General features: G+C 63.2%; 121 protein-coding genes (1 of these 121 only partly in view). 31 read left to right on the plus strand and 90 right to left on the minus strand.

Annotated features, from left to right (window positions below; all coding sequences use genetic code 11):
• Positions 1-277: hypothetical protein (locus tag FXB38_RS43430; RefSeq protein WP_210250864.1), on the minus strand; the 277-nt coding region annotated here is incomplete at its 3' end.
• Here FXB38_RS43430 and FXB38_RS04030 point away from each other — a divergent pair.
• The 3 genes from FXB38_RS04030 to FXB38_RS04040 are packed head-to-tail and all read left to right on the plus strand — an operon-like array spanning position 210 to position 3,981.
• Positions 210-1,424 carry an ABC transporter substrate-binding protein gene (locus tag FXB38_RS04030; protein WP_148749482.1) on the plus strand — a complete coding sequence of 405 codons (1,215 nt, stop codon included), beginning with the start codon at positions 210-212 and terminating at the stop codon, positions 1,422-1,424. The two genes, FXB38_RS43430 and FXB38_RS04030, sit on opposite strands and share 68 nt — an antisense overlap.
• Before the next feature lie 8 nt (positions 1,425-1,432).
• Complete coding sequence (locus tag FXB38_RS04035) at positions 1,433-3,166, plus strand: FAD-dependent oxidoreductase (protein WP_148749483.1); 1,734 nt, start codon at positions 1,433-1,435, stop codon at positions 3,164-3,166.
• A gap of 20 nt (positions 3,167-3,186) precedes the next feature.
• A complete protein-coding gene (locus tag FXB38_RS04040) occupies positions 3,187-3,981 on the plus strand; it encodes an IclR family transcriptional regulator (RefSeq protein ID WP_148749484.1) in 795 nt (264 codons plus the stop codon).
• Between the two features lie 2 nt (positions 3,982-3,983).
• On the opposite strand, the gene FXB38_RS04045 is transcribed toward FXB38_RS04040, so the two are convergent.
• From FXB38_RS04045 to FXB38_RS04080, 8 genes are all read right to left on the minus strand, one after another.
• On the minus strand, positions 3,984-4,763 hold the full coding sequence (locus tag FXB38_RS04045; protein WP_148749485.1) for an SDR family NAD(P)-dependent oxidoreductase: 780 nt from the start codon (positions 4,761-4,763) through the stop codon (positions 3,984-3,986).
• A gap of 55 nt (positions 4,764-4,818) precedes the next feature.
• Positions 4,819-5,409: a thiamine pyrophosphate-dependent enzyme gene (locus tag FXB38_RS04050; protein ID WP_148749486.1), complete on the minus strand. Its 591-nt coding sequence runs from the start codon at positions 5,407-5,409 to the stop codon at positions 4,819-4,821.
• Between the two features lie 5 nt (positions 5,410-5,414).
• A complete protein-coding gene (locus FXB38_RS04055) occupies positions 5,415-5,957 on the minus strand; it encodes a thiamine pyrophosphate-binding protein (RefSeq protein WP_148749487.1) in 543 nt (180 codons plus the stop codon).
• A gap of 161 nt (positions 5,958-6,118) precedes the next feature.
• Positions 6,119-6,823 carry a GntR family transcriptional regulator gene (locus tag FXB38_RS04060; protein ID WP_148749488.1) on the minus strand — a complete coding sequence of 235 codons (705 nt, stop codon included), beginning with the start codon at positions 6,821-6,823 and terminating at the stop codon, positions 6,119-6,121.
• A 17-nt stretch (positions 6,824-6,840) separates the two neighbouring features.
• A complete protein-coding gene (locus FXB38_RS04065) occupies positions 6,841-7,584 on the minus strand; it encodes an aspartate/glutamate racemase family protein (protein ID WP_148749489.1) in 744 nt (247 codons plus the stop codon).
• A gap of 9 nt (positions 7,585-7,593) precedes the next feature.
• A complete protein-coding gene (locus FXB38_RS04070; RefSeq protein WP_148749490.1) occupies positions 7,594-8,859 on the minus strand; it encodes an NAD(P)/FAD-dependent oxidoreductase in 1,266 nt (421 codons plus the stop codon).
• A 3-nt stretch (positions 8,860-8,862) separates the two neighbouring features.
• Positions 8,863-10,524 carry a thiamine pyrophosphate-binding protein gene (locus tag FXB38_RS04075; protein WP_148749491.1) on the minus strand — a complete coding sequence of 554 codons (1,662 nt, stop codon included), beginning with the start codon at positions 10,522-10,524 and terminating at the stop codon, positions 8,863-8,865.
• Positions 10,525-10,640: 116 nt separating this feature from the next.
• A complete protein-coding gene (locus tag FXB38_RS04080; protein ID WP_148749492.1) occupies positions 10,641-11,558 on the minus strand; it encodes an NAD(P)-dependent oxidoreductase in 918 nt (305 codons plus the stop codon).
• A gap of 214 nt (positions 11,559-11,772) precedes the next feature.
• Here FXB38_RS04080 and FXB38_RS04085 point away from each other — a divergent pair, with 214 nt between their 5' ends.
• Positions 11,773-12,609: a transporter substrate-binding domain-containing protein gene (locus tag FXB38_RS04085; RefSeq protein WP_148749493.1), complete on the plus strand. Its 837-nt coding sequence runs from the start codon at positions 11,773-11,775 to the stop codon at positions 12,607-12,609.
• Between the two features lie 244 nt (positions 12,610-12,853).
• Entirely contained in the window at positions 12,854-14,170 is a 1,317-nt protein-coding gene (locus FXB38_RS04090; protein ID WP_187434667.1) for an MFS transporter, read from the plus strand.
• A 15-nt stretch (positions 14,171-14,185) separates the two neighbouring features.
• Here FXB38_RS04090 and FXB38_RS42555 read toward each other — a convergent pair whose 3' ends face one another.
• The 7 genes from FXB38_RS42555 to FXB38_RS04120 form a co-directional block, all read right to left on the minus strand.
• Positions 14,186-14,344: a hypothetical protein gene (locus FXB38_RS42555; RefSeq protein ID WP_187434648.1), complete on the minus strand. Its 159-nt coding sequence runs from the start codon at positions 14,342-14,344 to the stop codon at positions 14,186-14,188.
• Between the two features lie 185 nt (positions 14,345-14,529).
• The gene (locus tag FXB38_RS04095; protein WP_148749495.1) at positions 14,530-15,333 is read right to left on the minus strand and encodes an enoyl-CoA hydratase/isomerase family protein; all 804 of its coding nucleotides are present in this window, start codon (positions 15,331-15,333) and stop codon (positions 14,530-14,532) included.
• Between the two features lie 46 nt (positions 15,334-15,379).
• Positions 15,380-16,372 (minus strand): NADP-dependent oxidoreductase, encoded by a 993-nt coding sequence (locus FXB38_RS04100; protein WP_148749496.1) that lies wholly within the window; start codon positions 16,370-16,372, stop codon positions 15,380-15,382.
• Positions 16,373-16,474: 102 nt separating this feature from the next.
• Positions 16,475-17,092, minus strand: a complete 618-nt coding sequence (locus FXB38_RS04105) for a winged helix-turn-helix transcriptional regulator (RefSeq protein WP_210250859.1) — start codon at positions 17,090-17,092, stop codon at positions 16,475-16,477.
• A gap of 53 nt (positions 17,093-17,145) precedes the next feature.
• Positions 17,146-18,804 carry a carboxylesterase/lipase family protein gene (locus FXB38_RS04110; protein WP_148749497.1) on the minus strand — a complete coding sequence of 553 codons (1,659 nt, stop codon included), beginning with the start codon at positions 18,802-18,804 and terminating at the stop codon, positions 17,146-17,148.
• A complete protein-coding gene (locus FXB38_RS04115) occupies positions 18,801-20,297 on the minus strand; it encodes a carboxylesterase/lipase family protein (protein ID WP_148749498.1) in 1,497 nt (498 codons plus the stop codon). Before FXB38_RS04115 ends, FXB38_RS04110 begins: the two co-directional genes overlap by 4 nt.
• Before the next feature lie 22 nt (positions 20,298-20,319).
• A complete protein-coding gene (locus FXB38_RS04120; RefSeq protein ID WP_148749499.1) occupies positions 20,320-21,657 on the minus strand; it encodes an MFS transporter in 1,338 nt (445 codons plus the stop codon).
• Positions 21,658-21,871: 214 nt separating this feature from the next.
• On the opposite strand from FXB38_RS04120, the gene FXB38_RS04125 reads away from it, so the two are divergent.
• Complete coding sequence (locus FXB38_RS04125) at positions 21,872-22,522, plus strand: TetR/AcrR family transcriptional regulator (RefSeq protein WP_148749500.1); 651 nt, start codon at positions 21,872-21,874, stop codon at positions 22,520-22,522.
• 9 nt (positions 22,523-22,531) lie between these two features.
• On the opposite strand, the gene FXB38_RS04130 is transcribed toward FXB38_RS04125, so the two are convergent.
• The 6 genes from FXB38_RS04130 to FXB38_RS04155 form a co-directional block, all read right to left on the minus strand.
• The gene (locus FXB38_RS04130) at positions 22,532-23,317 is read right to left on the minus strand and encodes an ABC transporter permease (protein WP_148749501.1); all 786 of its coding nucleotides are present in this window, start codon (positions 23,315-23,317) and stop codon (positions 22,532-22,534) included.
• Complete coding sequence (locus tag FXB38_RS04135) at positions 23,314-24,126, minus strand: ABC transporter permease (RefSeq protein WP_148749654.1); 813 nt, start codon at positions 24,124-24,126, stop codon at positions 23,314-23,316. The genes FXB38_RS04130 and FXB38_RS04135 overlap by 4 nt, the downstream gene beginning before the upstream one ends.
• 64 nt (positions 24,127-24,190) lie before the next feature.
• Positions 24,191-25,237 carry an ABC transporter substrate-binding protein gene (locus FXB38_RS04140; protein ID WP_187434649.1) on the minus strand — a complete coding sequence of 349 codons (1,047 nt, stop codon included), beginning with the start codon at positions 25,235-25,237 and terminating at the stop codon, positions 24,191-24,193.
• Between the two features lie 29 nt (positions 25,238-25,266).
• Positions 25,267-26,574: an NAD(P)/FAD-dependent oxidoreductase gene (locus FXB38_RS04145; RefSeq protein ID WP_148749502.1), complete on the minus strand. Its 1,308-nt coding sequence runs from the start codon at positions 26,572-26,574 to the stop codon at positions 25,267-25,269.
• Positions 26,571-27,287, minus strand: a complete 717-nt coding sequence (locus tag FXB38_RS04150; protein ID WP_148749503.1) for an HAD family hydrolase — start codon at positions 27,285-27,287, stop codon at positions 26,571-26,573. Before FXB38_RS04150 ends, FXB38_RS04145 begins: the two co-directional genes overlap by 4 nt.
• Positions 27,288-27,322: 35 nt before the next feature.
• Positions 27,323-28,402 carry an ABC transporter ATP-binding protein gene (locus FXB38_RS04155; RefSeq protein ID WP_148749504.1) on the minus strand — a complete coding sequence of 360 codons (1,080 nt, stop codon included), beginning with the start codon at positions 28,400-28,402 and terminating at the stop codon, positions 27,323-27,325.
• 212 nt (positions 28,403-28,614) lie between these two features.
• On the opposite strand from FXB38_RS04155, the gene FXB38_RS04160 reads away from it, so the two are divergent.
• The gene (locus tag FXB38_RS04160) at positions 28,615-29,553 is read left to right on the plus strand and encodes a LysR family transcriptional regulator (RefSeq protein ID WP_148749505.1); all 939 of its coding nucleotides are present in this window, start codon (positions 28,615-28,617) and stop codon (positions 29,551-29,553) included.
• Between the two features lie 230 nt (positions 29,554-29,783).
• Here the strand turns inward: FXB38_RS04160 and uxuA are convergent, their stop codons facing one another.
• From uxuA to FXB38_RS04190, 6 genes are all read right to left on the minus strand, one after another.
• Entirely contained in the window at positions 29,784-30,974 is a 1,191-nt protein-coding gene (gene uxuA, locus FXB38_RS04165; RefSeq protein ID WP_148749506.1) for a mannonate dehydratase, read from the minus strand.
• Positions 30,975-30,987: 13 nt separating this feature from the next.
• Positions 30,988-32,037 carry an L-idonate 5-dehydrogenase gene (locus FXB38_RS04170; protein WP_148749507.1) on the minus strand — a complete coding sequence of 350 codons (1,050 nt, stop codon included), beginning with the start codon at positions 32,035-32,037 and terminating at the stop codon, positions 30,988-30,990.
• Positions 32,034-33,440 (minus strand): TRAP transporter large permease, encoded by a 1,407-nt coding sequence (locus FXB38_RS04175; RefSeq protein ID WP_148749508.1) that lies wholly within the window; start codon positions 33,438-33,440, stop codon positions 32,034-32,036. The genes FXB38_RS04170 and FXB38_RS04175 overlap by 4 nt, the downstream gene beginning before the upstream one ends.
• A 4-nt stretch (positions 33,441-33,444) precedes the next feature.
• On the minus strand, positions 33,445-34,023 hold the full coding sequence (locus tag FXB38_RS04180) for a TRAP transporter small permease (RefSeq protein WP_148749509.1): 579 nt from the start codon (positions 34,021-34,023) through the stop codon (positions 33,445-33,447).
• Positions 34,024-34,214: 191 nt separating this feature from the next.
• Positions 34,215-35,147, minus strand: coding sequence for a sialic acid TRAP transporter substrate-binding protein SiaP (locus FXB38_RS04185; RefSeq protein WP_148749655.1), 933 nt, complete (start codon positions 35,145-35,147; stop codon positions 34,215-34,217).
• Positions 35,148-35,260: 113 nt separating this feature from the next.
• Positions 35,261-36,070: a FadR/GntR family transcriptional regulator gene (locus FXB38_RS04190; protein ID WP_148749510.1), complete on the minus strand. Its 810-nt coding sequence runs from the start codon at positions 36,068-36,070 to the stop codon at positions 35,261-35,263.
• Positions 36,071-36,206: 136 nt separating this feature from the next.
• On the opposite strand from FXB38_RS04190, the gene FXB38_RS04195 reads away from it, so the two are divergent.
• Both FXB38_RS04195 and FXB38_RS04200 read left to right on the plus strand, forming a co-directional pair.
• Positions 36,207-37,703: a mannitol dehydrogenase family protein gene (locus tag FXB38_RS04195; protein WP_148749511.1), complete on the plus strand. Its 1,497-nt coding sequence runs from the start codon at positions 36,207-36,209 to the stop codon at positions 37,701-37,703.
• Between the two features lie 89 nt (positions 37,704-37,792).
• Entirely contained in the window at positions 37,793-38,200 is a 408-nt protein-coding gene (locus FXB38_RS04200) for a nuclear transport factor 2 family protein (RefSeq protein WP_148749512.1), read from the plus strand.
• A 43-nt stretch (positions 38,201-38,243) separates the two neighbouring features.
• Here the strand turns inward: FXB38_RS04200 and FXB38_RS04205 are convergent, their stop codons facing one another.
• Positions 38,244-38,966: an HAD family hydrolase gene (locus FXB38_RS04205; protein WP_148749513.1), complete on the minus strand. Its 723-nt coding sequence runs from the start codon at positions 38,964-38,966 to the stop codon at positions 38,244-38,246.
• 144 nt (positions 38,967-39,110) lie between these two features.
• Here FXB38_RS04205 and FXB38_RS04210 point away from each other — a divergent pair, with 144 nt between their 5' ends.
• Complete coding sequence (locus FXB38_RS04210) at positions 39,111-39,962, plus strand: SDR family oxidoreductase (RefSeq protein ID WP_148749514.1); 852 nt, start codon at positions 39,111-39,113, stop codon at positions 39,960-39,962.
• A gap of 36 nt (positions 39,963-39,998) precedes the next feature.
• On the opposite strand, the gene FXB38_RS04215 is transcribed toward FXB38_RS04210, so the two are convergent.
• Together FXB38_RS04215 and FXB38_RS44585 are read right to left on the minus strand one after the other, a co-directional pair.
• Entirely contained in the window at positions 39,999-40,886 is an 888-nt protein-coding gene (locus tag FXB38_RS04215; RefSeq protein WP_148749515.1) for a dienelactone hydrolase family protein, read from the minus strand.
• A gap of 108 nt (positions 40,887-40,994) precedes the next feature.
• A complete protein-coding gene (locus FXB38_RS44585) occupies positions 40,995-41,129 on the minus strand; it encodes a hypothetical protein (protein ID WP_283812712.1) in 135 nt (44 codons plus the stop codon).
• Between the two features lie 574 nt (positions 41,130-41,703).
• Here FXB38_RS44585 and FXB38_RS04220 point away from each other — a divergent pair.
• Entirely contained in the window at positions 41,704-42,282 is a 579-nt protein-coding gene (locus FXB38_RS04220) for a MarR family winged helix-turn-helix transcriptional regulator (RefSeq protein WP_148749516.1), read from the plus strand.
• 13 nt (positions 42,283-42,295) lie between these two features.
• Here FXB38_RS04220 and FXB38_RS04225 read toward each other — a convergent pair whose 3' ends face one another.
• Positions 42,296-43,228: a hypothetical protein gene (locus FXB38_RS04225; RefSeq protein ID WP_148749517.1), complete on the minus strand. Its 933-nt coding sequence runs from the start codon at positions 43,226-43,228 to the stop codon at positions 42,296-42,298.
• Positions 43,229-44,043: 815 nt separating this feature from the next.
• On the opposite strand from FXB38_RS04225, the gene FXB38_RS04235 reads away from it, so the two are divergent.
• Positions 44,044-44,814 (plus strand): response regulator transcription factor, encoded by a 771-nt coding sequence (locus FXB38_RS04235; protein WP_187434668.1) that lies wholly within the window; start codon positions 44,044-44,046, stop codon positions 44,812-44,814.
• Between the two features lie 117 nt (positions 44,815-44,931).
• On the opposite strand, the gene FXB38_RS04240 is transcribed toward FXB38_RS04235, so the two are convergent.
• From FXB38_RS04240 to motA, 38 genes are all read right to left on the minus strand, one after another.
• Positions 44,932-45,387 carry a hypothetical protein gene (locus FXB38_RS04240; RefSeq protein ID WP_148749519.1) on the minus strand — a complete coding sequence of 152 codons (456 nt, stop codon included), beginning with the start codon at positions 45,385-45,387 and terminating at the stop codon, positions 44,932-44,934.
• On the minus strand, positions 45,384-45,998 hold the full coding sequence (locus FXB38_RS04245) for a flagellar biosynthesis protein FlgN (protein WP_430640155.1): 615 nt from the start codon (positions 45,996-45,998) through the stop codon (positions 45,384-45,386). The genes FXB38_RS04240 and FXB38_RS04245 overlap by 4 nt, the downstream gene beginning before the upstream one ends.
• A gap of 44 nt (positions 45,999-46,042) precedes the next feature.
• Positions 46,043-46,510: a rod-binding protein gene (locus tag FXB38_RS04250; protein ID WP_148749520.1), complete on the minus strand. Its 468-nt coding sequence runs from the start codon at positions 46,508-46,510 to the stop codon at positions 46,043-46,045.
• A complete protein-coding gene (locus tag FXB38_RS04255) occupies positions 46,507-46,926 on the minus strand; it encodes a hypothetical protein (protein ID WP_148749521.1) in 420 nt (139 codons plus the stop codon). Before FXB38_RS04255 ends, FXB38_RS04250 begins: the two co-directional genes overlap by 4 nt.
• A 6-nt stretch (positions 46,927-46,932) precedes the next feature.
• Entirely contained in the window at positions 46,933-47,685 is a 753-nt protein-coding gene (gene fliR, locus FXB38_RS04260; protein WP_148749522.1) for a flagellar biosynthesis protein FliR, read from the minus strand.
• Entirely contained in the window at positions 47,682-49,763 is a 2,082-nt protein-coding gene (gene flhA, locus FXB38_RS04265) for a flagellar biosynthesis protein FlhA (RefSeq protein WP_148749523.1), read from the minus strand. The genes fliR and flhA overlap by 4 nt, the downstream gene beginning before the upstream one ends.
• Positions 49,764-49,842: 79 nt before the next feature.
• Positions 49,843-50,109 (minus strand): flagellar biosynthesis protein FliQ, encoded by a 267-nt coding sequence (gene fliQ, locus FXB38_RS04270; protein ID WP_148749524.1) that lies wholly within the window; start codon positions 50,107-50,109, stop codon positions 49,843-49,845.
• A 2-nt stretch (positions 50,110-50,111) separates the two neighbouring features.
• On the minus strand, positions 50,112-50,531 hold the full coding sequence (gene flgD / locus FXB38_RS04275) for a flagellar hook assembly protein FlgD (protein ID WP_148749525.1): 420 nt from the start codon (positions 50,529-50,531) through the stop codon (positions 50,112-50,114).
• A 14-nt stretch (positions 50,532-50,545) separates the two neighbouring features.
• Complete coding sequence (flbT, locus tag FXB38_RS04280) at positions 50,546-50,956, minus strand: flagellar biosynthesis repressor FlbT (RefSeq protein ID WP_148749526.1); 411 nt, start codon at positions 50,954-50,956, stop codon at positions 50,546-50,548.
• A complete protein-coding gene (gene flaF, locus FXB38_RS04285; protein ID WP_148749527.1) occupies positions 50,956-51,300 on the minus strand; it encodes a flagellar biosynthesis regulator FlaF in 345 nt (114 codons plus the stop codon). The genes flbT and flaF overlap by 1 nt, the downstream gene beginning before the upstream one ends.
• A gap of 62 nt (positions 51,301-51,362) precedes the next feature.
• Complete coding sequence (locus tag FXB38_RS04290; RefSeq protein ID WP_148749528.1) at positions 51,363-52,421, minus strand: flagellar hook-associated family protein; 1,059 nt, start codon at positions 52,419-52,421, stop codon at positions 51,363-51,365.
• A gap of 2 nt (positions 52,422-52,423) precedes the next feature.
• On the minus strand, positions 52,424-53,902 hold the full coding sequence (gene flgK / locus FXB38_RS04295; RefSeq protein ID WP_148749529.1) for a flagellar hook-associated protein FlgK: 1,479 nt from the start codon (positions 53,900-53,902) through the stop codon (positions 52,424-52,426).
• A 46-nt stretch (positions 53,903-53,948) separates the two neighbouring features.
• On the minus strand, positions 53,949-55,205 hold the full coding sequence (locus FXB38_RS04300; protein ID WP_148749530.1) for a flagellar hook protein FlgE: 1,257 nt from the start codon (positions 55,203-55,205) through the stop codon (positions 53,949-53,951).
• A gap of 116 nt (positions 55,206-55,321) precedes the next feature.
• Positions 55,322-55,906 (minus strand): transglycosylase SLT domain-containing protein, encoded by a 585-nt coding sequence (locus FXB38_RS04305; protein WP_148749531.1) that lies wholly within the window; start codon positions 55,904-55,906, stop codon positions 55,322-55,324.
• On the minus strand, positions 55,857-57,212 hold the full coding sequence (fliK, locus tag FXB38_RS04310; protein WP_148749532.1) for a flagellar hook-length control protein FliK: 1,356 nt from the start codon (positions 57,210-57,212) through the stop codon (positions 55,857-55,859). Before fliK ends, FXB38_RS04305 begins: the two co-directional genes overlap by 50 nt.
• Positions 57,209-58,393 carry a chemotaxis protein gene (locus tag FXB38_RS04315; protein WP_148749533.1) on the minus strand — a complete coding sequence of 395 codons (1,185 nt, stop codon included), beginning with the start codon at positions 58,391-58,393 and terminating at the stop codon, positions 57,209-57,211. Before FXB38_RS04315 ends, fliK begins: the two co-directional genes overlap by 4 nt.
• Entirely contained in the window at positions 58,390-59,697 is a 1,308-nt protein-coding gene (locus tag FXB38_RS04320; protein ID WP_148749534.1) for a MotB family protein, read from the minus strand. Before FXB38_RS04320 ends, FXB38_RS04315 begins: the two co-directional genes overlap by 4 nt.
• A gap of 7 nt (positions 59,698-59,704) precedes the next feature.
• On the minus strand, positions 59,705-60,409 hold the full coding sequence (locus FXB38_RS04325; protein WP_148749535.1) for a hypothetical protein: 705 nt from the start codon (positions 60,407-60,409) through the stop codon (positions 59,705-59,707).
• Positions 60,406-62,031 (minus strand): flagellar basal-body MS-ring/collar protein FliF, encoded by a 1,626-nt coding sequence (fliF, locus tag FXB38_RS04330; protein WP_187434651.1) that lies wholly within the window; start codon positions 62,029-62,031, stop codon positions 60,406-60,408. Before fliF ends, FXB38_RS04325 begins: the two co-directional genes overlap by 4 nt.
• 306 nt (positions 62,032-62,337) lie before the next feature.
• The gene (locus FXB38_RS04335) at positions 62,338-63,246 is read right to left on the minus strand and encodes a flagellin N-terminal helical domain-containing protein (protein ID WP_148749537.1); all 909 of its coding nucleotides are present in this window, start codon (positions 63,244-63,246) and stop codon (positions 62,338-62,340) included.
• A gap of 276 nt (positions 63,247-63,522) precedes the next feature.
• Positions 63,523-64,431: a flagellin N-terminal helical domain-containing protein gene (locus FXB38_RS04340; protein WP_148749538.1), complete on the minus strand. Its 909-nt coding sequence runs from the start codon at positions 64,429-64,431 to the stop codon at positions 63,523-63,525.
• 269 nt (positions 64,432-64,700) lie between these two features.
• Complete coding sequence (locus tag FXB38_RS04345; RefSeq protein ID WP_148749539.1) at positions 64,701-65,606, minus strand: flagellin N-terminal helical domain-containing protein; 906 nt, start codon at positions 65,604-65,606, stop codon at positions 64,701-64,703.
• Positions 65,607-65,848: 242 nt separating this feature from the next.
• Positions 65,849-66,589, minus strand: a complete 741-nt coding sequence (gene fliP / locus FXB38_RS04350) for a flagellar type III secretion system pore protein FliP (protein WP_148749540.1) — start codon at positions 66,587-66,589, stop codon at positions 65,849-65,851.
• Entirely contained in the window at positions 66,586-67,029 is a 444-nt protein-coding gene (locus tag FXB38_RS04355; RefSeq protein WP_148749541.1) for a flagellar basal body-associated FliL family protein, read from the minus strand. The genes fliP and FXB38_RS04355 overlap by 4 nt, the downstream gene beginning before the upstream one ends.
• A 30-nt stretch (positions 67,030-67,059) precedes the next feature.
• Positions 67,060-67,755 carry a flagellar basal body L-ring protein FlgH gene (flgH, locus tag FXB38_RS04360; RefSeq protein ID WP_148749542.1) on the minus strand — a complete coding sequence of 232 codons (696 nt, stop codon included), beginning with the start codon at positions 67,753-67,755 and terminating at the stop codon, positions 67,060-67,062.
• Positions 67,755-68,522, minus strand: coding sequence for a MotE family protein (locus FXB38_RS04365; protein WP_187434652.1), 768 nt, complete (start codon positions 68,520-68,522; stop codon positions 67,755-67,757). Before FXB38_RS04365 ends, flgH begins: the two co-directional genes overlap by 1 nt.
• A gap of 67 nt (positions 68,523-68,589) precedes the next feature.
• Positions 68,590-69,720 carry a flagellar basal body P-ring protein FlgI gene (gene flgI, locus FXB38_RS04370; RefSeq protein ID WP_148749544.1) on the minus strand — a complete coding sequence of 377 codons (1,131 nt, stop codon included), beginning with the start codon at positions 69,718-69,720 and terminating at the stop codon, positions 68,590-68,592.
• Positions 69,717-70,193 carry a flagellar basal body P-ring formation chaperone FlgA gene (gene flgA, locus FXB38_RS04375; RefSeq protein ID WP_246229652.1) on the minus strand — a complete coding sequence of 159 codons (477 nt, stop codon included), beginning with the start codon at positions 70,191-70,193 and terminating at the stop codon, positions 69,717-69,719. Before flgA ends, flgI begins: the two co-directional genes overlap by 4 nt.
• A gap of 13 nt (positions 70,194-70,206) precedes the next feature.
• Entirely contained in the window at positions 70,207-70,998 is a 792-nt protein-coding gene (gene flgG / locus FXB38_RS04380; protein ID WP_148749546.1) for a flagellar basal-body rod protein FlgG, read from the minus strand.
• Positions 70,999-71,015: 17 nt separating this feature from the next.
• Complete coding sequence (gene fliE, locus FXB38_RS04385) at positions 71,016-71,345, minus strand: flagellar hook-basal body complex protein FliE (RefSeq protein ID WP_148749547.1); 330 nt, start codon at positions 71,343-71,345, stop codon at positions 71,016-71,018.
• Positions 71,346-71,347: 2 nt separating this feature from the next.
• Positions 71,348-71,764 carry a flagellar basal body rod protein FlgC gene (gene flgC, locus FXB38_RS04390; protein WP_148749548.1) on the minus strand — a complete coding sequence of 139 codons (417 nt, stop codon included), beginning with the start codon at positions 71,762-71,764 and terminating at the stop codon, positions 71,348-71,350.
• Between the two features lie 11 nt (positions 71,765-71,775).
• Positions 71,776-72,156, minus strand: coding sequence for a flagellar basal body rod protein FlgB (flgB, locus tag FXB38_RS04395; protein ID WP_148749549.1), 381 nt, complete (start codon positions 72,154-72,156; stop codon positions 71,776-71,778).
• Between the two features lie 86 nt (positions 72,157-72,242).
• Positions 72,243-73,328, minus strand: coding sequence for a flagellar biosynthesis protein FlhB (gene flhB, locus FXB38_RS04400; RefSeq protein WP_148749550.1), 1,086 nt, complete (start codon positions 73,326-73,328; stop codon positions 72,243-72,245).
• Between the two features lie 13 nt (positions 73,329-73,341).
• A complete protein-coding gene (locus FXB38_RS04405; protein WP_148749551.1) occupies positions 73,342-74,382 on the minus strand; it encodes a flagellar motor switch protein FliG in 1,041 nt (346 codons plus the stop codon).
• Positions 74,383-74,384: 2 nt separating this feature from the next.
• Complete coding sequence (gene fliN / locus FXB38_RS04410) at positions 74,385-74,759, minus strand: flagellar motor switch protein FliN (RefSeq protein WP_148749552.1); 375 nt, start codon at positions 74,757-74,759, stop codon at positions 74,385-74,387.
• A gap of 75 nt (positions 74,760-74,834) precedes the next feature.
• On the minus strand, positions 74,835-75,149 hold the full coding sequence (locus tag FXB38_RS04415) for a hypothetical protein (RefSeq protein WP_148749553.1): 315 nt from the start codon (positions 75,147-75,149) through the stop codon (positions 74,835-74,837).
• The gene (locus FXB38_RS04420; protein ID WP_148749554.1) at positions 75,130-76,071 is read right to left on the minus strand and encodes a flagellar motor switch protein FliM; all 942 of its coding nucleotides are present in this window, start codon (positions 76,069-76,071) and stop codon (positions 75,130-75,132) included. Before FXB38_RS04420 ends, FXB38_RS04415 begins: the two co-directional genes overlap by 20 nt.
• Positions 76,068-76,964 (minus strand): flagellar motor stator protein MotA, encoded by an 897-nt coding sequence (gene motA / locus FXB38_RS04425; protein ID WP_187434653.1) that lies wholly within the window; start codon positions 76,962-76,964, stop codon positions 76,068-76,070. The genes FXB38_RS04420 and motA overlap by 4 nt, the downstream gene beginning before the upstream one ends.
• A gap of 142 nt (positions 76,965-77,106) precedes the next feature.
• On the opposite strand from motA, the gene FXB38_RS04430 reads away from it, so the two are divergent.
• The 4 genes from FXB38_RS04430 to FXB38_RS04445 all read left to right on the plus strand — a co-directional run bounded on the left by FXB38_RS04430 (position 77,107) and on the right by FXB38_RS04445 (position 81,401).
• Positions 77,107-77,898 carry a DUF1217 domain-containing protein gene (locus FXB38_RS04430; RefSeq protein WP_187434654.1) on the plus strand — a complete coding sequence of 264 codons (792 nt, stop codon included), beginning with the start codon at positions 77,107-77,109 and terminating at the stop codon, positions 77,896-77,898.
• Between the two features lie 3 nt (positions 77,899-77,901).
• On the plus strand, positions 77,902-78,630 hold the full coding sequence (gene flgF, locus FXB38_RS04435; RefSeq protein ID WP_148749557.1) for a flagellar basal-body rod protein FlgF: 729 nt from the start codon (positions 77,902-77,904) through the stop codon (positions 78,628-78,630).
• A 36-nt stretch (positions 78,631-78,666) separates the two neighbouring features.
• The gene (gene fliI, locus FXB38_RS04440; RefSeq protein ID WP_148749558.1) at positions 78,667-79,992 is read left to right on the plus strand and encodes a flagellar protein export ATPase FliI; all 1,326 of its coding nucleotides are present in this window, start codon (positions 78,667-78,669) and stop codon (positions 79,990-79,992) included.
• Between the two features lie 773 nt (positions 79,993-80,765).
• Positions 80,766-81,401 (plus strand): MarR family winged helix-turn-helix transcriptional regulator, encoded by a 636-nt coding sequence (locus FXB38_RS04445; RefSeq protein WP_148749559.1) that lies wholly within the window; start codon positions 80,766-80,768, stop codon positions 81,399-81,401.
• A gap of 605 nt (positions 81,402-82,006) precedes the next feature.
• Here FXB38_RS04445 and FXB38_RS04455 read toward each other — a convergent pair.
• From FXB38_RS04455 to FXB38_RS04500, 10 genes are all read right to left on the minus strand, one after another.
• Positions 82,007-82,360 carry a helix-turn-helix transcriptional regulator gene (locus FXB38_RS04455; RefSeq protein ID WP_148749560.1) on the minus strand — a complete coding sequence of 118 codons (354 nt, stop codon included), beginning with the start codon at positions 82,358-82,360 and terminating at the stop codon, positions 82,007-82,009.
• 11 nt (positions 82,361-82,371) lie between these two features.
• Positions 82,372-83,016 carry a hypothetical protein gene (locus FXB38_RS04460; RefSeq protein ID WP_246229654.1) on the minus strand — a complete coding sequence of 215 codons (645 nt, stop codon included), beginning with the start codon at positions 83,014-83,016 and terminating at the stop codon, positions 82,372-82,374.
• 168 nt (positions 83,017-83,184) lie between these two features.
• Positions 83,185-83,487 (minus strand): DNA-directed RNA polymerase subunit alpha C-terminal domain-containing protein, encoded by a 303-nt coding sequence (locus FXB38_RS04465; RefSeq protein ID WP_148749561.1) that lies wholly within the window; start codon positions 83,485-83,487, stop codon positions 83,185-83,187.
• Complete coding sequence (locus FXB38_RS04470) at positions 83,484-83,927, minus strand: hypothetical protein (RefSeq protein ID WP_148749562.1); 444 nt, start codon at positions 83,925-83,927, stop codon at positions 83,484-83,486. Before FXB38_RS04470 ends, FXB38_RS04465 begins: the two co-directional genes overlap by 4 nt.
• A complete protein-coding gene (locus tag FXB38_RS04475; protein WP_148749563.1) occupies positions 83,924-84,172 on the minus strand; it encodes a hypothetical protein in 249 nt (82 codons plus the stop codon). The genes FXB38_RS04470 and FXB38_RS04475 overlap by 4 nt, the downstream gene beginning before the upstream one ends.
• An 11-nt stretch (positions 84,173-84,183) precedes the next feature.
• On the minus strand, positions 84,184-84,390 hold the full coding sequence (locus tag FXB38_RS04480; protein ID WP_148749564.1) for a hypothetical protein: 207 nt from the start codon (positions 84,388-84,390) through the stop codon (positions 84,184-84,186).
• Positions 84,387-84,797 carry a hypothetical protein gene (locus FXB38_RS04485; RefSeq protein ID WP_148749565.1) on the minus strand — a complete coding sequence of 137 codons (411 nt, stop codon included), beginning with the start codon at positions 84,795-84,797 and terminating at the stop codon, positions 84,387-84,389. Before FXB38_RS04485 ends, FXB38_RS04480 begins: the two co-directional genes overlap by 4 nt.
• A gap of 117 nt (positions 84,798-84,914) precedes the next feature.
• On the minus strand, positions 84,915-85,349 hold the full coding sequence (locus tag FXB38_RS04490) for a hypothetical protein (protein ID WP_148749566.1): 435 nt from the start codon (positions 85,347-85,349) through the stop codon (positions 84,915-84,917).
• Complete coding sequence (locus FXB38_RS04495; RefSeq protein ID WP_148749567.1) at positions 85,346-86,173, minus strand: ERF family protein; 828 nt, start codon at positions 86,171-86,173, stop codon at positions 85,346-85,348. Before FXB38_RS04495 ends, FXB38_RS04490 begins: the two co-directional genes overlap by 4 nt.
• The gene (locus FXB38_RS04500; protein ID WP_148749568.1) at positions 86,170-86,958 is read right to left on the minus strand and encodes a YqaJ viral recombinase family protein; all 789 of its coding nucleotides are present in this window, start codon (positions 86,956-86,958) and stop codon (positions 86,170-86,172) included. Before FXB38_RS04500 ends, FXB38_RS04495 begins: the two co-directional genes overlap by 4 nt.
• A gap of 132 nt (positions 86,959-87,090) precedes the next feature.
• On the opposite strand from FXB38_RS04500, the gene FXB38_RS04505 reads away from it, so the two are divergent.
• Together FXB38_RS04505 and FXB38_RS04510 are read left to right on the plus strand one after the other, a co-directional pair.
• Positions 87,091-87,603, plus strand: coding sequence for a hypothetical protein (locus FXB38_RS04505; protein WP_148749569.1), 513 nt, complete (start codon positions 87,091-87,093; stop codon positions 87,601-87,603).
• A 29-nt stretch (positions 87,604-87,632) separates the two neighbouring features.
• Entirely contained in the window at positions 87,633-88,082 is a 450-nt protein-coding gene (locus FXB38_RS04510; RefSeq protein WP_148749570.1) for a hypothetical protein, read from the plus strand.
• Positions 88,083-88,138: 56 nt separating this feature from the next.
• On the opposite strand, the gene FXB38_RS04515 is transcribed toward FXB38_RS04510, so the two are convergent.
• Positions 88,139-88,534: a MarR family transcriptional regulator gene (locus FXB38_RS04515; protein ID WP_148749571.1), complete on the minus strand. Its 396-nt coding sequence runs from the start codon at positions 88,532-88,534 to the stop codon at positions 88,139-88,141.
• Positions 88,535-88,697: 163 nt separating this feature from the next.
• Between FXB38_RS04515 and FXB38_RS04520 the strand changes: the two genes are divergently transcribed.
• The 4 genes from FXB38_RS04520 (at position 88,698) to FXB38_RS04540 (ending at position 92,076) form a co-directional block, all read left to right on the plus strand.
• Complete coding sequence (locus tag FXB38_RS04520) at positions 88,698-88,961, plus strand: hypothetical protein (protein ID WP_148749572.1); 264 nt, start codon at positions 88,698-88,700, stop codon at positions 88,959-88,961.
• A 343-nt stretch (positions 88,962-89,304) separates the two neighbouring features.
• Positions 89,305-90,216, plus strand: a complete 912-nt coding sequence (locus FXB38_RS04530) for a DUF7146 domain-containing protein (RefSeq protein WP_187434655.1) — start codon at positions 89,305-89,307, stop codon at positions 90,214-90,216.
• Entirely contained in the window at positions 90,203-91,477 is a 1,275-nt protein-coding gene (locus FXB38_RS04535; protein ID WP_187434656.1) for an AAA family ATPase, read from the plus strand. Before FXB38_RS04530 ends, FXB38_RS04535 begins: the two co-directional genes overlap by 14 nt.
• 125 nt (positions 91,478-91,602) lie before the next feature.
• Positions 91,603-92,076: a hypothetical protein gene (locus FXB38_RS04540; protein WP_148749575.1), complete on the plus strand. Its 474-nt coding sequence runs from the start codon at positions 91,603-91,605 to the stop codon at positions 92,074-92,076.
• A gap of 506 nt (positions 92,077-92,582) precedes the next feature.
• On the opposite strand, the gene FXB38_RS04545 is transcribed toward FXB38_RS04540, so the two are convergent.
• Positions 92,583-93,494, minus strand: a complete 912-nt coding sequence (locus FXB38_RS04545; protein WP_283812715.1) for an OpgC domain-containing protein — start codon at positions 93,492-93,494, stop codon at positions 92,583-92,585.
• Positions 93,495-94,202: 708 nt separating this feature from the next.
• Between FXB38_RS04545 and FXB38_RS04550 the strand changes: the two genes are divergently transcribed.
• Entirely contained in the window at positions 94,203-94,433 is a 231-nt protein-coding gene (locus tag FXB38_RS04550) for a DUF6894 family protein (protein WP_148749576.1), read from the plus strand.
• A gap of 7 nt (positions 94,434-94,440) precedes the next feature.
• Here the strand turns inward: FXB38_RS04550 and FXB38_RS04555 are convergent, their stop codons facing one another.
• Together FXB38_RS04555 and FXB38_RS04560 are read right to left on the minus strand one after the other, a co-directional pair.
• Positions 94,441-95,253, minus strand: a complete 813-nt coding sequence (locus FXB38_RS04555; RefSeq protein WP_246229656.1) for a Crp/Fnr family transcriptional regulator — start codon at positions 95,251-95,253, stop codon at positions 94,441-94,443.
• A gap of 275 nt (positions 95,254-95,528) precedes the next feature.
• Positions 95,529-96,233 carry a Crp/Fnr family transcriptional regulator gene (locus FXB38_RS04560; protein ID WP_148749578.1) on the minus strand — a complete coding sequence of 235 codons (705 nt, stop codon included), beginning with the start codon at positions 96,231-96,233 and terminating at the stop codon, positions 95,529-95,531.
• A 1,274-nt stretch (positions 96,234-97,507) separates the two neighbouring features.
• On the opposite strand from FXB38_RS04560, the gene FXB38_RS04570 reads away from it, so the two are divergent.
• A complete protein-coding gene (locus FXB38_RS04570) occupies positions 97,508-97,972 on the plus strand; it encodes a hypothetical protein (RefSeq protein WP_148749580.1) in 465 nt (154 codons plus the stop codon).
• Positions 97,969-98,241: a hypothetical protein gene (locus FXB38_RS04575; protein ID WP_148749658.1), complete on the plus strand. Its 273-nt coding sequence runs from the start codon at positions 97,969-97,971 to the stop codon at positions 98,239-98,241. Before FXB38_RS04570 ends, FXB38_RS04575 begins: the two co-directional genes overlap by 4 nt.
• 752 nt (positions 98,242-98,993) lie before the next feature.
• On the opposite strand, the gene FXB38_RS43615 is transcribed toward FXB38_RS04575, so the two are convergent.
• Complete coding sequence (locus FXB38_RS43615; RefSeq protein WP_148749581.1) at positions 98,994-99,428, minus strand: hypothetical protein; 435 nt, start codon at positions 99,426-99,428, stop codon at positions 98,994-98,996.
• A 119-nt stretch (positions 99,429-99,547) separates the two neighbouring features.
• Here FXB38_RS43615 and FXB38_RS04585 point away from each other — a divergent pair, with 119 nt between their 5' ends.
• The 3 genes from FXB38_RS04585 to FXB38_RS04595 are packed head-to-tail and all read left to right on the plus strand — an operon-like array spanning position 99,548 to position 101,022.
• Positions 99,548-99,898: a hypothetical protein gene (locus tag FXB38_RS04585; protein ID WP_148749582.1), complete on the plus strand. Its 351-nt coding sequence runs from the start codon at positions 99,548-99,550 to the stop codon at positions 99,896-99,898.
• 3 nt (positions 99,899-99,901) lie between these two features.
• The gene (ligD, locus tag FXB38_RS04590; protein ID WP_148749583.1) at positions 99,902-100,822 is read left to right on the plus strand and encodes a non-homologous end-joining DNA ligase; all 921 of its coding nucleotides are present in this window, start codon (positions 99,902-99,904) and stop codon (positions 100,820-100,822) included.
• Positions 100,822-101,022 carry a hypothetical protein gene (locus tag FXB38_RS04595; RefSeq protein WP_148749584.1) on the plus strand — a complete coding sequence of 67 codons (201 nt, stop codon included), beginning with the start codon at positions 100,822-100,824 and terminating at the stop codon, positions 101,020-101,022. The genes ligD and FXB38_RS04595 overlap by 1 nt, the downstream gene beginning before the upstream one ends.
• A gap of 585 nt (positions 101,023-101,607) precedes the next feature.
• Here the strand turns inward: FXB38_RS04595 and FXB38_RS04600 are convergent.
• Complete coding sequence (locus FXB38_RS04600; protein WP_148749585.1) at positions 101,608-103,398, minus strand: adenylate/guanylate cyclase domain-containing protein; 1,791 nt, start codon at positions 103,396-103,398, stop codon at positions 101,608-101,610.
• Between the two features lie 251 nt (positions 103,399-103,649).
• Here FXB38_RS04600 and FXB38_RS04605 point away from each other — a divergent pair, with 251 nt between their 5' ends.
• On the plus strand, positions 103,650-105,437 hold the full coding sequence (locus FXB38_RS04605) for an adenylate/guanylate cyclase domain-containing protein (protein WP_246229658.1): 1,788 nt from the start codon (positions 103,650-103,652) through the stop codon (positions 105,435-105,437).
• 1,366 nt (positions 105,438-106,803) lie between these two features.
• Here the strand turns inward: FXB38_RS04605 and FXB38_RS04610 are convergent.
• Entirely contained in the window at positions 106,804-107,019 is a 216-nt protein-coding gene (locus FXB38_RS04610; protein ID WP_246229661.1) for a hypothetical protein, read from the minus strand.
• 910 nt (positions 107,020-107,929) lie between these two features.
• Here FXB38_RS04610 and FXB38_RS04615 point away from each other — a divergent pair.
• Positions 107,930-108,157 carry a hypothetical protein gene (locus tag FXB38_RS04615; RefSeq protein WP_148749587.1) on the plus strand — a complete coding sequence of 76 codons (228 nt, stop codon included), beginning with the start codon at positions 107,930-107,932 and terminating at the stop codon, positions 108,155-108,157.
• Positions 108,158-108,286: 129 nt separating this feature from the next.
• On the opposite strand, the gene FXB38_RS04620 is transcribed toward FXB38_RS04615, so the two are convergent.
• The 3 genes from FXB38_RS04620 to FXB38_RS42560 form a co-directional block, all read right to left on the minus strand.
• Complete coding sequence (locus FXB38_RS04620) at positions 108,287-108,469, minus strand: hypothetical protein (RefSeq protein ID WP_148749588.1); 183 nt, start codon at positions 108,467-108,469, stop codon at positions 108,287-108,289.
• 217 nt (positions 108,470-108,686) lie between these two features.
• The gene (locus tag FXB38_RS04625) at positions 108,687-109,004 is read right to left on the minus strand and encodes a hypothetical protein (protein WP_148749589.1); all 318 of its coding nucleotides are present in this window, start codon (positions 109,002-109,004) and stop codon (positions 108,687-108,689) included.
• 926 nt (positions 109,005-109,930) lie between these two features.
• The gene (locus FXB38_RS42560) at positions 109,931-110,104 is read right to left on the minus strand and encodes a hypothetical protein (protein WP_187434657.1); all 174 of its coding nucleotides are present in this window, start codon (positions 110,102-110,104) and stop codon (positions 109,931-109,933) included.
• 1,277 nt (positions 110,105-111,381) lie between these two features.
• On the opposite strand from FXB38_RS42560, the gene FXB38_RS04640 reads away from it, so the two are divergent.
• Positions 111,382-111,666, plus strand: partial view of a helix-turn-helix transcriptional regulator gene (locus FXB38_RS04640; protein ID WP_246229668.1) — the 5' portion only. 234 nt of this gene lie beyond the right edge of the window; 285 of the gene's 519 nt are visible here — the first part of the coding sequence; it begins with the start codon at positions 111,382-111,384; its stop codon lies beyond the right edge, outside the window.

Raw genomic sequence — 111,666 nt, forward strand, 5'->3', positions numbered from 1 at the left:
TCCAGAATCTTTCCGCGGAGGCAGTCTGGATTGCTTCGCTGCGCTCGCAATGACGGCTGTTGAGGCAGTTGCGCAGACGTCTCCGCAATCTCTCCCCGGCGACGTGGAACCCATCGACCGGCCAAGTTCGCCATTGACAAATTCGTTCGCCAATATCTAATTTATCGCCCTGGCCGCGCCAGGCGGCCCATAAAAGAGAGGGAACGACGATGAGAGGGCTTTTGGCCTGCGCCATGCTCGCGGCCATGACTTCGGCTGCGATCACTTCGGCGGCCACCGCACAAGTCTCCGACGACGTGGTGCGGATCGGCGTGCTGACGGATCTGTCGAGCTGGGGCCGCGACAACAGCGGGCCGGGCTCGGTCGAGGCCGCCAAGATGGCGCTGGAGGAGTTCGGGCCGACCGTGCTCGGCAAGCCGATCGAGATCATCAGCGCCGACCACCAGATGAAGACCGACGTCGGCGTCAATATCGTCCGCGGCTGGTTCGACAACGGCAAGGTCGACGCCGTCGTCGACATTCCCAATTCCGGCATCGCGATTGCCGTGCACAACATGGTGCGCGAGCGCAACAAGATCGCCCTGCTCTCCGGTCCCGGCGCGAGCTCGCTCACCGACGAGCTGTGCAGCCCGAACACTGTGCACTTCACCTACGACACCTACGCGCTGTCGAAGGTGACGGCTTCCGCCGTGATCAAGGAAGGCGGCAAATCCTGGTACTTCATCACCGCGGACTATGCGTTCGGCCAGCAGCTCGAGAAGGACGCGACCCGCTTCATCAACGAGATGGGCGGCAAGGTGCTGGGCGGCGTCAAGCATCCGACCAACACGGCAGACTTCTCCTCCTTCGCGCTGCAGGCACAGAGCTCGAAAGCCGACGTCGTCGCCTTCGCCAATGCCGGCCAGGACACCGATAACGCCATCAAGCAATCCGGCGAGTTCGGCCTGGTCCAGGGCGGCCAGAAGCTGGTCGGCCTGTTGATGTTCGACACCGACGTGCACGCGATCGGGCTGAAGTCCGCGCAGGGCACCTACATGACGACGGCCTCCTACTGGAACATGGACGAGCAGACCCGCGCCTGGTCGAAAAAATTCTTCGCGCGCACCAATGTGATGCCGACCATGATCCACACCGGTGTCTACGGCTCGGTGCTGCACTACCTGAAAGGCATCAAGGCCGCCGGCAGCGACGATCCGGCCAAGGTGATGGCCAAGATGCGCGAGCTGCCGATCGAGGACACCTTCGTCCATGGCGGCAAGTTGCGCGAGGACGGCCGCGTCATCCGCGACATGTATCTGGCCAGGGTGAAGACGCCCGAGCAGTCCAGGGAGCCCTGGGATTATCTGGAGATCGTCAAGACCGTGAAGGGCGAGGACGCCTATCGCCCGGTCTCCGAATCCAAATGTCCGCTGCTGAAGAAGTGAGATGAGACATGACCGGCAACGAGCGCAACGCCATTGAGATTTACGAGTGCGATGTGCTCGTGGCCGGATCGGGCTGCTCCGGCATGTCGGCGGCGATCACCGCGCGCTACCGCGGCCTCGACGTGCTGATCGTCGAAAAGGAGCCGCGCTTCGGCGGCACCACCGCCCGTTCCGGCGGCTGGCTGTGGATTCCCGGCACATCGCTGGCGAAGGCCTACGGCATCGAGGAGACGCCGGAGCAGGCCCGCACCTATCTGCGGCACGAGGCCGGCAACAATTTTGACGCCGCACGTGTTGATGCATTTCTGAGCGCGGGCCCTGAAGCCGTCGACTTCTTCACCACCAGGACCGCGCTGCGCTTCGACATGCCGCTGGTGTTTCCGGACTACCATGCCGAAGCGCCCGGCGGCACGCAAGGGGGCCGCTCCATGGTGACACGGCCATTCGACGGCCGCGAGCTCGGCGAGCAGATCAAGACGCTCGGCATGCCCTTGCCCGAGCTCACCGTGTTCGGCATGATGCTCGGAAGCGGCAAGGAGATCATCCATTTCATGCGGGTGACAAAGTCGCTGAATTCGGCGGTCTATGTCGCAAAACGCCTGTCGCGGCACTTGATGGACGTGCTGCGCTACGGCCGCGGCATGACGTTGACCAACGGCAATGCGCTCGCAGGCCGCCTGGCAAAATCCGCGCAAGACCTCAAAATTCCGATGTGGCTGTCCTCGCCGGTGCGTGAGCTGACGGTCGAGAACGGCACCGTCACCGGTGCGATCGTTTCGCGCGAGGGACGCGAGATGCGCGTTCGCGCGCGACAAGGCGTCGTGCTCGCCTGCGGCGGCTTCCCGCACGACGTCGAACGGCGCAAGAAGATGTTTCCGCATGCGCCGACCGGCCATGAGCATTATTCGCCCGGCCCCACCGGCAATACCGGCGACGGCCTGCGTCTCGCCGAAAGCGCCGGCGGACATGTCGAGGACCGGCTGCCGAACGCGGCGGCCTGGGTGCCGGTCTCGCTCACCACGCGCAAGGACGGCTCGAAGGGTGTGATGCCGCACTTCATCGACCGCGCCAAGCCCGGCGTGATCGCGGTGATGCGCGACGGCAGGCGGTTTGCCAATGAAGGCAATTCCTACCACGACTTCGTCCAGGCCATGGCGAAGGCAGCAAAACCCGGCGAGGAGATCGCGGCGTTCCTCGTCTGCGATCATAAGACGCTGCGGAAGTACGGCCTCGGCTGTGTGCCACCCTTCCCGATGCCGCTCGGTCATCATCTCAACACCGGCTATCTCATGCGCGGCGAGACGCTCGACGCGCTTGCAGCGAAGGCTGGCATCGACGCCAAGGCCTTCACAGCGACCGTCAAGGAATTCAACACGACCGCGCCGCAAGGCCACGATGCCGCCTTCGGCAAGGGCTCAAAAGCCTATAACCGCTACCAGGGCGACGCCATGCACGGCCCCAATCCCTGCATCGCGCCGATCGCGAACGGCCCGTTCTACGCCATCAAGATGGTGATCGGCGATCTCGGCACCTACGCCGGCATCGTCACCGACGAGAACGCGCGCGCGCTCGACGCCGAGGGCCGGGTGATTCCCGGGCTTTATGCCGCCGGCAACGACATGGCGAGCATCATGGGCGGCAATTATCCCGGCGCCGGCATCACGCTTGGGCCGGCGCTGACCTTCGGCTACATTGCCGGCCGTCACCTCGCCGACAGCGCCGCCAAGCGCGACGCGGCGTAACCAAAGCGCATCGGAGGCGCATGAAGAGAGAAAGCCGCGGCATCCAGTCGATCGAGGTCGGCGGAGAATTGCTCCGTGCGCTCGCGAGATGCGGCGAGCCGATGATGCTGCGCGATCTCGCGCGTGAGGCCGGCATGACGCCGGCCAAGGCGCATCCTTATCTGGCCAGCTTTTCGCGCATCGGCTTGATCGAGCAGGATGAAACCACCGGCCGCTACGAGATTGGCGCGCTCGCGCTCGAGCTCGGCCTGATCAGCCTGCGACGTCTGTCCGGTGTGCGCATCGCCCAGCCGAAGATCGCGGCGCTCGCGAGCCAGATCGGGCACGCGGTCTCGCTCGCGGTCTGGGGCACACACGGCCCGACAGTGGTGCAGCTGGAGGAGCCCGGCCAGCCCGTGCACATCGTGATGCGCGCCGGCTCGGTGATGGCGCTGCTGGAAACCGCCACGGGCCGGGCCTTCGCGGCCTACCTCCCGGAGAAGACGATCAACGCTGCGCTCGAAAGCGGGCTCGATCGCCAGGGCGTCGGCTACAATCCGAAGCGGCCGGTGACAGGCGCCAAGCTCGCCGAGATGCTTGCCGAGGTCCGCAAGCACGGGCTTGCCCGCGCCCTCGGCGATCCCCTCCCCGGCGTGAACGCGTTCTCCGCGCCTGTGTTCGACCATGCCGGCCATGTCGCGCTGGTGATCACCGCGATGGGGCCGGAAGGCACCTTCGATGCCCGCTGGGACAGCCCGATCGCCCATGCCCTGCGCGACTGCGCCGGTCACATCTCGAAGCGGCTCGGCTACGGCATGACGATCGCGGCGGAGTAAGGTTATTTGTCCTTCACGGGCACCGTGTAGTTCAGGACCAATCGCCCGCCATCCGGATAAATCGTCTGCCCCGTGATGTAGGACGCATCGTCGCTGGCGAGGAACGCAACGACCGAGGCGACCTCGCTCGGCTCGCCGCCGCGGCCGGCCGGCGTGCGTGACAACACGGTCTTGCGCGCATCCTCTGATGTGTAGATGGAGGACGCCACCATGTCGGTCAGGATCGTGCCGGGACCGACCGCGACGACGCGAATGTTATGCGGGGCGAGCGCGACGGCGGCGACCGAGGTCAGCTGCTTCATGCCGCCCTTGGACATCGCGTAGGTCGCAAGCGCCGGAATCGCCAGCAGCGCGTTCACCGAGGACATGTTGATGATGACCCCGCCGCCGCCTTGCGCGATCATCTGCTTCGCCGCGGCCTGCACGCCGAAGAACGCGCCCTTCAAATTGATGCCGATGATTTCGTCGAATTCTTCTTCAGTGATCTCCAGGATGTCCCGGTTGCGGGCGACGCCGGCATTGTTGACCATGATGTCGAGCCGGCCGAATTCTTTCACGGCGGTCGCGACGAGCTGATCGACGTCGGCGCGCCTGGCGACATTGCCGACCACACTGCGCAAGGCATCCGGCCGCCCGAGCTCGGCGGCCGTTGCAGCCAGACCGTCGGCATCGACATCCGAGATGACGATCTTGACGCCGTCATCGAGGAACCGCTTTGCGCAGGCCTTGCCGATGCCGCGTGCTGCGCCGGTGATGGCGGCGACCTTGCCGAATAGTTTCATGGGTCTCACTCCAGAATAGCTGCTGCCAGCGAGCTATCCCGAAGAGGACCCCGGTTCAAGCCGCCGCGAAACCGAGATGAGCACGGAACCGGTTCTTGATAAAGACGGCATCGCGCGAGGGCAGCGAGCGCGGCGGATTTTCCGCCAGAACCTTGATGACAAAAAGTCGCGGGCCCTCGGCCGGCTCGGTGATCTTGGCCGCGAGGCGTTGCACCTCTTCGATCGTCCGCACGGTTCCGGTCACGGCAAAGCCGCAGGCCGTGGCGATCGCCGTGAGATCGACGCCGCGCCCGGTGTGGCTCGCCTGCATTCCGGTCTCGCCGAAATGCTGGTTGTCGATCACGACGATGTCGAGATTGTGCGGGCGCGCGACCCCGATGGTGGCGATGCCGCCGAGGCCCATCAGCTGTTCGCCGTCGCCGGTCAAGGCGAGAACGCGCTTGCCCGGCTGCGCCTGCGCCAATCCAAGCGCGATGAGCGCGGCGCCGCCCATGGCGCCCCAGAGATAGAAATTGCCGTCGTGGTCGCCGACGGAATGCAGGTCATAGGTGGGCGAGCCAAGGCCGGACACAACCAGCGTGTCCTTGCGGCTGTTGAGAAGAGCCGCGACGGCGGCACGGCGATCGAGCTGAGAGCGAACGGACATCGACATCACCACTTCTTCTTGCCGATCAGGCGCTGCCCGATCAGAACCGCGATCTGCTGGTCGGCCTCGTAGGCCAGCGAAGCGGCCGACTCGACCGTCTCGACCAGATCCTCTGCCGTCTCCGCGCGCATCACCCTCAGCCCAATCGCCTCCAGCGAGGGCTGCGTCGCCCGGCTCATCGGCACCTGCCACGGATTGAACTCGGCCCATTCGCCGCGCATCGTCACCAGCATCAGCAGCGGAAAGCGGCCGATCGCCGACAGCGACAGCATGTTGATGCAATTGCCGACGCCACTCGACTGCATCAGCAGCACGCTGCGCTGGCCGCCAAGCCAGGCGCCTGCGGCAATGGCGATACCCTCCTCTTCCGTGGTCAGCACGTTGGTGGTGACGTCGCGGTCGGCCGAGAACATGCGGATCAGCTGGCTGTGGCCGGCATCGGGGACGTAGGACATCTGCCTGACGTCGGCGGCTTTCAGGACGCGAAAGAGCTCGGATGGCCAGTCGTCGCTGCTGTGCGAGTCGGGATTCGGTTGAGGGCTGTGCACCGCGTGTCTCCCTAGATTTCGAGCGGCATGCTAGCGATATTCGGGCGCGAAAGCTCTGACCGTCTGGCATGAGCAGGTATCGACGGATTGTATAGCTGGCGCTTCGCGCCAACTTCTCCCACAAGGGGAGAAGGGAGGTCACCGTCACTGCGGCTCGAAAGCTAATTCGCCGCGGACCTTGCCGCGGCCGGCATGTAGATCTGCGCGTAGCCTTCCTTGATCGCCGACGTGATGCGATCCAATCGGCGGTCGATGTGCTTTTCCAGCACCGAGACGCAAGCCTCTTCGTCGCGCGCCTTCAACCCTTCGACGACCGCGCGGTGCTCGGCCTGGGTGTTGGAGCGGTTGATGCTGTCCATGTCGATCCAGCGCACGAAGCGGATGCGGGCGTTGACGTTGCGCAGCACGCGCAGCATCTCGGTATTGTTCGACATCGCCATCAGCCGCTCGTGAAAGGTCTCGTCGAGCTCGACGAGCTCCACCGAGGAGCGCTCCCCGGGATCGGGGCCGGTGGCTTCGAGAAATTTCAGCAGCGCGTCGATGTCCTCGTCCTTGGCGCGTTTGATGGCGAGGCGAACCGAGGCGACCTCGATCGACTTGCGCAATTCGTAGAGATCGAAGATCTCGTGGGCGTCGAGCTCGCGGCAGAAGAAGCCCTTGCCCGGCGTGAAGCGCAGGAAGCCCTCGGTGTTGAGACGGTTGAGCGCTTCACGCAGCGGCGTGCGGCTGACCCCGAGGCGTTTTGCCAGCTCACCCTCGTTCAGCCGCTCGCCCGGCTTGAACTCATAGCTGATCGCCATCGCCTTGAGCTGTTCATAGACGCGATCGACGATGCTGTCGGAAGTGAGTTCCAGGTGCTTGTTCATGGGCAGCTTCTCGACCTTTAACCAAACCGACGCGGCCGCAGTCCAGCATGAAACCACGTAATCATGGAATAGATATCATAAACCGGCAGCCCCACCTCGGCCTGCAACGCGGCCGCGTAAGGCGGCATGTTGGTGCATTCGAGCACGATGGCGCCGACATCAGGGTTTTTGGCGACCAGCTGCTTGCCGGCCTCGACCACGTCACGCTCGGCCAGGCCGACGTCCATGTCGTCCTTCTCGGCCTTGATCAGGACGCGGAAAAACTCCTTGCCGTGCTCGGTGCCGACCAGTGGCGCATCGAGCGGCACGCCGGCGCCTTCGAGATGGGCCGGCGTCAGGGTCGAGCCCGACACCGTGACGAGACCGACGCGCTTGCCGGGGGGCAAGGTCGCCTGCACCCACGGCACCTGCATCAGTGACGAGGTCGCGACGGGAACGCCGACGGCGGCCGCGATCTCCTTCTGGAACAGCGAGAGAAAGCCGCAATTGGTGGTGATGGCCTCGGCTCCGAGCCGCACCAGATCCTTGGCCGCATCGATGAAGTCAGGCAACAGGCCGGCCGCGCCCTTCAGCACCACCTTCTCCGGTGAAGCGCCGCTCACCACGCGATAGAGCACGGGAAACGGCCAGGTCGTGCCGTTGCCCATGTCGCCGGGAATGCGGGGAAAGCGCGCCTCCAGCATCAGGATGCCGAGCGGCGCGCCGTAGATGGCCTTGCCGCCACGGGCAATACGAGAAGGCGAGCTGGCTGCAGTGGTCATGATGCGACCTCAGAGGAAGCGGGTAGGCGCGAACGGCGCGAGCGGAATTTCCGGCTGCTTGCCGCTCAGGAGCTGCGCGACGAGGCGGCCGGTGCGGGCCGAGCCGACCAGGCCGATATGGCCGTGGCCGAAGGCATAGACAATGTCGCGCGACGCGCGTGCGTGGCCGATGCAGGGCATGCCGTCCGGCATGCTCGGCCGATGCCCGAACCAGGTTTTGATGCGCGAGGCCGGAATATCGTTCGGCAGCTTTGGGAACATGCCGAGGAGGTGGTTGCGCAAAATCTCGGCGCGCTTCCAGTTCGGCTCGGCCTCAAGGCCGGCGATCTCGACCGTGCCGGCGGCGCGCAGGCCCTTGTCGGTCCAGTTCACCACCATTTTTGCGTCGGACGCCATCATCGAGCTGCGCGGACCCGATTCCGGATTCTCGATCATGACGTGATAGCCGCGCTCGGTCTCGAGCGGCAGGGGATCGCCGACCGATGCCGTCAGTCGTTTTGAATGCGCGCCGGCCGCGACCACTGCGGCATCGCAGGGAATCTCGCCGGTCTCGGTGAGGACGGCGACGAGCTTGTTGCCGGAGAGCTTGAGGCCCGTCGCCTTCGCGCGGACGAGCTTGGCGCCGCTCGCCAGTGCATGCTGGGCGAGGGCTGCAACGTAGGCACCGGGATCGCGGCAGCGGCCGGCCTCTTCCACCACCACGCCAAAGGTGTAGCGCGGATGCAGGTCCGGTTCGCGCTGACGCATCTCGTCGGCGTTCAGCTCCATCCATGCGACGCCGACCTTCTTGCGCAAGCGCCAGCCGAGATCGTTGTCAAAGTTACCGCGCGACGGGAACACGTGCATCACGCCGTTGCGCTCGACCAATTCAGGGACGCCCGCCTCTTCCGCGAGCTTCCGGTGCAAGAGCGGCGCATCCTTCAGGAGGTCGCGCAGCGCAAAGGCGGTCTTCTCGACGCGCGCCTCGGTCCAGCCCGACAGCAGGTACTTGATCAGCCACGGCAGCGCCTTCGGCAGATATGACCAGCGAATCGCGAGCGGGCCGAGCGGATCCAGGAGATAGCCAGGCACCTTTTTCCAGACGCCGGGCTCCGCCGGCGGGATCACCGAATGCGAGGAGAGCCAGCCGGCATTGCCATAGCTCGCCGCCTGTTCGCCACCGGGCTCGCCCGGATCGATCAGCGTGACGCGATGGCCGTCGCGCAGCGCCTCAATGGCGCTGATCACACCGACCGCGCCGGCTCCGATGATGGCGACGTGGCGGGCTTGCGGCATCGCTTACGCCTTCACCGCCGGCACAAAATCCTTGCCGACCGACATCGCGCGCGGATCAATGATGCAATGGAGGATCGACGGCTTGCCCGAGGCAAGCGCCCGCTCGAACGCCGGCGCGAACTCTTCGGTGCGCTCGACCCGCTCGCCATGGCCGCCGAACGCCTTCGCGTACATCGCGAAGTCGGGGTTCTTGAGCTGGGTGCCGACGATGCGACCGGGATAGTCGCGCTCCTGGTGCATGCGAATGGTGCCGTATTGCGAATTGTCGACGACGATGACGACCAGCGGCGCATCGTACTGCACGGCGGTCGCGAACTCCTGGCCGTTCATCAGGAAGCAGCCGTCGCCGGCAAAGGCGACGACGACGCGGTCCGGAAACTGCCGTTTGGCGAGAACCGCCGCCGGCACGCCATAGCCCATCGAGCCCGAGGTCGGCGCGAGTTGCGACGCAAAGCTGTGGAAGCGGTGATGACGATGGATCCAGCCGGCATAATTGCCGGCGCCGTTGCAGACGATCGCGTCCTTCGGCAAGCGGTCGCGCAGCCAGGTCATGACCTGACCGTACTGGAACGTGCCCGGCAGCTCGCGCGCCTTGTCGGTCCAGGCGAGGTAATCGGCATGGGCCTTGGCGGCCTCGCCCTTCCAGGCAACTGAGCCTGCGGGCTTCAGCGTCTCGACGGCGGCAGCGAACGCGGCCGGCGTCGCCTGGATCGCAAGCTCCGGCTGATAGATGCGGCCGAGCTCCTCGGAGCCCGGATGCACGTGGATCAGCTTCTGCTGCGGCGTCGGAATGTCGAGCAGCGTGTAGGACGAGGACGGCATCTCCGACATGCGGCCGCCGATGAGCAGAACAACATCGGCGTTGTCGATGCGCGCCTTCAGGCCCGGGCTCGGTCCGATGCCGAGATCGCCGGCATAGTGAGAATGATCGGCGTCGATCAGCGACGCCCGGCGGAACGAGGTCGCGACCGGCAGGTCGAACCGTTCGGCAAAGCGCGCGATGCTTTTGGTGGCTTCATCGGTCCAGCGCGAGCCGCCGAGGATGACCAGCGGCGCCTTGGCGCTCGCAAGCATCGCACCGACCTGCTCGATGTCGGCGGGCGCGGGCCAGCTCACCGCCGGCTCGATGCGCATGGCATCGGCAACAGCGGCGGTCTCGGTCAGCATGTTCTCCGGCAGCGCGATCACCACCGGACCCGGACGGCCCTGCATGGCGACACGAAAGGCGCGCGCGACCAGCTCGGGAATGCGGTCGGGACGATCGATCTCGACCGCCCATTTCGCCATGGAGCCGAACACCGCCTTGTAATCGAGCTCCTGAAACGCCTCGCGCTCGCGCATGCCGGTGTCGACCTGGCCGACGAACAGGATCATCGGCGTCGAATCCTGCATCGCGATGTGGACGCCGTGGCTGGCGTTGGTCGCACCGGGGCCGCGGGTGACGAAGCAGACACCGGGCCGGCCGGTGAGCTTGCCATAGGCTTCCGCCATCATCGCGGCACCACCTTCGGCGCGGCAGATCACGACGTCGATCGGGCTGTCATGCAGCGCGTCGAGTGCCGCGAGGTAGCTCTCGCCCGGCACGCAGGTGACGCGATCGACGCCTTGGGCGACGAGCTGATCGATCAGGATCTGGCCCCCGGTGCGAGTGTTGCGAATGGTCATGACAGCTCCTCACGCAAGTTTTGTTCGAGGTGGCGTAGGACACGCGGACGGAGCGCGCAAGTTCGAAAGGCTGCTCGGACCCTGCGCAGGCATCATGCCCGTCCCTGATGTTTGCACTACCCGCCACTCGCGATGATGCGGCGGCAATGATCGAGCGCTGCGCCGATGAGATTGTCGCTCGCCTCGGGCGTGCGGAACGCCGAGTGCGCCGACAGCGTCACGTTCGGCAGTTTTGTCAGCGCATGACCCGATGGCAGCGGCTCGACGGTGAAAACGTCGAGGCCGGCATGCGCAATGTGGCCTGAGCGCAGCGCCTCTAACATCGCGTCCTCGTCGACCACGGCGCCGCGCGCGGTGTTGATCAGAATGCTGCCGGGACGCATCTGCGCGATGCGCTCGCGTGACAGAAAACCCTTGGTCTCGTCGTTGAGCAGGAGATGCAGCGAGATGACATGGCTCTCGGCGAGCAGCTTCTCCAGCGGCACGAACGCGACGCCCGGATGCGTCTTCGGCGTCCTGTTCCAGGCCATCACCTTCATGCCGCAGCCCGCCGCCATGCGCGCGGCTTCCGCGGCGATGCCGCCGAAGCCGATCAGGCCGAGCGTCTTGCCGGTGAGCTGCACCGCGTCGCGACGCAGCCAGTTGCCCTCGCGCATGCCGCGATCCATCTCGCCAAAACTCTTGGCGGACGCCCACATCAACGCGATCGCGCATTCGGCCACAGCAGTATCGCCATACCCCTTGATGGTGTGCACGGAGATGCCGTGCTGGCCAAGCTCTTCCGGGTTCATGTAGCTGCGCGCGCCGGTGCCGAGGAAGACGACATGCTTCAGCGCCTTGCACGTCGCGGCAATCGGCGTCGGCACCGCGGTGTGGTCGACGATCATGATCTCGGCATCGCCAAGCAGGCCGGGCAGATCGTCGGGCTTGATCGAAGGATTGCGGTTGATGCCAACCGGCAGCTTCTGCGAGGCCAGCAGCTTGTCGGTCACCGCCGCCAGGGTCTCGTTCGCATCAACGAAAACAGCACGCACTGACGTTCTCCCCTCAATCCCGACACCCGCGGACCGGCCCTCATCCAGCGCGGCACCACGAAGTTTTCTCTTGTTTTGCCAACGGATTAGACTCAGGTCTGCCTCATCGATCAAAACGCCGGCAGGGCTGCAATACCATATTGCATTATGCTCTGAATACAGAAATAGTCGACGGGCCGGAGTTGATGATCCCCATTCCCCAGGAGCACTGCCCATGAACCGCAGGGACGCACTCACCACCGTCGCGCTGGCGGGCGCCGCAATGGCCGCGACCGCTTCGGCCAAGGCGGACACGGCACCGACCTCCACGCTCGACCGCATCAAGAAGAGCGGCGTGCTGCGCATCGCGGTCATCGCCGGCCAGGATCCCTATTTCCACAAGGACCTCGCGACCAATCAGTGGTCGGGCGCCTGCATTGACATGGCGACCGACATCGCTGGCAAGTTAGGGGCCAAGGTCGAGATGCTGGAATCGACCTGGGGCAACCAGATCCTCGACCTGCAGGCCGACAAGGTCGACCTCGCCTTCGCCGTGAACCCGACGCCGGAGCGTTCGCTCGTCATCGACTTCTCGACCCCGATCCTGGTGCACTCCTTCACCGTCATCACCAAGAAGGGGTTTGCCAAGCCGCAGACCTGGGCCGATCTCAACAAGCCCGAGGTCAAGATCGCCGTCGACATCGGCTCGACGCACGAGACCATCGCGCGCCGCTACTGCCCGAAGGCGAACATTCTCGGCTTCAAGACGCGCGACGAGGCGATCCTCGCGGTATCGACCGGCCGCGCCGACTGCAACGTCTCGCTGGCGGTGCTATCGATCTTCACGCTGAAGAAGAATCCGACGCTTGGCGAGCTCGCGATCCCGCGGCCGATCCTGACGCTGCCGACCAATCTCGGCATCCGCGCCGAAGCCGATCGCCGCTACAAGGATTTCCTCAGCGCCTGGGCCGACTACAACCGTTCGCTTGGCCAGACCCGCGAATGGCTGCTGAAGGCCTATGAAACCGTCGGCCTCAGCGCTGACGACATTCCGGGCGAAGTGCAGTTCTGATCGATCATGATGCAAGGGACGTCTTCAGCCGCGCAGTGAACGCCTGAAGGGGTCTTGAGCCGGTTTCACGAGACACATTAACGGGGATGCCCTGAGCAAACCGGGACGCTGATATGCGCCCTGCCTTACGTGGCGCTTCCGGAGTTGACGCGGACCGATGCTGGTTTAAGTACAATAGATAAAGACTGCAGGGGTGGCGACGTTTGCCGGGCTGGTTCCCCTCGACGCCACCATTGCAGGACACATGACGACCTCGCCCCACGCGACCTCGCCAAGCACGACGTCGAACTCGGCTTCCGCACCCCCTCATCTCGCCATCGTCCTGTTCTCGCTCGCGATGGGCGGCTTTGCGATCGGGACCACCGAATTCGCATCGATGAGCCTGCTGCCGTTTTTCGCGGCTGACCTTCATATCGACGAGCCGACCGCCGGACACGCGATCAGCGCCTACGCGCTCGGCGTGGTGCTAGGTGCGCCGCTGATTGCCGTACTCGGCGCGCGGTTCGCCCGGCGCACGCAATTGCTGGCGCTGATGGCCGTGTTCGCGCTCGGCAACGCCCTCACCGCGCTTGCACCGGGCTTCGGCTGGATGGTCGCGGCCCGCTTTCTCTCAGGCCTGCCCCACGGCGCCTATTTCGGCGTCGCCGCGCTGGTTGCGGCCTCGCTCGTACCCCAACATCGCCGCTCGCGGGCGGTCGGCCAGGTGATGCTCGGCCTGACCGTCGCCACCATCATCGGCGTGCCCCTGGCCAACCTGATCGGCCAGGCAGTGGGCTGGCGCGCGAGCTTTGGCCTCGTGTCGGTGCTGGCGCTGCTCACGATGCTGCTCTGTGCACTGTTCGCGCCGCGCGACCGGGCTGGCCGGTCGAATCCGCTGCGCGAGCTCGGCGCGCTCAGAAGCGGCCGTGTCTGGATCACGCTGGCGATCAGCGCCATCGGCTTTGGCGGCATGTTCGCCGTCTACACCTATCTGGCGACGACCTTGATCGAGGTCACCAAGGTCAGCACCGAGGTCATTCCGTTCTTTCTCGCGATCTTCGGTATCGGCGCCACGCTCGGCAATCTGTTCGTGCCGCGCTTCGCCGACCGCGCGCTGATGCCCACCGCGGGCGTCATCCTGCTGTTCGCAGCCGTCGCGCTGCTGGCGTTTCCGCTCGCGGCCGGCAATCCCTGGCTGCTTGCGATCGACATTTTCGCGATCGGCGCCAGCGTCGCGCTCGGTGCGGTGCTGCAGACGCGACTGATGGACGTCGCGGGAGACGCACAGGCGCTCGCCGCCGCGCTCAACCATTCGGCGTTCAACACCGCCAATGCGCTCGGCCCATTCCTCGGCGGCCTCGCCATTCGCCAGGGGCTCGGCTGGACCTCCACCGGCCCCGTCGGCGCCGCGCTGGCGCTTCTCGGCTTTCTGATCTGGATCGTCGCGTATCGTGACAAGGGGCCCGCTCTCGTCGCGCATGGCAGTGGCGCTGCGCGCGACGATGCTCCCGTGAGGCCAGCACCGCCGCTGGCGCCGGATCTCCGCAGCCGCTCTGATGCTCCCAAGGACCCGGTGGCTTGACGGATCGCAACGCGCTCAGAACAGAGCCGCGTTGAAAGCCTGTCCGTAGATCATCGCCGCCACGAGCGAGACCAGCAGGCCCGCGCCCGAGAAGATCACCAGGATCTTCAGAGTCTCGACGTCAAGATTAGTTCCCGTCGCGCGGGATATTGCCTTTGCCAGTGCAGCCATCATCGCCAGCTCCGAAGCCGGCCCTGCGGTCGCGGGGCCTGACTTCATCTAGCGCAGATCGGCGCATCCGCCTGTGAAGCAGATTACAGGGGCGGCCCGGCTGTTAGCCCGCGCTAGTCGCGCGAGACTCGCGGCCCCGACGCTGGGTCAGGCGTCTCGAGTGGCTGTGGGAAGGTCAGCCATGTCGCCTAAAGATTCCCGACTTCGCGGCCGAGGTTCAGCTCAAAGTCGCCAGCGGTTCCAATGCCTCGCGCGCGCAGCCTCGGCATGCGCTCTGCCGCGCCTGGCCAGCCGAACGTCGTGAAGAAAGTGTCCTGTGTCGCCTGCAGCTGAGCGGGGTCCGGCAGCCCGTTCTGTTTGATCGTCGCTTTGCAGGTGCTCAGCGCCTGTTTGTCGAACGCCAGGATGCGCCGCACGAAATTCGCAACGAACTCATCAAGGTGGGCCTCGGGGATGGCGCGGTTGATCCAGCCGTATCGTTCGGCGGTCTCGGCATCGAAATCGTCGCTACCGAGGATGATCTCCATGGCGCGAGAGCGGCCCACCATGATAGGCAGGCGTTGAAGCGCCCCGCCGCCTGGGATGAGGCCGCATCCGACCTCTGGCTGGCCAAAGATCGCCTTTTCCTTGCTGGCAAAGCGAATGTCGCAGGCCAGGGTAAACTCGCTTCCACCGCCGCGCGCCCGGCCGCGGATCACTGCAATGCTGAGGACGTTACTATGAGCCAGCTTGGTGGCCGGTTCGATCCAGCGTGGCGCGCCGAACCGGCTGCGGGGCTCGGCCGTGCTGTAGTGAGCGATGAAGAAGTCGGGGTTGGCGCTCTCGAGGGTCACGACCTTCAGCGCATCGTCCGCGTCGATCTCCTCCACCAGGTCATAGAACTCGTCGTAGGTGCGATCGTCGATCGCGTTGATCGGCGGGTTGTTGAAAGTCACGCGCCAATACCCCGGCGTGGACTTGTCGATGCTGATCCTGGTGGGGATGTCGCTCATGATTGCCTCTGTTCCGCGGACTTGTTGAACGAGCCGGAGCCTTGCCTCAGGGGACGATGACGAGCTTCCCACGCGTATGTCTGCCGGCTAGAATCTGGTAGGCGGCAGCGAGCTGATCGAGGCCATAGACCGCGCTCACGGAGGCGCGGATGGCGCCGGTGTCGATCAGGGCCGCGATCTCCGCCAGTTGAGCGCCGTCCGGCCGGGTGAGGGGGCCATGGAACTCCGCCTTGCGGGCGGCGGCGCGCTCGATGAACGGTCGAACGGCCGCCGAAGCTTGCTCGGCCACGGGAGGCGGGAAGCCGATTTCGCGATAGCTCTGGGCGTCGGCGGTGCGCACGAGGCCGACATAGCGGCCGCCTTCGCGCAGGGTGTCGATGCCACGCTCGGTCAGCGGACCGCACACACCGTCATAGACCACGTCGAACGGGCCGGCAGCCTCGAAGGATTCGGTTGTGTAGTCGATGGTGCGATCCGCTCCGAGCCCAGCCATGAACGTCTGGCTGTCCGGTCCGCCCGTCGCAACGACGTAGGCCCCCAGGTGCTTAGCGAGCTGGATGGCGAAGGCGCCGACGCCGCCTGCCCCTGCCTGGATCAAGATGCTTTCGCCGGCCTTGAGCCGCGCGCGCTCCACAAATGCCTGCCAGGTGGTCAAGGCGACGGTCGGTAGGCTCGCCGCCTCCTCGAAGGACAGGGTGCGCGGCTTGTGGGCCAGGAGATTGAGTGGAGCGGCTGCGCGCTCGGCATAGGCGCCGGGACGCCGGTTAGGCAGGCGGGCGTAAACCTCGTCACCTGCCTTGAACGCCCCGCCAGGGGGCGCGGAGACAACAACGCCCGCGACGTCGTAGCCCATCACCTGCGGAAACGTGAATGGAAAGGCGGCATGGAACAGACCCTGGCGCATGGCGACCTCGACGGGATTCGCACCGGCGGCCCGGACCTCGAGCAGCGCCTCGTCGGCGCCCGGGACGGGGTCGCCGACCTCCCCGTAGCTGACCACCGAATTGTCGCCATAGCCGGTGATATACGCTGCCCGCATTTCATTCTCCTCGCGCTAGGTCGTCCGACCAGTTAGTCTCATTATTGAACTTTTATGCGCATGAATGAATGTTGACAAGCCCCGTCACGGCGCCGGCGTGAACTAGAGGTTGTCGGCCCGAGCCTTCTGCTTGCCCGTGGCGCGCCGGCGCAAGCGAAAATCCGCAAGCTTGATCTCGCGCCCACGGGAGGAGCGGACCTTTATCGGCTCCAGTTCGCTGCCGTCGATGCCGTCAAGCATTCGAATAGGGGGCGGATCGGGCCGGAACAGCCATCGGTCGCCCCATTGGCGGAGTGCGATGATAGTCGCAAAGAGATCCTCGCCCATTTCGGTCAGAACGTACTCGTGCCGCCGCGCTTCCTCGGCGATCGGCCGGCGTTCGAGAATGCCGCAGACGACGAGTTTCTTCAGTCTCGCGGTCAGCAGGTTCCGCGAGATCTCCAGCTCCTTCTGGAAATCGTCGAATCGGGTCGTGCCCCCAAAGGCTTGGCGCAGGATCATCAAACTGCCCCAGTCGCCAATGACGTCAACGGAGCGGGCCATGGGGCACTCTTCCGAGGCCCAACTTTTCCGCTGCATGGACTGATCTCCTTCGCCGGTGTCGCCTGGGCAGGAATTAAAGCCCGATGCGATAACCGACAAGTTTGCCACAAACTCCTGCAGGCGTCTCTCCACAGGGAGGATGCCCGCGAAGATGTGGCGATCCGAATGCGAGGTCATCTGGTCAGGCCGGGGGTCCAGTTCAACGCCGATTGACAGTTTGAGTACGGCACCTAGTCCCGCGAGACCCGCGGCGTCGAGGGCGTGACGTTGGCGGGCGTGTGGAAATCGAGCCGCGCCCGGTTCTCCTCGCGCACACCGGTTTCGTCGCCGAACTCGACATAGCTCTGCGCGTCCTGCTTCCATTGCGGCCATGTCGTTGCCGGCGTCGCGGGATTGCCGGTTCGCGCGAAGGCGACAAGCGTGTCCATCATGCGTTCGGACAGCGCGCGGTCGAGCTCGGTCCAGTTGCGCGTGGTGCGGAATTTGTTGAAGGCGTCCTGCGTTCCGAACCAGTAAGGCACATCAGAGGTGTGATAGGCGCCGATCTTCTGCGGATTGTCGAAGAATTCGACGTTCGCCGCGAACGGATGCACCCGCGAGAACATGTACATGTAGAACGGCGCCTTTCCGGTCTTCGCCTGGGCTTCGGCCCAGTTGCGCGTGCCGATCTCGACCAGCCCCTCGCGCGCGGCGGTCAACCCCATGGCTTTCGCCTCCTCGTCGGTCTTCGCGGGATAGAGCGCAAGGAAACGATCGGCCTGGTCGCCATAGAGCTTTCGTGCCGCGGCGACATAGGCCTCCAACGTGCCGGCGGTGCGCAGATCGTTCGAACTCTCATCGCGCGTGAAGCCGGCGACGGTGGCGACATCGTTCTGCTTGCCCGCCGCAAAGATGTTCGGGACCGTGTCGGGCAGCACGTAGCCGTCGATATCGGGCGTGACGGAGATCGTGCCGGCGCAGCCGAGCTGGCAGTCCTTCTGAATTGCAAGAATCTTGTCGGCCTGGATCTGCCGCATCTCGGCGAGCGAGGACGCACCGAGCGCCGATTGCACCTCGAGGCCGATCTTCTCGGCGGCGGGGAGCGCCGGAAATTTGAAGCGGTTGTCGAACATGCTCAGGCTCATCGCGAAACCGCGATTGAACAGGCCCTTCGCGAGCGGGCTCGCGTCCAGCGCCGACACCGACATCGCGCCGGCCGACTGCCCGGTGATGGTGACGTTATCAGGGTCGCCGCCGAATTGCGCGATGTTGCGCTTGACCCATTGCAGCGCCGCAACCTGGTCCATCAGGCCGTAATTGCCGGAGGCGTGATTTTGCGATTCCGCGGTCAGCTCGGGATGGGCGAGATTGCCCAGAATGCCGACGCGGTAGTTGAAGCTGACGAAGATCGTGCCTTTCTTCGCGACGTTCTCGCCGTCATACATCGCCATGCCGCTGGAGCCGAGCGTGAAGCCGCCGCCATAGATCCAGACCACGACCGGCAGCTTCGCGCCCGGCTTGGCATCGGCGCTCGCCCAGATGTTCAGATAGAGGCAGTTCTCGCTGGTCGCCTCCTCGCCGAAATAATGATTGAGATTGTGCCGCCGCAGCACCTGGATGCATTCGGGCGCCAGCCGGTCGGCGTGATAAACGCCCTTCCATGCTTCGACCTTTTGCGGCGCGCGCCAACGGAGATCACCGAGCGGCGGCGCGGCAAAGGGAATGCCGAAATAGGCTCTCACGTTCGACGGCAGGACCTTGCCGGAGACGGCGCCGCTATCGATGCTGACGGGGTCTCCGGGAACAGGCGTCGCGACGATCTGCGCCGATGCGGACGAAGCCGCCTGCAGCACAAGGAGCACAGCGATCCGCATCGCGGGCCACGTAGCATTCCTGTTCAAGATGCTCATACGGCCTCCCTCATGTCGTTTTTGTCGTTGGTGCCATTGCTCAGCTCCGCCCAGAGGCGGGAGCGCGCGCTTTCGTTGAGAGGCACAATATGAAACGGCTGGCCGAAGATTGCGAGTGGCTCCTTGGCCGGCTCGAACCGCGGCCAGGCTTCCACAACATCGGGCGCGCCTGACGTCACGAAGCGCAGCAGGCTCATCTGAAACCGCGCCGCGACGTCGATATCGGCCGGGGTCATCGGGCCGCCCTTTCGCTGCAGGATCGGGCGATCGATGAAGGCAGGCAGATGCGCCCAGAGGCAGGCATTGTCGGCGCCGTGGGTCGGTCCTTGCGACAAGAACGGTTGCAGCGCCGGACGATGATCGAACCGGCTCAGCCACACTGCGCCCCCTGCGGCTGCGTGCTGCCGCGCGAGATCAGTCATCGGGCGATGCCAGAACGCATCCGACAGCAGCGCCTCGTACGGATCCTCATCGAGGCGCGCCGAGCCGCGATAACAGGCCAGCAGGCGCTCCCAGCCGGCATCGCCGAAAGCAACGCGGACATTGCGCTCGGTGCTGCGGATCATCGCGGCCGGCGGCGTGCTCTTCAAAAACATCACCATCTCGTCGCGGCAGGAGCCGAGCCAGAGCGGAATGTCGCGCAAGCCTCCCTCGGCGAAGACCTCACGCGGCTCGCGCGGGATCACGGTGCCGTCGAGCACCGGGCCGAACACGGTGCCTGAGGTGGTTTCGTCGGCGATCCTGCGGCCGACGCGTTCCACCGCGGCGAAGAGTTTTGGCAGCGGCACGGAGGCAATCGCGGCAGGATCGCTCGCAAGCTCGAGCTCTTCGATGACGCGGCGTGCGACCTGATCGGCATGGTCGGCGCTCATGATGTTGCGCCCCGGCGCACTCAGCGCGAGCGCGCGGGCAAACTTGCCCTTTGCCTGCGGTAGCGTTGCAAGCGCAATCACCATCGACGCGCCGGCCGACTGGCCCGACAGCGTCAGCCGGTTCGGATCGCCGCCGAAATTGGCGATATTGGCATGGACCCAGTCGAGTGCTGTGAGGGAATCCGAGATCGCGAGATTGTTGGCTTCGCCCAATCCGTGGCGATGCAGCTGCAGGAAGCCGAGCGGGCCGAGCCGATAGTTGATGGTGACGATGACGGCCGGGCCATGCGCAGCGAGGAATGCGCCGTCATAATCGGCGCCGCCGCCGGTGACGAAGGCGCCGCCATGGATGAAGAACAGCACCGGCAGCGGGCGATCGATCCCTGTCGGCGTCCAGATATTCAGGCTGAGACAGGACTCCTCCGCCTGATCGAGATGCCCGGGCTGCGGCGCGTAAGGGCCGTAATCCGTGCAGTTTCGCGGCTCCATCCACGCAAGCGGTGGCCTCGCTTTGGCGAAGCGCCGTGCAGTCGCGAACGGCACGCCCTTGAAGGCGCGGACGGCGCCCTGCTCGGCCCCGATGATCGGGCCGAGCGTGGTCGGAACTGTGTTGGTCAGCATACGATCGTGTCCCTGTTTTCGCTTACGCGCGCCGCTTGCCGAGATCGGCGATGTCGACCTTATGGGTTTCGCGCGCGGTCGATGCGGCCGCGGCCGAGGCGACGCAGCAACCGGCGACGAAGAGCGCAACCGGAATCCAGCCGTTCGGTCCTTCGCCGACGAGGCTCGCGCTCACCAGCGGCGTGAAGCCGGCGGCGAGGAAGCCGAGCTGGGTGCCGATCGCGGTGCCCGAATAGCGCACGCGCGCCTCGAACATCTCCGCATAAAACGACGGCCAGATCGCGTTGGGCGCGGAGTAGACGATGTACAGGCCAATCGCGGCGGCGAAGATCGCGGGCGTGCTGCCCGACGTCACCAGCATGAAATAGGGGAACAGCAGCACGGCGCAGCCAAGCACGCCGCCGATGAACACCGGCTTGCGGCCGATCTTGTCGGCGAGCAAGGCCCAGAGCGGCTGGGCGAACAGCGCCACGACGTTGCCGAGCACGCCGGCCCACAGCATGGTCGGACGCGCGACGCCGAACTTGCTGGTGGCATAGCCGAGCGCAAACACCGCGGTCATGGTGCTGACCGTCGCGATCAGCGCGCAGGCGATGACGCGCAGCACGTCCGGCCAGTAGTCACGCAGCAGCGCGACCACGGGAAAGCGCGCCACTTGCGCCTTGTCCTTGATGTCCTCGAACACGGGCGTTTCCGGCATGGTCCGCCGCACCAGGTAGGCGACAAGCAGCACCAGCGCGGAGAGCAGGAACGGAATGCGCCAGCCCCAGCTCAGCAACTGATCTTCGGGCATGCTGGACACCGGAATGAACACCAGCGTCGCCAGGATCGCGCCGGCCTGGGTGCCGCTCAGGGTCCAGCTCGTGAAGAAGGCGCGGTTGGAATTGGCGGAATGCTCCAGCGTCAGCGAGTTCGCCCCGCTCTGCTCGCCGGCCGCCGACAGGCCCTGCAGCAGGCGCAGCAGCGTCAGGATGATGGGCGCGGCGTTGCCGATCGTCTTGGCATCCGGCAACAAGCCGATCGCGAGCGTCGAGCAACCCATCACCACCAGCGTGAACAGCAGCACCGTCTTGCGGCCGATGCGGTCGCCGAAATGGCCGAGGATGACGGCGCCGACGGGACGCGCGATATAACCGATGCCGAACGACAGCAGCGCGAGCAGCGTCCCGGTCGCGGGATCGACATTGGCGAAGAACACTTTTGGAAAGATCAGCGCCGCCGCGGTGCCGTAGATGAAGAAGTCGTAGTATTCGAGCATGCTGCCGACGAAGCTGACGAGCGCGGCGCGCTTCGGCAGCTTGTTTTGCGTAGTCTCCGCGCCGGACGGCGCGTGCAGCGATGCGATTGAGGTCGAGCTCATCAAAATTCCTCCCCTTGTGCGATGGCGGTCGCGGCTCGCGTCATGCCCGTCCGGCCATGCGCGCGTTTTTTGCTTTTGGTTGCCGCAACCTCGGTTTCAATCCATAATGTACGAACTAGTACGTTTATGCAAGCCGGCCTCAAAAGACGTCGGATTGGGCGAAATTTGCCTTCACCTTCAAGGTGATCCATAGAAACGGTCGGGAGAAACAGTGATGCTCGAGCGCATGCCACCCCCATCGAAGCGCACCAACGACCCCGAGCGCACCAAGCGCGACATCCTCGAAGTGGCGATGGCCGAATTCGCCTCCGAGGGCTATTCCGGCGCCCGCGTCGACGCGATCGCGGCGCGGACCCGCACCTCGAAGCGGATGATCTATTATTATTTCGGCGGCAAGGAGCAGCTCTATCTCGCCGTGCTCGAGGAAGCCTATCGCAGCATCCGCGCGCTGGAGGATCAGCTCGACATCGCCAGCTGCGACGCGCGCGAGGGCTTGCGCCGGCTGATCGAGGCCACCTTCGACCACGACGAGCGCAATCCGAACTTCATCCGCCTCGTCTCAATCGAGAACATCCACCACGGCAAGCACCTGAAGCAGAATCAGCAACTGCGCCAGCTCAACGCCAGCGTGATCGCAACGCTGGACGGCATCCTCAAGCGCGGCCGTACCGAGGGCGCGTTCCGCGACGACGTCGACGCCATCGATTTGCATCTGGCCATCTCCTCCTACTGCTTCTTCCGCGTCGCCAACCGCCACACCTTCGGCGCGCTGTTCGACCGCGACCTCAGCGAGCCCAGGGTGCTGGCGAAGAGCAGGACCCAGATCGTGGAGATGATCCTGGCCTGGCTGGCGGCAGGGGCTTAGCGACCGCCCTCACCCGCTCCGCTTCTGCCGCGTGCTCGCCAATAGCAACAGCATGAACGACGCCGCCGTCATCAGCGTCGAGATCGCTGCGATGGTCGGATCGATCTCATCGCGGAGCGCGGTGAACATGCGCTTGGTCAGCGGCTGATACTGGCCGCCGGAGATGAACAGGGCGACGATAGTCTCGTCCATCGCCGAGATGAAAGCGAAGATGCCGCCGGCGACCACGCTGGACTTGATCTGCGGCAGCGTCACCGCAAAGAAGCTGCGCAGGCGGTTCATGCCGAGGCTGCGGGCCACCATCTCCTGCGCGGGGTCGAAGCTTTGCAAGCCTGCGAGCACCGAGATGACGACGTAAGGCAGGCCGAGCATCACATTCGCCAGCACGAGGCCCGGCAAGGTCGCCACCAGGCCGACCTTGGCATAGACGAAGAAGATGCCGACCGCGGTGATGATGATCGGCACCACCAGCGGCAGCAGCAGCGTCATGTGGATGACGCGCATGACGCGCAGCTTCGACTGGCTGATGGCATAGGCGGCGGCGACGCCACACGGCGTTGCGATCACCACCGTGAGCAGCGCAACCGTCAGCGTCACCCGCGTCGCCTGCATCCAGGCCGGATTGGCGAAATATTGCTGATACCAGCGCAGCGAGAACGACGGCGGCGGGAAGGTCAGGAAGCGCGCGCTGGAGAATGAGATCGGAGCGATGATCAGCACCGGCAGGATCAGATAGACCAGCACCAGCGTGCTGATCACGTAGAGGGCGATCCGTGGGGGCGAGATGCGCGTCATTTCTGCCCCAGCACGCGATCGAGCGAGATGAAGCGGCTGACGACGAAGAAGATCAAGAGCACGCTGAGCAGCAGCACCACGGCGACCGCGCTGGCCGCACCGAACTGGTTGTAGAGCTCGACATTGCGGCTCACCAGCATCGACACCATCACCGTGCGGCCGCCGCCGAGCAATTCCGGCGTGATGTAGAAGCCGAGGCAGAGCACGAACACCATGGTGCAGCCGGCGAGCACGCCGGGCAGCGACAGCGGCAGGAACACGCGGGCAAACGTCAGCGACGGGCTCGCACCCAGGCTGGCGCCGGCCTGCATCAGATCGCCGGGGATTTTTTGCATGGTGGCGTAGAGCGGCAGCACCATGAAGGGCAGCAGAATGTGCACGGTAGCGACCACCGTGCCGAACGTATTGTGCGCCAGCGCCAGCGGCTCGGAGATGACGTCGAGATAACGCAACAACTGGTTGATCACGCCGGTGCGCTGGAGCAGCGCGAGCCAGGCATAGGCGCGCACCAGCACGGACGTCCAGAACGGCAGCACCACCAGCGACAGGATCAGGATGCTCCATCCCTTCGGCACGGAATTGGCGAGATAGGCCACGGGATAGCCAAGCAGCAGCGCGATGATGGTGACTGCGAGGCTGATCTCGAAGGTCAGCGCGAAGCTCCGCCAGTAGATGTCTTCGGTGAAGACGCGGCGATAATTCTCCAGCGTGAAGCCGTCATGGTAGATCGACTGCCAGGCGAGCCAGCCGACCGGCAGCACGATCAGCAACAGAATCACCAGCAGCGCCGGCGACACCAGCGCTAGCATCAGGCCGTGCTCACGGCGCTGATGCTTTTGCGATGGATCTGGCACAGATGTCACCAAGGCTGCCTCACTTCTGCATGAAGGATGCCCAGCGCTTCTCGGCGGCTTCGCCGGCCGGCGAGGACCACCAGGCGTAGGACATCAGCGCCTGCTTGGCCGCATTGGCCGGCTCGCTCGGCAATTGCGCGGCGCGCTCGGGCTTGATCACGCTGGTCTCGAACGCCTTGGGATTGCCCGGGCCGTAATCGATGTTGAGCGGCAGATTGGCCTGGTGCACGGGATCGACGGCCTCGTTGAGGAACTTCACCGCGGTGTCGAGGTTCGGCGCGCCCTTGAGGATGCAGAGCGAGGTGCTCTGCAGGATGCCCTGGTTGTAGGTGAAGGCGACCTTGGCGCCCTCCTTCGCCACCGCGCTGACGCGGCCGTTCCAGGCCATCTCCATGTCGACCTCGCCGTCATTGAGGAGCTGCGCCGACTGCGCGCCTGACGTCCACCACACCGTAATGTTCGGCTTGATCTCCTCGAGCTTCTTGAAGGCGCGATCGACGTCGAGCGGATAAAGCTTGTCAGGCGCGACACCGTCGGCCATCAGCGCCGCTTCCAGCGTGGCGATCGGATGGTTGCGCAGCGCGCGGCGGCCGGGGAATTTCTTGACGTCCCAGAAATCGGCCCAGCTGTTCGGCGCATCCTTCGGGAACGTCTTCTGGCTAAAGGCCAGCACGCTGGAATAGAATTCGTAGGACACCGAGTATGGGCTGCGATAGGCCTCAGGCATCGCCGCCGCGTTCGGGATCTTCGAGAAGTCGAGCTTCTCGATCAGCCCCTGCTCGCCGCCGCGCAGGCAATAGCCGGTCGGCGTGTCCACCACGTCCCAGATCGGCTTGCCGCTGCCGACCTGGGTCTTGATCGCGGGCCAGGCGTCGGGGATGGAATCCTGGTTGATGGTGATGCCGAGCTTCTTGGCGGAGGGATCGAGGATCGCCACCGTCTGCGCCTGCTGATAGGCGCCGCCCTGCGAGACGAAGGTGATCTGCTCGGCGGCATCAGCCGCGGTAGTCAATCCCATCGCGCCCAGCAGCGCGCAGCCCAATCCCAAATTCCGTTTCGTCTTCATCCTCGCCTCCTCCATCGCCAAAAAAGATCTCACCGACCGATCGCATCGAGAAACTGGTACCAGCCGGCGACCATGCGCACGGCGGGCTCGCGCAGCGGATAGAGCGGAATGGCCTTCATGCGGCTGACGTCGAGCAGCCCGACATCGGGCGTCTCGCCGCGGACCAAGGCGGCGAGATAGCGGCCCATCAGGCTCGACATGGCGACGCCCGCACCGTTGTAGCCCATCGAGACCAGCGTGCGGTCGTCGATCCGGCCGATATGCGGCACCGAGTCCAAGGTCATGCCGACCAGGCCCGACCATTTGTAGGCAAGCGGGACATCGGCCAGATCGGGGAAGATGCCGATCATCGCCTTGCGCAACGCGTCGAAGGCGGCTTGCGAGTCCTGCTCGCCGAAGGCGCCGCGGCCACCAAAGATCACGCGGTTGTCGACCATGCGGAACCAGCGCATCATGCGCTTGGTCTCGGTGTAGGTGCGTCCGGTCGGCATCAGCCGCCCCGCGAGATTGCGCGGCAGTTGTTCGGTCGCGATGATCGCGCTGCGGAACGGGATCAGCGTGCGCTGCATGCGCGCGGTCGCGCCGGTCAGATCGGAATAGCTGTTGGTGGCGATGATCGCCTGCCTGGCGCGCACCGCGCCCTGCGGCGTCTCGGCGACGGTGCCGCCGTTCTCGCGCTGGAGTTTGATCACCGGCGATTGCTGGAAGATCGGAACGCCTTGGCGCGCCACGCCATCGGCGAGGCCGCGCAGATAGTTCAGCGGATGGATGCCGCCCGAGCCGGGATTGAGCACGCCGCCGACAAAGATGTCGGAGCCGGTCTCGTCGCGCACTTGCCGCTTGTCGAGGATCCGAACCTCGGCCGAGCCCATCTCGCGCGTCATCCAGTTGGCTTCGTCTATCGCGGCTTTCAGCGTGGTCTCGTTATGCGCGGCCTTGACCTGGCCGGTGCGGGTCAGGTTTGCGCTGGTGATACCGAATTCGGAGACCAGCTCCTCGACGATGTCAGTGGATTCATGCGCGATCTCATACATGCGCTTTGCCATGGCGCGGCCATGGCTGGCGTCGATCTCGCGGAACGAGAGCCGAAACTTTGCGGTGATCACGCCGCCATTGCGCCCGCTCGCGCCCCAACCGGGACGATTGGCTTCCAGCACGACCGGCGCGAGACCACTCTTGGCGATGTGGTGCGCGGCGGACAGGCCGGTATAGCCCGCACCGATGATCACCACATCCGCCTGTTGCTCGCCCGACAGGACCGGAAACGCGCGCGCCGGCTCCGCCGTGGCTTCCCACAGCGAATTGGCCGATGGCAGCGCGTTCCAGTCCCGTGTCATGCCGCCGGCCCGATCGCGGCATCCGCGAGCGCCTTCAGCGTCGGGAAATGAAAGTCCGGCTTGGTCAGCGTCTCCACGGCCGGCGTGCCGCCAAAACCGGCGATGCCCTGGCGGCGCTCGATCCAGCACACCTTGTAGCCGAGTTTCCGCGCGATCCCGATGTCGTGGTACTGACTCTGCGCGACATGCAGGATATCGGACTGCTTGTAGCCGAACGCGGACTGACGCCCCTTGTTGTAGGCGAAGAATTCCGGATTGGGTTTTGCAACGCCGGTCTCGTCGGCGCAGACGGTGTCGTCGAAGGGATTGCCGAGCGAGTGCGCGTAACAGGACAGCGCGACGCGGTCGGCATTGGTCATCGCGACCAGCCGGAATTTCGTGCGCAGGCGCTTCAGAGCCTCGACCGAGTCCGGGAAGGGCCCCCAGCGCAGCACCGAAAGCTGGAACATGTCGCAGGACGCGTCGTCAGACGACAGCCCGAGCTCCTTGGCGAGATAGCGATAGACGTGGAACATCACCTCGCTGGAGCGCTCGTAATGCTTGTCGCGGCCGCGCTTGTAGGATTCGAAGATCTTGTCGTCGCTGAGCTCGGCCGGCGTCTTGCCCGAGATCCTGCGCACCGCGGCGAGCACGCCGGTCTCGAAATCGATCAAGGTGCCGACGACGTCGAAGGTGAGGACCTTGAAATTGCTGAACGCGGCTTGGGTCGACATATCGGTTTCTTCTCTCGGTTGGACAAGGCTGAAGTTCAGTCCGCTCTGGGCACGACGATGGTGTCCTCGGGGTGAAGGGTGACGGTGAGGCTGCCGCCGAGCGGTGGGATGCGGCCGTAGGCCTGGTGATAGGCCGGCTGGCGCAGGCTGAGCGCGATGCCGTCAGTCAGCGCCAGAAAGATGCGCAGGCTCTCGCCCTGGTAGACGATGTCGGTGACCGTCCCGGTCAGGCGGTTGCAGGCGGCGTCCTGCGCGCCGTCATCGATCAGGAGCTTTTCGCTGTGCACGGCGAGCATCAAGGCGTCGCCGTCGGGAATGGCGCGGGCGCTGCGCAAAAGCGCATTGCCGAGCGCGACGCTGGAGCCATCGACACGGCGGACCGGCAGCATGGTCGCCTCGCCGATAAAGCTGGCAACAAAGGAATCGGCGGGATGATCATGCAGCCGCGCAGGTTCGTCGATCTGGATCAAGCGGCCGTCCTTCATCACGGCGACGCGGTCGCTCATGGTCAGCGCCTCGCGCTGGTCGTGGGTGACATAGATGATGGTCGCGCCGATACGCCGGTGCAGCGCGCGCAGCTCGATCTGCATGGATTCGCGGAGCTGCTTGTCGAGCGCGGAGAGCGGCTCGTCCATCAGGATCAGACGCGGCTCGAAGATCATGGCGCGTGCGAGCGCGACGCGCTGGCGCTGGCCGCCGGAAAGCTGCGCAATGCCGCGCTCGTCGTAGCCGGCAAGGCCCACCATCGATAGCGCCGCGCGTACCTTGTCGGGCCAGCTCGCTTTCGGCAGGCGCCGCGCGCGCAGCGGAAAGGCGACGTTCTCGCCGACGCTCATATGCGGGAACAGCGCGTAGTTCTGGAACACGACGCCGATGTCGCGCTTGTGCGGCGGCATCCAGGTGACGTCGCGGCCGCCGAAGAGAACTGTGCCTGATGTCGGCAAGATGAAGCCGCCCAGAATTCCTAGCAGCGTGGTCTTGCCGGAGCCGGAGGGACCGAGCAGCGAGACGAACTCGCCGGCGCCGACATTGAGGGAAACGTCGTCGAGGGCGCGAACGGCACCGTACGCCTTGCTGGCGGACCTGATCTCGACGCTTTCCGCTCGTTTGTTCAACGATCGACCTCGCCTCGTTCCCTGCGATGGCGTGCCTCACTGCGCGCCATAAGCCTGCATTATAGACAGCGTTTTGGAGCATTCGCGGATGCAGCGTGCGCCGCACCAAAGCTTGTTCCAAACACCCTGTCTTTAGGCTGCGGTGCCAATGACACCAGACTTGGCAAAACTCGGCAATTGCCAAATTCTCACCGCGCTCATAACATGACGTTATGCCCGAGCTGCGCCGGATGCTGCCTTCCAGTAATGCCCTGTTCGTCTTCGACGCAGCGGCGCGCAATGGCAGCTTCACGGCGGCCGCCGCCGAATTGAATGTCACGCAGCCCGCAGTGAGCCGCATGCTCGGCCAGTTCGAGGAGCATCTCGGCGTCCGCTTGTTCGACCGCAAGGCGGGCCGCGCGATGCTCACCGAGGAAGGCGAGCTGTTGTATCGCCGCGTGCTCGAAGGCTTTCGCAGCATCGAGACGGGTCTCACCGAGATCGAGCGGCGCCGCAAGGGCACCGAGACGGTGACGCTGTCGGTCTCCTCCGCCTTCACCACGCATTGGCTGATGCCGCGCATCGACAAGCTGCAGCGGCAGTTTCCCCAGGCCGATCTGCGCTTCCAGCTAATCTCCGGCGCGCTGCGTGGGCCGGTCGAGAATGTCGATCTCGGCATGCGTTTTCGCGATCGCGAGGAGCCGTCGTCCGGCGGCACGCTGGTGATGAGGGAAGTGATGCTGCCGATGTGCAGCCCCGGCTATCTTGGCGAGACCGATCCCACCGAGGGCAACACCATCATCCGCCTCGCCGAGACGCCGGGCGACTGGGCCGCGGATTATTCGTCGCTGCTCACCGGCCGGCGTGGCGCCGCCAAGGCGTTGAGCTTCACCGATTATGCCGTCGTGATGCAGGCGGCCCTGCTTGGCCAGGGCATCGCGCTCGGCTGGCTGACGGTCGCCTCGCACTGGTTGCTGACCGGCGCGCTGGTACCGGCTTCCGACCGGCTCACCACCACGCGCCGCATCTGCGAATTCCTGCCGCCGCGCAACCGGCCGATGCGCCCCATCGCTGCGGAGATCCGCGACTGGATCCTCGCCCAGATGCAAAGCGAGATCGCCGCGATCGACAGGCTCTATCCCCAGCTCGGCGCGATGGCCGCCTGCTACTGAGTGGCCAGCGAACATTCACGGGAGGTCGTTATGCCCGGACCTGTCCCGGGCATCCACGTTCTTTGTGCCGCGGGGCAAAACGTGGATGGCTGGGACAAGGCCCGGCCATCCACGTTGTGGAAGCTTCGGCGCCTCTCTCGCTCCACGTCATTGCGAGCGCAGCCAAGCAATCCAGAGTCTTTCCACGGAGGGATTCTCGATTGCTTCGCTGCGCTCGCAATGACGGTTCTTCAACGATGCTCGATCGCGCGGATCGCGCCGCGGAGCTCGGCGAGGCCGCGGAGGCGGCCGATGGCAGTATAGCCGGGATTGGTGCGCTTGGTCGCGGCGAGATCATCGAGCATGCGGTGGCCGTGGTCAGGGCGGAATACGATTTGCCTGTCCGGTGACCGCCGCGCGTTCTCCTTCAACAGCGCCTTGAGCACCGCGACCATGTCGACGTCGCCGTCGAGATGATCGGACTCGTGGAACGTCAGACCATCGGCCTCGCGCTTGGTCGCGCGCAGATGGGCAAAGGCGATACGCGGGCCGAAACGTTCGGCCATCGCAGGCAGATTGTTCTCGGCGCGCACGCCGAGCGAGCCGGTGCACAGGCAGATGCCGTTGGCCTTGGACGGCACGGCGTCGAACAGCGCTTGATAATCCTCTGCCGTGGACGCAACGCGCGGCAGGCCGAACAGCGGGCGCGGCGGATCATCCGGGTGCAGCGTCAGCGACACGCCGAGCTGCTCGGCGACCGGCGCGACACGCGCGAGGAATTCGGCGAGATGCTGCCGCAGGATCTTCGGCGTGATGTCACGATAGGTCTCTAACCGGTCGCGGAATTGCGGGATCGTCATCGGCTCGGTGGTCGAGCCCGGCAGCGCGCTGGCGATCGCCATGATGAGATAGTCGATGTCGGCCCGGCTCATCTTCTCGAACAGCGCTTTTGCGCGGGCCTGCTGCTCCGGCGAATATTCCTGCACGGCCGCGGGGCGCTTGAGGATATGCAGCTCGAACGCCGCAAAGCGGTCCTGGTCGAAGCGCATGGCGCGGGCGCCGTTCGGCAGCTCCCATTCGAGATCGGTCCGGCACCAGTCGACCACGGGCATGAAATTGTAGCAAATGATCTTGATGCCGCTGGCCGCGACCGCCTCCAGGCTCGCGATCCACGCTTCGATCGACTGCGTCGCCCTGGCCCCGAGGCGCTTGACGTCGTCGGGGATCGGAATCGATTCCACCACCGACCACGTCAGCTGCGAGCGGCCCGGCTGGCCGTTCTCGATGAAATTCTTGCGCTCCTCGACCGCCTTGCGCGTCCAGGCCTCGCCAATCGGCACCTGATGCAGCGCCGAGACGATATCGCTCGCCCCGGCCTGCCTGACATCGTCGAGCGAGACCGGATCATCCGGTCCGTACCAGCGCCATCCTTCGAGCATCATGTAGAACCTCCGATCAGTTCGCGGTCAGCACGACCTTGACGCTCTGCGAGCGGTCGAGCGCCAATCGCAACGCGTCGGGCGCGGTCGAAAGCGGCCGCTCGGCGGTGACCAGCGACAGCACGTCGACGCTGCCCGCACCAATCAGTTCCACCGCTGTCATGAATTCAAGCCCGAACCGGAACGAGCCGCGCAGGTCGATCTCCTTCGCCATCACGGCATTCGACGGTGTCGGAATCTGGCCGCCCGGCAGATTGCCGATCTGCACCACCACGCCGCCGCGCCTGATAATGCCGATCGCGCTTGCGAGCCCCGCGGCCGTGCCCGAGACCTCGAATGCAACGTCGTAGGGCCGCGAGGCGGCCTGCGCCTTGAGGCCCTCGTCACCATTTGCGACGTTCTCGACATGCGATGCACCGAGCCGGGTCGCGAAGGCGAGCGGGGCCGGCGCGATGTCGGCCACAGTGATGTCAGCCATGCCGGCGCGGTGTGCGGCCAGCATGGTCAGAAGCCCGATCGGGCCGGCGCCAAAAATAATGCCACGCTTGCCCTGGATGTTGCCGGCGCGCGCGACCGCGTGCAGGCAGACCGCGAGCGGCTCGGCCAGCGCCGCGGCCTGATAGGACACATGATCCGGGATCTTGACGCACTGCGCCGGGATCGCATCGAAATAATTGGCAAAGCCGCCCTGCATGTGCGGTGTCTTCGACGCAGAGCCCATGAAGTAGATATTTTCGCAGAGGTTTTGGCGACCCTCGCGGCAGGCGCCGCAATGGCCGCACCAGCGCGACGGGTTGACGGCGACGCGGTCGCCGACCCTCAGGTTGGCTGCGGAGCCCGCGATCTCGACGACCTGGCCCGAGATCTCGTGACCGAGCACCAGCGGCGATTTCACCACGAAATCGCCGGTCCGGGCGTGGCGGAAGTAATGCATGTCCGAGCCGCAGATGCCGCCGGCCCCGAAACGGATGCGCACCATGCCGTCGGCCAGCTTGTCGAGCGGATGCTCGATCATGCGCAGGTCTTCGGGGCCGAACAGGGTTGCGGCGAGAGAGGTCGATGTCATTTGGAAAGTCCCATGTATTTCGGCAGCCAGAGGGTCAGTTCGGGAATGTAGGTGATCGCGATCAGTGCAAGCATCAGCGGCACCAACCAGGGCAGGATCGCGACCGTCGTGCGCTCGACCGAGAGCTTCGCCACGCGGGCAAGCACGAACAGCACCATGCCGAGCGGCGGATGCAACAGGCCGATCATCAGGTTCAGCGTCATGATCAGGCCGAAATGGATCGGATCGATGCCGAGCTTGAGCACGATCGGCAGCAGGATCGGCACCAGAATGGTGATCGCCGCCGTGGTGTCGATGAAGCAGCCGACGAACAGGATCAACACGTTGGCGAGCGCCAGGAACACCCATTTGTTGTGGGTGATGCTGAGCATCCAGTCCGAGAGCAATTGGGCAGCCTGCGACACCGTCAGCAGCCAGGCGAAGATCGAGGCGGCGGTGACGATGAACAGCACCGAGGCCGTGGTCTCGATGGTGTCGAAGGTCGCCTTCGCCACAGTCTTCAAGGTCATGGTGCGGTAGCGCACGAGGCCAAGGAACAGCGACCAGATTACCGCCGCAACAGCGGCTTCAGTCGGCGTGAACCAGCCGAGGGTCATGCCGCCGATCAGGATGACGGGCGCCATCAGCGCCATCACCGCGGAGAAGTCGAAATACCAGTCGATCGCGAGCAGCACACCGAGCCCGATCACGACGGCCAGGTTGATCGACATGCCGGCGAGCGTCATCAGCCAGATCGCGAGCGGGAACGCGAGCACGATGGCGATCTCGAGGCCGGCCGAGCCGAGCTGCGGCCAGGAGAACGGCGTGTCGCTGCCCCATTTGTTCCTGTGCGCGAAGTAGGTGACGGTGGCCATCATCAGCAGCGTCAGGACGACGCCCGGAATGACGCCGCCCAGAAACAGCGCGCCGATCGAGACGTTGGCCATCATGCCGTAGATCACGAAAGGCAGCGACGGCGGAATGATCGGGCCGAGCGTGGCCGAAGCCGCAGTGACGCCGACCGAGAACTCGGTGGTGTAGCCATGGTCCTTCATCGCCTTGATCTCGATGGTGCCGAGGCCAGCGGCATCCGCGATCGCGGTGCCGGACATGCCGGAGAAGATCACCGAGCCGATGATGTTGACGTGGCCGAGGCCGCCGCGCATCCAGCCGACCAGCGCGACCGCGAATTTGTAGATGCGCCCGGTGACGCCGGCGATGTTCATGAGATTGCCGGCCAGGATGAAGAAGGGCACGGCGAGCAGCGGAAAGCTCTCGACGCCGGCGATCATGCGCTGCGCCAGCGTGACGTCGGGCGTCACGCCGCTGACCAGGATGTAGAGCAGCGACGACGCGGCCATGGCAATCGCCACGGGAACGCCGAGCAGCATCAGGACGAGAAAGCCTCCAAGCAACAGCAGCATGGCGTTATCCTTCAAAACCGTCGTAGGCGCCGGGACGTTCGAGGATCGAATAGCCCTGTCGCAGATGTTGCAGCGCGACCTGCAGCGAGCGCACGAACATCAGCACGAAGCCAAGCAGCACGGCGTAATAGACGTAATTCTTGGGAAAGTTGATCGTGGTCATGGACTCGTCGCCGATGATCTGGATGTAGACCCAGACCAGCTTGACGGCGTAGCCGAAGAAGGCGATCCGGATCAGGTCGATCGCTGTTGACAGCGTGCGCGCCGCGAGATGCGGCAGGTAGCGGTAGATCAGGTCGACCTGGATATGCCGCGACAGCCGCACGCACATCGAGGCGCCGATGAAGACCACGCCGATCAGGCAATAGGTCGCGATCTCCTCGGTCCAGGCGTAGCTGTCGTTGAGGACATAGCGGGTGAAGAACTGCAGGAAGACGGCGAGCGCCATCACCCAGAAGATCGCCAGCGCGATCCAGTCCTCGAACGCGTAGATGCCGAGATCGACCTTCGGCGTAGCCTCTTCCTCGAAGGTATGGGCGATCTCGTCGGCGGTGATCTGCCGGTGCACTTCGGCGGTCGACATGTGGTTACTCCTTGGAGAACGTGAACGTCATTCCGGGTCGGCGCGTGAGCGTCGAACCCACTCTTCTCCTCATCCTGAGGAGCGCGGAACGCGCATCTCGAAGGATGGCCCCGGGCGACACCGGGGCCTCCATGGTTCGAGACGCGCGTTCCGCGCTCCTCACCATGAGGGTCTTAGAACGCAAGCGTCCGTTACTTCACCGCCTGGATCCGTTCCCAATCGGCCTTGCGATACCCAAAGGTCTCGAACGAAACGTTCTTCAGCACGATGTCGCGGAACTCGTTCTTGTCGACCTCGGTCACGGTCAGGCCCTTCTCCTTGAAGAAGGCGACGAGCTTGGCCTCGTTCTGCTTGATCTCCTCGGTGGCCTTGGCGGCGGCCTCCTGCGCGACGTCGGTGAAGATCTTCTTGTCCTCGTCGCTGAGCTTCTTCCAGAGCGCTCCGGCCACCACCGTGTTGAGGTGATCGACGATGTGGCCGGTCAGCACGATGTGCTTCTGCACCTCGTAGAACTTCTTGGCCTCGATCGTGGTCAGCGGGTTCTCCTGCGCCTCGACGGTGCCGTTCTGGAGCGCGAGATAGACTTCGGCAAACGCGATTGGCGCCGTGTTGGCGCCGCAGGCGCGCGGCATTGCGAGATAGGCCGGCACGTCGGGCACGCGCATCTTCAGGCCCTTCAGGTCCGCGCAGGTCTTGATCGGCTTGTTCGTGGAGGTCTGGCGCACGCCATAATAGGTCACCGCGATGATGTGGTGACCGCTCTTGTCCTCATAACCCTTGGCGAGCTCCCTGAAGATGTCGCTCTTGGTGTAGGCGAGCAGATGATCGGCGTCGCGGAATGTGTAGGGATAATAGGTCACGCCGATCGGCGGAAAGCTCTTGGCCGCGAAGCTCGATCCAGAAATGATGATGTCGACCGAGCCGAGCGAGAGGCCCTGGTTGATGTCGGCTTCCTTGCCGAGCTGGGAGGCCGGATAGACGTCGATCTGATAGCGCCCGTTGGTGCGCTTGCCGATCTCCTGTGCGGCCCAGACCGAAGCGGTGTGGAACGGCTCCGAGGTCTCGTAGACATGAGCCCATTTCAGCTTGGTCTGCGCCAGGCCGGCATGGGTCGTCGCGAACATTGCAGCGGCCGAGACCGCCAGCACCGTCGTTATCTTCTTCAACACTGAATATTCTCCCTGACTTAAGTCTGCTTCTTGTTCACCCGCCCCAAACCGAAGCGAGCCGCCCAATCTCATCGCCGCCGCGCGCTGCCGCTTTTGGCCTGCTTCTTCGACGGTCGTTTTGGCTTCGCCGGAGCTGCGCCGGATCGCGCGGTCCGTTTCCGCATCGCCGGCGATCCCGTGGCGCTCTCGGCGCCAAAATTCTGCGCAAAACGCTCCTGCGAATGCGCGAGATGATCGCGCATCGCGTCGCGGGCCGCCGTTGGCTGACGCGTCGCAATGGCATCGCGCACGGCCCGATGCTCGCCGAGCGCGGTGCGCCAGGTGCCGGGATTCTCAAAATAATGCGCAAGCTGCGCGAAATAGGGATTGAGCCGCTGGTCGAACAGCTCGCCGACCACGCGCACCAGCACGGCGTTGCCGAGGCATCCGGCGATCGCGATGTGGAAGGCGCGGTCATGGACCATCGAGGCTTCGCCGGGGTGCGCGACGTTCTCCATCGCGACCAGGGCGGCATCGATGCGTGCGATATCGTCCCTGGTCGCCACGCGCGCGGCCTGCTCGGCGATGGCGCTTTCGAGGAATTCGCGGGCGCGCAACAGCTCGAATGGCCCCTCTATCACGGCGGACGGCGTTGGCGTGGCGTCCGAAGGGTCGATCACATAGATGCCGGACCCGACGCGAATGCGGACGCGTCCTTCCACTTCGAGCGCGATCAGGGCTTCGCGCACCGTCGGCCGCGATACCCTGAGCTGATCGGCGAGCTCGCGCTCGGTCGGCAGGCGACTGCCGACGGCGTACTCGCCGCTGTCGATCAGGCTTCGCAATTGATCGGCGATTTGGCGATAAAGCCGTCTCGCCTCCACGGCTTCCAGCGGCACGCTGGCCTCCCCTATAGATCTCGCCGGTCGATCCGGCGGCCCGCCAATTTTGGATAATTGGCCTTACCAATTGACCGAAGCATTGACCGAGGACGGCCGCCATGTCAAGCAGCCGCCAAACACAGGGAGAGACACCATGCGGCTTAGTTCAACGCGCCTTGGCCGCGCCAATCTCGACCGGCTGGCACCTCGCAGCCGCCGCCCGGCCTACGACCGTTCACGCGTGACGCCCGGCATCGTGCATCTCGGTCTTGGCGCCTTTCATCGCGCCCATCAGGCGGTCGTCATCGACGATTGCCTCGCCGCCGGCGCCACGTCATCGGCCAGCTCTTGGGGCATCATCGGCGCGAGCCTGCGCAGTCCGGACACGCGCGACGCCCTCGCCCCGCAGGATCATCTCTACACGGTCGCCGTGCGCGCCGCCGAAGGCACCGAGCATCGCGTCATCGGCGCGTTGCTCGACAGCGTCGTCGCGCGCGAAAAGCCGGGCGCGCTGGTCGAGCGGATGGCCAATCCCGCCATTCGCATCGTCTCGCTCACCGTGACCGAAAAGGGCTATTGCCACACGCCGCAGACCGGCGATCTCGACGAGCGGCATCCTGATGTCGTGCACGATCTCAACAATTTTGACGCGCCACGCTCGGCGCCCGGCTTCATCGTGGCCGCACTGGCGCGGCGACGGGCGCAGGGGCTTTCGCCGTTCACCGTGCTGTGCTGCGACAACCTCGCCGCCAACGGCCACACCGTGCAGCGGATCGTGACGCAGTTCGCGGCACTCCGCTCGAAGGACCTCGGCAAATGGATCGCGGATACCGTTGCCTTCCCCTGCACCATGGTCGATCGCATCGTGCCGGAAACGACGGATGCCGACCGCGATGCGGTCGCCGCGGCACTTGGGATGCGTGACGCCTGGCCTGTTATGACCGAGCCGTTCACGCAATGGGTGGTCGAGGATCGCTTTGCCGCGGGCAGGCCCGATCTCGCCGCCGCGGGCGTCGAGCTCGTCACCGACGTCAAGCCGTTCGAGTTGATGAAGCTGCGGCTGCTCAACGCCAGCCACTCCGCGCTCGCCTATCTCGGCTATCTCGCCGGCTACGAGACCATCGCCGATACCATGCGGGATCCGTATTTCGCGCGCCTCGCCGCGCAGGTGATGGAAGAGGCCGCGGTGACGCTGACGATGCCTGCGGGCACCGATCTCGCCGCCTATCGCGCCTCGCTGCTCAAGCGTTTCGCCAATCCGGCGCTGCATCACCGCACTTGGCAGATCGCAATGGACGGCTCGCAAAAGCTGCCACAGCGGCTGCTCGGCGCGATGCAGGATCGCCTCGCCAAAAACCTGCCGATCGCGACGCACGCGCTCGCGGTGGCGGGCTGGATGCGCTACGTCACCGCACTTGACGAGCAGGGCCGCGCCATCGACGTGCGCGATCCCCTCGCCGCCGAGCTCGCGGGCCTGGCGCGCGAGGCCGGTCCCGTCGCGGAACGGCTGGCGCCCGCATTGCTCGGCGTGGAAAAAGTGTTTGGACCGCTCGGTGCCGAGCCGCGCCTGCGCGAGGCCGTGACCGCGGCGCTCGGCCGTCTCTTCAAGGAAGGTGCGCGGCGCGCGGTGGAGACGCACGTTTCGGCATGATCAGAAAGTGGGCAATAATGCTGCACTGCGTCCAAAGTCGGACTGAAGTCGCGCTTGATTTTTGCCTGCCGTTGCCGCACCCGAGAGGCATGGCAAAGGACAACAAGGTCATCGCCGCGAACGCGGCTTTTTACGCCGCCTTCGCGACCGGCGATTTCGACGAAATGAAGCGGATGTGGGCGGATGACGACGCCATTTCCTGCATTCATCCCGGCTGGCCCGCGATCGTCGGCCACGCCACCGTGATCGGAAGCTGGCGCGACATCCTGCAGAACCCGGAACGTCCGCAGATCGTCTGCGCCGAGCCGCAGGCGATCGTCGACGGTGACAGTGCGCGCGTGCTCTGCATCGAGATCGTCGACGGCACCGCGCTCGCCGCCGCCAACCATTTTCGGCGCGTCGGCGACGGCTGGCTTCTGGTGCATCACCAATCGAGCCCGATTGCGCAGATTGTCGAGCAGGCTGAGGACGATAGAGCCAGCCACCGGGTGCACTGACCGCGCCAGCGTTGTACTGTGCATGGGGTTGTTTTGCGGTTTTTTATTTGACGGCGAGTTCCGACAGATCGTCCAGCACCACGCGAGCCGCGCTGAAATCATCATCCTGGAAAAACATGCTGCGCGTGATGAGCACGGGAATGTCGGCCCGCGAGGCCGCAATCAGCCCATTGGCAGAATCCTCGATCGCGACGCATTTGGACGGCGCCAGCTTCAATCGCGCCAGGACTTCGAGATAGACATCCGGCGCCGGCTTCTTGTGCCTCACATCGTCACCGGCAACGATCGCATCAAAATCCGCGGCCCAGCGCGCCCCCAGCGCCCGCGACATCAGCGCATCGATGTTTCCATGCGACGTCGTGGTCGCAATCGCAAGCCGCTGGCCACGCGCCTTGGCAGCAGCGAGCAGATCCGTCACACCGGCCCGCAAGGGGCAGCAACCGGTCTCGACCAGCTCGGCATAATGGGCGGTCTTGATGCGGTGGAGCTCGGCGATATCGGCATCCGACAGGGGCGGCGCGACCCACTGCCTGGTGTGGAAGGCGCGGATGCGTTCCTTGCCGCCGGTCACGCGCAGCAGGTCCTTGTAGGCGGCGCGGTCCCAATGCCAGTCGAGACCGTGACGGGCAAAGGCGTGGTTGAAGGCCCGCCGGTGCAGCTCCTCCGTCTCGGCCAGCGTCCCGTCGACGTCGAGGATCAGCGCGGCCGCGCTCCGGACCAGATCCGCCGCGCCGGATCGCGCTATGATGGCCACGTCCGCCTGCATGGTCGACGCCTCCCTGTCACGAGCGAGCATCGCCCGAGGCAGCCGGCGAGTAAAATCGCAATATCTTTTGCCCGACCCAAAAATCTCTTATGAGCGGAGGTGCGCTGCGGCGCGAACGGGAACTCCGACCTGCACAGGAGACGCATGCGGCTCTTCATCCTCGGCCTCGGCTACAGCGCCCGGCATTTCGTCCGCAAATTCGGCGGCAGCTTCTCGCATGTCGCCGGCACGGTCCGCGATCCCGCCGCGCAGGTCGACCTTGCCGGGATCGAAGTGCATGGCTTTTCCGGCAGCCGCCCGGCTGACGCGACGGTCGACAGTATCGGCGATGCCGATGTCCTTGTGATATCGATCCCGCCGGGCGGCACCGGAGACCCCGCAATCGCGGCGCTCGGCGACGTGCTCGCGGCGGGCCGCCACAAGGTCGTCTATCTCTCCACCATCGGCGTCTACGGCGATCGCGCCGGCGGATGGGTGGACGAGAGCACGCCGCCGCAGTCCACCCTCGACCGCGCACGGATGCGGATCGCGGCGGAGCAGGCCTGGACGAAGACGGCACGCCGCGACGTCGCGATCCTGCGGCTAGCCGGCATCTACGGCCCCGGCCGCAACGCGCTGGTGACGCTGCGCAGCGGCACGGCACGGCGCATCATCAAGCCCGGCCAGATCTTCAACCGCATTCATGTCGACGATATCGCCAGCGCCATCATGGCCGCGATCAACCACAACAGCGGCGGCACCTGGAACGTCTGCGACGACGAGCCCGCACCGCCTCAGGACGTGATCGCCTACGCCGCGCAGCTGATGGGCATCGCTCCGCCGGACGAAGAAGCTTTCGCGACCGCCGAGATGTCGGCGATGGCGCGCAGCTTCTATGCCAGCAGCGCCCGCGTCTCCAACGCGCGGCTGAAGCAAGAGCTCGGCGTCGCGCTGGCCTATCCGACCTATCGGCACGGCCTCGATGCGCTGTGGCGAGCGGGCGACGGACGCGCTTAAAAGGGCGGCCGATCGGCCGCCCTTTTATATTCAGCGTCAGCTCAACACGCCGTATTTCTTGAACCAGGCCTGCGCCTGCTTCCAGGCATCCTCCGCAGCATCCTTGCGGTAGCTGCCGCGATAGTCGGCATGGAAGCCGTGCGGCGCTTCCGGATAGATCTTGAATTCGGCCGTCTTCTTGTTCTGCTCGAGCGCCGCCTTGAGCTGCTCGACCTGGGCCACGGGAATGCCGGTGTCGGCGCCGCCATAGAGGCCGAGCACCGGCGCCTTCATCTCAGGCGCGAGCTGCAGCGGGCTCTTCGGCCACAGCGGATTGGGCGCATCGACCGGCGGACCGTAGAAGGCAACGCCGGCCTTGAGCGTGCCGTTATGGGCGGCATATTCCCAGACCGTGCGGCCGCCGCGGCAGAAGCCGATGATGCCGAGCTTCGCGGTGTCGCCGCCTTGCGATCCCGCCCAGGCCACCGTCGCGTCGAGATCGGAGAGCAGCTCGGCGTCCGGCTTGGCGTTGACGACCGGCAAGAGGTCCTTGATGTCGGTGATCTTGGTGAGGTCCGTGCCCTTGCGGAAGTAATAGTCGGGCGCAACCGCGAAGGCGCCGAGCTTGGCGAGGCGCCGCGTCACGTCCTTGATGTATTCGTGCAGACCAAAGATCTCCATCGCGACGATGATCACCGGAGCCTTGGTGTTACCGGCGGGGCGGGCGAAATAGGCCGGCATTTCCTCGGAACCGACCTTGATCTTGGCATCTCCAGCCTGGAGGCCGCCGGTGTCGGTCGTGATCACCTCGGCGCGGACCGGCCCTGCCGCAAGCGTGTAGCCCGCAGCAACGGCCGCCGTGGCGCTCATGAAGCCGCGGCGCGACACCGGGGGCGGCTCAATCAGCCCTATAACGTCAGACGTGATGATGGTTTCGATACTCATCGGTTGGTCCTTCCTGATGCCTTGCCCCAGTGTCTGAACCTTCAGGCGAGGCATTCGCCGATAATTGCCGGCGAAACGCAAATCACCAGCCTGCGAGCGCCGGGCCTTTCAGATCCGGCGATCACGCCGCTTCACCGGCGCCGTCTCCGGCATCAGGCTCATCGCGACAGTCCGACGGCCAAGCACGATGCCGCCGATCGGCCGCGTCACGAAGCCGGCGCCGATGGTCGCAAGCGACAGCATCAGACTGCCAAACTCACTTCCGGCGGCCAGTGCCGCGCGTTTGACGTTGAACGGCTCTGCTTGGAGAGGCTGAACTTGAAAAGGCTTTGCTCGCTTCCCGACGACACTCTCGAATTCCCAAGTGAATGTGTGCCCGATTTAACCGCGTGACCGCATTGCGTCGCAACATCCATTAACCGAAAAAGGGGTTCTCCCGCTGCCAGCGGCGCCATCACGCGTCGCAGATTGTGTGCGGTTTCGCGCAATTCGAAACGTCTCGCCGCAACTATCGGGCTCGATCGTGGCCGCAACGACACATGATGTTGCCCGGGCACAGCATACCGCGCGACATTTGAGTGAGAGACCGCACCATTTGACTGAAGTTTTCAGATCAGTTGAGCCGTCATATTTACTCGAACTTTCTTCGTGACGCTCTAGTTCCACTCCCGAATGTTCCATCTCCAGAACGGAGAAGCGTCTTCCAAGCCGGCAATTGTTTCCGCTTCGAGCGAAGCTCGACAGCCTCATTCTGACCCGCAGCGATTGCGCTACCGACGGCTCAATTGAATAAAGCTTTATCTGATCTGGCATCGATATGAATTTGGCTCGCGAAGCAATTGAATTATTGGGACAGGTGGCGCGAATCCTGTGGTTCGAAGGCACCAAAAACGGCATGCGCGATCGCGAGTGGATGGCGTTGCGCTTTCTGTCCCGTGCCAACCGGTTCTCAAGGACACCTTCGGCGCTGGCAAGCTATGTCGGCACCACGCGCGGCACCGCCTCATTCATCATCGGCGAGCTCGAGCGGCTCGGCTATGTGGAGCGGAAGCGCTCCGCCACAGACAAGCGCTCGGTGATGCTGAGCGTGACGCAGCAGGGCAAGAAATTTCTGGCTCGCGATCCCGTCAATGGCCTCGTCGAGGCCATCGCCGTCCTCGATGACGACAGCAAGATCCGCTTTCGCGACACCTTGCGACACGTGCTCGATCAGGCGGACGTCGCCGAACAGCGGCACCACACCGACGTCTGCAAGCGATGCATTTTCCTCCGGGAGGATCGTACTGCTTCCGAGAACAAGACGACGGTCGAATTCACCTGCCGGCTGTTTCGCGCGCCGATCGCCGAACCCGAGATCGACCTGCTATGCACCAGCTTCGAGCATCACCGACAATAGAATTGTCCGCCGCTCATTTGCGCGCCGAGTAGACAACGCCGCCACTGGTTTCCACCACCAGACGGCCGTTCTCGTTCCTGATCTCCTCGATGCGACCGAGATTGGGGACCTGCTGGCCGAGCACGGCCTCGACGACACCGCTCGGCCCCTGCAGGATCGCAATGCCTTCATAAGCCTGGCGAACCGACCAGCCCTTGACCGCCTTTCGCGGTACCGAGCTGCGTTCGGCCGGAGACACCGAGCCCGTGGTCTCGGGTGCCGCGACCGAGGCCATCATCGGCATTGCCGGCGACGGCTGCGCAGCAACGGGAGGCGGCGGCTGGACCTGGACCTGGGCGAGCCTGTCGAGCTTCGCGGTCGAGGACGAGCTCACACGCTCGATGCGATCCAGATTCTCGGCGAACCGGCCGAAACGGTCGCTGGTTGCCTTGCTCGACTGATCGACGGCGGTTCGCAGGCCGTCGAGATTCTCGGACACGCCGGACAATTGCTTGCGCAGCTGCGCGACCGTATCGCGCAGGTTCCTGATCTCGGCACTGGCCGCGGCATTTGTCTGGCTCGGCTGCGTGGTGAGATAGGCAATGACGCCGGTGCAGGCGCAGACCACCAGGATGGCGGCAACCGCCAATGTCGCGAGCGGCGCGACCCATGTCGGACGCGGCGGCGGCGGCTTGGCCACGATCACCGCCGGCTTGATCACGACCGGCGCAGGCTTTGGTATCGCCATCTTGTCGAGGCGCGCCTTGGCGCGAATACGCTTCAATCCCTCGAGCGCTGCTTTGGCTGCAACTTCGTCACTCGCTGCCGATACGGGCTTCACGCCTGCCGCGGGCTTGGCCGCGCGCGGCGCATTATTGCTCTTCGTGTCGCGCGCTTCCGGAGCCGGCTTCGCCGCTGCGGTCAAATCCGCAGTTTCGGCAGGACGCGTTTTTCCATCGGACAACATTTGAAAATGCTCCGTTCGTTTTCGATCTGTTGAACGAAGCTAGTCGGCGAAGCTTGCCTGAAACGTGCGCATCAAAAAATCTTTTCGTCACAAACAATGCGGCGTCGAATGAGTCCAACGCGTCATGCACGAGGCGAAAGTGCGACTCGAAAGACACACACTCGCCAAGATTTCGCCAAGCTGGAGTCCCACCGCCATTCATGAGTCGAATTGTCGCAGGCGGGTGTGCGGCCAGGAGAGTCAATCCGGGATTGAAATCCCCTCCCTACGGCGGCTCTGCGCCCCTACCCAAAACAGCTATGTTTCTACGGGTATATGGAACTTTATGACCGTCACGGTGCAAAAGTAGTTCGACATCCAAATCAACTAATGAGCTTTGACATACAAAGAAACAACCGGAAACAAACCAACAGCATCAAGCACACGTAGCAAACGCTTTGTTTCGCACGCTTGATCGGGAATCGGCAATTGTTACGGTCCTACACAAGTGATTCTCGCCAGTTGGCGAGGAGATCGACTGAGTTCAGTAGCGTTCGGACCCAATCGGCAACGTACGCAACTGCTCTAGGTCGCTGTCTCACCGCTCCGCGGGGTGATCCGTAAAACACCCGCCGGGCCTCACGCAGTAAGCGTTCAGTATCGAGTCGAAGTAACAGGCCTGCTCACGCAGGCACTGAATGCGTAGGGCTGCCCGCGAACATCGAAACCATAACAACGGTTCGCGGGAGGGAAATATCGTCAAACAGCATGGCGTCGCGCCGGGGCATCACACCACCTCCCGGCCGCTGCAAGTGCGAAACAGGGGCGACAGACTGATGTATATAATCGTTGATGATCGCGAGAGCGTCACGAACAGCTACGTAGGAGGGCTCGTTCGCGAGGGCGTCTCGTCGATCGGATTCTCCTCCGGAGAATTCTGGGACTGGCTGCAATCCGCGAACGAATCGGACCTGGCAGCGGTCGATGCCTTCCTTCTGGGGGATTGCGATGCCCGCGGAAGCCTGCCAAGGGCGATGCGCAAGCGGTCCACTGCTCCGATCATCGCCATGAGCGGCCAGAAGATGCTCAAGAACACGCTGGAGCTGTTTGAATCCGGCGTGGACGATGTGGTTCACGTGCCGATTCACCTGCGTGAGATCCTCGCCCGAACGGCCGCGATCGCGCGCCGCCGGGTGGGCGAGCTGCCGAGGCCCTGCGAGACCAGGATCCAGGTCTTCTTCAATGGACGTGACCCCGAGATTGCGGGCCACGCCCTCACCCTGCCCCGCCGCGAGCTGCGCATTCTCGAGTATATGGTCAGCAATCACGGCAAGTGGATCACCAAGACGCAGATCTTCAACGCGGTCTACGGCATCTTCGAATCCACGTTCGATGAGAGCGTGATCGAAAGCCACGTCAGCAAGTTGCGCAAGAAGCTGCGAGACCGACTCGGTTTCGACGCGATCGTGGCACGGCGCTACGTCGGATACCGGCTCAATATCCCCGCCAACGAGGCCATCGACGAGCCGATGCAGGAGCTCGACGAAGTCGGCATCCTCCTGAACCGGGCACATGCCGCCCCGGCGGCCTACCCGGCTGGCAACTGACGCGCCCGAGCCGCGGCTCACAAACGACCATCGGCCTCTGCGGGGACACCCGCAGAGGCCGATTTGTTTTCAACGGCAGAAACGTCGTTACGCTGGTGCAGTCTCGCGCCCGGCGCTTTACGGCTTCTGCTGGAATTCTTCCTTGGAGACGTAGTTGAAGTCCTCGACCAGCACGTCCTGGACGATGTCGGCCTGCATCCGCTCGTTGACGCGCTGCTTGATCCCTGCGGTGAGGACAGAGAGGTCGTAGCGGGCGAGCTTCCTGAAATCGAGCTTGTCGTCGGCATAGATCCTGCGGAAGGCCTCGTCCACGACGAACGGCTCGGGCGGAACGGTAAGCTGGTGCATGGTCCGGGCCTCCACCGTATAGACGAAGCGCGCGACGATGTAGCCCTGCACCGCGCCGCTCTCTACCATGGGTATGCTCAGCGCCCGAGTCTTCTGGTATTGCAGCCCGTCGAGATATTCGTCCTTCGGCAGCAGAGTGCCGTTTTCCTTCCAATAGGCCACGCCATAGCTCGTGCCCGCGGTGAGGATGCATACCCAGAGCCCGGCCAGCACCAGCTTGATCATTTTTCGTCCCGCGCTGCGCGACCGGTGTAGGTGCCGTCCGACTCTGCGTCCTTGATCGCCCTAACGATGATGGCCGCGACCTCACGCACGGCGTCGTAGTGCATCTCGAGGAGCGAACGGTTTCGCTCGAGCTTTTCGCGCAGCCGCTGGATCTCGCCCGTGATCTCGGTTTCGCCGCCGAGATGCATCCGCGCCCGCATCAGGCGGACGAATTCCAGCATGCTCCGGCTCTTGCGCATGCTGAAATCATCGAAATCGACCTTCTGCCCGGTCGCGAGCGCGACGGTTTCTTCCTCGACGATGTTCTCGAGCCGGCGAATCGCGGATAGCAGGCCGCTGATCTCCTCGGACCGCGTCGCCTCCAATCTTGCCGCTTCGGCGTCGTCGGACGGCATGTCGCCGCCGACATTCGGCAGGAGCACCGGCAACAGAGCATCGCCCGATGCGGCCGCCGTCATCACCTCGGAGTCCAAGACCTGGGAGTCCAAGACCTGGGAGTTCAAGACCTGGGAGTTCAAGACCTGGGAGTTCAAGACCTGGGAGTTCAAGATCTGCCGTTCAACGACCGGTTGCTCCATCACCGGAAGCGTTGCGCCTTGTTCTACCTGCATAGCAAATTCACCCTTCAACTTTCCTCACCCATATCCCAGATCCATCAGCCCGACTTGCCCGTCACATCCGGACCAGCCGGATGCGCGGACGCGAGCTGCTTGGCAATTCCGATCCCCTTGCCCTTCGCAAGCTGGGCGCCAAGCTGCTCGGCCAACATCGATTTCCAGACGCCGCCCGCGGTGCCCTTGCCGAACACTTCCTCAGATTCCTTCGGCAGCATCGTCTCGACGAAGGTCTGGAGGATGAACGCCTCGAACTTGCGATAGACCTCGTCCGGGCCGGGCTTCTTGATCACCTGCACCGGCGGACCGTTCACCACCCCCGACTGCGCTTCCGTCACCTTTGCGGCGGATTGGTCGGCCGCCTTGCCGGCCTCGGCGTCCATCGTCGCGGCGAAATCGGCGCCGGACGATTTCAACGCGTCGAGCTTCGCGGTCGCAGCGCGCTGCGCCACCGGATCGGCGGCGTCGAGGACGTCGAGGACGAGGTCGGATGTCGGCGTCACGATCATGTCTTGTTCCGGTTGGCTGGCCGCGGCGTCAAATCGCGCACGGCCGCATGTGTCTCCATGATGTCCTCGAGCGAGCGCTTCTCGGCGTCGCGCAGCTTTTCGGCCAGTGCCACCTTGGCGACCTCCTCGAGCTGTTTCACGCGCCGGTTCTCCGAGCGGACCTTGTCGAGCTGCATCGCAGCATGCTCCTGCACGGCGCGCGCGCCGATGGTCGTCCTGTTGAGGCGCCTCGCAATCGAAACGCACGACGAGCCGGCCGGCGGTTTTCCCTCGTTCAGGGTCCCGACCAGCCACGCCTGCTCATCCTGCATGGTCTGCTCCTGCTGCCGCAATTGCGCGAGCTGCCATTCGGACAGACGGAGCTGAAGCTTCACCAGCGAGACGATCCGACCGAGCTTGTCCGCGCGCGAGGTCATGGCCCGTCATCCCGCCAGCCATGACGACATGCCGAGCATGAATTGCGTCAGCAACTCGTCGCTGATGAGGTAGAGCAGCAGGAGACCTCCGACCAGGACGAACGGCACCGAGACGAAATAGACCGCAATCGACGGCGTCAGCTTGTTGATGAGGCCGACGGAAAAATTGACGATGACGGAATAGACGATGAAGGGGCTGGTGATCCGCAGCGTCAGCACGAACGCGTCCGTAAGCCGGGTCGCGAGCTGGTTCAGCGCCATCTCGCCGCTCAGTTTCTCACCGGGATGCCAGACATCGTAGGAGTTCATCAATCCGCGCAGGACCTGCCAATGCTGGTCGGTCAGGAAGAACAAGGTGGTGACCGCGGCCATGATCAGCGGCACCGAGGCCGGCGTCGGATCGTTGTCGCCGATCGGCACGCCCGGGATGTTGCTGAGCCCGATCGCGCTCGCCATGACGGTGGACATGGTCTGGAACGCGAGGAAGAACACGCGCCCGCCGAGGCCGATGACGCTGCCGACCAGGAGCTCGGTTCCGATCAGCAGCGCGAGCGTCAACGGCGGCGCATCGTCCACGAGCGGCTTCAGGACCGAAACCAGAATCGGCGACAGCGCGAACGTCGTGACGAGCGCGACGAACAGGCGGATCTGCGGCGGAATGTTCGTGCTGGAATAGCCCGGCACCAGCATCAGGCAGGAGCCGATACGGCAGAACACGATGAACGTAGCGAGCACGTTGTCGGCGAGGCCGCTGATCACGAGATGGCTCCGAGCGCCCGGATCTCGGCGCTGCGAGCGACCTCGACATGCGACAGGATCGGCAACGTCGGGAACACCCGTTCCAGAATCATGCGGACATAGGGGCGGGCTTCCGGGGTCACCGCCAGCACTACGCTGGTGCCGTCCTCGGTGAATTTCCGGATCGCAGCACTGGCTTCGGTCGCGAACTGTTCGATCAGGCGCGGGTCGGCGTCGAACTCGACGACGTCGCCCTTGCCATCGCGCTTCAGGTTCTGGTGAAAGGCGAGATCCCAGCGGTTGCCGAGGCGAAGGACGTTGAGCACGCCATTGTCGGAGAGATCGCCGCAGATCTGCTGAGCCAGGCGCATGCGCACGTGCTCAGCCACCTGCTCGGACCGCCGCACATGGGGCGCGATCTCGGCGATCGCCTCGAGGATCAGATGAAGGTTCCGGATCGACACCCGCTCGCCCAGCAGGATCTTCAGGATCGCCAGTAGGCCCGAATAGGAGATCTGCGACGGACAGAGATCGTCGACCAGGCGCTTGTATTCCGGCTCGAGCCGGTCAAGCAGTCCGCGCATGTCCTTGTAGGACAGGAGCTGAGGAAGATTCGCCCTGAGCACCTCGCTCAGATGCGTCAGCAGCACCGACAGATTGTCGACCGGCTTGCAGCCCTGCCGCCTGACCTCATCGGTGAAGGCCTCGGTCACCCACAGCGCCTTCATGCCGAACGCAGGCTCGATCACCTCGTCGCCGGGTACGTCGGGTTTGCCGTCCTTGTCCACCAGCACCATTACCTCGCCGATCCTGAGCTCGCCATGGGCGACGCGGGTATCGTGGATCCGGATCTGGTAGCCCTTGGGGTCGATCGATAGACTGTCCGACAGCTTGATCTCGGGAACGACGAAACCATACTGCTTGGCAAACTTCTTGCGGATCTTGCTGACGCGGTGGGCAAGCTCGTTGCGCGAGCCGAGCAAATGGACCGACAGATGGCTGCCGAGCGACAGCTCGATCTCGGCGGTCTTGAGCGATTCCTTGACGGACTCCTTGGCATCGCTCTGCGCACGCTCTTCCGACTTGCGCGCCGCCTCCTTCTGCTGCGCGGCCGCCTGCCGCCTCGGCAGCGAGTAGCCGACAAAGGCCATGACGCCGCCCAGCAGCACGAATGGCGCCATCGGCAGCCCCGGCATCAAGGCGAGCACGAACATCATAAGCGACGCCGCCGACACCGCGCGCGGGTAGCCGCCGAGCTGCCGCAGCACCGCCTGCTCCGCCGACCCCCTGGTGCCGCCCTTGGAGACCAGGAGGCCCGCCGAAAGCGACACGATCAGTGCCGGCATCTGCGTGACCAGACCGTCGCCGACGGAGAGTTTTGTGTAGACGTCGGCAGCGCGCGACAGCGTCAGACCGTGATGGGTGACGCCGATGATGATGCCGCCGAAGATGTTGATCGCGGTGATGATCAGGCCGGCGATGGCATCGCCGCGGACGAATTTCGAGGCACCGTCCATCGCGCCGAAGAAGGAGCTTTCCTCTTCGAGCTCGCGGCGCCGGCGCTGCGCTTCCTTGTCATCGATCAGGCCCGCCGACAGGTCTGCGTCGATCGCCATCTGCTTGCCCGGGATGGCGTCCAGGGTGAAGCGTGCGCCGACTTCGGCGATGCGCGTCGCGCCCTTGGTGATCACGACAAAATTCACCGTGACCAGGATCGCGAAGATGATCAGGCCGATGACGAAGTCGCCGCCCATGACGAACTTCGAGAAGCCGGCAACGACATGGCCCGCAGCCTGTTCGCCCTCCCCTCCGCGGGACAGGATCAGTCGGGTCGTCGCGACGTTGAGCGCCAGCCGCAGGATCGTCGCGATCAGCAGCACGGTCGGGAAGGCGGAGAAATCGAGCGGACGCTGGATCCACAGCGCGACCATCAGGATCAGGGCCGACAGCGCGATCGAGAAGGCAAGGCCAAGGTCGATCAGGAACGGAGGTATCGGCAGGAACAGGATCGTGAGCATGGCCACGATACCGCCCGCGAAGAAGGCATCCGCGCCGAAACGTCGCGGGTTCGGCAGGCTAGCAACTAAAGTATCGGCCATGGGTCACCGGCAGCAGGGTCCGCCCTGCAATTTGCCCCGCAAAGCTTACGCGGGGGTGGTGGCCGGAGCGTTCCGCGGATCAGAAGCCGTGCTCGATCCGCGAATAGACCATCTCGGTGAAGGTGGAGATATGTGCGCCGATGAAGGAGCCGGAGACGGCCACGACCACGAGGATGACGACGATCTTCGGAACGAAGGTCAGCGTCGCCTCCTGGATCTGGGTCAGGGCCTGGATCAGCGCGATACCGACACCGACCAGCATCCCGGCGCCGACGGCGGGTCCGCAGGCAACGAGGATGGTCCAGATCGCCGCCTGGATGATGTCGAGGGCGTCCCGCTCGTTCATGGCTAGCTGATCGTGAGGCCGGGGCCGACCGCGACCTTGGTGCCGTCATCGAGGGTTGCAACGGAGCCATTGCTGTTGATCGAGATCGAGGCGACCTTGCCGGTGAAGGTCGCTCCGGTCGAGTCGGTGAAGCTGACGTTTTTCCCGATCAGCCCGTCCGCCTGCGACAGCGCCTGCGAGGACAGCAGCGAATCCAGCTTCGTATTGGTCTGCATCGCCTGCTCGACCGACGACAGCTGGGCGAACTGGCTCATATATTGCGACGTATCCATCGGATTGGTCGGATCCTGGTTCTTCATCTCGGCGATGAGGAGCTGCAGGAAGGTGTTGTAGTCGACGGTGTTGCTCGACGTGGCCGTAGGGGACGAGGTCGAGTTCGTCGAATTGGTGCTTGTGGTATCGGTCGCGCTGGGGACGTTCATGTGCCTCTCCGCTGTCAGGCAGCCTCGAATGGGGATTCGGTGGTGGCGCCGGCGAGGATCGCCTGCTCCAGGGGAAACAGCGCCCGGATCCGCTTGAGCGCCTCGAAGTAGCGGGTCCCGCCGACCATCTCGTCGATCGCGGCGAGGCCGTCCAGCATCTCGTGGTTCTCGCACACCGCGAGCAGGGCCGCGTGGTGCTGAGCAAAGAGCGAAGCGGCGGCTCCGACATCCGTCGGGTTCATCAGCATGAGCTGGACCATGAAATAGAGCTGGCGCATCGCCGTGGTGGCGTCGGAGGCCTGCATGACCTGCCCTTCGAGCAGGAACATCACGTCGTTGACGAGCTCGAGCGAGACCTTGCGGTCCACGCGCAGCACGGCGCCGTTGATGTAGACCCGTTCGCCCGCCCGCAAGGAAATCTTCATTAAAGCGCGTCTCGGATCATGCGGTTGATTTCGACGAGATGCATCACGTCGTTCGATCGTTCTTCACGAAGGCGATCGGCTTCCTTGACGACCCACAGGCCGATCGAGATGATATCGGCGCGCAGCTGTTCGGGCAGTCCGTTCTCCGGATGCGCGAGATCCTCGATGAAGATGGTCCACAGCCGCCGGACGTAGAGCAGGCTCTGGACCTGATCCTCCCTGCTGTGGTGCTCCTTCTGGAGCCGCTCCAGCCGGTCGATGCCGAGGCTGAGCGCCTGCCGCTCGCGCCCGCGCGCCTCGTAGCCGCTGTCTTCAACGACCGTTTCGTAGGCTTCAAAAGTCATCCGGACAACTCTGCGCAGAAAAATTGCAAGAAACTAAAAGCGAACGCGACCGCCGCGCTGACTCAGAGATAGTTGATGAGGCTGATCTTCTGGAGCTGCGAGGTGAGCGCGAGCGCCGTCTGGATCTGGGTCTGCAGCGCATTGACGCGCACCGACGCTTCCGTCGGATCGACCTGCTCCATGCCGACGATCTGATTGTTCAGAATGTCCTTCTGGGTCTTGAGCTTGTCGGTCGCGGTGGTGAGCCGCTGCTGGACCGTGCCGACGCTGCCGCCGAGCGCAGCAAGGTCTGTGATGGCGCTGCCGACGAGGCCGATGGCCTTGTCCACGACGACCTGGAACGTCGACTGGTTCAGGTTCGCATTCCCGAGATCAGCCATCATGGTGTAGGCCTCGGCGAGCTTGCGGAAGCCGATCTGGTTGGCGCTGACGGAGGTGTCGGCGATCTCTGTCGTGGAGATGCGGCTTTGCATGACCTGGTCGGTGGCTGATGACCACTTGGCGTTCCAGGCCGGGCTTGCGAACTCGGCGTCGAAGGTGGTGTTGAGGAACGTCTGCATCTGAGCAGGCGTAATGCTGCTCACGCTGGGCGAGGATTGGGGGAAGCCGAAGCCCGTCGGTGGCGGTGCCGCGAAATCCGCATCGACCTGGTTCTTGCTGGCCGAGCCGGCGGTGTAAGGCGTGATCGGCTGGTTCTGCGTGTTGATGCCCGAGAACAGATACGAGCCGTTATAGGAGATGTTCAGCGCGCCGATCAGGTCCTGCAGGTTGGAGGACGCCGGCGGCAGGATGATCCGCCCGCCGCCGTCGGTGCTGCGCGCGGCGATCAGGTCCTTGAGGAAGTCCGTTGCGGTCGAGCTGAGCTGGGTGATGCGATCCTGGGTCACGTCCAGGCGCCCCGCGACGAGCCCGTTGGTATCGACGAGCTGGTCGGCGAAGCTCATGTCCGCCCGCAGGGTGACGTCGCCTCCCGTCGTGGCACCGAGCTCGAGGCCGACATCGGCGAAGCGGCCGGTGGTCGCCTCCGTCGAGGCCTTGCTCAGCGCAGCCTGGTTGTTCGTGATCGAGTACCTCAACGACGAGGACAACATCACGGTGGAAATGTAGTTGGCGCTCATCATGACTAATTCCCCACGGCGGCTAGCAAGGCTTGCAACATCTGGTCGACGGTCGAAATGATCTTCGACGAAGCCGAATAGGTACGCTCGACCTGAAGCATCAACGACATCTCGTCGTCCATGTTGACGCCGTTGACATTCGACAGCGCCGTCGTGCTGCGGTCGAGCAGCGTGCTCTGGTACTGGGAGCTGTCGTTGGCGGTCTTGCGCTGGTTTTCGATCCAGCTCGTCGACGACGACGCGTAGTCGATCAGGCTGCCGTTCGGCTTGCCCTGCGTGGTCGCATCGAACGGCTGCGACGCATCCATGTTGCTGATGAGCTGCTGCAGCCGGGTCGAATAGCCGCCGCTGCCGGCGGTGTTATATTGATAGGCGACGTTGCCGCTGATCGCGCCGTCGCGCAGCAGATTGGGGTTGCCGCCCTGAGCCGGATCGACCGATGCGGCAACCGAGATCGTGCCGGCGAGGCCCACCGAGACGGTGGCGCTCGCGGGCATCGTCGGCGCGAGGGGATAGGTGAACAGGCCAGGCCTGTCGGCCAGCGTCGGGACGGTCGACTGATCGCTTTCCTTGAAATCATTGATCAGGCCGCGGGCGATTTCGTCGAGCTGGCTCTGATAGGTGACCGTGTCGTTGTCGCGCAATTGGGCGAGACCTGCGAGCTTGCCGGACTTGATCGGCATCACCGAATTGGCACCGGTCACGGGCACGCCGTCGATAAAGACCGCATTGCCCGTAATGCTCGCCGAATAGGAGGTGGTGGGGGCGAAGCTCACCGACCGCGCCGTCTTGTCGAACAGCACCACGCCGCTGTCGGTGTAGAGCGCGGCATCGCCGTTGGTGCGGATCGACATCGTGACGCCGACCTCCTGCGACAGCTTCGAGACGATGCTGTCGCGCTGGTCGAGATAATCGGTCACGTCGTCGCCGGCGATCGTCCCCTTCACGATCGCCGTATTGACGGTCTGGAACTGGGAGAGCAGCTGGTTGATGTTCTGGACCGAAATGTTCATGTCGGCATCCGCGCCCTCGCGGACCGACTGCACGGTCTGGGTTGCCTGGTTGAGCGCGGTCGCCATGTCCTTGGCGGACGTGACGGCGGCCTGGGCCAGCGTGGTATTGTCCGGGGCGTTGGCATATTGCTGAAGCGCCTGCTTCAGCGCATTGAGTTGCGCGGTCGGCGACTGGTCGAGTTGCGGATCGTCCACCGTGGCAGATGCGATCTTCTGGAGACCGTCATAGATCGCGCTCTGCGTGGCGGCCGCGGAGGTCGCGGTCAGAACGTTGCTGTACAGACCTGAACTGGCGGCGCGCTGGATCGCCGCCACGTAGACGCCGGCGCCGGGAAGATTGTCCAGCACCGTGATCTTGCGCGAATAACCGGTCGAACTGGCGCCCGCGATGTTGCGCGAGACAGTCGACGACTGCACGCCCGACGCCATGAGCGAATTGCGGGCGGAGTCGAGGGCTGAGGTGAGGGACATGGCGTGCTCTTGAACGTTCTCTTGCCCGGGATCGGCGCCGAGGGAATCAGCGCTTCAGGTTGACGACGACGTCGAGCAGATCAGCGCCGGTCTGGAACGACTTCGAGTTCGCGGTGAAGCCACGCTGCGCCTCGATCATCGAAGTCAATTCGTCCGCGAGATCGACATTGGAGTCTTCCAGCGCGCCGGACTGAATGGTTCCGAGACCGCCCTGGCCAGCCAGGCCGACCTGTACGTTTCCGGAGTCCAGGTTCGGCGAATAAACGTTGCCGACCTCGGGCGTCAGATGGTCCGGGCTTGGCACGGTGGCGAGCGCGATCTGGAAGCTCGGCAGCTGGGTGCCGTTCTTGAGCACTGCGGTGACCACGCCCTTGGAGTCGATGTCGACCTTGTCCACGGCGGACGGCGCGTTGCCGTCGACCGTCGCCTTGAAGTCGAAGCTGGAGGCGACCTGGGTCATGGCCGACATGTCGATCTTGAAAGTGCCCGAACCGCCAGGGATCGGAACCGTGAGCGACGTCGCGCTCGGCGGCGGACCCACCAGGTCCAGCTTGCCTTTTCCGGTCGAGCTCACGTCGAACTTGAACGTTGTCGCGGCAGAGGGACCGCTCGTCAGCGGGGCTCCGGACGGATCGTAGACTTCGATGTCCCACTTATTCGCGCCGGTCTTGGCTGCATAGACGTTGAGCGTCACGGGGTTGCCGATGTTGTCGTAGGTCACCATCGACGTCTTCGACGTGTAGTTGCCAGGGCCAGCTGCGGCGGCCGGCGTGCCGACAAGCGCCGCGCTCGGATCCAGGTTGGCAGCCACGGTCGCCAGCGTCGACGGCGAGGCCTGCAGCGCCATCTGATTGACGTTGATGACCTGGAGGCCGCCGAAGCCGTTGGCGGAAACGTTGGGCACGGCGCCGTTCTGGATGTTGTAGCCCATCAACTGGAAGCCGGCCGTGTTGACGAGGTTGCCCGTGCTGTCGGGCACGAACGAGCCGGCACGCGTGAGGAAGTTGTTGCCGTTGGTATCCTGCACGACGAAGAAGCCGTTGCCCTGGACCGCGAGGTCCGTCGTCGAGGTCGTGAATTGGAGGTTGCCAGGATCAGTGATGGCGTAGCGGACCGTGGTCTCGACCGCGCCGGAATCGTAGTTGCCGGAGCCGCTCTTGAGGATCAGCGAGGAGAATTCCGTGGAAGCCCGCTTGTAGCCAACCGTATTGACGTTCGCGATGTTGTCCGAGACCGTCGACAGCTTGTTGGACTGCGCGTTCATCCCGGAAACGCCGGTGCGCATAACACCATACAGGCTCATGAAATTGGTCTCCTTTGGCAGATTGTCGTTACAATGGGGGGTCTTGCTTGCGCGGGGCTGATGGTCCGTCACGATGCACAACTTGATGCGATGCATCGTCATTTCACGTCGTTTCTTCATGTTGTTTTGGGTTGGCATAACGAGCGCGCCTTGTCGGTCCACGCGCCGAAGCCGCTGGAAACGAGATGCGCGACGATGTGGCAGACATAGCGCTTCTGCGCCGGCTGATTGTTGGGGCCGGCATTGTAGCGGGCGACCGCCATGGTCCAGCTTCCCTCGCGTTGCTTCAGCTCCTTGAGGAAGCGTGCGGCGTAGTCGACGTTCCTGGCCGGATCGAACATCGCCCGCACCGACGTGAACTTGTCGCCGTGAAAATAGTGATTGATCTGCATGCAGCCGAGATCGATCAGCTTGATGCCCTTGGCTCGCATCGCTTCGAAATTCGCCATCGCATCATCCATGTCCTTGGCGAACACGGTCTGCCCTTCCGCACCGAGCGCGTAGGGATAGAGTGCACCGCGCCGGCCGGTCTCGGTGAGGCCGACGGCATAGAGAATGCCGAGCGGAATCCCGTGCTGCTGCGAGGCGCGCGCCATCTCGCGCTCGCAGGGGCGCGCAGTGTCGGTCGCCGCCGCCTTGCCGGCGCCTGCGCTACAGATAAACAGGGCCGCGACGAGTATGCGGCGCCACGTCCTGGTCATGGCGTGCCTCCTGGTTGGGCTGCTGATCCTGCCGGGCTTGCCTGGCTCCGCCGTCCGACTGACCGGACGACGTGCCCGCGCCGCTGAACGCGCCTTGCGACTGGGATGATTGCTGTTGCTGACCCGGGAGCTGTGGCTGCGACTGGCCGGATCCGGCCCTGAATCCGTCGAGTGAGCCGTGCTGTACGGGCGCGACGTCTGCCACGTAGCCCGCCGACTGCATCAGGTCGCGAATCTGGTCACGCTGCTGATCCAGCATCGCGCTGGTGTCCTTGCGTTGCGCGGCAAGCTGAACCGACACCTCGGTGCCGACAAGACGAAGGCGCACGGTGACGTTGCCGAGATCGGGCGGCTCGAGATTGACGGTGAGGATCTTGACCGGCTGATCCGGCGAATTGCTCCGGGCGCCCACGAGATCGGCCGCGGCGGAGGCGGCCGGCGCTGGCGATCCCTTCAGCTCCGACACCACTGCGTTTGCGACCTGCTGGGTCGCGCTGAACTGCGGCACGGGAGGCAGATGCGTCTCCTGCTGAACCACCGTGACCTTGGTCGTTTCCGGCAGGGCGTCGCGGCCTGCGGACTTTGCGGCGCGCTCGACATTCGCCGTGACGGCTTCGAACCCGGATGTGGCAGCGGGCATGGCTTTCGGTTGAACGTCGCTTTCCTCCGGCATCGCCTGTTGGCTCGCCGCGGCCGGATGCGGGTGCGGCCCGAAGGCATCGGCCGTGGAACGCGCGACAGTCGATGGCGCGACGGTCGGTGACGCTGCGGCGGAACGCGCGGCATCTGCCGTCCCCGCCCTTGCGTCTGTGATGCTCTGAATCTCGCGCTTCGCTGCGGAAGGCCGTTCGTCGCGGGTCGAATTGTCCTTCTTGTCGTTCGACGGCTGCGGCGTCTGCATCGTCACGGCCTGCGCGGCGGCGAGTTCCTGCCCCGCGATCGTCGGAACGCTCAATCTGCTCGCGACGTCCTCCTTCGCCGTTTGATCGACCGGGTCTTTCTTGGTCGACGATTTGGGCTCCTCGGGGCGCTCGTGCACCGGCTCGTCCTTTGGCGTGTCGGGCTCGGTCAGCTGAGCCAGGCGCGGGCGTACTGAAGCAGCTTTTGCAGTCGCCTCGCTGCCCTGATCGTCCAGCGCCCGCTTGGCCATGTTCGAGACGGTGTGGAGCAGATCGTGAAACGATGAATCGTCCGCCGTTTTCGCGCCCGTCGTCGCCGTCCCCTTCGCCGAACGGGATACCCCACGCGTAAGACTTTCGGCGAGGCCTGCGAAAAGCTGTCCGGAAGTTCCGCTAAGCTTGGTCATGGACGGCGATCCTTGGTGAGAAGCTCCAGTTCGCCGAGCTGCGTCTGGGCGCGCGCGAGCATTGCGTTCGACGACGCGAGATCGATCCGCGCCGGCGTGAGCGGCGGCTTGTCGGCCGACATGGCAGCAGTCGGACCTGCAATCGGCTTGCGGACATCGAGCGCGAGCTGGAGGGTTGCATTGAGGACCAGGACGTCGCGCTCCGCCAGCTTCGTCCTGTCGAGCGCCTTCAGCTCGGCAAAGCCGCCGTCATATTCGTCAGTAAGCGCGCGGGATGCGCCGCGGTAGAAATGGGCGCGCTCGCGATCGGGCGTGGCATCGGCGCTGAGCGTCAGCGCCCGCTCGCCTGCGAGCCGGGCAACGGTGAGTTTGCCGCGAACCAGCGCGCCGCGCGCGATCACCAGATAGAGCTTGAGGCGGCTGGCGCGGTCGACCTGTTCCAGCAGCGCCGCGATCCGCGCAAAGCGGCGATCGTCCAGCGCAAGAGTCGATTGCGTCAGGCCCGTGGAGAAGCGTTGCCAGAAATCGCCGGCGTAGACCGAGTTGCGGTAGTGGCGGATGTAGGCCAGCGTCAGAAACTCGAACTTGTCGAAATCCTCGGCCTGCCCGACCAGCAGGATCTCGCGCCGCAGCGCCGCCTCTTCGACCAGGGTGCCCGGCAGCAGCAGGCGCGCGTCGTCGAGACGCTCGATCGCAAGCGAAGCCTCGGAGCGAGCGAACAGCGCGCCCTGGACCAGCGCCACCTGCCCGCCCATGCCGGACGAGATCGTGCGCGGCTTGATGTCCTTGAGCAAGTCCCTCGCCTCGTCCTGCCGGCCTTCGACATAAGCGAGCGCGCCGTCGAACAGCCGCGCATCCACATTGATCTTGTCGCGCGGCAGCTTGCGGACAATCTGCGGAGCGCCGCCGCTGAGCAGATAGATCACGACCGCCTGGCCGTTCTGCGGATTGCTCCACACGCTCGCGTCGGCGGCGAGAATTTTTTCGCCGATCTGCCGGATCAGCGCGATGTGGCTGGCATGCGCCGCGGTGTCGCCATTGGCGATACCGTCCTGCACCGCCTGCAGCGCGCGGACGAGCTCAAACGGCTCCCCGGACGGCGCCGTCGATTCGGCAGATGCGCGTGTCGCCACGAGCGACAGCACCATCAGCATCGCGGCGCGGAGCAGCGGCCTGGTCAAGAGCGCTTCTCCCGGATCAGGATCTCGATCCGTCGATTCTGGGCGGCAGCCGGATCGTTCTGAAGCTTTGGCCGCCGGTCGGCGTAGCCTTCGACATGCTCGATCCGCTGCGCATCGACGCCGGAGCGGACCAGCATGTAATAAGCCATCTGCGCGCGCGCCGTGGACAGCCGCCAATTGTCGTAATTATCCGACTTGTAGGGCCGATTGTCAGTATGGCCGCGGACGATAATCATGCCGCGGCGCTTCGCGATCAGCGGGCCGATCTTGTCGATGACGCGAACGAGCTCGGGCCGCGGCTCGGCCGAGCCGACCGCGAACATGCCGAAGCTCGCATCGTCGGTCAGGCTGACCAGCAGACCGTCCTCGACCTGACGGACCTCGGCCACCGGCCCGGCGCCGGCCTTGATATCCGAGAGGGCATCGGCGATCGCAGACTGAAGCTGCTTGACGGTCGGCTGCTGGGCCTGCACCGCGTCACGCTGCTCGGATTCCTTCGGAGCGTCGCTCGGACGTGCCTGCGGCACGACGCTGGCCTGCGTGTTCGGCTGAACGCTGCCGTCGCGCGCCGACGATGATGGCGCCGGTCCTGGCGGCAGCAACGGCGACTGGCTCGTGGACGACGCCTGCGCGTCGAGGGCCACGCTGCCGCCGGCATCATCGGTCCTGCCGCGGCGCGGCTCACCCTGATTTGTGCCGGCCGGAGTGTCGCGCACGGAAGCATTCGGCTTCGGCTCGCCCTCCATGATTCTGTCGGCCTCCTTCGAAGCCTCGGGCGCAAGCTTCCAATAGCCGGGATCGAACGGATCGCGATAGGCATCACCGCCCTTGAGGCCATCCTCTTCGGCCGAGGTCAGCGCACCGGCGCGGCGCTGGCCCGAGGCCTGGTTCGAGCTCGCCGCGATTTCGGCAAGCGTTGCGTAGGGATCGCGGAACAGAACCTTCTCTTCGTAGAAGGGCGGCTTCTCGGCCGTCGGCGAGTCGCCGCGGCGCTCCTCGTTCGGGCCGGACGGCTGGCGCTTGCCATCCTGCCCCTCGAACGTCGTCGGCTCCTTCTTGGTGAGATCCTTCAGTCCCTTCGGCGCGGGTGCGTTCTCCGCGAGCTTGATCGGGTTGAAGTAGCTCGCAACCACCTGCTTCTGGTCCTGGTTGAGCGCGTTGAGCAGCCACATCACCAGGAAGAACGCCATCATCGCGGTCATGAAGTCCGCATAGGCGATCTTCCAAACGCCACCGTGCGCCTTCTCGTCTTCGAAAGCGCTCCGCCGACGGATAATGACGAGCTCGTGCTTGACCTCCTCCATGGTGAAACTACCGGTGCGCCTCTTTCAGCCGATTCATCCAGGTCGAGATCTGCGTCTCGATCGTGGTCTGATCGGCGAGGACGCGGACCTCGACGGTGTCAGCGGACTGGTATTCGACGCCAGAGCGGCCGGCCAGATTGAGTTGCGTCCTGACGAGGTCGATGAGCTCGCTGGGTCCGGTTACGCGGAACGCCGGCACCGGGGAATTCGAGGTCAGCGTCGAGATCTGCTCGACCAAGGACCCGATCGCCTTGTCGCGGACCGCCTCGGCGAGGAACGGCAGCAATATCCGCGCGACCGAGCTTGCAATGTTGCTCTCGATCTCGCGGCAGGCCGTGTCAAAACCGTTGACGATCGCGACCGCCTGCTGGTCGGACCATTTGGCCCGCTCCTCGCCGAGCCGGATCGCGCTGCGGACGCGCTCTTCGGCGAGCTTGGATTCGCCTTCCGAAAGGCCTGCGATATGGCCGCGTCGATAGGCGTCTTCGAGCAAATTGACCGGCGCGGCTTCCGGCGCGGGTGCCGGAGGCGGCTGAAGTTGCGGATGCGCCTGCGCCTGACGCTGCGGTTGAGGCTGCGGCTGCGATTGAGGCTCGCGCCGGACGTCCTTTCTCGTCAGGACGTCCTGGATCTTCGGAAGCGGAGGCAGCGGCGACTTGGCCCGGCCGTTCGCGTCGAATTGCGTCAGGAGTTTTCCGATTGCCGCGTTCATGCCGCCTCCTCGCGTCGCATCCAGTCTTTAAGGATTGCTGCCGCCTGCATCTGATCGAGGCGGACGATCTGCTCCAGCCGCTTCTGCGGCGTACGCTGCATCTTGCCTTCGAGGTCCTCGACGAGGTTGAGCTCGGGGTCCTGGCTGTCGGCCAATGCGAGGGCCGAGGCAGCTTCGAGCTCGGCGGCCTCGGCGGCCTCGGTCTGCTCCTGCGCGGCGCGATGAGTCAGAATGCCGTTGACCGCGGGTCGAAGCCCGAACCAGACCAGCATCGAGGCGACAGCCAGGATCGTCACCGCGTTGATGACGCTACCGAGCTGCTTGTTCATCATCTCGACGAAGCTGATCGGCGGCACCGGCGCGAGCTCACGCGAGCCCTCCACGAAGTCGACCGCAGTCACCTGGATCTGGTCGCCCCGCGCCTTGTCTAGTCCGCCTGCGGTCGCTGCGAGCTGGCTGATTTCGGCGAGCTTGCTGTCGACAATGGCCTGGTTGGTCTTGTCGCCGAGGTCGGCGACGAGCCGCGTGCGGTTGACCAGCACGGCGATGAAGAGTTTCTTGACCGAGTAACCGTCGCTGACGGTCGTCGTGGTCTTGGACGACACCTCGAAATTGGTAACGTCTTCGCGGCGCGTCTTGTCCTCGCTAGAGTTCTTGGTGCCGCCGGCGTTGACCTGCTGGTCCGGAAGGTTCTGCTGGACGGTCGTCGGCGTCGAGCGGTCGGCGTTCGACGACTTTTCGTTTTCGCGAACATTGCGGACCGAACGCTCGGCGCGGGTCTCCGGATCGTAGACCGTCTCGTTGATCTGGCGCTTGTCGGTGGAGAGCTGCGGCGCGACGCTGACCTCGAAATTGTCCAGGCCGAGATAGGGCGTCAGCGCCTTGCGGATGTTTTCCTGCACCATTCCGCCGACCGTCTTCTGGAGGCTCGCCATCTTGGTCGGCGCGGCGCTGACCTCGTCCTCTTCGGCCAGCAGCATCGAGCCGTCGGCATCGAGCACGGTGACCTTGTCGCGTGTCATGCCGGGAATGGCCGCCGCGACGAGATGGCGGATCGACTGCGCGGTGTGCGCCTCGAGCGCACCGTCTGTGCGCAGCACGACCGACGCGGAGGGTGGCTGCTGCGTCGCGCGGAATGAGCCGCGCACCGGCATCACGATGTGCACCCGCGCCGCCTTGACGCCCTTCATCAGCTGGACAGTGCGCGCGATCTCACCTTCAAGCGCGCGAAGCTTCGTGACCTCCTGCATGAAGGAGGTCAGCCCAAGCGATCCGATCTTGTCGAACAGCTCGTAGCCGGAATTGGCGCTGGTCGGCAGCCCCTTTTCGGCCAGCAGCATCCGCGCCTGCGCGGTCTGGCTCGGCCGTACCGAGACGGCATCGCCGGCTGCGCTGATATCGAAGGCAATGTTCTGCTCGCGCAGTGCGGCGCCGATACGCGTCACGTCTTCCCGGTTCAGGCCGGTATAGAGGGACTCGAATTCCGGTCGGCTCAGGTAATAAGCGCCCCCGACCACGGTGACGAGGACGGCGAAGCCGATCAATCCCAAGGCCATCAGACGTCGCGGCCCAAGTTCCAGCAGATTGTTGAGCAGCTGCTGTAGCTGCGCGCGACTGAACATATGACCTCGTACCAATGCGAATGGTGAGGACACTCCGCTGTCAACCTTGCCTGAAGGTTGCGCGAAAACGCGAGTGCGTCGCTTCGCAGGCGAGGCGATGCAGTTTTACAAGAACTTCGGACGACGCAGGCGGTCCGACGGCAATGGACTGGCGATCGAACGCGTCACCGCGCGATCGGCTGCAGCCTGCTGCATCAGGTCTGGCGTCAGGAGGTCGATTACGGGCACATCATGTGCCGTCACTTCCGCCGGTCACGGCGGGGGACCGTGCTCCCTTGGGAGCACGGTCGTCTTCGAAGCGGGAGCTTACTTGAACAGCGAGAGGATGCTCTGGCTGTTCTGGTTGGCGATCGAGAGCGCTTGAACACCGAGCTGCTGTTGGGTCTGTAGCGCCTGAAGGCGGGTGGATTCCGCGTTCATGTCGGCGTCGACGAGCTGACCGACACCGCGCGTCACCGAGTCCATCAAGGTCTTGACGAAATCCGTGTTGGTCGCAATCCGATTCTTGACGGCGCCGAGGTCGGCAGCAGCCGAAGCCACCGAGTTGATCGCAGCGGTGACCTTCGTGATGTAGCCGCTGAGCGTGGTCTGGTCAGCCGCCGAATCGGTCAGCGTGCTGATGTCGATCGTGTTGACCGACGCGCCACCGCTCACGGTGTCCAGGATACCGGTGGTGGACGAGGTATAGAGCGAGTAGTTGGAGATCGTCAGGGTGATGGAGCCGATGGTCGGCGTGCCACCGACGCGGGAGAACGACGACACCAGGTCGAAGGTCGCCGGCGTAGCCGTCGTCGTGCTCAGCCAGTTCACGCCGTTGAAGGTTGCCGCCGCGGCGGTGCCCTGCATCTGCTGCTGGATCTGGGTGATGTCGGCCTGGATCTTGGTGCGGTCGATACCGGCGGTCTTGGCTTCGACCAGCAGCGCCTGCAGCTTGGTGAGGCCGCCGGTGTTGTCGCCCACAACCGCGGTCAGAGCGGTATATTCGGTGTCGACGGTCGCAGCCGACAGACCGAGCGAGTCGGAGACGGCGGAGAGCGCGGCGTTGTCCGCACGCATCGAGGTCGCGATCGACCAGTAGGCAGCGTTGTCCGAAGCGGTCGCGACGCGCTGGCCGGTCGAGATCCGGTTTTCGGTGGTCTGGAGGCTGGAGCTGACATTGCGCAGCGTCTGCAGCGCGGTCATTGCGGCGGAGTTGGTGAGAAGGCTGGAGCTCATGTTTGACGTCCCCTTGAAAACGAATTGAAATTTTTGGGACATACCGGGCTTGCACCGGTACGACAGGGCGGCATCATGCCTTTGGGCTGCGGAAAAGCGCGCTCAACCTGTCGTAACGGCGGCGATAGCATGCGGAGTTTGTGCGAAGCTTGTGGCTCCGTGACCGGACCGCAATTCGAGGCGCGAAATCGCGCCTTTGACGTTCGAACAACGCAGGCCAAAATGATAAGGGCCGCGCTTCGCGAGAAGCGCGGCCCCCTCAGATGGTTTTCAGGCTTAGCGGAACAGCGAGAGGATGCTCTGGCTGTTCTGGTTGGCGATCGAGAGCGCCTGAACACCGAGCTGCTGCTGGGTCTGGAGCGCCTGGAGGCGGGTGGATTCTGCATTCATGTCGGCGTCGACGAGCTGACCGACACCGCGATTCACCGAGTCCATCAAGCTCTTGACGAAGTCCGTGTTGGTCGAGATGCGGTTCTTGACGGCACCGAGGTCGGCGGCCGCCGAAGCCACCGAGTTGATCGCAGCGGTGACCTGCGTGATGTAGCCGCTGAGCGTGGTCTGGTCAGCCGCCGAATCGGTCAGCGTGCTGATGTCGATCGTGTTGACCGACGCGCCACCGCTCACGGTGTCCAGGATACCGGTGGTGGACGAGGTATAGAGCGAGTAGTTGGAGATCGTCAGGGTGATGGAGCCGATGGTCGGCGTGCCACCGACGCGGGAGAACGACGACACCAGGTCGAAGGTCGCCGGCGTAGCCGTCGTCGTGCTCAGCCAGTTCACGCCGTTGAAGGTTGCCGCCGCGGCGGTGCCCTGCATCTGCTGCTGGATCTGAGTGACGTCGGCCTGGATCTTGGTGCGATCAATGCCGGCGGTCTTGGCTTCGACCAGCAGCGCCTGCAGCTTGGTCAGGCCACCGGTGCTGTCGCCGACAACCGCAGTGAGAGCGGTATATTCGGTGTCGACGGTCGCGGCCGACAGACCGAGCGAGTCGGAGACGGCGGAAAGCGCGGCGTTGTCCGCACGCATCGAGGTTGCGATCGACCAATAGGCGGCGTTGTCCGAAGCGGTGGCCACGCGCTGGCCGGTCGAGATCCGGTTTTCAGTGGTCTGGAGGCTGGAGCTGACGTTGCGCAGCGTCTGCAGCGCGGTCATTGCGGCGGAGTTGGTGAGAAGGCTAGAACCCATTTTGATGTCCCTTTGAAGATAGAGTTGATTTGGGGACATACCGGACTTGCACCGGTACGACAGGGCGGCCTCATGCCTTTGGGCTGCGGAAAAGAAGGCCCAACCTGTCGTAGCAGCGACCGTAGCGCGCGAAGCTTGTGCGGGGCTTGTGGCCCTGTGTCCTGGCCGCAACAGCGCAGCCGAAATTGCTGCGTGCGCGGAACGTCACATCAAACGAGAAGGGCCGCGCTTCGCGAGAAGCGCGGCCCTCCCCCAGATGGTTTTCAGGCTTAGCGGAACAGCGAGAGGATGCTCTGGCTGCTGCTGTTGGCGATCGAAAGCGCCTGAACGCCGAGCTGCTGCTGGACCTGGAGAGCCGACAACCGGGTGGACTCCTGGTTCATGTCGGCGTCGACGAGCTGGCCGATACCGCGCGTCACCGAGTCCATCAGCGACTTCACGAAGTCCGTGTTGGTCGAGATACGGTTCTTCACGGCGCCGAGGTTCGCGGCAGCGGAAGCCACCGAGTTGATCGCAGAAGTCACCTTCGCGATGTAGCCATCGAGCGTGGTCTGGTCGGCCGCTGAATCGGTCAGCGTGGAGATGTCGATCGTGTTGACCGATGCACCACCGCTCACCGTGTCCAGGATACCGGTGGTGGACGAGCTATAGAGCGCATAGTTGGCAGTGGTCAGCGTGATCGAGCCGGTGGTCGGCGTGCTGCCGACGCGGGAGTACGACGACACCAGGTCGACCGTCGCCGGCGTGGCCGTCGTCGTGCTCAGCCAGTTCACGCCGTTGAAGGTTGCCGCCGCGGCGGTGCCCTGCATCTGCTGCTGGATCTGGGTGACGTCGGCCTGGATCTTGGTCCGGTCGATACCCGCGGTCTTGGCTTCGACCAGCAGCGACTGCAGCTTGGTCAGGCCGCCGGTGCTGTCGCCGACAACCGAAGTCAGAGCGGTATATTCTGTGTCGACGGTCGCGGCCGACAGACCGAGCGAGTCGGAGACCGCGGAGAGCGCGGCGTTATCGGCGCGCATCGAGGTCGCGATGGACCAGTAGGCGGCGTTGTCCGAAGCGGTCGAGACGCGCTGGCCGGTCGAGATGCGGGTCTGCGTGGTGGCGAGTTGGGAGCTCACAGACCGCAGGGTCTGGAGGGCGGTCATGGCAGTCGAGTTCGTAAGCAGGCTTGACATTGCGAATGTCCCTTTGATGTACGCGTTACATTTTCACGAGGGGGACATACCGGGCTTTCACCGGTACGGAGGGGCGGCATCATGCCTTTGGACTGATATGGGTGGGGTCCAACCCGCCGTGCCGCATTGCTAGCACGCCGAATCTTGCTTCCGGATTAAGGCGGGCTTGAATTCCGCAGCAAAATCATATGGTTAATATTACTCTTCGCTAACCATAACCGGCCGCCTGGCGATCACCGTTGTTATGAGAACGACCGCACCAGTCCGGAGGCGAGCAGGTTCCAGCCGTCGATCAGCACGAAGAACAGCACCTTGAACGGCAGCGCGAGGATCGACGGCGGCATCATCATCATGCCCATCGACATAGTCAGCGTCGCCACGATCATGTCGATGACGAGGAACGGCAGGATGATGAGGAAGCCAATCTCGAACGAACGCCGGAGCTCGGAGATCATGAACGCCGGGATGATAACGCGCATGTCGATGCGCTTGTCGTCGAACTTCCTGCGAAAGCTTTCCGCGGCGAGCGATTCGAACGTCTGCAGGTCCTTGTCGCGCACATGCGCCAGCATGAACTCGCGGAACGGATCGCTGATCTTCAGATAAGCCTCTTCCTCCGAGATCTCGTTCTTCATCAGCGGCTGCACGCCGGTTTCCCAGGCGCGATCGAAGGTCGGCGCCATGACGTAGAAGGTCATGAACATGGCGAGGCTGATCAGCACGAGATTCGGAGGCGTCGTCTGAAGGCCGAGGCCGGCGCGTAGGAAGGAGAGCGCGACGGCGAAGCGCGTGAAGCTCGTCACCATGATGAGCAGCCCCGGTGCGACGGACAGCACCGTCAGCAGCGCCATGAGCTGGATGATGCGGCCGCTGGTCGAGCCGTTGCCCGGCGGCAGCAGCGAATTGAGGTCCGGAATCTGGGCGAACGCTACCTCGGGCAGCACGACCAGCAGCGATGCAAGCAGCAGGACTCTCAATTTCACTGGATCACCAACGTCTCAATGATCAATTCGCGGACTTTGCCGGACGAGCGGATGCTGGCGCGTTCGGACAGGTCGTCGCGCAGATGCTGGAGCCCGCGCGTGCCTTCGAACTGCGTGACCGAGGCGGACCGCAAGTAAGTGACGATGTCCTCGCTGATGTGAGCGGCCAGGATGCCGGCATCCTCGTCGCTCATGCTGTCGGTCACCATGGAGGCCTCGACCCGGGCCCAATTGTTGGCCGGCGACGCGAGATTGGTCACGATCGGAGACAACTTCCGGAGCCGCGCGCTGCCGGCGTAGCTCGACGCGACCGGCGGCGGGGTGGCCCCCTTCTTTGCGTCGGCAACGCGCTCGGCAGCGGCAAACAGGTGCAGGCCCGCAAGCGCGCCCGCGCCGATCGCGACCAGGGTCAGCACGACGATGGCGGCAATCAGGCGCATGACGCCCCCTGCTCCCACGACGCGCGAGTCTCAGAACGGTGCCACGGCATCATAGATCCGGTGACCCCATCCAGGTTGCTGCACGTCAGACAGATTTCCGCGACCGCCATAGGCCACGCGTGCCTCGGCGATCTTCTCGTAGGAGATCGTGTTGGTTCGCGAAATATCGCGTGGACGCACGATACCGCCGACGTTGAGCACGCGCATCTCCGTGTTGATACCAAATTCCTGCGACCCGCTGATCATCATATTTCCGTTCGGCAACACGTCGGTGACGACCGCCGCAATGGAAAGCTTGATGTCCTCGGAGCGGTCGATCTGGCCGTTGCCCTTGATCTGGGAATTGGTGTTGAGGTTGGCGTTGGCCTGGCCCTTGTCCTGCCATCCTGCGACGTCCATCAGCCAGTTCAGCCCGAACTGGATCTGCGAATCGCGCGCGCGGTTGGTCTTGTTGTCGAGCTTGGCCTTGTCTTGCATCGAGATGATCACCGTGACCACGTCGCCGACGCGCCGGGCGCGGGGATCGCGGTAGAGGTCGGTGCCGTCATCCCAGGTCGAGCGATAGCTGACGGGCGTGCGCATGCGGGGCGTCACCGGGATCGGTTCGGCCGGCGTCCTCAGGCCGCTGCCCACGGGCGACAGTTTCGGGCCGGTCAGGATTTCTGCCGGATCATGGGAGCATCCGCCAAGAAGCACGAGCGACAGGAGGAGGATCGGCTTCTTCATTACTTGGTCTTCCCGTCATCCGCGCGACGCATTCCACCGAGCAGGTCGGCGAGATGTGCTGCGCGCCCGGTCTCCATCTCGTTGAAAATTGCGCTCGAACTCCTCGGGCTGAGCTTTGCGAGCACCGCGGCGGCCGTCTCGTCCGCCATGCCGGCGATCTGCGTGGCGGCAGCGTCCGGCTTCATGCGCGAATAGATCTCGACGACGCTCGCTTCCGCTTTCTTCAGGAAGTCGTCGCGCAGCGCCATCCACTTCTCGTATTCGGCGCGCTTGGCCTCAACTTCGACGATCCGCTCCCGCAGCAGGCTCTCAGCCTTCTCCAGCTCTTTCAGCTGCCATGCGAGCCTGGCGTCGACGGCGGGATCGGCCACGTTGCTGCAGAACAGCGCAACTTCGTTGTCCCCAGGCGCGGCAGCTTGAGCCGGCGCCGGCTTCGGCGGCGCCGCGACGCTGCCGGACTTCGCCGGACGCGTCGGCACAGGTGCGGGGGCCGGTGCCGGCGGAGGAGCCTCTGTCGGGACCGCTCCCGTGATGGCGGGACCCGAATCTTCGGCCGCCCAGGCTGTTGCCCTCGAATTATCGCTCGGGACCGACGTCGCCGGAGCGTGCGGCTTCTGCGGGCCGGGCGCGCGGGCACGGGCGAAGGAAAGTAAATTGAGCGGCTTCGACGACTTCTGCTCGTCCAGCGCCAGCGCGGGCGAAGCGCCCGCGAGCGCGAACATCGCGGCCAGGAGAAGAAGTTGCGCTATGTGGTCCAGCTTCAGCATCGGATCGCGTGCGATTCTCGGTCGAGACCAGAGCATTGAGCGACCAAGCTTGCACGACGCTTGTGCATCATTGCACGATGACTTCAGCCTGTAGCGCGCCCGCCGTCTTGATCGCCTGGAGGATTGCGATGATGCCGGACGGCTTCAGTCCGATCTGGTTCAGCCCGCGCACGAGGCGCTGGAGGTCGACACCGCTCAGGATCGCCACCTGCGACCCGGCCTCGTTGGCCTCGACGATGGTCTGGGGCACCACGACCGTCTGGCCTTGCGAGAACGGCGCCGGCTGCGACACCACGGGCAGCTCGGTGACACGGACGGTCAGATTGCCGTGGGTGACGGCGACAGTGGAGATTCGCACGTCGCGACCGATCACCACCGTTCCGGTGCGTTCGTTGATCACTACCCGCGCCGGCGTGTCTGGCTCGACGGTGAGTTCGCCGATCTCGGCGAGGAAGCGGACCGGTCCGACATAGCGTGGCTTGGACAGCACGATGGTCCGGTAGTCGCGCTCGAAGGCGATCTGGGCGCGATAGCGGCCGCCGGCATAGCGATTGACGGCGTCGAGGATTCGCGTCGCAGTGACGAAATCGGGGTTCTTCAGCTCGAGCACCAGGTATTCCATCTCGTGCAGGCTGCCCTGCACCTCGCGCTCGACCAGCGCGCCGTTCGGAATGCGGCCCGCCGTCGGCGTGCCCTGGCTGACGTTCTGGGCCTGGCCTCCGACGCTGTAACCGGCGACCGTGACCGCACCTTGTGCCACTGCGTAGACCGCACCGTCCGCCGCGCGCAGCGAGGTCATCACCAGCGTGCCGCCGAGCAGAGACGTCGCATCTCCCAGCGACGATACCGTCACGTCCATCCGCTCGCCCGGTCCGATCGACGGCTGCAGGTCGGCGGTCACCATCACGGCGGCGACGTTGCGCGTGCGCAGCGTCGTCGGCCGCGACGGATTGTTCGTGCTCGTCGTCTCGTTCCGGACATTGATGCCCATGTTTTCGAGCATCGACTGCAGCGACTGTTCCGTGAACGGCGCGTTGCGCAGGGTGTCGCCGGTGCCGTTAAGGCCGATGACGAGGCCGTAGCCGACGATCTGGTTTTCGCGCAATCCCTTGATGTCCGCGATGTCCTTGATGCGGACGGCGGCCTGGGCGCTGGCGGCGGAAACGATGAGGAGAAGCGCGATCAGGACTCTGGTCATGACCCGTCCGCGACCTTGACCGTGCCGTCCGGCTGGACGATGGCCCTGATCATCACGCCCGTGTCGGTGTTTCGCACGGTAATGAGCGAGCCAGGCGCACCGGATTGCATGGCCGCGCCGTAGGTCACGATCGACAGGCCAGAGTCTTCAACCACGACCTTGACCATGGCACCGCGGGCGATGGTGAAGGGATCCTCCACCGAATTGGTTGGAATCGGCTGGCCCGGCAGCAACGACCGCCGCGCCATGCGGCCGACCAGGACCTGACGCCCTTCGATGAACATGGCGACGCCGAGCACGTTCGGCGCAAAGACGCGCTCAGTGATCATGTCGTCCCTGATCAGCTCACCGGCGCGGATCGCTATCGCTGGCACGGGAAGCCGCCGCTCGTCTGCGGCGGCGGGCCGCGCGGAGACGAGAACCAGCAGCGCGGCGGCCAACCCGCGCGCGATCAGGCCCACCCTGTTCAACATCGACACACCGGAACTAGCGACTGAGATTCTTCGATACCGTCTGCGCCATCTCATCCGACGCCTGGATGACCTTGGCATTCATCTCATAGGCGCGCTGAGCCGAGATCAACTCGGTGATTTCCTTGACGGGATCGACGTTCGAGGCCTCGAGATACTGCTGGTTGATCTTGCCGTAGCCGGCATCGCCGGGGAGACCGACGACCGGCGCACCTGATGCCGTGGTCTCGCGATAGAGATTGCTGCCCAGCGGCTCGAGGCCCGCCTCGTTGGCGAAATTGGCAAGGTTGAGCTGGCCGATCTGACGCGGATTGACTTCCGCGTCCAGCTTGGCGAACACCTGCCCGGTCTGGTTGACGGTGACCTGCACCGTTCCCTGCGGCACCGTGATGTTGGGATCCAGCAAATAGCCGTCCATCGTCACCAGCTGGCCGGTGGCGTTGGTGTTGAACGAGCCCGCGCGGGTGTACTGCACCTCGTTGTTCGGGCCGAGCACCTGAAACCAGCCGCGACCGTTGATCGCGAGGTCATATGGGTTGCCGGTCTGCGTAAGCGCGCCCTGGATGTGCAGCTTGCGGATTGCGGCCGACTTGACGCCGAGACCGAGATTGGCGCCTTCCGGAATCGGCGAGGCGCCGTTGACGTTCGCAACACCCTGCATGCGGTCCATCTGGTAGAACAGATCGGTGAATTCCGCACGTGCACGCTTGAACGACGTGGTGTTGATGTTGGCGATGTTGTTCGCGATGACTTCGATATTGGTCTGCTGGGCATTCATGCCCGTAGCCGCGATGGCGAGCGATTTCACAGCGTGATTCCTTCAGATCAAATCGACATACGAACGACTTCTTGGTAGGCCTGCACGACCTTGTCGCGGACCGCGACCGCGGTCTGCAAAGCCTGCTCGGCCGACATCAGCGCCTCGACGACTTTCCGCGTCGACTCCTTGCCCTGTATCGCCGAGATCGACGCGCTCTCGCCGGCCTTCAGCGTGCCGATCGCGTCCGTGGTCACCTGCTTCATCACGGAGTCGAAGCCAACGTCGTCGCCGGCCTGAACCGGGGACGTCGCACTGGGCGCAATGGTCTGCGTCTCGGTGATGCGGGATGCCGCCTGCCCTGCGGTGATTGCAGTGGATGAAATCGCCTCTAGCATTGTCAGCTCCTCAGAAGATCGATGGTCATGCCGAGCATCGATCTCACCTGCTTCACGACCTGGAGATTGGCTTCATAGGACCGGTTGACTTCCCGCATGTCCGCCATCTCGATCATCATGTTGACGTTCGGCATCTTCACGTAGCCGGCCTTGTCGGCCGCGGGATGGCCCGGATCGTACTCGACACGGTAGGGCGTGGTGTCGACCCCGATCTCCTTGACCTTCGCCAGCTGCGTGCCCGAGGCACGATCCATTGCGGCATCGAAAGTGATCGTCTTGCGCTGATACGGATCTGCACCGGCGGTGCGCCCGGTCGAGCTCGCATTCGCGAGATTTTCCGAGACAACCCGCATGCGCGACGACTGCGCTTCGAGGCCGGAGCTTGCGACCGTCAATGAAGCCTGTAGAGCGTCCAGCATGTCAGTTCACCTCAGGTCTTCGCGCTGGTCAGGATCATGCGATTGAACGATCGCACTATCGCCGAGTTCATCGAATAATCGCGATTGACGTCGCTACCCTTGATCATCTCCTGCTCGAGACTGACCGAGTTACCGGAGTGGACGACATCCCAGCTATCCTTCTTCGCGGTTGCTCGCGTGTCGGTTTCGGCCGGGGAAAGCTGCATATGCGTGGGCGACGTCGTCGCGAGCCTGACCGGCATTCCGTCAAGCACCTTGTTGAACGGCTCGACGTCGCGCGCCTTGAAACCCGGCGTATTGGCGTTGGCGACGTTGGTGGCGATGGTCGACTGACGAAGCTCGAGCCAGCGTGCCTGCGACGATGCGAGCTCGAAGAGAAAAAGCGGTCCCACGACAGCCCCATTTATGATTCATTGGAGAGAACCCTAGGGCGTTAAGCTTTCGTCAAGCTGTTGCGCGAAGCACCATCCTCGTCAGTCTACTGAACCTTCTCGGGCCGCGGCGTTTGCTTCGACTGCAGGAAGTAGATGATCTCGGCAACCGGGCGGAAGAACTCGGCCGGGATGACCTGATCGACCTGCACCGCTTCGTAGAGCGCGCGCGCGAGAGCCTTGTTCTCGATCACCGGGATCCTGTTCTGCTCGGCGGCCTCGCGGATCTTCAGCGCGATCACGTCCATGCCCTTGGCCACCACGAGAGGGGCCGGGTTTTCGTCGCGGTTGTAGCGCAATGCGATTGCAAAGTGCGTCGGGTTCGCGATCACCAGCGTCGCGCGCGGCACGGAGGCGATCATGCGTTGGCGCGAGCGGTCGCGCGCGAGCGAGCGCAGGCGCGCCTTGATCAGCGGATCGCCCTCGGCCTGCTTGTGCTCGTCCTTGATCTCCTGCTTGGTCATGCGCAGCTCACGCCGCCAGCGGAAGCGCGCCCAGGCGAGATCGATTGCGACCAGCACGATCGTCGCGATGCAGATCGCCGATACGATCCGCATCGCGATGGTGAGGATCATCTCCGGCAGCGCGACGGGATCGGTATACATCGCCTCGAACGCCCTTGCCTCCGACGATCGCAGCACGAAGCAGACGACGGCGGTCACCGAGGCGAGCTTGAACACCGACTTGGCGAACTCCACGAGGCCCTGCGTTCCGAAAATGCGGCTCCAGCCGCTGGCGGGCGAGATTCGGGAGACGTCGGGCAGGATGCGCTGCAGCACCAGCTGCGGCGCGTTTTGCAGCAGCGACGCGGCGAGCCCGAACACCGCGATGATCACGACCAGCGGCAACAGGAATCGCAGCGCCTCGAGGCCTACCACGGTGAGAAGATTCAGTGCGTCCGCCGCGGTGCTGAGCGGGAAGCCGTCGGGTTCGTCGATAAAGCTCTTCAAGGTCGGCGTCAGTCGCTGCACGCCCTGGCCGATCAGGAACGCCTGAATCACCATCAGCGCCGCCATGGTCGCGAGAATAGACGCCTCCCGAGAGACCGGAATATTGCCCTGTTCGAGCGCATCGCGGACTTTCTTCTCGGTCGGCTCTTCTGTTTTGCTCTCCTGGTCGGATGTCTCTGCCATGCCAGTTCAGCGGTCAGCGGAAGACCAGCTCATCGTCCTGGTCGGGATTGAGCTCGATTTCACCCTTCTCGGCGAGGTCGAGGGCGAGGTCGGTGATGACGCGGCGCGCCTCCAGCACGTCGCGCTGGTTCGACGGCTCGCCGATCGCGAGCTCGTGCTCGACGACGCGACGGACGCGCGAGGCGACCGCGGACAGGATCAGTTCGCGGAAGTGCTTGTCGGTGCCCTTCAGCGCGACGACGATACGATCGGTCGGCACCTGGTCGAAGATCATGGTGCGCGCCTTCGGCGCCAGGTTGACGACGTCGTCGAAGGTGAATAGCAGCTCCTTCAGCACTTCGGCCGACTTCGGCCGCTTCTCCGACAGGCTCTTCAGCATGTCCTCGATATGACCACGCTCCATCTTGTTGATGATGTCGGCGACACGGGCGTAGGTGTCGGCGCCGAGGTTGCGGGCGAAATTGAGCGTCAGGTCTTCGTGCAGCGTCTTCTCGAGGACCTTCATCGCATCGTCGACGATCGGCTTGAGGCTGAGCACGCGCCGCATCAGCTCGTTGCGAAGGCTCGACGGCAACTGGCTCATGACCTTGGCGGCGCAGGACGGCTTGACCTTGGACAGGATCAGCGCCGCGGTCTGCGGATGCTCCTTGGAGAGGTAGGTCGCCAGCGAGTTTTCCGAGACCGACGAGACGCGGTCCCACACCGACCGGCTCGAATTGCCGAGCAGGTCCGACATGATCGCCGAGACCTGGTCGGCGGGAAGCACGTCGCCGAGCACGGCTTCGAGGCCACCGAGGGTGCCGAGAATGTTGGCGCCCATCGAGAACTGCTGGGCGAACTCCTCGACGATCGACTCGAGTTCCTGCGCCGTAATCGGCCGCAGCTCAGCCGCGGCCTTGGTGACGATCCGGATATCCTGCGGCTCGAATTGCGCGAGCACGCTCGCGGCCGCCTGCCGGCCCATGGCCAACAGGAGCGCCGCGACCTTTTCCGTTCCGCCCAGCGTGGCAACGCCTCGCTGCTTGATGGGAGCGATGCCGACCTGTGCCGCCATGGTCAGGAATCACCCTGCCCCAGAGGTCCGACGATCTCGGTCAGCGAGACACCGAAGCGCGAATTGTCCTCTTCGACGACGACCACCTCGCCGCGGGCCACGACGCGGCCGTTGACCACGACGTCGACGGGCTCGCCGACGCGGTGATCCAGCGGAACCACGGCGCCGCGGCCGAGCTTCATCAGATTCGCCACAGGGATGGTCGCCGATCCCAGCACCACCTGCATGGTGACGGGAATGCGCAGGATGGCATCGACATTGGCGAACTTGCCGGCCTCCTCCGCGGTGCGCGCGGCGATCTCCGCCAGCCGCTCCAGCGGAGACGTCTCGGCATCATCGGATGCGGGTGCTGACTCGTAGTCGAAGGATCGCGCCATTTGTTATCGCCTCTTGGTATTTCCGCTCCCGGAGCGCCGCGACGTTCCGATCTGTCCGTTCGGCCCGTCCCGGCCCTAATGCTTGTTGACCTCGGAGCCGTTCGCCGTCGCAGCAGGCTGGAGCCCGGTCCGCGCGTCGAGCGCCGCAATCGCTTCGTGAGCCTGGTCGATCTTCGTGCTCAGCACGCTGGCGAGCCGGCCGAGATTTGCCGTGGAATCATGCGCCGCGGTGATCACAGTATCGAAAGCGCCCGCGGTCTCGTGGACGATGGTCGAGAACTCGCCCTGATAGTTGCGCAGCCGCGCCAGCTCACGGTGCATCCGGGTCACCCGCATGCTGGTGAACGCCAGCGCAATCAGCAGCACGGCATCAACGAGATAGGATATCATCGACGAACTCCCGCTTCTGATCGACGGGATCTGCCACCTGCATGGCGTAGTAGCCGTCAAGCTGGCCGATCTGGCACCAGAACAGCACCTGGTTGTTGCTCTCGAGCCGCGCCAGCGTGCGCGGCGTGGCTTCGAGCTCGAGCACCTGTCCGACCTTGAACTTCACGACGTCCTCGAGGGAGATCATCTTCTCGTCGAGCACCGCGCTCAGCGTCACTTCGGTGCGGTGAACCTCGCTTTCCATCTGCTCGCGCCAGCGAGGGTCGGCCGCGCGACCGTCGCTGACGACGACGTGGGCGAGCTTCTGCCGCAGCGGGTTGAGCGCGGAGTGCGGGACGATCAGGAACATCTGACCGCCGCGGTAGAGCGCCTGCAGCATGATGTTCGCGCAGATCGACATGTTGCCGCTCCGCCCGATCGCCAGCGACGCCATGGCGGTCTCGACCCGCTCGACACGGAAGGTGACGTTGGAGGTGCCGGCGAAGGCGGTTTGCAGCGCCTTGGCGAACCGCTCGAACAGCGCCTGGACCAGGCGAATCTCGATGTTCGAGAACGAACGCTCGACGTCGAGCGGCGGCTCGGCGCCATCGGAGCCGAACATCGCCTCAACCATGGTGAACACGAAATCGCGGTCGAGCACGATGATGACGCGGGAGTCCCACTGCTCGGCGTAGAGCACGGCGGCGACCGCGTTGCCCTCGTAGTCCTTGATGATGTCGCCGACGCGATCATTGACGATGCCGTTGACCGAGAAATAGCAGGGCGTTCCTGCCATCGGCTGCAGGCTGTCCGTGCACGATGCTGCCATGCGATCGAAGATCACATTGAGCATCGGCATGCGTTCGATCGAAATTCCGGCTGCATCCAGCAGGTAGTTCGGCAGCTGCTTCCGCTGATCGATCTCGACGTCCTCCATCGTCATGCGCGTGCAGCCTTGGGTTCAGCGTCGGTCACGACGGCCTTGGGACCTGCGATCGTCTCGTTCTCGACGACGTCGATCGACGGCCGCTCGCTGCTCGCGATCATCTTGCGGCCGTGCTCGACGGCGATCTGCGGCATGGCGCCGTTCATGAACGCCAGCAGCGTCTGCTTGACGATGATGTAGGGCCGGCACTTCTTCTCGCGCGTCATCTTGATCTTCAGCGCGAAGGGCGAAATGATGCCGTAAGACAGGAAGATGCCGGCGAAGGTGCCGACCAGCGCCGCGCCGATGAAGCCGCCAAGCAGCTTCGGCGACTGGTCGAGCGCGCCCATCGCCTTGATGACGCCGAGCACGGCGGCGACGATGCCGAGCGCCGGCAGCGCCTCGGACACCACCACCAGCGCGTGATAGGGCGTCAACTTGCTCTTCACGATGGTGTGGATCTCCTCGTCCATCAGCGCCTCGATCTCATGCGTGCGCGCGTTGCCCATGATGATGAGGCGAACATAGTCGCAGATGAACTGGAGCAGGGACGCGTCGCCGAGCACGCTCGGGAACGCCTTGAAGATCTCCGAGGCCGAAGGATCGTCGATATGCGCCTCAACCTCGTTACGGCCCTTGCCGCGCAGCTCGCGCATCAGCGCATGGAGCGCCCCGAGCAGATCGAGATAATAGCGTTCGCCCGGCACCGCTCCGGTGATGGCCTGCACGCAGGCCACCCCGGTGTCCACGACCGTCTTCCACGGATTGGCCACGATGAAGGTGCCGACCGCGGTGCCCAAGATGATCACGAATTCCCATGGCTGCATCAGCACGGCCAGATGGCCGCCCATGGCGGCAAATCCGCCGAGCAGTGCTGCCACCGTGATGAAAATTCCCACGAAACTGAGCAACGCGCCACTCCATCGCCGATCCCATCGGGAATATCTAGTCGGCGACGCTTGCGCGAAGCTGGCTTCAGCATGGCCAGCCCCACGCAAGCAATTCGCGGCAGCTTGAGGCGATGTCGCAATAGCGGCCAAAGGGGCGCGTGCCATGCTATCCACGATCGCGGATTACACCAGACTGACCAAGGACATGAGCAAGTCGCTCACGCAGGTCGCGGATGAACCGGACGTGAGCCGCGACACCGACTACTTTCTGAGCCATATCGGCAATGTGAAGACGATCGACGACTTCCTGGGCAACTATCGGCTCTACTCCTACGCGATGAAGGCCTATGGCCTCAGCGACATGACCTATGCCAAGGCCTTCATGCGCAAGGTGCTGACCGAGGGCGTCTCGGCCAAGGACGCCTTCGCCAACCAGCTCAGCGACAGCCGCTACAAGGAATTCGCCACGGCCTTCAATTTCGCCGCCAATGGCGCCAACGCGACCTCGACGACCGCGGCCACGACCGGCACGGCGACCCAATACGTCACGCAGACGATGGAGCAGAACGCCGGCGACCAGAACGAGGGCCTGCGGCTTGCGCTCTACTTCACGCGCAAGGCCTCCTCGATCACGAGCCCCTACCAGATCCTCGCCGACAAGGCGCTGACCCAGGTGGTGCAGACCGCAATGGGATGGTCGCCGACGATCTCTTCGTCCGATATCGACATGCAGGCCAAGATGATCACGGACAAGATCAATCTCACCGATTTCCAGGACTCGACCAAGGTCACCAAATTCGTGCAGCGCTTCGCCGCGATGTGGGACGCGACCCAGGCCCAGAGCGACACCTCGACCAACCCCGCACTCGTCCTGATCACCGGCGCGTCGACGTCGTCGGCCAGCATGGACGCCGGCTTGCTCACGACACTTCAGAACATCAAGTTCAACAGGTAAACCATGCAATCGGCTCTTTATGTGGGATTGTCGGCGCAGGTCGCGCTCGAGAAGCGCCTCCAGACGATCGCCAACAACGTCGCCAACGTCAACACGTCCGGCTTTCGCACAGACGTGGTGAAATTCGAGACGGTGTTGTCCAAGGCCGCCGCGAATCCGGTCGCGTTCTCCTCGCCCGGCGAGAATATCATCTCGCGCGAGCAAGGCAGCATTACCGAGACCGGCAACCCGCTCGACGTCGCCGTGGTCGGACAGGGCTGGATCGCCTTCGCCGGCCCCAACGGCACGGTCTATACCCGCGACGGCCGGCTCCAGATCGCCGCCAACGGCGACCTTCAGACGGTGTCGGGCTTCCCCGTCATCGATTCCGGCGGTGCGCAGATCTCGCTCGACCCGAACGGCGGGCCGGTCTCGATCTCGCGTAGCGGCGCGATCACCCAGGACAACAATGAGATCGGCACCATCGGCCTGTTCAGCATTCCGGCCGATGCCGATCTCGACCGGTACGGCAATTCCGGCGTCACGCCAGACCGTCCCGCGACCGCCATCGGCGATTTCAGCCGGGACGGCTTCAAGCAGGGCTATGTCGAGGGCTCCAGCGCCAACCCCATGATGGAATTGACAAAGCTGATGTCGGCCTCGCGCGCCTTCGACAGCACCAACTCGCTGATCGAGGGCACGGAGAGCACGCTCCGGAACGCAATTCAGACGCTGGGCGATCCCAGCAAGTAGGCTGCGCGTCGCGCGTAATTTGGGTGGACGGTTTCCTTGAACGCTCTTCGTCAACTTGAGTGGGCGCTGCTCGAGCTCCAGCAGAGTACGCCGCTGGCAAGCGTCAGCGGCGCGGTCTCCGAGATCGCGCCGACGCATTTCCGCGTCTCCGGCCTGTCGCGCGCCGTCAAGCTCGGCGAGCTGATCGGTGTCAATTCCGGGGGCAAGCCCCAGATCGGCGAGGTGGTGCGGATCGACAGCGACGGCATCGTCGCAAAGCCGTTCGACCGGCAATTCGCCGGCGGGCTCGGCTCGGTCGCCTACCGCATGCCGGCATTGTCGTTCGCGCCGGATCCGAGCTGGAAGGGCCGCGTTATCAATGCGCTCGGCGCTCCGCTGGACGGAATGGGCCCGCTCACCCCGGGATCGCGGGCGGTCTCGGCGGAGAGGGAAGCGCCGCCGGCGATGAATCGGGCGCGCGTCCACAAGCCGCTGCGCACCGGCGTTCGTGTCATCGACCTGTTTGCGCCGATCTGCGCCGGCCAGCGCGTCGGCATCTTTGCCGGCTCCGGCGTCGGCAAATCGACACTGCTCGCGATGCTCGCCCGCAGCCAGGGTTTTGATACGGTCGTGCTGGCGCTGGTCGGCGAGCGCGGCCGCGAGGTGCGCGAATTCATCGAGGACGTGCTCGGCAACGACCGTAACCGCTCCGTCACCATTGTGTCGACCGGTGATGAAAGCCCGATGATGCGGCGGCTGGCGCCGAAGACGGCGATGGCCGTGGCCGAATACTTCCGCGACCGCGGCGAATCGGTGCTGCTCGTTGTCGATTCGATTACCCGTTTCGCCCACGCCGCCCGCGAGGTCGCGCTTGCGGCCGGCGAGCCCGCGGTGGCCCGCGGCTATGCCCCGACGGTCTTCACCGACCTGCCGCGCCTGCTGGAGCGAGCCGGGCCCGGCGAGGAGGGCTCCGGGACCATCACCGGCATCTTCTCCGTGCTGGTCGACGGCGACGACCATAACGAGCCGATCGCCGACACCATCCGCAGCACACTGGACGGGCACATCGTGCTTTCCAGGCACATTGCGGACCAGGCGCGCTATCCCGCCGTGGATGTGCTGGCCTCGGTCTCCCGTCTCGCCCACAACGTCTGGGACCCCGAGGAGCGCGAATTGGTGAGCAAATTGCGCACCCTGATCGCCAAATACGAGGACACCCGCGACCTTCGCCTGATGGGCGGATACCAATCGGGACGTGATTCGGGGCTAGACCAGGCCGTCGACATGGTTCCGAGGATCTACAACGCGATGCGGCAGGACGCCTCGGCGTCCCCAAGCGGCGATCCGTTCCGCGAGCTCAGGGACATGCTCAAGGGCGATTAATCAGGGGGCGCGCTTCGCGCCCGCGCTCTCGCCCTGCTCGTGGTTCTCGGCAGTCGATCGCGCATGGCGCCCCGCTTCCGGCGCATGCGCATGCATCGCCGCCACTGGCCTGGGCATCAACCATCCGGATGAGCAGCGCGGGCAGCGGCGAAAGCGACCGAACGCATGATTCTGCGATCGCGGCCGAGACAACCGGCGCGTGCATTCCTTCCGAGTTCCCCTGGCGATTCTCCCGGCCCATCGCACAAGCCTGTGGATGACATGCCGATGCACATCGTCGTCATGCACAAGCTTCGATCAACTTGCATCAACGACGAACAACAACATGCCGTGCAATTAAACCGTCGTATAGTTGCGTGCATGCTGCCTGCGGAGCAACGTATTGTGTTCACTATCATGTGTCCCGAACAGCGAGATTGTCTTGAACGTTACATTCGCCTGCAGCGACATCCGGTCTTCACGAGTGTCTCTACTTGATTTTGTTGATAAGCTCATTCATCGTTTCGGTGGAACATAAGAAACGTCTGCGTGTGACTTGAACTCAGGGGCTTCGGTTGTACAACTCCGATCCATCGTCCGGCAGTGACGGCAGCTCGGGCCTGCGTTCGACGACTCTGCAGTTGGCATGCCGTCGGCAGCAGCGTTTCTCGCGCAGTATCCTGCCGTGCTCATCAGTCCAGGTCATGTGGGACTCTCGCGAGACATTCGTGCGCCATGGTGGAAAGCGGCTTCGGGGCGCCGCACACGCGATTCCCGGGGCGAGGTAGGAATTTATGCCGTTGGCACGCGAGGCCGTCGAGCTGCTGGTTCAGGCGGCCAGAGCCTGGTACTTCGAAGGCAATCAACACGGGTTGCGCGATCGGGAATGGATGGCGCTGCGCTTCCTCGGCCGCGCCAATCGCTTCTCGCGCACGCCATCCGCGCTCGCCGGCTTCATCGGCGCGACCAGGGCGACCGCATCGCAGATCGTGAAGACGCTGGAAAGCAAATCCCTCCTGGTGCGGAAACCGTCGCAGGAAGACAAGCGTTCTGTCGTGCTCCACGTCACCGCGCAGGGCGAGAAATGCCTGAGCCAGCACGATCCGATCAATCACGTCGTCAATGCGGTCAGGGCACTCGAGACCGACGATCGCCTTCACCTGCGCGACTCGCTGCGCGAGGTTCTCAATCATCTCGACGCAGCCCATCAGCGGCTCGATGCCAGCATCTGCCGCGATTGCATGTTCCTGGCCGAGCGCAGCCCCGGCACAGGCAAGGGACGCGCCACCGCCGAGTTCATGTGCCGGCTCTATCGCGCGCCCGTCTCACTCGAGGAGACGGAGCTGCTCTGCACCAGCTTCGAGCGCACCCGTGACCGCCCCAAGATCGAGGAGCATCTCGATCGCGCGCGGGTGGCAAGCCGGAGTTGAGGCAGCCGCGCGCGGCTACACACCGTCATTGCGAGCGCAGCGAAGCGATCCGGAATTCCTCCGCGGAAAGACTCTGGATTGCTTCGCTGCGCTCGCAATGACGGAGTATGAGGCAACGGCTTCGCTCTTCCGGTTCGCATTTTGAATCGCAGATACGCCTTCGCGTCCTCGCGGCTGATTTCGCCCGAGCTTTGCTTCGTCGCGCCCCCTCTTGTCCGAGAGGGCGCAGGGAAGGCCGGGTGCTGACCTCGCACCCGCGGTCTGCTGCGCGAATGTGTAGCGCAGGAAAACCGCACAGCAGCATACAGGTGGCGCCAATCACTCGGCCTTCCCTGCGCAGTGGTTTGACGGCTTATGCCGTGCTCTCCCGGGAGCCGAGTTCGTTCTGGCCTCCCTCGCCTCGCAGATTAGCGATGCGGTTGACCCGGTTGGGCGCTCCACATCTCCGCGAAAGCTTGGCCGTAGCGACGACGGCCAGGACCACACGGTCTGTAATCAAGAGCGGATATATACAGCAATTTCAATGCTTTCCGCCAACGAAAGAGGCCCGCTTTTGCCTGCGGGCCCCGATCCTGCTGCAGCTCAGCTATATAAAGGCTCTGGCCTCATCTGGCCTCGCCTGAGCTGCCTTGAGCCGTTTTGGCCCGCTTGCGCGGGCTCCTCGCTGGCAGCGTCTCCTGCCAATCCACAATTTCGTCCTCATACCAGATCGGCTTGTTGGGCGTGATGTAATGCGCGCTCGGAAAGTCCTTGCTCTTGATCATGCGCTTCAGCGTTGACTTGCCGACCGGCACCAACTCCAGCACCTGATCCATCGTGAGCATGCGCCGCGCTTCACCTCCTGTTTTTGTCTCACTCATTGCTGCAACTCCCGCCTTCCTTTGTACGCGGCCCCAGGCGCGGGTTAGATCAAGATGATGATCGATATCGCTCGCCACATAGATCACATCCATGGTCATCGCTTTTCCCCCTAAGCTGGCACCAGCCCCATCGCCCTGTCGTATTGAACCTGCAGCTCGGCGACTGCTTCAGCACCATCGCGCTCGGCCATCTGGCGTAGGCTCGGCATGCCGGTCGAGATCGACGCCATGATCTCGTCGCGGGTCGCGGTGCGGCCCTCGGCGAAGAACTCGACCTGCACTGGCTCGCCGACATTGAACAGCGCGCCATTGCCAGCCTTGAAGATCGTATAGCTCTGCGTCGTCCAGAGCATCGTCACGCCTGGATTCCTGCGCAGCATGATGCCAGCCGGCGCGAGATGCTCCGGCATGTCCTTTTCGTTGCGGCGCATCTTCGGCTGCGTCAGGAAGGGGCAGCTCTGCACCGCATAGAGCGCACACTTGCGATGCGACGGCGGTTCGGCGCTGACCCGATTGACGGCGCACATCGGCCCGATCACGAACACCATGAACTTGCCGAGCGGCTGACCGCACAGCCAGCATCGCTTGTGCCGCACGCAGATCACCACCTTCTCGCCGTCGAATCCGCGAAACTCGGGCTCACCGTTGACGTAGGGCACGAAGAACGGAACCGGATATCCTTGCGAGTTGAGCGGCAGGCGCTTCATGCGATCAGGCAGTTCCAGATGCCGGATGCGCTGGTTCAGCTCACGCATTACAAATCTCCCTATCCATCAGCCCGCGAGGTTCGCGCGGACTTCAAGCGATGCATACCGCACCGCGGATCGCAGGCCGCGCCAAAGCTCGGCAGCAACTGCCCATGCCAGCACGACGGCAGAGCCGAGCCGTCAAAACCGAGCGCACGAACATCTGCTTGCCGGTCATCATTCGCCGTTCTCGTCATCGAGCGCACGCAACAGATCAACGATCTGCTGAAAGCCGAGCTTGCCGATCCCGTCGAGCTTGCGCAGCCGATTCGGGCCCGCTGCCTTGAGCTGCTCGATGGTGGTGATCCCGGCATTGTCCAGCACATGCAGCACGCGCGTCGGCAGCTCCAATGCATTGCGCTGATCTGGTGCTTTCCACCATGCGCTATCGGCGGCGGCGCGCTCGGCGAGCGATACCAGGGTGGTGGCTTCAGTGGTCTGCTGGCTCATAATCTCCTCCACTTCGGTGATGAACGTCATGCTTGGCTTGCTGGTAACAGCCCCAGCTGATCGGCGCGCTCGGAGACCGTGCGGCCATCAGCTGTGAGCAGAAAAGGAAGGAAGACCGCATCGAACGACAGGATGCCGGTCTCGATGGCCATGATCTGGCCCTTGACCCAATCGCGCAGAATCGAATTGATCGCGACCTGACCCTGAGCGAGGGCCTTCTCGTTATGCTGCTCCTCGCCGCCCTTGTGGCGGTAGTTGTAAGGATGTTCTTTCAGATACAGCGCGGCCCAGCCTTTGGCGTTGGCGCGCAGCTGCATCTGGCGGCCCCGGTGCTTGAAGACGAGCAGGACCTCGTGCTGCTGATAATCGTCCATGAAGCCGATCTGCTCACAGCCGAATCGCCGCAGCAGCCGCGTGATCTCATCGCGGGCCGCAACGCCAGAGATTGCTTTCGCATAGGGGGTGCTCATTGCGTCAGCTGCCTTGAATGCATGGCCAGCTTCAGGTGCGTGCGAAGGACATCAAGCACGGCATCGATCTGGCCCTCGCCCTCGGTCATATCCATGACCTGGTTGCCAAGCAGAGACATCAGCACCGTCATGCGGGCATCGTTACTGATTGGGGCCAGTGTCGTGCTGATCATCGAAAGGGCAAGGCGCTGTCCGAAACTCACATCGCGCCACTGGATATCAACGATGGTGTGGAAGGCAGCCATCGGCGCCGATCCTATTTTTGCGCCAGCTGCCGCTTTGCAGAGGCGATCAGTTTCTTGGTGGCCCCTGCGGTCACCAAGAGCTTCAGGGTATTGCGCATCTGCAGAAGCCGCTCGGCTTCCTTGCGCTGGATCAGGCCGACCAAGCGCGGGTTGTCCTCGCGCGCCAGCTGCTCGATGCAATACCAGAGACCGAGCTTGTGCTTGATCCCGTCCGTCATCCCGCGCGCTGTTCGATCAGCTGATCTAGCTCCTGCGCGATCTTGGCATTGACCTCGTCGCCGCGTCTCGCTTCCGCCTGGACGGCAGCACCAAGCAGATACAAAGCGGTGATATCAAACCTGACCTTGGCGGCCCGCTCCAGCATCAGCTGCTCGACCGTCTTGGAATTTTGCCGCGTGTGCTCCAGCTGCCCAACCCAGTCGGTGGTGACCTGATCGATGCTCTTGAGCAGCAGGTCATGCGTCTTCTGATCAAAGGGCTGCACCGATGGCGGCATCGGCTCCTCCACGCGGATCACGGGCTCGCGGGCGGCGATACGCTGCGCATCGCGCGCTGCCAGCTCCTCCAGCTCCTCTAGTTCAGCGATGGCTTGCGGAAATTGTTGCTGTCCATTCATCTCAGGCATTGCTCGGGTCCCTCTATCGGTTGTTTTTGTTTGCCTTCGGCCCGCCGTCCCTCCCAGGGCTGGGGCGCAATGGTTCAGACGGCGGGCCTCCGGCCACTGCAGGGCGTGACATACGGGTCACGCTGGCTGCAGCGAGATCACTTCGGTCAAACGCTCCCGCTCGGCGACGTCGGTAATCTTCGGCAGCAGTTTTGAAATGATCACCTCCCTTGCTTCGCTCCAGAAAAGATGCAGCTCGTGATCCTTCATCGCCGTGCGCGACATCGAATTGATCGCGACCACCGAGGTGCCGAGCAGCTCGCCGAGCAGCTGGAAATTGCCGGTCGCGACCAGCAGCTCGGCGCGGACCTTCTCGGGGGTGGTATGCAGCGCCTTGGCGATGGCGTTGATCGTCCCCATGATGCGGCGATGCTCGACCATATCGCGGTCGTGCAGGGCCTCGATCTCGATCACATGCGCGGCGAACGGCTCGCCGCTGCAGAGATCGCGATGGAAGTCTTGCGCCTCGGCATCGAACGGCTCAAAGCCGGTCGGTGTCAGCACCAGTCTCATTTTGTCAGCTCCTCATGCTTGGCATCGACGTTCTTCTCGAACAGCCGGAACAACTGCGGCTTGGTGTCCTTCAGCTTCACCAGAAGCTCGCCGTTCAGGCTCATCCATTCGTCCCACTCGGTGGTGCTCTTGCTGTGGTTGAGGTAGCGCTGCATTGGCTCGACGAAGTCGGCCCATGTCTGGCCCTCGTGCATCTCCAGCTGGAAGGGATCGACGTGATCGACAATCTCGCCAGTGTGCGGATCGCGAAGCTCGTCCATCGAGCGCGGCGCTGGCGCGGGCCGAGCTGGCGGGCGCGGCCCATTGCCATCGTCATCGTCACCGATAGCGAGGTTGAACATCATCACCAACAGCCCGCGCTTGCCGTAGGAGATCGCCGACATGGTGGCGTGCGTGCGGGTCATCATGTCCTGACCGCGAATGCCCTGCGTGACGATGGGCATGTCCACCTGAAAGCGGCGCTGGATCATCCCGTTTGACAGCATGCCGACGACGCGGATCATGTTCGGCTCACCCATCGGCTCGGTGTTGAACTGGATACCGAAGCCGTGGCTGGTATAGATCGGGCGAATCTCGCCATCGAGCCGCGCAAAAGTCGCGTACCTGCTTTTGGTCTGCGGGTTGTTGGCATTGGTCGAGATGGTGCTCATCTCGGCTTCGGCTCTTGCCAGCGCCTCGTTGAACTGATGATCGGCGTTGCGCTGCTGGCTGGCTTCCTGCATCGCGACCAGGCGCTCCAGCTTGTCCACGTCGAAGTTCGGGTCTATCGCAGCCCGCTCGATGACGCTGTGATAGTCGCTACTGGCTGGCAGATTCGTATTCATGCGGCCCTCCGAGTGATCGCGAGGTTGCCTCTGCGGTTGCGGGTGATCTGGAAAGCGCCCGCGAAGACCTTGCCGACATCATCGGGGATCAGGTCTCGCGCCGCCTTGCCCATCTCTGCGTGAAGCGCCGCTGCCGTGGCGGTGTCGTCAAAGCTCTGCAGGAAGAGCAGCAGCTCGCTTGACCAATTGGTCGGGTTGGACACGACATCGACGGTGCGCCATTTCTCGGGCGGCGGCGGCGCGGGCGGGATCGGATAAGGCGGCGTCAGCGAGCGCAGGCAATTCAGGAAAATGTCGGCGCGCTTCATCAGCTCGGTCGCATAGTCGCCGTCAAAGGGGTGCTCGAAGTCGAGCGGCTCGCTGGTGCCCTGCGCGACCAGCAGCGCCGCGCGGCTCGCGCCGGTGCAGAGGCGTTGCAGCATCGTCTGCGGATAGTAGCAGGGGATGAATTCTTCTCTGCTTCGATGCGGCGAGAGAAATTTCACTTCGATGATCTGGTCGAGCGCAGCAATGTATCCATCGAGCTTGGCGCAGACGTCGGCGACGAGGGGATGGGCGACGACTTCACCGCGCCGCGTGATCGGAAGACCGAGCTTGTCCTGATACCAGTCCAGAATCAGCGGCTCCATATGCGAGCCCGCCTGCATGGCCCAGTTGGTCGGTTCGGGCGCAATCTGGCCTGACCGGACTAGGTAGTGCTGCACCCACTCTTCTTCGCCACCGTTCATGACGACGTTGGCGCTGGTGCCGGTGAATTTTCCGAGCTGGTAGTCGAACTCAGACATACGGACGTCCCCCTGCAGCTGCGCAGGCACGCATATTCCAGCTTTTCAGTGAAGACGCTGATGGGCCGGGTTTAGGCCCTTCGCAATTGATTGTTGCTTTTTTCTTCCCCTGCAGTGGCGTCCGTATCCGCCGTGACTGCAGTGATCAGCGAGCGGCAATTTCAAAACAGAAATTGCTTGTTCGTCAAGAACAATTCGCTCAGAAATTTTAAGTTGGCTGCTGTTCCCGCTGGCCAAAATGGCCACCCTAAATTTAATGTTTTTCAATCTGAGCTAAGTTGGACTTTGCTGGACTTCCGTGGACCGCAACATGCAGCCGCGCGAGGCCAGATCAGCTCAGGTCATCCGTTTGATCAAATAATTTTTAAGAGCGAGCATGAACCCATCATGGCTCGCCGACTGCAACCTCTCTGGACGTTCAACGCCGTGCTGAAAGTTCTCGGCGGGCCGGTCGCTGTCGGCCGCATGCTCGGCCAGAGCTGCGCGGCCGTCTGCAATTGGCGCTCTTACCACGGAAAATTTCCCTGCAAATATTACTGGGACCTCAAGGCGGCGCTAGCTGACGAAGGCTACTTCGCGCCGATCTCGCTCTTCACTTTCCACGCAGCCGACAACAAGAACGACAACATCGATCAGGCCGCTTGAAGCAATTCAGCGGGCGGGAGGGAGCCGCCATGCGTCAGCTATCGCTTTTCAAAGGCCGTAAGCAGCGCGGCATCGCACCCCCGCCACCGCTAGAGTTCGCAACCCACGCCACGCTCGCCGACATCTGCAAGCGCTGGATCAACCCGCAATGGAAGTTTACGCATCTGCCGCTCGGCGAGCATCGCGAGCATCGCATCAACGAACGCACCGGCAAGCGCTACTCGCCATCAGGCCAGCGCCTGCAGCGCATGGGCGTCAATCCGGGCTGGCCCGATTTCATTTTCGTCGGGCCGGAGCAGCAGGTCTTCTGGCTGGAGCTGAAGCGCTTCAGGACCGGAAGACTCTCCGAAGATCAAAGCGGCGTGCTGGCGCATCTCGTCGCCTGCGGCTTCGCCGTGCTGGTCACGACCTCGCTGGATGATGCGATCGAGACTCTGAAGCAGGTCGGCATCCTGCGCTCCAATTTTGCGGTGCAGTGATGTCAGCGACTATTCCCCGCGATGGCCAAAATGGCCATGGCCAAGATGGCCAGTCACTACTTCTGCATGGCGCGCAGCTGATCGGCGGCTTCGAGGACCGCGCGCACAATCTCCTTGAAGTACGGCGCGTCGATCCGCTCGAAGAGATAGGCGTCGTTGCCGAGGATGCCGTCGTCCTCGCGAATCACCACGCCCCGCGCGACCAGCCGGGCGATATGCCGACGCACCGTCTGGCGCGAGATGCCAGTGATCCGATTGATTTCACTGATCGAAACAGGCGGATCGCCCCGATCATCATTCAGCCTGACGACCATCGCGATCAGCAGCTCGGGCAGCGTCGCCGCTATGTTGTTCAGGGCAAAGTCGCCCATCATCGCCCTCATGGTCCGCAGGTACATCTGCGCAATGACGGCGGATGCGCGGTGGCGCGCTTCAAGCTCTGGCGTTCGCATGGAATGTCCCCATCCTGCCGAACGGCCTTCTACTTTTTCCCGTTTGGGTTGATAGCGCAATTGGCCGGAAGGTCAATGCGGGCGGGTCCGGGCCAATGGTCAACTCAAGGTAAAATCACAGAGCGGCTTGGCGAAACCGTCAGCGCGCTGCAAGGAGGACCGCATGCGCCGCACCCTGCCGCAGAAGCGGCGCTCCGAGACTTTCAAGATCGCGTTCGCGCCGTCGGCCAGAGCACCACCTCCGAGATCACGCGGCGAGCCGCCGATGCCGGTCGCGCTCTATTCCTCGGCGTTTTCTGGCGAAAAGTTCGAGCGTGCCGTCATCCAAGAAATCAGGCGGCGGCGCGACGTGGTGAGGCGTCGGAGGCAGGACCGGACTTCGCGAAAGTCACGCGCTCATCGACGGGCATGGCGCTACCAGCAATAGCAGCGAGTTCGATCTCGCCATCTGCCGAGTCGACGGAAACGCCCGAGTGGATAAGCTGCGCGCCCTCGGAAACGCCATCGACTACCGACCAGCCGCAGCCTTCATCCGCGCCGCCATGCAGAGCATTGGAGTCGAGCCATGACTGAACATCGCTCTTCGATCCAGCGACCGAATTGTCCGAAGGCGTATTCCGTCACGAGTACGTCTGCGGCGATCCGAGTGCGGCCTGCACATGATCGCGTGGGCCGATGAAAGCGAAGCATCCGCTCTGCGAGATCGTGATGGGCCGCGAGAATGTGCGCGGCCTGATACGGATGATTCACAGCGAGGGGTTCGACCTGCCATGAACGCAGACCAGCTCGCCCAGGCGCTCGGCGCTGTTCGATCCGGCAGGCAATGGAAGTGCCGCTGCGTCGCGCACGAGGATAGCTCGCCGAGCATGATCATCTTCGACGGACACACTGATGTGCAGGTTCGCTGCATGGCCGGCTGCGATCCTGAGGACATCATCGACGTGCTGCGCTCGCGCGGCTTATGGACCTGCGAGAGCTTATCTGGACCCGCTCGAGCCGAAAAAAGCGTTTCACGTGAAACGCTTAGCAATCAGCGCGAGCACAAAATGCGCATGCTGGCGCGCTGCATTTTCGATGATGCGATGGCACTGGAGGGCACCGCCGCAGCGCGCTATTTCGAGGGCCGCGATCTCTGGTCGGTCGCGCGCGAGATCGAGGACATTCGCTTTCATCCGCGCTGCCCCTGCGGCAGCGAAGGCGCAGAGCAAGCCGCCGTGATCGTCGCGATGCGCTCGGTCCATTCGCACGCGGTCACCGCGATTCAGCGAATTTATCTTGACCGCGCGGGCCGCAAGATCGGCAAGGGCATGATGCTCGGCACATGCTCGGGCGCGGCGATGAAGCTGCAGCAGCTCGATCATCACCACACGCTGCATATCGGCGAAGGTCTGGAGACGATGCTCGCCTGCATCGCGATGGATCGCTCGCCGTGCTGGGCGCTCGGATCGACATCGCTGATTCAGACATTCCCGGTGATCGGCGGCGTCGATCAGCTCGTGATCTGGGCCGATCATGATCCTTTGAAAAAGATCGGCGGCCAGATGGTGCGCGCCGGTCATAAAGCGGCTGGCATCTGCAGCGAGCGTTGGCTCGGCGCGGGCAAGCTCGTACTGGTGAAGACGCCGAGCACAGAAGGTTGGGACGAGGCCGATGTCTGGAGCGCCCGCTGTGGCAGAATTTGACGATGATGATCACAAGACACTGCTCCCGGCTGACATCGTGCCGTTCAGACGCGCTCGCCCTGAAGACAGCGAGCAGCAACAGCCGCAACATCGCCCGATTATCACCGCCGAGCCCTATGTCTGGATCGATCCCGAAAAACTCCCGCTGCGCGACTGGCTCTATGGGCGGTTGCTGGTGCGCAGATTTCTAACCGTGACGATTGCGCCAGGCGGCGTCGGCAAGTCATCCCTGATCGCCTGCGAGGCGCTGGCGATGGTCTCGGGCAAGAACCTGCTGGGCGTGCTGCCGGTGCGTAGGCTGAAAGTCTGGCTGTGGAATCTCGAAGACCCGCAGGAGGAGACCGCGCGCAAGATACAGGCGGCGGCGAAGCATTTCGATCTGACCGCGGATGATCTCACCAGCTGGCTGTTCGTCAATTCTGGCCGCGATCATGCGCTGGTGATCGCCAAGGAAGTGCGCGGCGGCACCGTCATCCTGCGGCCCGTGATCGACAATCTCGTGCAGCAGCTCAGGGAGCACGGCATCGATGTGCTTGAGGTCGATCCCTTCGTCAGCTGCCATGAGGTCTCCGAGAACGACAATTCAGCCATCGACATGATCGCCAAGGAATGGAGCCGCGTCGCGGAGCTGGCGGATTGCGCCGTCCATCTCGTCCATCATACCCGCAAGGCTCCTATCGGCACCGAAGTCAACACCGACAGCAGCCGAGGAGCCAAGGCGCTCACCGATGCGGCGCGCGTCGCGCGAGCGCTCAACCAGATGACCGAAGAGGATGCAGCCAAGGCCGGGGTCGATAACCACCGGCTGTTCTTCCGCAGCTTCAACGACAAGACCAATCTCGCGCCGCCTGTCCCGGTCTCGAATTGGTTCAAGCTCGCCAGCGTCTGGCTCGACAACGGCCCCGGTGGTGGCGATAGCGTCGGCGTCGTCACGCATTGGGATTGGCCCGATGCGATGGCTGGAGTTACGGGCGATGATTTTACCAAGGTGGCCGAAGTGATCATGAGTCGCGACTGGCGGCTCGATCAACGCTCGACCGATTGGGTCGGCAAGGCTGTGGCGAGAGGCATGGGCCTGGACGAGGACGACAAGCGCGACAAAACCCGGATCGCGGGCCTGCTGAAGATGTGGATCACGGCCGGCAATTTGGTGGTGGTCGAGGGCAAAGATCAGCAGCGGCGAACGAGGGAATTTGTGCAGGTGTGCAGTGCGAAAAAAGGCCCCGCTCCACTCGCCAAAAACGAACTGGAGCGAACTTGAGCAGACCGGAGCGCCTCCAGTCACTGCTCCACTTCCACTTCCCTACGGGAAGGGGAAGTGGAGTGGAGCAGGTTCCACTGGAGGCACGGCCACTGGAGCGGAGCGGAGCAAAGGAGGATGGAAACATGATCCACGAGCTGGAACTGCTCGACGAGACCCCATCAACGTGGAGCGGCCCGCATGTCGGACGCCGGCTCGCCGAAGCGATGCAGACGCTGGCGCTGTTGCCGATAGGTGGCGGCAGCGGCGGCTCGGGCTGGCCAGCCTACTGTTACGAGTGGGACGACCTGCTGGCGCAGCAGGCGCAAGGCGAACTGGAGCGAACGCAAGCGATGCAGAACCGCATCCGGCTGCTGCCATCGAGCCGAGAGGTTCAACGCATGGAGGTCGCCATCGTCTGGCCTGCGCAGTATCTCGCGCCGCTGGTGCATCTGCTGATCGCGACCAACATAGTTGCGCTGGCGCACAGCTTCGACCGTGACAGCGGCTGGGTGGCGAAGAAACGCGGCGGCTGTGCCGAGACATGGCGCGAGCGCCACGATCAGGGCTGCGACATCATCGCACGCGGCTTGCGCAGCTGCAGAGTGCCGGTGTTCTAACGGCCAAAGGGGTGGTCGCTCCGCCGTTGCTGGGTCTGCGCTATACCTTGCGCAAGCGCATCGGCCTGCTTCCGGCAGCCGGTCGGTCGTCCAAGACCAAAGGCTGCATCAAGCCTTCGAGCACCTCGATCGGGGTGTCTAGTAAAACGACTGTTTTTGTATGAAGCCGTCTCAGTTGGCGATTATTTTTTTCGGTTCGGACACGTCCGGAAGTAGCCCATCGCTTCCGTTGACCCGTTGCAGCTACGTGTCCGCTGATGGGAGCGGACCGGAAGCTTGTCGCTGGGCGCCAACCCGATGCGATTGACCCAAAGCGGCCGTGAGGACCCCGACTACTCTCTCTCGACCGTCGGAACGTCGTTTCCAATCCGGATCATCCGTGTTTCTATCCCAAACAAGATCGGAAGGCTGCGGTACGATGTGGCGATCCAAGCAACGCCCACCAGGAGAACGATGCCCAAAGACGCTGACGAGGATCTGGGCAACGATGCCACCTGCAACCTGCTTCAGAATCCATAAGCGGCGAATGACAGCAGAACACCAAAGCAGAACACGGAGAGCGAGCGTTGACCACACAGGATTAGCGGGCGCAGCCATTTTGAGGTGAGCCCGGGTAAATCTGGCGGGAGAACACGCAGCAATACGACCATCAGTGCGAGGAAATGCGTGAGCCGCAGGGGATCAAGATTGGTTTTGTCGATGGGATAGATCGCGCGAACTAGCGCTTGCGGCACAAACTGCTCCAAGGATGGCACATGCCATGTCATCACGATCAGGAATGCAAAAACGAGCCAAGCCGCCGCAACGATCGTGACCGGGCGAGACAATACTGCGGGCCGTACTATGCGGCCGCCACCAAACCCACACCAAACGCCGAAGACGAACAAGAACTGCCAGGCGAAGGGATTGAAATACCATTTGCCGCCTGGAAACGAAGGCAAATTCCAATCGAAATGTCGAGCTGCGAAGTAAAAAAGCGCAGAGAAGAGCAGCGTCCAATTCGGCCGTCGCAGCAGGCTCCACAGTACCGCTGGTGCCGCAATCACCAGCACGATATAAAGGGGCAGCACATCGAGATTGACCGGCTTATACTTGAGCAAAAGCGCCTGCCCGATCATTATATCCGTACGGTCCAGAAACTGAGCGATGTTGAACTCATCCTTGTACATCGGATTGTCGAACCGAGCTGCAGTGCGAGCAATCTGGGCCGTGAAAAACAGAAATAAGAAAATATGAGCGACGTAGAGTTGCGATGCGCGCGTCCAAAGGCGCTTGGCGCCAGCTAGAAACTGGCCGGTCTTGATCGCTGGTCCATAGGAAAATCCGATCGAATAGCCGGAAATGAACACGAATATTTCGGCTGCGTCGCTGACGCCGTAGTTGCGAAGGGTGAACCAGTTCAGGAAGTTCTCCGGGATATGGTCTAGGAAGAATGTGGATCATGGCGCCCCCGGGCCTCGACGGTTTCTTCCGCGAAACCTGCAGCCGAGCGGGCGAACCTCGAAAGGAATTGACGCGGGAGCAGATCAACTCGATTGGTCTCAAATATGGTGCAGAATACCGATAGGCGTGCTCAAGATTTGCTCCCGGAGGCTGAAACGCTAGGTCGGAGATCGGCCCCTCGATCGCCGGGCTACAAAATCGACGGACAACAGCTTTCTATCGCGCCACTCGGAGGCGGCCCGGTCGCCGTCCGTAAGCCGGTGCCGGGCCTAACCAACCGCGGGGAAGTACTCGCGCGGCGGCTAGCCGAAACATGCTTCAGCTTCGAGGCAGAGAAAAGGTCAAGCCTTCGCTCCCATCCCGCTCGCCTGTTTACACTGACACGATTTCGCTTCTGGCCCGAGCCGAAGAGCGGTTCAGCCGCCGTGACGTTCGCTGTCGCTGGTAAACCGGACGCCGAGCTGAGCCTGCATCGACCGCAGCTTGTGACCCGAATCGGAAAAAGGGGGCTCAGGATGATGATCGGTTCCCGTTCCCGGAAGTTGAAGTTTCGAGGCAAGCAGGCTCCTCGAGAGAAGCCAGCGGTATATACAGCAGCACCGCTGGCAGTTCGACTGGCGACCGGAAAGTGAACGCCCCGCGCATGTTTAGGAACGTCCGGCGCGCCACCTTATTTCTCGATCATGCCGCTGTACTTCTTCAATGTTCTCAACCTAGATCCAAGCACGCCTGCCCCGTGCGAGGAATTTCCCGACGAGGAAGCGGCATGGAAGGAGGCGACGCGCTTCGCAGCCGACCTGTTTAGGGACGTGGACGGGAAGCTTCGGCCGGGGGAGGAATGGGCCTTGGAAGTCACCGACGAAGCCGGGAAGGCAATCTTCAACATTCAGATCAGCACGAGCACAACGAAGTAGGGTTGCCTCAGTCCGCTTGGTTGCGGTTGGTTTCGGGCCGACGCCCTTGGTTCTGGGACGCGGTAGCTGGCATTGTCACCTTCACACTCATGATGGGTGAACGAGCTGTCTCCAGCGCATGAAGATAGCCGCGGTCGAACTCTGCCACCTCTTCCAGTGCAGTCCGGTTAAGGAATTGCACCGTATGATTTTGCCACTCAATCAAGCCTTGCTGTCTAAGCTCCTGAAGCGTCCTGTTGACATGGACAACTGAGAGGCCGCATGCATCGGCAACGTTCTGCTGTGTAAAGGGGAGACGGAAGCTGCTCTCATTGTCGAGGCTTCCAACGAGTTCTAATCGGGTGGCAATCTCGCAAAGGAGATGCGCAATTCTGCCCAGGGCCTGGCGCGATCCTAGGTTTTCAACCCATTCGCGATAGAGCGCAGCATGGATCAGCGTCTCGCGCCAAAACGCCTGCGTGATCCCAGGTGAGTCATTCATGAGCGCCTTGAGATAGGCGTGAGGCACAGAAGCGACTGTCGAGTTGCCAACGCTGCAAAGCTCATGATCCATGACGGGCAGGTGCAGCGTGTGCAAATCCGGCATATCGCCCGCGATATAGAACGAAGAGATTTGGTTGCGGGCCGAGATCACCCTTTGACGCGACAGAAACCCGCTCATCACAACCGTCGAATGCGTGGGCGTGTCGCCGTGGCGCACGACATGTTCGCCATTGCCGAGCATCTTGAGCTTGTATGGCATGCGTGTGAGCTTGGCTTGGTCCTGCTCAGATAGACCGGCCACCGCCTGCAAGCGCGCGATCAGCTTACGATGGGGCACGACGGGCTCCCTATCCTTGATAGGCGGGAGCACCAAGGTCTCTCAGCCACCGACGCCTACGGCGCAGCCTCGGCCGGTGATGCCTTATTAACGCATGAGGATCGGCAGAGTTCAACCGGTGATTTGCCCGAGCTGTCAGTTCCACTGTTGGCCCTTCAGCGAAGTGGCAGCATCGCTCCACGAGGTCCGCTTATTAAATTAAGGCATGGCGGACAAGATTTGCTCAGGTTGAGTTCTTGGCATTTTGATCCTTAGCGGGCATGGCACATCGCATACTAACTCCCGAGAGGCGCCCCGAGCAATTGCTCATACTGGCCTCTGACCGTTTCGTAGCACTCGCAGGCGCTTTCGCGCAGAGCTTCAACATCGACGATTTCTATGTGGCCGCGCCTGTACTTAATGATTCCGGCTTCTTGAAGTGTACGCGCAACAGTTGTTACGCTTGGACGCCGAACACCGAGCATCTCAGCTAAAAATTCCTGAGTGAAAGGAAGCTGGTCGGCTCCGGCTAAATCGCGGGCCCGCAACAACCAGCGACAAAGCCGGGCATCGACTTCGTGATTGGCCATGCAAGCTGTTGATTGCTGCGCTTGGGCGAACAAGGTCTGTTCATGTCTCATAATCTTAGAAATTAATTTCTCTGACTGCATTGCAGCGCTTCTGAATGCGCTCGGATCGCAAACCATCGCATCGCCGCCCAATTGAACAATGGCACGACACATTGCGACTTTTCCATCTAGTGCCGACGCGATGCCGACAGCGCCATCCCTACCGACCATCGCAGCCTCAGTCATTTCGCCGGTCGTTAACGTCGAAACCAGTGAGACCACGGCGCTTGTTGGGAAGTAGACTGCGGTGATCGTGTCGCCGGTCTCAAACAGCACTGTCTTTTGCTGAAGGTGAGTGGCTTTGAGATGAGGTTTCAGGGCTGCTTTGTCGCCCTCTGGCAACGACGCAAGAATCGCGTTTAATTGCAGCATCTTTTGCGCTCCCGTTCGCAGGCGGGAGTGCAAGAACTCTCAGTTGCCGACGCCCAAATAGTGGTCGGCAATGAACGGACCCTAACAGGTTAAACGCCGAGAGTACGTACGGTGGCTGACACTTCGCGGTCTGTTTTTGTGTCTTCCTTTGTCTCATCCAAGCCAGCACTTCCCATGCTGTGGCGCACCATCAAACCCGCCTGGAATCACGATTTTTGAGTCATCCGGCGTACAGACACGACCAATTCTGGAAGGATAAAAACGGTCCGTGAGCAGCTTATGAGAGGGGTTCGCGATGGGCCAGGTACGCCGCCGGATCAAACACAAAGAGACATTTGAAGAGCGATTAGCGCAAGAGGCTGCGCGATATAGGTACGCGGCCGAAGAGCAGCCGCTCGGCAGTATGGCGCGGGAACTGCTTTTGCGCCGTGCACGACAGGCAGATACCGCCTCTCACGTGAACGATTGGCTAAAGTCGTCCGGCGCGCAAAGCCCGAAATAGGTCCACCATGCCTTGGGGATATTACGCCTACGTCATTGACGACAATGGCCACGTTGCCAATCGTATCGAGATTAATTGCGGCGACGACGACGAGGCCATTCGATGCGCGAAGCGATTGGTCGACGGGCACGCGATAGAGCTATGGCAAGAGACGCGTCAGGTGGCGACCTTTACGCCCAAGAGCGAGCAATGAAAGTTCGAACTCCTAAAATGCCGATCATGGTGCAGGTTGCGGACATACTTCGCCGGGCGCGCAAGCTTCCCCTCGGACCGGCCCGAAATGACCTTCGGCAACTAGCGCAGGGTTTGCTGAAGCTCCATCGGGCGGGCATTCGTGCAAACGTGCAGATCATCGAAGACGCCACAACACACTGAACGCTGCGCTCAATTCACTTTGCGGTGCTTAACCACGCCATTTGAACGTGCGGAATTCGAAGGCGGAATGTCCGACTCTGGACCTTTGGGACATGCCCGCCTGTCCCAACGAAATACCGGGACCTAAGGTCGCCCTGCTAATGGCCTCTTACCGAAGTCGCCTGTGAAGTTTGCGTGAGGCCGTGAGGTCCCTCGCATCTTGTACGCGAAAGTCGCGCCCAAAGCCCGCAGAATTTTGGTCATCGGCGAAAATCGACTTTTGCAACAATATCGGACCCAAAGTTGACGTCAACGCCGTGAAGACTGGGGGCAAAACAGCCACACTCCGCCAGCGAATCGTCTACCACCACATCTTGGACACTCGACGGCGGCCGCGGCTTGCGCTTTTATCCGCGCCATGACCGCCCTCACCCGCCGCCGCAGCGACAATCCCGAGCAGGAGACTTGGCATATCTATCTTGACGACGTTCGCGTCGGCACCATCGGCGAGCGCGCCGGCGTGCCGGTCGACGTCGAGCAATGGGGCTGGTCGTGTGGCTTTTATCCCGGCCTTCACCCTGGCCAGCACCGAACCGGCGCGGCCGAGACCTTCGATGAAGCCCGCGCGGCCTTCGAAGAGGCATGGGAGGAGCTCCTTCCCGCGATCCCGCACGGCGCCTTCGCCGAATGGCGGCACGATCGCGACGCGCGCGCCGAGATGAAGGCCAAACGCGCCCGCGGTGAGAAGCTCAACAGCGAGATCCACAGCTCGCGGATGCGCTGCGTCTGCGGCACGGCATTTGACAGCTGGAAACCCGACGAGAGCTATCCGCATCGGGGTCACATCTACGCCGCGCAAGCGGCAGGAAAGGTTCGTTGGTGAAACACGTCGAGGGCCGTCCCTACTCAGAACCGGAAGCCGCGGCACGCAAGCTCCTCGAACTTGCTGCCGGCGTGCTGCCGATCAACGACCGCATCCACATCGAGAAGATCAACGCTCCGTTCCTTTCGAAGGCCGGATGCAATGCGAGCGGTCCGGAGTTCGGCGCCGGCATCAGATACGCGATCGAGCGGGGCTGGCTCGAGCTGCACGAGAGCGGCACCTATGTGCGGCTGCTGCCGTCAGGCGCGGACCTGTTTCCGCGTCAATAGAGCAACATCACCGACATCCACGCCGCCAGCGAGGCGCACAGCCCAATTCCCAGATAAGGCAATACGAGGCGCATCGGGCTTCCCTCCGAGACGCAAACAATATCGCAATAGCTTCGCATGTTTGGCTGAGGGATGACCACGAATCTACGGTTGCAATCCAACCGGCTGGAACGGCCGTAAGACCGACAGCTTGATTATATGCCCAGCATCGCTGCAGGTGCTGGGCGGAGCGGCCCCGGTTTATCGCCCCCGAAGCCACCAAGCCGGGGCCGTCTCTTGGGGAGAATTTAATCTAGCGAGCGGTACATTGTGAACCCTCGTTCGTCCCGAACGTGTGAGGCTGAAACGGATCGTGCTGGGCCATGAGGAACGGTCTCCCGCCTAGCCAGCCCCTGCGGGAGCCGCTCCTGCTTTTGGTCCCACGGCGCCGAAGTCGAGATGGCCCCGTGCTACAAAGGTCCGCACCGACCTCGCAGCACGGGGCCGACGCCCGCTTCGTCAGCCCAAAGCAAGCGCCCCACTGCGGTCCGGCATTAACCTACATCAGGGGAGCAGCTCATTCGGAGGCGTCTCCAAAGACGTTGCCCGCGAGATATCCGGGGGCGTTTAGACCTGCAGGTGGCGGACGTGCCCTCCGGCCTGCAGACTTCATCGAGCGGCACGAGGGTCGTCACCGGCAGCAGACGTGCTGCTCGTCGAGAAGTCCGGCAGACCGTCGATGATAGGAATCATGACGTCGGCCGCGGGGTCGATTATCTCTGCAAGTCATTCGACTTTTCGCGTGCCAGCCGAGTGACCTTGCGAGGTCCATCCCAGACCTCGACCGCAGGATGCGCCTCCTTCTCAACTCGAACCTGATCGTCTCCCCTCACCTCGGCTCTCGTCACCGCGTCCAGTCTTTCCAATTGGCCGGCTAGACCGGTCAGGCTCCTGGCGATGTTTTTCAACAGGAAGGCTCGGCTTTCGGAAATGCGGGGCGTTGAAGAAAGGCTCTTCTCGATCCGGACGCCCTTGAATTTCGTCGCGGCCTTCTTCGCCTTGCGCGGCCTCTTGACCGCCATGAACTCGCCGGACGATCTGTCGCGCTTCGTCCATCCCGAAGCTCCGCCGATCGTCGTTTTCGTTTGAGAGCGCTTCTTCACCGCGCCCTTGCGGGCGTTGTCACCGATGGGCTTGTTGACTGCCATGCTTCCTCCGTTGAGCCGCCAGCTTTATAAAAGCTGTGGCGGGACAGGCAGTTCCACGCGCTGGAACGAATCGATCGGCGTCAGATTGAATCCCGGTTCTGTAGCGTGGAGTTTTGCGTATGCGTCAGTCGCGGTGGATACCCTCGATCGTCGCGGCCGACGAGCCGACCGTCTACCTGGTGGCCGATGATTTCGGGCGTGCGGGAAGCGCCTGGCGCGAGGCTGACCTGGAGACCACAGACCTTGAGACTGTGATCCAGGATCTGATCGCGGGCGAGTATCGCAGGCCGATCAGGGTCGTCGCCTTCAACACGACAGAGCGCTGGTCGGAAGACGTCTCCGAGGATGTCGCCCGCGAAATCCAGCACCGCTGCAATCTGCAACTGAGCGACGTCCCCTCGCATCTGCAGGAATTCGTGGATAGTTATGCCGCGCAAGACACGCGGCAGTTCAGCCTGCGCCTGGTTTAAGCGATGGCCTTCCAGCGAAAAAAGCCGGCGGCACTCGGCGTCAAAGCGCCGCTGCCCGGGTTCATCGCGCCAGCACTAGCGACGTCGATCGACCGCGTGCCAGCCGGCGAGCGATGGATCCACGAGATCAAGTTCGACGGATACCGCGTCCAGGTTCATCTCGCCAACGAAGCCGTCAAGGTCTACACCCGACGCGGTCACGACTGGACCCGCTACTTCAAGAAGGTCGCCGCCGACGCCCGGCATATCAAGGCGAGCTCGGCCGTCATCGACGGCGAGATCGTTGTGCCGGCCGCCGACGGCACCACCGACTTCTCCGTGTTGCAGAATGAGCTGAAGGGCACCTCGACGAAGATCGTCCTCGTCACCTTCGACCTGCTCTATCTCAATGGCAGGGACATCCGAAAATTGCCCCTGATCCAGCGCAAGGCCGAGCTGAAAAAGATCATTGCTGGCACAGACGTCCAGTTCAGCGAAAGCTTCGAGATTGATGGTCCCGAGCTTTTTACGCACGCCTGCAAGATCGGCCTCGAGGGCGTCGTTTCGAAAGTGCGTGACAGCGTCTACCCGATCGGCCGCAGCAACAACTGGGTCAAGAAGACCTGCGCACAGCGTGAGACGCTGACAATCGCGGGCTTCGCGCTCGACGAGGGCAAGTGGGACGGAATGTATCTCGGCCGCCGCAAGGGCGACGACCTGGTCTATGCCGGCAAGGTCGACCATGGCTTCGACAAGACTTCGGCCGCCGAGCTGCGGCGGCGCCTCGAGCCGCTCGTCCGCGACACGCAACCTTACGCCAAGCGGATCGCGCATAAAGGCATCTGGGTCGAGCCGAAGCTCCTCGCCGAGATCGAGTACCGCGCCAAGTCGGCTGAAGGAAAGGTGCGGCATCCCTTCTTCAAAGGCCTGCGGGAGGATCTCTGATGCACCTAACCTACTCGCCGGATCACGACATTCGCGACGGCGAGCCGTGGAATGACCACGAGCTGCTCGACGTCAAGGCGGTCCTCGCCCGCGGCGGCACGATCGAGGAAGCTGCGGAGCTGATCTGCCGCGCCGGTACCGTTGAAGACGTACGGCGCAAGGCCGCCGAGCTGGGCCTGATAAATGATCCGTTAAACTGATTATGGAACATTTCCACCCCGCGCGGCCCTCGTTCCCGCATTCCGCGCGCGATCAGGATGCGCCATGCCTGCCGTCGAACCGGACGCCAAGACCCTCAAAAAGCGTGGCTAGCTCTGTGCCGAGCTGCTCAAGCTTCGCAAAAAGCACTCCCCCGCGTTGACCGGATCGAGGCCATCAAGGCCGAATTGAAGATCATGGCGAAGGATCTCGGCCGCGGTTTCCGCGACCCGAAACTCGGGTTACGTCTCGGTTTCTCCGGAGAAGCCGGAAAAGTTCGACGGCGATTTCCCGGCAATCGATGTCCGACCGTCGTCATCACCGCGGGCCGCCTCCGCGGCCGCCGCGGATCGATCGCCGGCACGCTTCAAGACCGCGCATTGCGGGGCATCACCAGGGCCATCGTTCGCGCCGGCACCGAGGTCGAGCTGCTCTCGATCGAGAGCCTGCGCGCCGACGATCAGCCTGATCTGTTCTCGTTCGACGCATGCGTGAGGTCCGCTCAGAGGGTTAGTTCGGACCCAATTTGCGCAAGTCGAGTATTTCGCATTGTGACCCAAGGCAGACATGACCGGCTCGCTGCGAGCTTACCCCTCCGGCACCCCGGCCATGCGCATGCCCTCAACGACGCGCTCGCGTCCGGCGAGGTATGCAGGATGGTCGCTCAAGGCGAAGGCGCGGAAGCGGCGGATGGTGAAGTTCGGATCGAGCGCAAGTCCTGCTTGTACGGCAGCTCGCGCCTGGTCCAGCGCGCCGAGCCGCGCCAAAGCAGCCGCGAGACAGAAATGCGCGATGGCGTAGCTCCGGTTTGCGTCGAGGCCCCGGCGCAGCCAGACGATTGCTTCGGCATCAAGGTTGAGCTGCGCCTTGGCGAAGCCGACCCACACCATCCATCGGGAGGCCAACGTATCGCGAGGAGAAAGGCGGAATGCCTCTTGAATGTGTGTTTCGGTTTCTTCGCCACGGCCGAGAAAATACTTGGCAAAACCGATGAGCGCATGAGCGTTGGCCAAATTTCGATCCAGCGCCAACGCCTGCTCAAATTCGCGAATGCCTTGATCCGCTCGCTTCGTAAACATTTGCACGCCGCCCAAGGTCACATGGGCCAAAGCGTGGTTCGGCGCGAGGGAAAGTGCTTTGATCGAGGCCGCCTCGGCTGCCGCAAATCGCGCGGTCCCGTCGTCCGTCATGGACAAGGCTCCAACAGTCGCATCGACACTCGCCACGCCGACCATCGCCTCGACGTTGCGGGGATCGAGCTCCAAGGAACGCTCGAAATACCCACGTGCTTGCGTCAAATGTTCGGGGCTCACGCCCTTGTAAAGGCAAGCCCTTCCCTGGAATTGCAAGTCCATCGCATCAGGATGTAGCGTGCGCTCCGCGCGTGTCGCTTCAGCCGCAACGAGCTGGGCTCTGAGCATGTTGGCGATCCTCGATACTATCTCGTCCTGCATATCGAAGAGGTCGGCGACCGGCTTGTCGAACCGCTCTGCCCATAAGTGATTGCCGGTTCGGGCGTCGATCAGCTCCACGTTCACCCTCAACCGTTTGCCACCTCTCTGCACCGAACCTTCGAGCACATAGCGGACGTTCAACTCCCGCCCGACCTGCTTCACATCGACGGCCTTGCCCTTGAAAGTGAACGCGGTGTTGCGGGCGATGACGAATGAGCCGCTGATGCGGGACAAGTCAGTGGTCAAGCTCTCGGTAACACCATCGACGAAGTAGTCTTGCTCGGGGTCGCCGCTCAGGTTGACGAACGGCAGCACAACGATGGAAAGATGAGGCTGTGGAAGCGGGCCCGGTACCGCGCGCGCGGCCTCTGTCACCGAGCTAGGTCCGTCCCGGACGACAGCGTAGGCCCGGATCGGGCGGGCGATATTTTTGAGGTTCTGCTCACCAAGTTCTGCAAATTCAACCGCGATCTTGCCGTGGACATGATCATAGACGGCGGACGAGATGCAAATACCGCCCGGTTCCGTAATGCTCTCAAGACGAGCGGCAATATTCACGCCGTCCCCAAAGATGTCGTGAGGTTCGACAATCACGTCGCCAATATTGATGCCCACGCGGAAAGCAATACGCCTGTCCTCCACGTCGGCGATTGTCAGTTCACGAATGCAAGTCTGGAACTGCATGGCAGCCCGAACCGCTTCGACCGCGCTCGGAAACTCCGCCAAGAACCCGTCGCCGGTGTTCTTGACGATGCGGCCGCCGTGCTCCGCTATCGCGGGCTCGACACCGCCCGCGAGGAGCGCTTTCAGCTTGGTGTGCGTAGCCTCTTCGTCGCTGTGCATGAGCCGCGAGTAGCCAGCCACATCGGCGGCCAATATCGCCGCCAACCTGCGCTCGACCCGGACTGGCCGCTTCTGCACCATGGCTATCAACCCAACCGACGAGATATTGTACGACGGATCGGGTGACTGGGCCACACTGCTAATGTCGCCTGATGGCCCATCAGCGAAGTGGGGGCGCACCTCGTTGAGGTCGGCTTATTGAGGCACGGCGGACTAGATTTGCTCAGGTCGAGTTCTTCGCATTTTGACCCGTTTCGGACATGAGCATGGCCTGACATCGGCCCACAATCGTGCTATAAAGAAGTTCAATTTCCCCGAGCATGGGGGCCATCTTGAGCAGCGAGCGCGTAGAGCGGCGACTGGCGGCTATTCTGGCGGCGGATGTGGCCGGCTCTTGCCGCTTAATTGGGATCGACGAAGAAGGTACGCTGGCACAACTGAAAGCTCTCAGAAAGACGCTTTTCGATCCCAAAATTGCTGATCATCGCGGACGCATCGTAAAGAATACCGGGGATGGCGCTCTCGTTGAATTCGCCAGCGTGGTCGACGCCGCGCGATGTGCAAACGAAATCCAACGCGACATGGCCAAACATAATACCGATGTGCCGCAAGACAAACGGATCGAATTTCGCATCGGCATTCACGTCGGTGATATTATCATCGGAGAGGATGATATCTTTGGTGATGGGGTCAATATTGCGGTGCGTCTCGAAGGGATCGCAGAACCAGGCGGCGTCAACATTTCAGACGATGCTCATCGGCAAATTCGGGGCAAGATCGGGATCGATTGTGACGATATGGGTCCACAGGTATTGAAGAATATCGCCGAACCAATGCGCGTCTGGCGCGCGCACATCGGCCTAAGCTCTTCGTTGACAATGTTGACAAAATCGCCGACCGAAATGGCGCAGCCGCTCGCTCCCCCCGACAAACCCTCCATCGCGGTCCTGCCGTTCCAGAACATGAGCGGAGATCCAGAACAGGAATACTTCGCCGACGGCATGGTGGAGGACATCATTACCGGGCTGTCGCGGTCCAAATCGCTTTTCGTCATCGCGCGACAATCCACCTTTACTTACAAGGGCAAAGCCGTCGATATCAAGCAGGTCGGCCGCGAACTTGGAGTTCGCTATGCACTCGAAGGCAGTGTGCGCAAGGTTGGCAATCGCGTTCGAATTACCGGGCAGCTAATCGATACTGCAACAAGATTGCATCTTTGGGCGGACCGGTTCGACAGCCCGCTTGAAGATATTTTCGATCTGCAGGATCGGGTGACGAGCAGCGTGATCGGCGCAATCTCCCCTCAGTTGGAGCGCTCTGAAATTGCCCGGGCCCAGCGCAAACCGACCGAAAGCCTTCAGGCTTACGACTATTATCTTCGCGCGCTGGCCGGCCTTTATCGTGTCTCCCGCGAAGAGAATATTGAAGCGCTCAAGCTGACCAAAATTGCCAACGGCCTCGATCCCGACTGCGCCCTATCATATGCGCTTGGCGCTACCTGCTATATACAAAGGAAGATGTTCGGCTGGAGTACCGATGCTGCGGAGGAACGACTTGAAGCCCGACGACTCGCGAGGCGAGCGATCGAGCTCGATAAGGACGATCCAGCGGTGCTTGCAATGGTGGGAGACGCGCTCGCTTACGTAGTCGGGGAGGTCGAGGAAGGCGCAGCCCTCATCTCGCGCGCGATAAATCTAGACCCAAATCATGCTATCGCACGAAATTGGAGCGGCTGGGCGCACCTTTACCTCGGCGAGGTAGATGCCGCGATCGAGCAATTCCATGTCGCGTTGCGTTTGAACCCGCTGGATCCATGGATCTACACTGTCCAGACGGGGCTGGCGTGTGCTCATTTTTTCGCTGGCCGCCACGAGGAGGCCTCATCGTGGGCTGCGACCGCTATCGGGCAACAACCCAACTACATTGCCGCACAACGTATCATGATGGCGTGCCATGCCATGTCTGGACGAGTTAACGAAGCACGACAAGCGTGCGTGCTCGCACTGCGATTGGACCCCACCCAACGCATTGCTGGAATCAACGACAAATCCCCCTATCGTCGATCTGAATATCTGGATAAATTAGCGCGGGCTTTCCGGCTCGCTGGCATGCCGGAGTGAGTACGCGCCGGTCTCGCAGCCGATCTTGCTAACTGTTCCCGACCGTCACCGTTGATGAGGCTGAGGCCGCCGAGGGCGGCTGGTTCACTCGCGATGTTGAGTCATCGAGTGACGCCGCGACTTCCGCTCCTGGCCGATTTTGTTGCAAAAGTCGAAAGTTGCAGAGCTCAAGATTCTTCGCGAAAACACTAAGCAGCGAGCGATCGCTGATTCGTATGACCTCAATCGCGTTACCGAAGTCGCCTGTGAATTTTGCGTGAGGCCATGAGCTCGCATCTTGTACGCGAAAGTCGCGCTCACGGCCCGCAGAATTTTGGTCATCGGCGAATATCGACTTTTGCAACAATATCGGCCCATCTCAGACCTTCGCGCCGTCGCCGCTTTCGGCCGTATGCCGGACATGCGGCTAACGCCGAGATAAGAAGCAGCACGAAGCAGCTCACCGCGGCGTTGCTGTGCCCTACCGGACATTGACAAGACTTGATGGCTTTCTGGGGAGCGATCCAACTTGTATCCCGAACGCAGCCGCCCGCGAGATCGCGACGGCGTTGCCCCCGCTGGAGCGCCGCACTGAAATCGACCGCATTCGGACACGAATGATCGTGCGCCAGTTGGCTTACGAGCGAAAGAAGAAGGTTCGCGCAGCGTGGCGGCGGCGGTTCGGGTTGCTGACGCGATGAGAATTCCCGCTGGACCCAACGGAGGAGGCAACGTCGCGGCGGACGGCGTCGGTCCATCGGGTCAGCGGCCAGCTTGTCCGGCAGAGCGAGCTGGCCGCGAACTACTCCGCGTGACGTGCGGCAGAACGTCATCACAACCGACGCCGCGGCTGGTCCAAGCGTGCACCGGAACGGGCGCAGTAGTCGGCGATATCAAGATCGGAGAGCCCGGCGGAAGTACCCCGGCTTGCTGATCTTGAGCGGCCCCGACGAGTGATCTCATCGGGGTCCGTTTTGTTTGTCGATGCCAGTTTCGTTTCAACGTCGGTTCCCATCGGGTCTACTCCAAGTTGCGGGGAACAATTCCAGCTTACCTCCGTTGATGAGGGCTGGGCAGGACGGGGGTGCGGTTTTGCAGCAAAATCAAGAACTGTCGGCCGCCAGCACGTTAACGGTGTGCCAGGATCTCGATGCCCGACGCTGGCGCATCCGTGTTGCACCATGGCTTGATCGTGCGAAAGCGCGTGACTTGGCACATGCGGCGAACGACAACAAATGCAATCACGCGCTGTTAGAGCCGTTTCCAGATACGTGGTGGGCTTCGCCGTGAAATTATCTTGGTCAGAACAGTGGTGGATCGACGGCGAGCACGGGACCGTGACCAGCATGGCCCATGCCGACGCGTGTTCGCGTCGCTTCCGGTTGGCTCAGTCGACGGGCGCTTCGCGTCCCTGCACGGTTAGCTGGTATCGATGGCCGTCCTTGGTCAGCCAGCCGCCTTCGACCAATCGAAGTGCAAAAGAGTCGGTGCAAACCGGATGACTGCCTCCGGGTATGTAAACCATGTTGTTTAGCTCGACGAGGTAACCGTAGAGCCGCGCTTGCCGCAGCGCATGACGCATTCCTCGTGAAAGAACCAACATACGGTCTCTCAAGCGGCAGTCCGAGGGAACGTTCCTCCATCCACCAAGTGGATCCTACCCCTGCACGTGTGCCTCTCGGTGCCGGAAGGTCGCCAAATGGCAGCTCTCCTTCCACAACTCAACATCGGGAGCGACGGTGTGAATTGGGAGCGCCGCAAGACCCTAGTAGGAAAGAGATTGGGCGGCAGTTGAGCGAAGCCGAAGATGGCGAGTGTCCGCGTTACTCGATTGCTCTACCGGTATGGGGGCATATCGGGCAGCATTCTCACGGCTCAACCCTACGGCTGAAACGTCCGGGCCTCTCTAGAGCCCTGGCTTGTTCGGCACAGGCGAACTCCGCCACTAGGATGCCAGAGGCTGTTATGGTGACCAAGTCAATTGACCAGTTGTGGCCGACCAAATCGAAGTGTCTGGAGTGCCTTTCGTCCCGATAAGTCTGAAGGAGCATGGCAGCAACCTCCTTGTGCGCGTTGGCGCCCTAATTCAATCGGTCATTGCCAAAACAGTTCCCCTTCTGTCTTGGGGCGACGCCGCCGCCCAGGCCCTAACTCGACTTCACCCAGTCGTGAGTTGGGTCCGCTACCCGTGCAGGTCTACATCAAGGTCGGGTTGATCGAGACGGCCTCTCGCACCACTAGCGCCCATAGGACCGGAGCCGATAGTGCCAGTGCCCGACGGGGCCAGCGCCGACAGTGCCAGCGTCCTAGCGGCCAGAGAAAGCGAGCATCAACCTCCGCGCCCCACGCGACGCAAGCGCTTGCGCTGCGACGGGCGCGGTTGAAACTTTTTGGCCTCTTCATCTGATGATCCTGCACGCACTTCCTTCGCATGCTTTTTGCGGAGGCTCAGCGTTACGACGCCTGAGCGCACGCAACATCCCGATGGGAGCGAACAAATACGGGAGGTTGGAATGGAAACCGTATGCCGCATGCGCGCTATGGCTTCGCTCTGCCGACAGTGCGCCGTGTATCATCCTGACAGAAGCTGGAAGCTGCTCGCCGAGGCAGAATACTGGGAGCACATGGCAAGTGCAGCTCTGCTGGAGCACATCAGAGAATGCACGGCCAGCTCGAATGAGCTGGTGCATATACAACAAACCGCCAACTCGAATGATGCGCAATCGATCGCCGCCGCGTGAATGCTTTCGGGCAGTTGTCAGAGGTATGTCCCAGATACTCCATTTCGCGTCGTGAAAGGAGCGGGATCAGGCAGCAGACCCGACCCGATTTCGTTCAGATTGATCACCCTGCCGCGAAGCAATTGTTTATTAATTCTCGCCGGTACGCGGTGGCAACGGCGGATGGGGTCGAGCCAAACCTATCGTGCCCGGCGGCGCTTCCGTGCTGGCGCTGCGCGTGTCGACATCGCGCAATATCGTCAAAAACGCTGCGACGACTGCAATAACTAGCGTTGTGGCAAAGATAGCAAATGCTGTGCGGTGGGTATTCATCGTGGACCCTCCTACACCCCCTAACCGACGACTGCCGTGGCAACGCTATCACGGGGTTGATCTCGCGCTCCATTGTGCTTGAGGCGATAATTCGCTGGGTAGAACGAATTCGTCCTCGATCTTCATCGCGGTGTCTGTTGAAAGCGAAAATGGCCGCGAAGCAGCTCCCCCGCCGTGGCGGCACAGTTCCCCGAGCACCCAGTCCTGTCGTTTCTCGTCACAGAAGCTCAGGTTGTTCATTGCCTTCAGCCAGAACCGGCGGCGTCTGCGCGCTATGAATGCTCTGGGTCAGCGACGCCAGCGCAGTCTTCAACTCGTCGGAGACGGGGGCGATGCCCTTAATGTCTTCGAAGGCTTCAGAGACGCGCTCATTCGCCGATTTCTCGAACGGCTTGAAGGCTTCAGAGATGCGCGCTCCTGCTCCAAGGGCGGTGGAAGCGACCATTGGCCCAAGCAGGAGGAGCGCGGCTCCGACGATGCCGCTCTTGCGAATATGAGAGATCGGCGGTGGCTGCACGAGGCGGTCATTGGTCATTGTCTAATGCCTCACGGCGTACAGTCCGTGGATCATGCCGATCCTCGCGAACAAACGGTAGTTCGGGCGCTTACCATTACGAGGTAATCAAGCAGAGGCGCTCTCTTCCATCAGAGAGGCCTCAGGCTAACTTGTTCGTAGAGGCACAACAGGCGACGCGCGCCTAAGCCGTGTCGCTTGCGCCTGCAAGCCCGGCCTAGAGGGTACCAAGCTCTGCAACTATGGGCGCCTATGCGCAGCGCTATCGGTTGGGGGGTGATGTGGGCCAGATCATGATAAGTGAAGGCCTCGCCGAGCGCTACGTTTGCAGTGCGGCGAGCTGTCCGCCACGGAGTTCGTGGTGTAGCTAGCTTGGCGATCTATATGTGGGGATAAGCTGGGATCATAACTGTGGCCTCTCTGTGTGTGATCACGCGATTAAAATTGGAGATCCGCCGGTCTGCCAAGGCATCGTCTCCGCAAAAGATGACAGTGGCCCAATCATCATGTGGGTTGATCGTCGGTCGCGCGGAATGGGTTCGAGCAAAACAATCGGCCCTTAATGGATAAGCCTCAGGCTGTCCGAACCCAAACGCCTCGTTGGGGTGCTTAAATTCGACGTGCACAGCTAGAACCCGTCTAGTAGTGCGATTGCGAAGAAAGAAGATAGCGTCAGATTCTAGTCCTTTGCTCCCCTCGATCCTGCACGTGCATCGAGAGTCCTTTCCGCACCAATAGTTTGCCCAGAACGGTTGCTTCGTTTGCGTCCTCTGCCAACGTACTTTGCGATGTTCATCGATGAGAACGTCGGCTCTAAGATACCCGGCTTCGGCTGGCGTGCCGCTGATCAACCAATCTCTGATCTTCTCTGAGGAAAAAATGCCTTCGGCAATCGTGTCCAAATATGGCTGTGCTTTTGACGAATACGCGGGCAAGGTCTTCCCCAACTATGGTTCGTGCTTGTCCGTCAGTTCTCGCGCCGCCAGGCTAAGCTCCAGCTCTCTGAGCTGCTCTACCAGCAGTTCTACGATATCCTCGTAGTCGGAGGGCGATAGCGAACTCACACCGCGCAACGTCATCTGATCTTGGAGAATGGTCGCCATCATGGCTTTGACGCTCATGGGACCTCGTCTGAAAATTTAGACCGTCATAAAACAATCTGAAGTAGATGCCAAAGATCGCGGATGTGCAACGTCCGTAAGAGTACGGGCAACGCGAGGTGGCAATCCTTTCGCGCCGCACAAACGGGATGATGTGTCGTGTGCACTTTTTTAGTCCGTCGAGCTGATCCGCTGGCAGGGAGGCGCGGGGCTACTTCTTCAACAGTATTCCCATCGCTCTTGCCATTCGCCTCACTGATCCTGCGTGACGGCCCAGCTCGGCTGCTATCTTCGATACGGAAGCTCCTGCCCAGGCCAGCTTGGACAATTGCTGGACCTCGCGCTCAGCCCATTGCTTTGGCTTCGGTGCTTTCATGGTGCGGCGCTCAAAACCTGCCGGGACCACTTAATCAGTGCACTTGGTTGCCAACACTTGGGAAATTTACGGGTGGTGTCTCCTGCGCGTAACCATCGCGGGGTCGGGTGCCGTCCCAGTAGGACCAGGCCGTGCGCCCCGGGACGTAATTTCTATCGGACGAGCACCCCTTCTCTCCGCGTTCCCACGCGGCATATTTCCGCGCAGTCCATTCTTGCTCTTGTCGCCACTCCTCGAAGTCGGCCTCCGTGCGCTTGGACGAGAAAACCGCCCAAGCCGCCAAGAACGCAGCGCGCGCGCTCTCTAAGCTCGTGGCACTGCCGGAGGTGCATTCGCCGGGTAGTGATCCCGGATAGAAGCCGCAGCGCCACTGCCACGGATCGCTCTCGGTCGGATTGCCGGAGCGTTGGCCGATGCACCCGACCAGGACATCGCCGTAGTAGATCAGCCAACTTTCCTGTCCAACGGTCTCGACGGCGGGTGAGATGAGGCATTGCCCAATGAAAGCGCTGAGCGGTGCCACCGGCAAATTGTCAATAGATAGGGGATCGGATGTGCGCTGAGCTACTGCGCCTCGTGGGTGTGGATAGGTCCGCTGTCGCGGGAAAACCGGACCCGCCTCATGCGAGCGCCGGGCGGCCGCCTTTGGACTCATAGCGGACTCGCGAAGTAGCTCGTTTCATGCGCCCGCTTCAGCGCAACCGTTTGAGAAGGCAGGCACCCGGACACAGTTAACCGAATTTTAAAGGGTAAGGCCCACCATTTCGGTATGAGAGTTGCAGGCGCAATTATCGTCGCTCTCCTCGCGCTCAATTTCGTGGACGAGCAATACAACGACAGTCGCTATTCACGAGCGGCGACTATGATGTTGTCGCACATCACCCGAACATTTGGCTGAACGGTCCTGATGGTCGAGCGGGCGATGCGAGCCACCCCCTTCGATAAGCTGCCATCACGTGAGCGGCACACTGCAATCGTTGCGGAGCTAGACGCGCTGGTCCGCACAATACCGCCTTCAAGACCGCTCTACAGCAAAGAACTCGCGGAGCAAATTGGCACGTCCGTGCGGACGTTGCACTCGGCGTCGGTCTCCGTCGTTGGCATGAGCTTGCATTCCTACCTTCGTTTGAAAAGACTAACGCAGGTGCGGCTTCAACTTTTGACGGGCGCTTTTAGCGTCAAGGCGGCGGCACTCGCCAATGGCTTT

This window comes from Bradyrhizobium cytisi, from assembly GCF_008123515.1.
GTDB classification, from domain to species: domain Bacteria; phylum Pseudomonadota; class Alphaproteobacteria; order Rhizobiales; family Xanthobacteraceae; genus Bradyrhizobium; species Bradyrhizobium cytisi.

Coding starts and splice junctions, on each gene's coding strand:
- FXB38_RS04520 (WP_148749572.1), top strand. CDS start 88,698: ATGCGCCGCACCCTGCCGCAGAAGCGGCGCTCCGAGACTTTCAAGATC.
- FXB38_RS04415 (WP_148749553.1), bottom strand. CDS start 75,149: ATGATATCCTATCTCGTTGATGCCGTGCTGCTGATTGCGCTGGCGTTC.
- FXB38_RS44585 (WP_283812712.1), bottom strand. CDS start 41,129: ATGCTGTCGCTTGCGACCATCGGCGCCGGCTTCGTGACGCGGCCGATC.
- fliE (WP_148749547.1), bottom strand. CDS start 71,345: ATGCTAGAGGCGATTTCATCCACTGCAATCACCGCAGGGCAGGCGGCA.
- FXB38_RS04220 (WP_148749516.1), top strand. CDS start 41,704: ATGAATTTGGCTCGCGAAGCAATTGAATTATTGGGACAGGTGGCGCGA.
- FXB38_RS04515 (WP_148749571.1), bottom strand. CDS start 88,534: ATGCGAACGCCAGAGCTTGAAGCGCGCCACCGCGCATCCGCCGTCATT.
- FXB38_RS04075 (WP_148749491.1), bottom strand. CDS start 10,524: ATGACCATTCGCAACACTCGCACCGGGGGCCAGATCCTGATCGATCAG.
- FXB38_RS04180 (WP_148749509.1), bottom strand. CDS start 34,023: ATGTCGACCGCCGAAGTGCACCGGCAGATCACCGCCGACGAGATCGCC.
- FXB38_RS04175 (WP_148749508.1), bottom strand. CDS start 33,440: ATGCTGCTGTTGCTTGGAGGCTTTCTCGTCCTGATGCTGCTCGGCGTT.
- FXB38_RS04170 (WP_148749507.1), bottom strand. CDS start 32,037: ATGACATCGACCTCTCTCGCCGCAACCCTGTTCGGCCCCGAAGACCTG.
- FXB38_RS04615 (WP_148749587.1), top strand. CDS start 107,930: ATGGAAACCGTATGCCGCATGCGCGCTATGGCTTCGCTCTGCCGACAG.
- FXB38_RS04510 (WP_148749570.1), top strand. CDS start 87,633: ATGCGTCAGCTATCGCTTTTCAAAGGCCGTAAGCAGCGCGGCATCGCA.
- FXB38_RS04240 (WP_148749519.1), bottom strand. CDS start 45,387: ATGATCAAGCTGGTGCTGGCCGGGCTCTGGGTATGCATCCTCACCGCG.
- FXB38_RS04195 (WP_148749511.1), top strand. CDS start 36,207: ATGCGGCTTAGTTCAACGCGCCTTGGCCGCGCCAATCTCGACCGGCTG.
- FXB38_RS04455 (WP_148749560.1), bottom strand. CDS start 82,360: ATGACCATGGATGTGATCTATGTGGCGAGCGATATCGATCATCATCTT.
- FXB38_RS04060 (WP_148749488.1), bottom strand. CDS start 6,823: ATGAACAAGCACCTGGAACTCACTTCCGACAGCATCGTCGATCGCGTC.
- FXB38_RS04185 (WP_148749655.1), bottom strand. CDS start 35,147: ATGTTCGCGACGACCCATGCCGGCCTGGCGCAGACCAAGCTGAAATGG.
- FXB38_RS04050 (WP_148749486.1), bottom strand. CDS start 5,409: ATGTCCGTTCGCTCTCAGCTCGATCGCCGTGCCGCCGTCGCGGCTCTT.
- FXB38_RS04365 (WP_187434652.1), bottom strand. CDS start 68,522: ATGCTGAAGCTGGACCACATAGCGCAACTTCTTCTCCTGGCCGCGATG.
- FXB38_RS04540 (WP_148749575.1), top strand. CDS start 91,603: ATGATCCACGAGCTGGAACTGCTCGACGAGACCCCATCAACGTGGAGC.
- FXB38_RS04355 (WP_148749541.1), bottom strand. CDS start 67,029: ATGCGCCTGATTGCCGCCATCGTCGTGCTGACCCTGGTCGCGATCGGC.
- FXB38_RS04445 (WP_148749559.1), top strand. CDS start 80,766: ATGCCGTTGGCACGCGAGGCCGTCGAGCTGCTGGTTCAGGCGGCCAGA.
- FXB38_RS04210 (WP_148749514.1), top strand. CDS start 39,111: ATGCGGCTCTTCATCCTCGGCCTCGGCTACAGCGCCCGGCATTTCGTC.
- flgD (WP_148749525.1), bottom strand. CDS start 50,531: ATGAACGTCCCCAGCGCGACCGATACCACAAGCACCAATTCGACGAAC.
- FXB38_RS04070 (WP_148749490.1), bottom strand. CDS start 8,859: ATGCCGCAAGCCCGCCACGTCGCCATCATCGGAGCCGGCGCGGTCGGT.
- FXB38_RS04150 (WP_148749503.1), bottom strand. CDS start 27,287: ATGTCGACCCAAGCCGCGTTCAGCAATTTCAAGGTCCTCACCTTCGAC.
- FXB38_RS04345 (WP_148749539.1), bottom strand. CDS start 65,606: ATGTCAAGCCTGCTTACGAACTCGACTGCCATGACCGCCCTCCAGACC.
- FXB38_RS04500 (WP_148749568.1), bottom strand. CDS start 86,958: ATGTCTGAGTTCGACTACCAGCTCGGAAAATTCACCGGCACCAGCGCC.
- flhA (WP_148749523.1), bottom strand. CDS start 49,763: ATGGCCGATACTTTAGTTGCTAGCCTGCCGAACCCGCGACGTTTCGGC.
- FXB38_RS04205 (WP_148749513.1), bottom strand. CDS start 38,966: ATGCAGGCGGACGTGGCCATCATAGCGCGATCCGGCGCGGCGGATCTG.
- FXB38_RS04105 (WP_210250859.1), bottom strand. CDS start 17,092: ATGACCTCGCATTCGGATCGCCACATCTTCGCGGGCATCCTCCCTGTG.
- FXB38_RS04095 (WP_148749495.1), bottom strand. CDS start 15,333: ATGAGCGACATCCCCACCAGGATCAGCATCGACAAGTCCACGCCGGGG.
- fliF (WP_187434651.1), bottom strand. CDS start 62,031: ATGTTCAGTCGCGCGCAGCTACAGCAGCTGCTCAACAATCTGCTGGAA.
- fliN (WP_148749552.1), bottom strand. CDS start 74,759: ATGGCGCGATCCTTCGACTACGAGTCAGCACCCGCATCCGATGATGCC.
- FXB38_RS04160 (WP_148749505.1), top strand. CDS start 28,615: ATGCCCGAGCTGCGCCGGATGCTGCCTTCCAGTAATGCCCTGTTCGTC.
- FXB38_RS04090 (WP_187434667.1), top strand. CDS start 12,854: ATGACGACCTCGCCCCACGCGACCTCGCCAAGCACGACGTCGAACTCG.
- FXB38_RS04235 (WP_187434668.1), top strand. CDS start 44,044: ATGTATATAATCGTTGATGATCGCGAGAGCGTCACGAACAGCTACGTA.
- FXB38_RS04530 (WP_187434655.1), top strand. CDS start 89,305: ATGAACGCAGACCAGCTCGCCCAGGCGCTCGGCGCTGTTCGATCCGGC.
- FXB38_RS04255 (WP_148749521.1), bottom strand. CDS start 46,926: ATGACCTCGCGCGCGGACAAGCTCGGTCGGATCGTCTCGCTGGTGAAG.
- FXB38_RS43615 (WP_148749581.1), bottom strand. CDS start 99,428: ATGGCAGTCAACAAGCCCATCGGTGACAACGCCCGCAAGGGCGCGGTG.
- FXB38_RS04085 (WP_148749493.1), top strand. CDS start 11,773: ATGAACCGCAGGGACGCACTCACCACCGTCGCGCTGGCGGGCGCCGCA.
- flbT (WP_148749526.1), bottom strand. CDS start 50,956: ATGAAGATTTCCTTGCGGGCGGGCGAACGGGTCTACATCAACGGCGCC.
- FXB38_RS04245 (WP_430640155.1), bottom strand. CDS start 45,998: ATGCAGGTAGAACAAGGCGCAACGCTTCCGGTGATGGAGCAACCGGTC.
- FXB38_RS04550 (WP_148749576.1), top strand. CDS start 94,203: ATGCCGCTGTACTTCTTCAATGTTCTCAACCTAGATCCAAGCACGCCT.
- uxuA (WP_148749506.1), bottom strand. CDS start 30,974: ATGATGCTCGAAGGATGGCGCTGGTACGGACCGGATGATCCGGTCTCG.
- FXB38_RS04325 (WP_148749535.1), bottom strand. CDS start 60,409: ATGAACGCGGCAATCGGAAAACTCCTGACGCAATTCGACGCGAACGGC.
- FXB38_RS04225 (WP_148749517.1), bottom strand. CDS start 43,228: ATGTTGTCCGATGGAAAAACGCGTCCTGCCGAAACTGCGGATTTGACC.
- FXB38_RS04335 (WP_148749537.1), bottom strand. CDS start 63,246: ATGAGCTCCAGCCTTCTCACCAACTCCGCCGCAATGACCGCGCTGCAG.
- flhB (WP_148749550.1), bottom strand. CDS start 73,328: ATGGCAGAGACATCCGACCAGGAGAGCAAAACAGAAGAGCCGACCGAG.
- FXB38_RS04065 (WP_148749489.1), bottom strand. CDS start 7,584: ATGACCACTGCAGCCAGCTCGCCTTCTCGTATTGCCCGTGGCGGCAAG.
- ligD (WP_148749583.1), top strand. CDS start 99,902: ATGGCCTTCCAGCGAAAAAAGCCGGCGGCACTCGGCGTCAAAGCGCCG.
- FXB38_RS04470 (WP_148749562.1), bottom strand. CDS start 83,927: ATGAGCACCCCCTATGCGAAAGCAATCTCTGGCGTTGCGGCCCGCGAT.
- flaF (WP_148749527.1), bottom strand. CDS start 51,300: ATGACTTTTGAAGCCTACGAAACGGTCGTTGAAGACAGCGGCTACGAG.
- FXB38_RS04405 (WP_148749551.1), bottom strand. CDS start 74,382: ATGGCGGCACAGGTCGGCATCGCTCCCATCAAGCAGCGAGGCGTTGCC.
- FXB38_RS04585 (WP_148749582.1), top strand. CDS start 99,548: ATGCGTCAGTCGCGGTGGATACCCTCGATCGTCGCGGCCGACGAGCCG.
- FXB38_RS04560 (WP_148749578.1), bottom strand. CDS start 96,233: ATGCTGCAATTAAACGCGATTCTTGCGTCGTTGCCAGAGGGCGACAAA.
- FXB38_RS04620 (WP_148749588.1), bottom strand. CDS start 108,469: ATGAATACCCACCGCACAGCATTTGCTATCTTTGCCACAACGCTAGTT.
- flgI (WP_148749544.1), bottom strand. CDS start 69,720: ATGACCAGAGTCCTGATCGCGCTTCTCCTCATCGTTTCCGCCGCCAGC.
- flgC (WP_148749548.1), bottom strand. CDS start 71,764: ATGCTGGACGCTCTACAGGCTTCATTGACGGTCGCAAGCTCCGGCCTC.
- FXB38_RS04600 (WP_148749585.1), bottom strand. CDS start 103,398: ATGGTGCAGAAGCGGCCAGTCCGGGTCGAGCGCAGGTTGGCGGCGATA.
- FXB38_RS04135 (WP_148749654.1), bottom strand. CDS start 24,126: ATGCTAGCGCTGGTGTCGCCGGCGCTGCTGGTGATTCTGTTGCTGATC.
- FXB38_RS04145 (WP_148749502.1), bottom strand. CDS start 26,574: ATGACACGGGACTGGAACGCGCTGCCATCGGCCAATTCGCTGTGGGAA.
- FXB38_RS04610 (WP_246229661.1), bottom strand. CDS start 107,019: ATGTTGGTTCTTTCACGAGGAATGCGTCATGCGCTGCGGCAAGCGCGG.
- FXB38_RS04125 (WP_148749500.1), top strand. CDS start 21,872: ATGCTCGAGCGCATGCCACCCCCATCGAAGCGCACCAACGACCCCGAG.
- FXB38_RS04110 (WP_148749497.1), bottom strand. CDS start 18,804: ATGAGCATCTTGAACAGGAATGCTACGTGGCCCGCGATGCGGATCGCT.
- FXB38_RS04460 (WP_246229654.1), bottom strand. CDS start 83,016: ATGCGTGAGCTGAACCAGCGCATCCGGCATCTGGAACTGCCTGATCGC.
- FXB38_RS04250 (WP_148749520.1), bottom strand. CDS start 46,510: ATGATCGTGACGCCGACATCCGACCTCGTCCTCGACGTCCTCGACGCC.
- FXB38_RS04130 (WP_148749501.1), bottom strand. CDS start 23,317: ATGACGCGCATCTCGCCCCCACGGATCGCCCTCTACGTGATCAGCACG.
- FXB38_RS04045 (WP_148749485.1), bottom strand. CDS start 4,763: ATGAAACTATTCGGCAAGGTCGCCGCCATCACCGGCGCAGCACGCGGC.
- FXB38_RS04300 (WP_148749530.1), bottom strand. CDS start 55,205: ATGAGCCTGTATGGTGTTATGCGCACCGGCGTTTCCGGGATGAACGCG.
- FXB38_RS04200 (WP_148749512.1), top strand. CDS start 37,793: ATGGCAAAGGACAACAAGGTCATCGCCGCGAACGCGGCTTTTTACGCC.
- FXB38_RS04595 (WP_148749584.1), top strand. CDS start 100,822: ATGCACCTAACCTACTCGCCGGATCACGACATTCGCGACGGCGAGCCG.
- FXB38_RS04625 (WP_148749589.1), bottom strand. CDS start 109,004: ATGACCAATGACCGCCTCGTGCAGCCACCGCCGATCTCTCATATTCGC.
- FXB38_RS04120 (WP_148749499.1), bottom strand. CDS start 21,657: ATGAGCTCGACCTCAATCGCATCGCTGCACGCGCCGTCCGGCGCGGAG.
- FXB38_RS04430 (WP_187434654.1), top strand. CDS start 77,107: ATGCTATCCACGATCGCGGATTACACCAGACTGACCAAGGACATGAGC.
- FXB38_RS04485 (WP_148749565.1), bottom strand. CDS start 84,797: ATGCCTGAGATGAATGGACAGCAACAATTTCCGCAAGCCATCGCTGAA.
- FXB38_RS04100 (WP_148749496.1), bottom strand. CDS start 16,372: ATGCGGGCAGCGTATATCACCGGCTATGGCGACAATTCGGTGGTCAGC.
- FXB38_RS04320 (WP_148749534.1), bottom strand. CDS start 59,697: ATGGAGGAGGTCAAGCACGAGCTCGTCATTATCCGTCGGCGGAGCGCT.
- FXB38_RS04030 (WP_148749482.1), top strand. CDS start 210: ATGAGAGGGCTTTTGGCCTGCGCCATGCTCGCGGCCATGACTTCGGCT.
- FXB38_RS04035 (WP_148749483.1), top strand. CDS start 1,433: ATGACCGGCAACGAGCGCAACGCCATTGAGATTTACGAGTGCGATGTG.
- flgF (WP_148749557.1), top strand. CDS start 77,902: ATGCAATCGGCTCTTTATGTGGGATTGTCGGCGCAGGTCGCGCTCGAG.
- fliQ (WP_148749524.1), bottom strand. CDS start 50,109: ATGAACGAGCGGGACGCCCTCGACATCATCCAGGCGGCGATCTGGACC.
- FXB38_RS04140 (WP_187434649.1), bottom strand. CDS start 25,237: ATGAAGACGAAACGGAATTTGGGATTGGGCTGCGCGCTGCTGGGCGCG.
- FXB38_RS04465 (WP_148749561.1), bottom strand. CDS start 83,487: ATGACGTTCATCACCGAAGTGGAGGAGATTATGAGCCAGCAGACCACT.
- FXB38_RS04290 (WP_148749528.1), bottom strand. CDS start 52,421: ATGATGAGCGCCAACTACATTTCCACCGTGATGTTGTCCTCGTCGTTG.
- FXB38_RS04040 (WP_148749484.1), top strand. CDS start 3,187: ATGAAGAGAGAAAGCCGCGGCATCCAGTCGATCGAGGTCGGCGGAGAA.
- fliK (WP_148749532.1), bottom strand. CDS start 57,212: ATGACCAAGCTTAGCGGAACTTCCGGACAGCTTTTCGCAGGCCTCGCC.
- flgH (WP_148749542.1), bottom strand. CDS start 67,755: ATGAAGAAGCCGATCCTCCTCCTGTCGCTCGTGCTTCTTGGCGGATGC.
- FXB38_RS04480 (WP_148749564.1), bottom strand. CDS start 84,390: ATGACGGACGGGATCAAGCACAAGCTCGGTCTCTGGTATTGCATCGAG.
- FXB38_RS04340 (WP_148749538.1), bottom strand. CDS start 64,431: ATGGGTTCTAGCCTTCTCACCAACTCCGCCGCAATGACCGCGCTGCAG.
- FXB38_RS04115 (WP_148749498.1), bottom strand. CDS start 20,297: ATGCTGACCAACACAGTTCCGACCACGCTCGGCCCGATCATCGGGGCC.
- FXB38_RS04490 (WP_148749566.1), bottom strand. CDS start 85,349: ATGAGACTGGTGCTGACACCGACCGGCTTTGAGCCGTTCGATGCCGAG.
- FXB38_RS04570 (WP_148749580.1), top strand. CDS start 97,508: ATGACCGCCCTCACCCGCCGCCGCAGCGACAATCCCGAGCAGGAGACT.
- FXB38_RS04495 (WP_148749567.1), bottom strand. CDS start 86,173: ATGAATACGAATCTGCCAGCCAGTAGCGACTATCACAGCGTCATCGAG.
- FXB38_RS04305 (WP_148749531.1), bottom strand. CDS start 55,906: ATGACCAGGACGTGGCGCCGCATACTCGTCGCGGCCCTGTTTATCTGT.
- FXB38_RS04215 (WP_148749515.1), bottom strand. CDS start 40,886: ATGAGTATCGAAACCATCATCACGTCTGACGTTATAGGGCTGATTGAG.
- FXB38_RS42555 (WP_187434648.1), bottom strand. CDS start 14,344: ATGATGGCTGCACTGGCAAAGGCAATATCCCGCGCGACGGGAACTAAT.
- flgA (WP_246229652.1), bottom strand. CDS start 70,193: ATGTTGAACAGGGTGGGCCTGATCGCGCGCGGGTTGGCCGCCGCGCTG.
- FXB38_RS04420 (WP_148749554.1), bottom strand. CDS start 76,071: ATGACGATGGAGGACGTCGAGATCGATCAGCGGAAGCAGCTGCCGAAC.
- FXB38_RS42560 (WP_187434657.1), bottom strand. CDS start 110,104: ATGAGCGTCAAAGCCATGATGGCGACCATTCTCCAAGATCAGATGACG.
- FXB38_RS04475 (WP_148749563.1), bottom strand. CDS start 84,172: ATGGCTGCCTTCCACACCATCGTTGATATCCAGTGGCGCGATGTGAGT.
- flgK (WP_148749529.1), bottom strand. CDS start 53,902: ATGTCCCTCACCTCAGCCCTCGACTCCGCCCGCAATTCGCTCATGGCG.